The 114,744-nt window shown below is 66.0% G+C and carries 105 protein-coding genes, 6 tRNA genes and 3 rRNA genes (2 of these 114 cut by a window edge); 27 read left to right on the top strand and 87 right to left on the bottom strand.

Annotation, left to right across the window (positions count from 1 at the left end; translation table 11 throughout):
* From BpN12_RS16150 to BpN12_RS16140, 3 genes are all read left to right on the top strand, one after another.
* A protein-coding gene (locus tag BpN12_RS16150) for an ABC transporter ATP-binding protein/permease (protein ID WP_246796530.1) crosses the window boundary here: on the top strand, positions 1–789 show its 3' portion. Its footprint begins 975 nt before the window's first position; only the last 789 of its 1,764 coding nucleotides appear in the window; the start codon falls outside the window, past its left edge; its stop codon occupies positions 787–789.
* 114 nt (positions 790–903) lie between these two features.
* Positions 904–1,149: a type II toxin-antitoxin system ParD family antitoxin gene (locus BpN12_RS16145; RefSeq protein ID WP_246796529.1), complete on the top strand. Its 246-nt coding sequence runs from the start codon at positions 904–906 to the stop codon at positions 1,147–1,149.
* 51 nt (positions 1,150–1,200) lie between these two features.
* A complete protein-coding gene (locus BpN12_RS16140; protein ID WP_342346224.1) occupies positions 1,201–1,437 on the top strand; it encodes a type II toxin-antitoxin system RelE/ParE family toxin in 237 nt (78 codons plus the stop codon).
* Between the two features lie 121 nt (positions 1,438–1,558).
* Here BpN12_RS16140 and BpN12_RS16135 read toward each other — a convergent pair whose 3' ends face one another.
* The 3 genes from BpN12_RS16135 to BpN12_RS16125 all read right to left on the bottom strand — a co-directional run bounded on the left by BpN12_RS16135 (position 1,559) and on the right by BpN12_RS16125 (position 8,841).
* Positions 1,559–3,025, bottom strand: a complete 1,467-nt coding sequence (locus BpN12_RS16135; RefSeq protein ID WP_246796528.1) for a glutamate synthase subunit beta — start codon at positions 3,023–3,025, stop codon at positions 1,559–1,561.
* Between the two features lie 114 nt (positions 3,026–3,139).
* Positions 3,140–7,840 (bottom strand): glutamate synthase-related protein, encoded by a 4,701-nt coding sequence (locus tag BpN12_RS16130; protein ID WP_246796527.1) that lies wholly within the window; start codon positions 7,838–7,840, stop codon positions 3,140–3,142.
* Positions 7,841–8,112: 272 nt separating this feature from the next.
* A complete protein-coding gene (locus BpN12_RS16125) occupies positions 8,113–8,841 on the bottom strand; it encodes a transposase (RefSeq protein ID WP_042623657.1) in 729 nt (242 codons plus the stop codon).
* A gap of 193 nt (positions 8,842–9,034) precedes the next feature.
* Between BpN12_RS16125 and BpN12_RS16120 the strand changes: the two genes are divergently transcribed.
* Entirely contained in the window at positions 9,035–9,766 is a 732-nt protein-coding gene (locus BpN12_RS16120) for an OmpW/AlkL family protein (protein WP_246796526.1), read from the top strand.
* Between the two features lie 145 nt (positions 9,767–9,911).
* Here the strand turns inward: BpN12_RS16120 and ugpQ are convergent, their stop codons facing one another.
* The 12 genes from ugpQ to pilM form a co-directional block, all read right to left on the bottom strand.
* Positions 9,912–10,691 (bottom strand): glycerophosphodiester phosphodiesterase, encoded by a 780-nt coding sequence (ugpQ, locus tag BpN12_RS16115; RefSeq protein WP_246796525.1) that lies wholly within the window; start codon positions 10,689–10,691, stop codon positions 9,912–9,914.
* A gap of 67 nt (positions 10,692–10,758) precedes the next feature.
* Positions 10,759–11,844, bottom strand: coding sequence for a sn-glycerol-3-phosphate import ATP-binding protein UgpC (locus BpN12_RS16110; protein WP_246796524.1), 1,086 nt, complete (start codon positions 11,842–11,844; stop codon positions 10,759–10,761).
* 27 nt (positions 11,845–11,871) lie between these two features.
* Positions 11,872–12,717, bottom strand: coding sequence for a sn-glycerol-3-phosphate ABC transporter permease UgpE (gene ugpE / locus BpN12_RS16105; RefSeq protein WP_246796523.1), 846 nt, complete (start codon positions 12,715–12,717; stop codon positions 11,872–11,874).
* Positions 12,714–13,622 carry a sn-glycerol-3-phosphate ABC transporter permease UgpA gene (gene ugpA, locus BpN12_RS16100; protein WP_246796522.1) on the bottom strand — a complete coding sequence of 303 codons (909 nt, stop codon included), beginning with the start codon at positions 13,620–13,622 and terminating at the stop codon, positions 12,714–12,716. Before ugpA ends, ugpE begins: the two co-directional genes overlap by 4 nt.
* Before the next feature lie 107 nt (positions 13,623–13,729).
* Positions 13,730–15,055 (bottom strand): sn-glycerol-3-phosphate ABC transporter substrate-binding protein UgpB, encoded by a 1,326-nt coding sequence (gene ugpB / locus BpN12_RS16095; RefSeq protein WP_246796521.1) that lies wholly within the window; start codon positions 15,053–15,055, stop codon positions 13,730–13,732.
* A 94-nt stretch (positions 15,056–15,149) separates the two neighbouring features.
* The gene (locus BpN12_RS16090) at positions 15,150–16,319 is read right to left on the bottom strand and encodes a deoxyguanosinetriphosphate triphosphohydrolase (RefSeq protein ID WP_246797925.1); all 1,170 of its coding nucleotides are present in this window, start codon (positions 16,317–16,319) and stop codon (positions 15,150–15,152) included.
* 188 nt (positions 16,320–16,507) lie between these two features.
* Positions 16,508–17,587: a 3-dehydroquinate synthase gene (gene aroB, locus BpN12_RS16085; RefSeq protein ID WP_246796520.1), complete on the bottom strand. Its 1,080-nt coding sequence runs from the start codon at positions 17,585–17,587 to the stop codon at positions 16,508–16,510.
* The gene (locus BpN12_RS16080) at positions 17,584–18,138 is read right to left on the bottom strand and encodes a shikimate kinase (protein WP_246797924.1); all 555 of its coding nucleotides are present in this window, start codon (positions 18,136–18,138) and stop codon (positions 17,584–17,586) included. Before BpN12_RS16080 ends, aroB begins: the two co-directional genes overlap by 4 nt.
* Before the next feature lie 84 nt (positions 18,139–18,222).
* On the bottom strand, positions 18,223–20,202 hold the full coding sequence (locus tag BpN12_RS16075) for a type IV pilus secretin PilQ (RefSeq protein ID WP_246796519.1): 1,980 nt from the start codon (positions 20,200–20,202) through the stop codon (positions 18,223–18,225).
* Complete coding sequence (locus BpN12_RS16070; protein WP_246796518.1) at positions 20,199–21,143, bottom strand: hypothetical protein; 945 nt, start codon at positions 21,141–21,143, stop codon at positions 20,199–20,201. The genes BpN12_RS16075 and BpN12_RS16070 overlap by 4 nt, the downstream gene beginning before the upstream one ends.
* Entirely contained in the window at positions 21,140–21,826 is a 687-nt protein-coding gene (locus BpN12_RS16065) for a pilus assembly protein PilN (RefSeq protein ID WP_246796517.1), read from the bottom strand. The genes BpN12_RS16070 and BpN12_RS16065 overlap by 4 nt, the downstream gene beginning before the upstream one ends.
* A complete protein-coding gene (gene pilM, locus BpN12_RS16060) occupies positions 21,823–22,767 on the bottom strand; it encodes a pilus assembly protein PilM (RefSeq protein ID WP_246796516.1) in 945 nt (314 codons plus the stop codon). Before pilM ends, BpN12_RS16065 begins: the two co-directional genes overlap by 4 nt.
* Positions 22,768–22,953: 186 nt before the next feature.
* On the opposite strand from pilM, the gene BpN12_RS16055 reads away from it, so the two are divergent.
* Positions 22,954–25,407 carry a penicillin-binding protein 1A gene (locus tag BpN12_RS16055; RefSeq protein WP_425306347.1) on the top strand — a complete coding sequence of 818 codons (2,454 nt, stop codon included), beginning with the start codon at positions 22,954–22,956 and terminating at the stop codon, positions 25,405–25,407.
* Positions 25,408–25,489: 82 nt separating this feature from the next.
* On the opposite strand, the gene cyaY is transcribed toward BpN12_RS16055, so the two are convergent.
* Positions 25,490–25,816, bottom strand: coding sequence for an iron donor protein CyaY (cyaY, locus tag BpN12_RS16050; RefSeq protein ID WP_042623644.1), 327 nt, complete (start codon positions 25,814–25,816; stop codon positions 25,490–25,492).
* Between the two features lie 36 nt (positions 25,817–25,852).
* Here cyaY and lptM point away from each other — a divergent pair, with 36 nt between their 5' ends.
* Together lptM and lysA are read left to right on the top strand one after the other, a co-directional pair.
* Positions 25,853–26,125 carry an LPS translocon maturation chaperone LptM gene (lptM, locus tag BpN12_RS16045; protein WP_042623643.1) on the top strand — a complete coding sequence of 91 codons (273 nt, stop codon included), beginning with the start codon at positions 25,853–25,855 and terminating at the stop codon, positions 26,123–26,125.
* A 6-nt stretch (positions 26,126–26,131) separates the two neighbouring features.
* On the top strand, positions 26,132–27,403 hold the full coding sequence (lysA, locus tag BpN12_RS16040; protein WP_246796514.1) for a diaminopimelate decarboxylase: 1,272 nt from the start codon (positions 26,132–26,134) through the stop codon (positions 27,401–27,403).
* A 144-nt stretch (positions 27,404–27,547) separates the two neighbouring features.
* Here lysA and msrQ read toward each other — a convergent pair whose 3' ends face one another.
* The 5 genes from msrQ to BpN12_RS16015 all read right to left on the bottom strand — a co-directional run bounded on the left by msrQ (position 27,548) and on the right by BpN12_RS16015 (position 33,570).
* The gene (msrQ, locus tag BpN12_RS16035) at positions 27,548–28,234 is read right to left on the bottom strand and encodes a protein-methionine-sulfoxide reductase heme-binding subunit MsrQ (RefSeq protein WP_246796513.1); all 687 of its coding nucleotides are present in this window, start codon (positions 28,232–28,234) and stop codon (positions 27,548–27,550) included.
* Between the two features lie 10 nt (positions 28,235–28,244).
* Positions 28,245–29,237, bottom strand: a complete 993-nt coding sequence (gene msrP / locus BpN12_RS16030) for a protein-methionine-sulfoxide reductase catalytic subunit MsrP (RefSeq protein WP_246796512.1) — start codon at positions 29,235–29,237, stop codon at positions 28,245–28,247.
* 164 nt (positions 29,238–29,401) lie between these two features.
* On the bottom strand, positions 29,402–30,604 hold the full coding sequence (gene ccsB / locus BpN12_RS16025) for a c-type cytochrome biogenesis protein CcsB (protein ID WP_246796511.1): 1,203 nt from the start codon (positions 30,602–30,604) through the stop codon (positions 29,402–29,404).
* 4 nt (positions 30,605–30,608) lie between these two features.
* On the bottom strand, positions 30,609–32,789 hold the full coding sequence (locus BpN12_RS16020; RefSeq protein WP_246796510.1) for a cytochrome c biogenesis protein ResB: 2,181 nt from the start codon (positions 32,787–32,789) through the stop codon (positions 30,609–30,611).
* Positions 32,790–32,916: 127 nt separating this feature from the next.
* On the bottom strand, positions 32,917–33,570 hold the full coding sequence (locus BpN12_RS16015) for a c-type cytochrome (protein WP_246796509.1): 654 nt from the start codon (positions 33,568–33,570) through the stop codon (positions 32,917–32,919).
* A 252-nt stretch (positions 33,571–33,822) separates the two neighbouring features.
* On the opposite strand from BpN12_RS16015, the gene yihA reads away from it, so the two are divergent.
* Both yihA and hemB read left to right on the top strand, forming a co-directional pair.
* Positions 33,823–34,482, top strand: coding sequence for a ribosome biogenesis GTP-binding protein YihA/YsxC (yihA, locus tag BpN12_RS16010; protein WP_246796508.1), 660 nt, complete (start codon positions 33,823–33,825; stop codon positions 34,480–34,482).
* A gap of 245 nt (positions 34,483–34,727) precedes the next feature.
* Positions 34,728–35,726 carry a porphobilinogen synthase gene (hemB, locus tag BpN12_RS16005; protein ID WP_246796507.1) on the top strand — a complete coding sequence of 333 codons (999 nt, stop codon included), beginning with the start codon at positions 34,728–34,730 and terminating at the stop codon, positions 35,724–35,726.
* Between the two features lie 98 nt (positions 35,727–35,824).
* Here hemB and dsbD read toward each other — a convergent pair whose 3' ends face one another.
* The 56 genes from dsbD to BpN12_RS15725 all read right to left on the bottom strand — a co-directional run bounded on the left by dsbD (position 35,825) and on the right by BpN12_RS15725 (position 82,629).
* Positions 35,825–37,732, bottom strand: coding sequence for a protein-disulfide reductase DsbD (gene dsbD, locus BpN12_RS16000; RefSeq protein WP_246796506.1), 1,908 nt, complete (start codon positions 37,730–37,732; stop codon positions 35,825–35,827).
* Positions 37,725–38,051 (bottom strand): divalent-cation tolerance protein CutA, encoded by a 327-nt coding sequence (gene cutA, locus BpN12_RS15995; RefSeq protein WP_246796505.1) that lies wholly within the window; start codon positions 38,049–38,051, stop codon positions 37,725–37,727. Before cutA ends, dsbD begins: the two co-directional genes overlap by 8 nt.
* Before the next feature lie 133 nt (positions 38,052–38,184).
* Complete coding sequence (gene rplQ, locus BpN12_RS15990) at positions 38,185–38,577, bottom strand: 50S ribosomal protein L17 (RefSeq protein ID WP_042623632.1); 393 nt, start codon at positions 38,575–38,577, stop codon at positions 38,185–38,187.
* 145 nt (positions 38,578–38,722) lie between these two features.
* Complete coding sequence (locus BpN12_RS15985; protein ID WP_012734378.1) at positions 38,723–39,700, bottom strand: DNA-directed RNA polymerase subunit alpha; 978 nt, start codon at positions 39,698–39,700, stop codon at positions 38,723–38,725.
* A gap of 122 nt (positions 39,701–39,822) precedes the next feature.
* Positions 39,823–40,446 (bottom strand): 30S ribosomal protein S4, encoded by a 624-nt coding sequence (gene rpsD / locus BpN12_RS15980; protein WP_246796504.1) that lies wholly within the window; start codon positions 40,444–40,446, stop codon positions 39,823–39,825.
* A 147-nt stretch (positions 40,447–40,593) separates the two neighbouring features.
* Complete coding sequence (gene rpsK / locus BpN12_RS15975; RefSeq protein WP_012734376.1) at positions 40,594–40,995, bottom strand: 30S ribosomal protein S11; 402 nt, start codon at positions 40,993–40,995, stop codon at positions 40,594–40,596.
* Positions 40,996–41,018: 23 nt separating this feature from the next.
* Positions 41,019–41,384: a 30S ribosomal protein S13 gene (rpsM, locus tag BpN12_RS15970; RefSeq protein ID WP_246796503.1), complete on the bottom strand. Its 366-nt coding sequence runs from the start codon at positions 41,382–41,384 to the stop codon at positions 41,019–41,021.
* A gap of 38 nt (positions 41,385–41,422) precedes the next feature.
* On the bottom strand, positions 41,423–41,539 hold the full coding sequence (gene rpmJ, locus BpN12_RS15965) for a 50S ribosomal protein L36 (protein WP_004199844.1): 117 nt from the start codon (positions 41,537–41,539) through the stop codon (positions 41,423–41,425).
* Between the two features lie 20 nt (positions 41,540–41,559).
* Positions 41,560–41,778 (bottom strand): translation initiation factor IF-1, encoded by a 219-nt coding sequence (gene infA / locus BpN12_RS15960; RefSeq protein ID WP_012734373.1) that lies wholly within the window; start codon positions 41,776–41,778, stop codon positions 41,560–41,562.
* 9 nt (positions 41,779–41,787) lie between these two features.
* Positions 41,788–43,134, bottom strand: coding sequence for a preprotein translocase subunit SecY (gene secY / locus BpN12_RS15955; protein WP_198250532.1), 1,347 nt, complete (start codon positions 43,132–43,134; stop codon positions 41,788–41,790).
* 43 nt (positions 43,135–43,177) lie between these two features.
* The gene (gene rplO / locus BpN12_RS15950; RefSeq protein WP_012734371.1) at positions 43,178–43,612 is read right to left on the bottom strand and encodes a 50S ribosomal protein L15; all 435 of its coding nucleotides are present in this window, start codon (positions 43,610–43,612) and stop codon (positions 43,178–43,180) included.
* Positions 43,613–43,639: 27 nt separating this feature from the next.
* The gene (gene rpmD, locus BpN12_RS15945; protein WP_010106952.1) at positions 43,640–43,822 is read right to left on the bottom strand and encodes a 50S ribosomal protein L30; all 183 of its coding nucleotides are present in this window, start codon (positions 43,820–43,822) and stop codon (positions 43,640–43,642) included.
* Positions 43,823–43,837: 15 nt separating this feature from the next.
* On the bottom strand, positions 43,838–44,356 hold the full coding sequence (gene rpsE, locus BpN12_RS15940) for a 30S ribosomal protein S5 (RefSeq protein WP_012734369.1): 519 nt from the start codon (positions 44,354–44,356) through the stop codon (positions 43,838–43,840).
* A 13-nt stretch (positions 44,357–44,369) separates the two neighbouring features.
* Positions 44,370–44,735, bottom strand: coding sequence for a 50S ribosomal protein L18 (gene rplR / locus BpN12_RS15935; RefSeq protein ID WP_012734368.1), 366 nt, complete (start codon positions 44,733–44,735; stop codon positions 44,370–44,372).
* A 12-nt stretch (positions 44,736–44,747) separates the two neighbouring features.
* Positions 44,748–45,278: a 50S ribosomal protein L6 gene (gene rplF, locus BpN12_RS15930; protein ID WP_042623629.1), complete on the bottom strand. Its 531-nt coding sequence runs from the start codon at positions 45,276–45,278 to the stop codon at positions 44,748–44,750.
* Between the two features lie 18 nt (positions 45,279–45,296).
* The gene (gene rpsH, locus BpN12_RS15925) at positions 45,297–45,692 is read right to left on the bottom strand and encodes a 30S ribosomal protein S8 (protein ID WP_009687199.1); all 396 of its coding nucleotides are present in this window, start codon (positions 45,690–45,692) and stop codon (positions 45,297–45,299) included.
* A gap of 14 nt (positions 45,693–45,706) precedes the next feature.
* A complete protein-coding gene (gene rpsN / locus BpN12_RS15920) occupies positions 45,707–46,012 on the bottom strand; it encodes a 30S ribosomal protein S14 (protein ID WP_012734365.1) in 306 nt (101 codons plus the stop codon).
* 7 nt (positions 46,013–46,019) lie between these two features.
* The gene (gene rplE / locus BpN12_RS15915) at positions 46,020–46,559 is read right to left on the bottom strand and encodes a 50S ribosomal protein L5 (protein ID WP_246796502.1); all 540 of its coding nucleotides are present in this window, start codon (positions 46,557–46,559) and stop codon (positions 46,020–46,022) included.
* Positions 46,560–46,573: 14 nt separating this feature from the next.
* Positions 46,574–46,879 (bottom strand): 50S ribosomal protein L24, encoded by a 306-nt coding sequence (rplX, locus tag BpN12_RS15910; protein WP_198250534.1) that lies wholly within the window; start codon positions 46,877–46,879, stop codon positions 46,574–46,576.
* Positions 46,880–46,888: 9 nt separating this feature from the next.
* Complete coding sequence (gene rplN, locus BpN12_RS15905) at positions 46,889–47,257, bottom strand: 50S ribosomal protein L14 (RefSeq protein ID WP_004197951.1); 369 nt, start codon at positions 47,255–47,257, stop codon at positions 46,889–46,891.
* Between the two features lie 300 nt (positions 47,258–47,557).
* Positions 47,558–47,830, bottom strand: coding sequence for a 30S ribosomal protein S17 (gene rpsQ / locus BpN12_RS15900; protein ID WP_012734362.1), 273 nt, complete (start codon positions 47,828–47,830; stop codon positions 47,558–47,560).
* Positions 47,827–48,021, bottom strand: a complete 195-nt coding sequence (rpmC, locus tag BpN12_RS15895; RefSeq protein ID WP_004199856.1) for a 50S ribosomal protein L29 — start codon at positions 48,019–48,021, stop codon at positions 47,827–47,829. The genes rpsQ and rpmC overlap by 4 nt, the downstream gene beginning before the upstream one ends.
* Before the next feature lie 9 nt (positions 48,022–48,030).
* Positions 48,031–48,447: a 50S ribosomal protein L16 gene (rplP, locus tag BpN12_RS15890; protein ID WP_012734361.1), complete on the bottom strand. Its 417-nt coding sequence runs from the start codon at positions 48,445–48,447 to the stop codon at positions 48,031–48,033.
* Positions 48,448–48,449: 2 nt separating this feature from the next.
* Complete coding sequence (gene rpsC, locus BpN12_RS15885; RefSeq protein WP_012734360.1) at positions 48,450–49,250, bottom strand: 30S ribosomal protein S3; 801 nt, start codon at positions 49,248–49,250, stop codon at positions 48,450–48,452.
* 11 nt (positions 49,251–49,261) lie between these two features.
* The gene (gene rplV / locus BpN12_RS15880; RefSeq protein WP_114175686.1) at positions 49,262–49,591 is read right to left on the bottom strand and encodes a 50S ribosomal protein L22; all 330 of its coding nucleotides are present in this window, start codon (positions 49,589–49,591) and stop codon (positions 49,262–49,264) included.
* 12 nt (positions 49,592–49,603) lie between these two features.
* Entirely contained in the window at positions 49,604–49,879 is a 276-nt protein-coding gene (gene rpsS, locus BpN12_RS15875; RefSeq protein WP_004199273.1) for a 30S ribosomal protein S19, read from the bottom strand.
* Between the two features lie 10 nt (positions 49,880–49,889).
* Positions 49,890–50,717 carry a 50S ribosomal protein L2 gene (gene rplB / locus BpN12_RS15870; RefSeq protein WP_246797923.1) on the bottom strand — a complete coding sequence of 276 codons (828 nt, stop codon included), beginning with the start codon at positions 50,715–50,717 and terminating at the stop codon, positions 49,890–49,892.
* A 2-nt stretch (positions 50,718–50,719) separates the two neighbouring features.
* Positions 50,720–51,034: a 50S ribosomal protein L23 gene (gene rplW / locus BpN12_RS15865; protein WP_012734358.1), complete on the bottom strand. Its 315-nt coding sequence runs from the start codon at positions 51,032–51,034 to the stop codon at positions 50,720–50,722.
* Positions 51,031–51,651 carry a 50S ribosomal protein L4 gene (gene rplD, locus BpN12_RS15860; RefSeq protein ID WP_012734357.1) on the bottom strand — a complete coding sequence of 207 codons (621 nt, stop codon included), beginning with the start codon at positions 51,649–51,651 and terminating at the stop codon, positions 51,031–51,033. Before rplD ends, rplW begins: the two co-directional genes overlap by 4 nt.
* A complete protein-coding gene (rplC, locus tag BpN12_RS15855; RefSeq protein WP_042626365.1) occupies positions 51,651–52,301 on the bottom strand; it encodes a 50S ribosomal protein L3 in 651 nt (216 codons plus the stop codon). Before rplC ends, rplD begins: the two co-directional genes overlap by 1 nt.
* A 186-nt stretch (positions 52,302–52,487) precedes the next feature.
* Entirely contained in the window at positions 52,488–52,799 is a 312-nt protein-coding gene (gene rpsJ, locus BpN12_RS15850) for a 30S ribosomal protein S10 (protein WP_012734355.1), read from the bottom strand.
* 145 nt (positions 52,800–52,944) lie between these two features.
* Positions 52,945–54,135 (bottom strand): elongation factor Tu, encoded by a 1,191-nt coding sequence (gene tuf / locus BpN12_RS15845; protein ID WP_246796495.1) that lies wholly within the window; start codon positions 54,133–54,135, stop codon positions 52,945–52,947.
* A gap of 43 nt (positions 54,136–54,178) precedes the next feature.
* On the bottom strand, positions 54,179–56,281 hold the full coding sequence (gene fusA, locus BpN12_RS15840; protein ID WP_246796501.1) for an elongation factor G: 2,103 nt from the start codon (positions 56,279–56,281) through the stop codon (positions 54,179–54,181).
* Between the two features lie 117 nt (positions 56,282–56,398).
* Positions 56,399–56,869 carry a 30S ribosomal protein S7 gene (gene rpsG, locus BpN12_RS15835; protein WP_006477195.1) on the bottom strand — a complete coding sequence of 157 codons (471 nt, stop codon included), beginning with the start codon at positions 56,867–56,869 and terminating at the stop codon, positions 56,399–56,401.
* 174 nt (positions 56,870–57,043) lie between these two features.
* Complete coding sequence (rpsL, locus tag BpN12_RS15830) at positions 57,044–57,424, bottom strand: 30S ribosomal protein S12 (RefSeq protein ID WP_012734353.1); 381 nt, start codon at positions 57,422–57,424, stop codon at positions 57,044–57,046.
* Between the two features lie 281 nt (positions 57,425–57,705).
* Complete coding sequence (recQ, locus tag BpN12_RS15825; protein WP_246796500.1) at positions 57,706–59,553, bottom strand: DNA helicase RecQ; 1,848 nt, start codon at positions 59,551–59,553, stop codon at positions 57,706–57,708.
* 24 nt (positions 59,554–59,577) lie between these two features.
* Positions 59,578–60,168, bottom strand: a complete 591-nt coding sequence (locus BpN12_RS15820; RefSeq protein ID WP_246796499.1) for a hypothetical protein — start codon at positions 60,166–60,168, stop codon at positions 59,578–59,580.
* A 350-nt stretch (positions 60,169–60,518) separates the two neighbouring features.
* The gene (gene rpoC / locus BpN12_RS15815; protein ID WP_246796498.1) at positions 60,519–64,784 is read right to left on the bottom strand and encodes a DNA-directed RNA polymerase subunit beta'; all 4,266 of its coding nucleotides are present in this window, start codon (positions 64,782–64,784) and stop codon (positions 60,519–60,521) included.
* Between the two features lie 21 nt (positions 64,785–64,805).
* A complete protein-coding gene (rpoB, locus tag BpN12_RS15810; RefSeq protein ID WP_246796497.1) occupies positions 64,806–68,915 on the bottom strand; it encodes a DNA-directed RNA polymerase subunit beta in 4,110 nt (1,369 codons plus the stop codon).
* A 371-nt stretch (positions 68,916–69,286) separates the two neighbouring features.
* Positions 69,287–69,661: a 50S ribosomal protein L7/L12 gene (gene rplL, locus BpN12_RS15805; protein ID WP_012734349.1), complete on the bottom strand. Its 375-nt coding sequence runs from the start codon at positions 69,659–69,661 to the stop codon at positions 69,287–69,289.
* 60 nt (positions 69,662–69,721) lie between these two features.
* A complete protein-coding gene (rplJ, locus tag BpN12_RS15800; protein ID WP_246796496.1) occupies positions 69,722–70,219 on the bottom strand; it encodes a 50S ribosomal protein L10 in 498 nt (165 codons plus the stop codon).
* Between the two features lie 300 nt (positions 70,220–70,519).
* On the bottom strand, positions 70,520–71,218 hold the full coding sequence (gene rplA / locus BpN12_RS15795; protein WP_042623620.1) for a 50S ribosomal protein L1: 699 nt from the start codon (positions 71,216–71,218) through the stop codon (positions 70,520–70,522).
* Positions 71,219–71,650 carry a 50S ribosomal protein L11 gene (gene rplK / locus BpN12_RS15790; RefSeq protein WP_012734346.1) on the bottom strand — a complete coding sequence of 144 codons (432 nt, stop codon included), beginning with the start codon at positions 71,648–71,650 and terminating at the stop codon, positions 71,219–71,221.
* A gap of 143 nt (positions 71,651–71,793) precedes the next feature.
* Positions 71,794–72,351 (bottom strand): transcription termination/antitermination protein NusG, encoded by a 558-nt coding sequence (nusG, locus tag BpN12_RS15785; protein ID WP_042623619.1) that lies wholly within the window; start codon positions 72,349–72,351, stop codon positions 71,794–71,796.
* Between the two features lies 1 nt (position 72,352).
* On the bottom strand, positions 72,353–72,733 hold the full coding sequence (gene secE, locus BpN12_RS15780; protein ID WP_012734344.1) for a preprotein translocase subunit SecE: 381 nt from the start codon (positions 72,731–72,733) through the stop codon (positions 72,353–72,355).
* A gap of 39 nt (positions 72,734–72,772) precedes the next feature.
* A tRNA-Trp gene (locus BpN12_RS15775) sits at positions 72,773–72,848 on the bottom strand.
* Between the two features lie 57 nt (positions 72,849–72,905).
* Positions 72,906–74,096, bottom strand: a complete 1,191-nt coding sequence (tuf, locus tag BpN12_RS15770; RefSeq protein WP_246796495.1) for an elongation factor Tu — start codon at positions 74,094–74,096, stop codon at positions 72,906–72,908.
* A 63-nt stretch (positions 74,097–74,159) separates the two neighbouring features.
* Positions 74,160–74,234: transfer RNA gene (locus BpN12_RS15765), tRNA-Thr, on the bottom strand.
* 26 nt (positions 74,235–74,260) lie between these two features.
* A tRNA-Gly gene (locus tag BpN12_RS15760) sits at positions 74,261–74,334 on the bottom strand.
* A gap of 38 nt (positions 74,335–74,372) precedes the next feature.
* Positions 74,373–74,458, bottom strand: a tRNA-Tyr gene (locus tag BpN12_RS15755).
* A 1,117-nt stretch (positions 74,459–75,575) separates the two neighbouring features.
* A 5S ribosomal RNA gene (gene rrf / locus BpN12_RS15750) occupies positions 75,576–75,689 on the bottom strand.
* Between the two features lie 139 nt (positions 75,690–75,828).
* Positions 75,829–78,708: ribosomal RNA gene (locus tag BpN12_RS15745) — 23S ribosomal RNA — on the bottom strand.
* Between the two features lie 293 nt (positions 78,709–79,001).
* A tRNA-Ala gene (locus tag BpN12_RS15740) sits at positions 79,002–79,077 on the bottom strand.
* Positions 79,078–79,115: 38 nt separating this feature from the next.
* Positions 79,116–79,192 (bottom strand) — tRNA-Ile (locus tag BpN12_RS15735).
* Positions 79,193–79,256: 64 nt separating this feature from the next.
* Positions 79,257–80,789 (bottom strand): 16S ribosomal RNA (locus tag BpN12_RS15730).
* Together the 16S, 23S and 5S rRNA genes with 2 tRNA genes alongside form the textbook arrangement of a ribosomal RNA operon.
* Before the next feature lie 562 nt (positions 80,790–81,351).
* Entirely contained in the window at positions 81,352–82,629 is a 1,278-nt protein-coding gene (locus tag BpN12_RS15725; protein WP_246797922.1) for an SGNH/GDSL hydrolase family protein, read from the bottom strand.
* Between the two features lie 180 nt (positions 82,630–82,809).
* Here BpN12_RS15725 and paaA point away from each other — a divergent pair, with 180 nt between their 5' ends.
* The 8 genes from paaA to BpN12_RS15685 all read left to right on the top strand — a co-directional run bounded on the left by paaA (position 82,810) and on the right by BpN12_RS15685 (position 89,207).
* Positions 82,810–83,811, top strand: a complete 1,002-nt coding sequence (gene paaA, locus BpN12_RS15720; protein WP_246796494.1) for a 1,2-phenylacetyl-CoA epoxidase subunit PaaA — start codon at positions 82,810–82,812, stop codon at positions 83,809–83,811.
* Between the two features lie 38 nt (positions 83,812–83,849).
* Positions 83,850–84,134, top strand: a complete 285-nt coding sequence (paaB, locus tag BpN12_RS15715) for a 1,2-phenylacetyl-CoA epoxidase subunit PaaB (RefSeq protein WP_025101183.1) — start codon at positions 83,850–83,852, stop codon at positions 84,132–84,134.
* A gap of 7 nt (positions 84,135–84,141) precedes the next feature.
* Positions 84,142–84,948 carry a 1,2-phenylacetyl-CoA epoxidase subunit PaaC gene (gene paaC / locus BpN12_RS15710; protein ID WP_246796493.1) on the top strand — a complete coding sequence of 269 codons (807 nt, stop codon included), beginning with the start codon at positions 84,142–84,144 and terminating at the stop codon, positions 84,946–84,948.
* A 38-nt stretch (positions 84,949–84,986) separates the two neighbouring features.
* A complete protein-coding gene (paaD, locus tag BpN12_RS15705; RefSeq protein WP_246796492.1) occupies positions 84,987–85,577 on the top strand; it encodes a 1,2-phenylacetyl-CoA epoxidase subunit PaaD in 591 nt (196 codons plus the stop codon).
* Position 85,578: 1 nt separating this feature from the next.
* Positions 85,579–86,667, top strand: coding sequence for a 1,2-phenylacetyl-CoA epoxidase subunit PaaE (gene paaE / locus BpN12_RS15700; protein WP_246796491.1), 1,089 nt, complete (start codon positions 85,579–85,581; stop codon positions 86,665–86,667).
* A 127-nt stretch (positions 86,668–86,794) separates the two neighbouring features.
* Entirely contained in the window at positions 86,795–87,616 is an 822-nt protein-coding gene (locus BpN12_RS15695) for a DUF1835 domain-containing protein (protein WP_246796490.1), read from the top strand.
* Positions 87,617–87,684: 68 nt separating this feature from the next.
* Complete coding sequence (locus tag BpN12_RS15690; RefSeq protein WP_246796489.1) at positions 87,685–88,317, top strand: TetR/AcrR family transcriptional regulator; 633 nt, start codon at positions 87,685–87,687, stop codon at positions 88,315–88,317.
* A gap of 242 nt (positions 88,318–88,559) precedes the next feature.
* Complete coding sequence (locus BpN12_RS15685) at positions 88,560–89,207, top strand: GNAT family N-acetyltransferase (RefSeq protein ID WP_246796488.1); 648 nt, start codon at positions 88,560–88,562, stop codon at positions 89,205–89,207.
* A 93-nt stretch (positions 89,208–89,300) separates the two neighbouring features.
* On the opposite strand, the gene BpN12_RS15680 is transcribed toward BpN12_RS15685, so the two are convergent.
* Positions 89,301–89,810, bottom strand: a complete 510-nt coding sequence (locus BpN12_RS15680; RefSeq protein WP_246796487.1) for an Lrp/AsnC family transcriptional regulator — start codon at positions 89,808–89,810, stop codon at positions 89,301–89,303.
* A 171-nt stretch (positions 89,811–89,981) separates the two neighbouring features.
* On the opposite strand from BpN12_RS15680, the gene hppD reads away from it, so the two are divergent.
* Positions 89,982–91,079 carry a 4-hydroxyphenylpyruvate dioxygenase gene (hppD, locus tag BpN12_RS15675; protein WP_246796486.1) on the top strand — a complete coding sequence of 366 codons (1,098 nt, stop codon included), beginning with the start codon at positions 89,982–89,984 and terminating at the stop codon, positions 91,077–91,079.
* A gap of 150 nt (positions 91,080–91,229) precedes the next feature.
* Here hppD and BpN12_RS15670 read toward each other — a convergent pair whose 3' ends face one another.
* The gene (locus BpN12_RS15670; RefSeq protein WP_246796485.1) at positions 91,230–91,421 is read right to left on the bottom strand and encodes a hypothetical protein; all 192 of its coding nucleotides are present in this window, start codon (positions 91,419–91,421) and stop codon (positions 91,230–91,232) included.
* A 311-nt stretch (positions 91,422–91,732) separates the two neighbouring features.
* Between BpN12_RS15670 and BpN12_RS15665 the strand changes: the two genes are divergently transcribed.
* Positions 91,733–95,323, top strand: coding sequence for an indolepyruvate ferredoxin oxidoreductase family protein (locus tag BpN12_RS15665; RefSeq protein ID WP_246796484.1), 3,591 nt, complete (start codon positions 91,733–91,735; stop codon positions 95,321–95,323).
* A 140-nt stretch (positions 95,324–95,463) separates the two neighbouring features.
* On the opposite strand, the gene BpN12_RS15660 is transcribed toward BpN12_RS15665, so the two are convergent.
* Positions 95,464–97,740 carry an NADP-dependent malic enzyme gene (locus BpN12_RS15660; RefSeq protein ID WP_246796483.1) on the bottom strand — a complete coding sequence of 759 codons (2,277 nt, stop codon included), beginning with the start codon at positions 97,738–97,740 and terminating at the stop codon, positions 95,464–95,466.
* A 494-nt stretch (positions 97,741–98,234) separates the two neighbouring features.
* Here BpN12_RS15660 and BpN12_RS15655 point away from each other — a divergent pair, with 494 nt between their 5' ends.
* From BpN12_RS15655 to BpN12_RS15630, 6 genes are all read left to right on the top strand, one after another.
* A complete protein-coding gene (locus BpN12_RS15655) occupies positions 98,235–98,921 on the top strand; it encodes an orotate phosphoribosyltransferase (RefSeq protein ID WP_012734328.1) in 687 nt (228 codons plus the stop codon).
* Between the two features lie 301 nt (positions 98,922–99,222).
* On the top strand, positions 99,223–99,819 hold the full coding sequence (locus BpN12_RS15650; protein WP_425306346.1) for a YbhB/YbcL family Raf kinase inhibitor-like protein: 597 nt from the start codon (positions 99,223–99,225) through the stop codon (positions 99,817–99,819).
* Between the two features lie 215 nt (positions 99,820–100,034).
* The gene (gene argC, locus BpN12_RS15645; RefSeq protein WP_246796481.1) at positions 100,035–100,982 is read left to right on the top strand and encodes an N-acetyl-gamma-glutamyl-phosphate reductase; all 948 of its coding nucleotides are present in this window, start codon (positions 100,035–100,037) and stop codon (positions 100,980–100,982) included.
* A 462-nt stretch (positions 100,983–101,444) separates the two neighbouring features.
* A complete protein-coding gene (locus BpN12_RS15640; protein WP_246796480.1) occupies positions 101,445–101,909 on the top strand; it encodes a hypothetical protein in 465 nt (154 codons plus the stop codon).
* Positions 101,910–101,993: 84 nt separating this feature from the next.
* Positions 101,994–103,250, top strand: coding sequence for a DUF2957 domain-containing protein (locus BpN12_RS15635; protein ID WP_246796479.1), 1,257 nt, complete (start codon positions 101,994–101,996; stop codon positions 103,248–103,250).
* A gap of 16 nt (positions 103,251–103,266) precedes the next feature.
* The gene (locus tag BpN12_RS15630; protein WP_246796478.1) at positions 103,267–104,103 is read left to right on the top strand and encodes an OmpW/AlkL family protein; all 837 of its coding nucleotides are present in this window, start codon (positions 103,267–103,269) and stop codon (positions 104,101–104,103) included.
* 322 nt (positions 104,104–104,425) lie between these two features.
* Here the strand turns inward: BpN12_RS15630 and BpN12_RS15625 are convergent, their stop codons facing one another.
* The 4 genes from BpN12_RS15625 to BpN12_RS15610 form a co-directional block, all read right to left on the bottom strand.
* On the bottom strand, positions 104,426–105,061 hold the full coding sequence (locus tag BpN12_RS15625) for a LysE family translocator (protein WP_246796477.1): 636 nt from the start codon (positions 105,059–105,061) through the stop codon (positions 104,426–104,428).
* A gap of 175 nt (positions 105,062–105,236) precedes the next feature.
* The gene (locus BpN12_RS15620) at positions 105,237–106,106 is read right to left on the bottom strand and encodes an NAD(P)-dependent oxidoreductase (protein ID WP_246796476.1); all 870 of its coding nucleotides are present in this window, start codon (positions 106,104–106,106) and stop codon (positions 105,237–105,239) included.
* Positions 106,107–106,271: 165 nt separating this feature from the next.
* Positions 106,272–106,415: an MFS transporter small subunit gene (locus BpN12_RS15615; RefSeq protein WP_042623602.1), complete on the bottom strand. Its 144-nt coding sequence runs from the start codon at positions 106,413–106,415 to the stop codon at positions 106,272–106,274.
* Between the two features lie 10 nt (positions 106,416–106,425).
* Positions 106,426–107,829, bottom strand: coding sequence for an L-lactate MFS transporter (locus tag BpN12_RS15610; protein ID WP_246796475.1), 1,404 nt, complete (start codon positions 107,827–107,829; stop codon positions 106,426–106,428).
* 453 nt (positions 107,830–108,282) lie between these two features.
* Between BpN12_RS15610 and BpN12_RS15605 the strand changes: the two genes are divergently transcribed.
* Complete coding sequence (locus BpN12_RS15605; protein WP_246796474.1) at positions 108,283–108,684, top strand: hypothetical protein; 402 nt, start codon at positions 108,283–108,285, stop codon at positions 108,682–108,684.
* 512 nt (positions 108,685–109,196) lie between these two features.
* A complete protein-coding gene (locus BpN12_RS15600) occupies positions 109,197–110,285 on the top strand; it encodes a diguanylate cyclase domain-containing protein (protein ID WP_246796473.1) in 1,089 nt (362 codons plus the stop codon).
* A gap of 159 nt (positions 110,286–110,444) precedes the next feature.
* On the opposite strand, the gene BpN12_RS15595 is transcribed toward BpN12_RS15600, so the two are convergent.
* The 3 genes in view from BpN12_RS15595 to BpN12_RS15585 are tightly spaced (at most 56 nt apart) and all read right to left on the bottom strand, a layout consistent with a single transcriptional unit that may run on beyond the window.
* Positions 110,445–111,380 carry a heme/hemin ABC transporter substrate-binding protein gene (locus BpN12_RS15595; RefSeq protein ID WP_246796472.1) on the bottom strand — a complete coding sequence of 312 codons (936 nt, stop codon included), beginning with the start codon at positions 111,378–111,380 and terminating at the stop codon, positions 110,445–110,447.
* A complete protein-coding gene (locus BpN12_RS15590; RefSeq protein ID WP_246796471.1) occupies positions 111,377–112,474 on the bottom strand; it encodes a hemin-degrading factor in 1,098 nt (365 codons plus the stop codon). Before BpN12_RS15590 ends, BpN12_RS15595 begins: the two co-directional genes overlap by 4 nt.
* 56 nt (positions 112,475–112,530) lie before the next feature.
* On the bottom strand, positions 112,531–114,744 hold the 3' portion of the coding sequence (locus tag BpN12_RS15585) for a TonB-dependent hemoglobin/transferrin/lactoferrin family receptor (RefSeq protein ID WP_246796470.1). It continues 93 nt past the right edge of the window; only the last 2,214 of its 2,307 coding nucleotides appear in the window; the start codon falls outside the window, past its right edge; the stop codon is at positions 112,531–112,533.

Genomic DNA, 114,744 nt, shown 5'->3' with positions numbered 1-114,744 from the left:
GTCAGCGACTCGTTCTCGTGGTTCATCAACAGTTACGGCACGCTCGTGGAATGGCGCGCGACCATCAACCGTCTGCGTGAATTCATGCGCGTCACGCGCAGCTCGCACCTGAAGGAAACGCTGTCGCCCGCCACCGAGCACGGCGGCATCAACCTGCACTACGTCGATGCGCCGTCGCTGACCACCCGCGGCCTGCGCCTCGCGCTGCCCAACGGCGCGCCGCTCTCGACGATCGCCGACGTGACCGTCGAGCCCGGCTCGCGCTGGCTCGTGCGCGGGCCGTCCGGCGCCGGCAAGAGCACGCTGATGCGCGCGCTGGCGGGGCTCTGGCCGTTCGGCAACGGCGCGATCGACGCGCCGGTGGGCGCGCGCATGATGTTCGTGCCGCAGCAGAGCTATCTGCCGATCGGCACGCTGAAGGCCGCGCTCACCTATCCGTCGCCGGCCACGCGTTTCGACGACGAGGCCTGCCGCGCGGCGCTGCGCGACTGCGGCCTGGCCGACTACGCGACGCGCCTCGAGGAATCGGCGCACTGGACGCGCGTGCTCTCGCCGGGCGAACAGCAGCGCCTGGCCGGCGCGCGCGTGCTGCTGCACAAGCCCGACTACCTGTTCCTCGACGAGGCCACCAGCGCGCTCGACGCCGACAACGAGGCGAACCTCTACAGCCTGATGGCCGCGCGCCTGCCGGGCGCGGCCATCGTCAGCATCGCGCACCGCGAATCGCTCGCGGCATTCCATGACCATACGCTGGACGTGCAGCGCGAGGCGGCACCGCTCGCGGCCTGAGGCGAAGAGCGGCGCCGCGCCGCCGAGTCGATCTGACCCGGCGGCGCGGCATTCCGGGCCGGATCGAACTCCGCGATCCTGGTATATGCTGACCGCTCAATCAGGAGGTATGAGATGCCGCGAAACACGTCCATCTCGCTCGAAGATCACTTGACCGAATTTGTCGACATGCAGGTGGCATCGGGCAGCTACCGCTCGGCGAGCGACGTCGCGGAGGCCGGCCTGCGACTGCTCGAGGCCCGCGAAACCGAATTGCACGCCCTTCAGGACGCGCTGCGCGCGGGCGAGGCTTCGGGTACCCCGGAACCCTTCGACAACCCGGCCTTCCTGGCCCGGATGCGCATGGCGCATGGCGGCTGAGCAGCGTCAGCTTCGACTCACGCCGCTGGCCGTGCATGATCTCGAAGAGATCTGGCGATACACCGCGGGCGATGGTCGCTTGCGCAGGCCGAGCGTTATCACCACGACCTGATCGCGGCGCTCGAGGCACTGGCGCGCGGCGAAAAAGTCGGCCGCCCCTGCATGGCACGCGAAGGCTACTTGCGCTACCCAGTCGGCGCCCACGTGGCGTTCTACCGCGAATCGGAACGGACGCTCGACGTGATCCGGGTGCTGGATCAGCGGATGGACGTCGAACGGCATCTCTAGCCCCGGCGCGCGCCGGCACCACAAGCCTGCTTCAAGCAAAAAAAGAGCACGCCAGGGCGTGCTCTTTTTTCATCCATCGGGCGGCGGCGCGCCCGTCACGGGCCCGCGCCGCCCTACCCGCTCAGCGCGGCAGTTCCGAATGCCCCATCAGGAACGCGTCGACGGTGCGCGCGCACTGGCGGCCTTCGCGGATCGCCCAGACCACCAGCGACTGGCCGCGGCGCATGTCGCCGGCCGCGAACACCTTGTCGACCGAGGTCGCGTAGGCGCGTTCGCCTTCGGTGGCGGCGCGTGCGTTGCCGCGCGCGTCCTTGGCCACGCCGAACGCGTCGAGCACCGGCGCGGCCGGCTGCGTGAAGCCCATCGCCAGCAGCACCAGGTCCGCCTTCATCTCGAACTCGGAGCCCGCCACCTCGACCATCTTGCCGTCCTTCCATTCGACGCGCACGGCGATCAGCTTCTCGACCTTGCCGTTCTTGCCTTCGAGGCGCTTGGTGGCCACCGCCCAATCCCGCTCGCAGCCTTCGTCGTGCGACGACGAGGTGCGCAGCTTGATCGGCCAGTACGGCCAGACGAGCGGCTTGTTCTCGGCTTCCGGCGGCTGCGGCAGCAGTTCGAACTGCGTGACCGACTTCGCGCCGTGGCGGTTCGAGGTGCCGACGCAGTCCGAACCCGTGTCGCCGCCGCCGATCACGATGACGTGCTTGCCCTTGGCGAGCAGCTGGTCGGTCAGCTTGTCGCCGGCGTTGACGCGGTTCTGCTGCGGCAGGAAATCCATCGCGAAATGGACGCCTTCGAGCTCGCGGCCCGGCACCGGCAGGTCGCGCGGCGTCTCGGAGCCGCCCGCGATCACCACCGCGTCGAAGCTTTCCTGCAACTGCTCGGGCGTGATGGTTTCCTTCGCCATGTTGCCGATCATGTCCGGCAGCGCTTCCTTGCCGATGAACACGCTGGTGCGGAACGTCACGCCTTCGGCTTCCATCTGGCGCATGCGGCGGTCGATCAGCCACTTCTCCAGCTTGAAGTCGGGGATCCCGTAGCGCAGCAGGCCGCCGACGCGGTCGTTCTTCTCGAACACCGTCACCTCGTGGCCGGCGCGCGCGAGCTGCTGCGCGGCCGCGAGGCCCGCCGGGCCGGAGCCGACCACGGCCACCTTCTTGCCGGTCTTGTGCTCGGCCGGCAGCGGCTTGACCCAGCCTTCGGCCCAGGCCTTGTCGATGATCGCGTGCTCGATCGACTTGATGCCGACCGGATCGTTGTTGATGCCGAGCGTACAGGCCGCCTCGCACGGCGCCGGGCAGATACGGCCCGTGAACTCGGGGAAGTTGTTGGTCGAATGGAGGACTTCGATCGCCTGCTGCCAGTCCTGGCGGTACACGAGATCGTTGAAGTCCGGAATGATGTTGTTGACCGGGCAGCCGTTGTTGCAGAACGGGATGCCGCAATCCATGCAGCGCGCGCCCTGGATCTTCGCGTCGTCGTCGGACAGCGCCGCGACGAATTCCTTGTAGTGCTTCACACGCGTGAGCGGAGCCTCGTACGCCTCGTGGCGGCGTTCGAACTCGAGAAAACCGGTTGCCTTGCCCATAAGGTTCTCGTCTGAATCTGGGGTGGTTCGGGTGTGGGAAACGCGCCCGCCGGTGGCGGCGGGCGCATCCGCTATGTCGTTTCGCTGGTGCCGTGCGTTGGGGCGTCAGTTGCCTCAGGCGGCGACGGCTTCCCGGGCGGCCTTCGCCGCCGCGATCTCGCCGAGCGCGCGCTTGTATTCGTGCGGGAACACCTTCACGAACTGGCGGCGCGCCGCATCCCAGTTTTCCAGCAGCGACTTCGCGCGCGGCGAGCCGGTGAACTGGAAGTGACGCTCGACCAGCCCCTTGAGCAGCGCCTCGTCGGTCTGCCCGGCGTGCCAGATCGCGCGGTCGACGGTGCGCTCCTGCTCGGCCTGCTGCAGCACCGGATCGAGCGCGACCATCGCCTTGTTGCACTTCGCCGCGAACGCGCCGTCCGGATCGTAGACGTAGGCGAGGCCGCCCGACATGCCGGCCGCGAAGTTGCGCCCGGTCTCGCCGAGCACCACCACCGTGCCGCCCGTCATGTACTCGCAGCCGTGGTCGCCGGTACCCTCGACCACCGCCGTGGCGCCCGAGTTGCGCACGCAGAAGCGCTCGCCGGCCACGCCGCGGAAGAACGCCTCGCCTTCCAGCGCGCCGTACATCACCGTGTTGCCGCAGATGATGTTTTCCTCGGACTTGCCGCGGAAGTCGTTGGTCGGACGGATGATGATGCGGCCGCCCGACAGGCCCTTGCCGACATAGTCGTTGCCGTCGCCGACCAGGTCGAGCGTCACGCCCCTGGCGAGGAACGCGCCGAAGCTCTGGCCCGCGGTGCCCTTCAGCTGGATGTGGATCGCGTCGTCGGCGAGGCCGTCGCGGCCGTGCTTCTTCGCGATCACGCCCGACAGCATCGCGCCGACCGTGCGGTTCACGTTGCGCACCGGCTGGATGAACGACACATGCTCGCCGTTGTCGATCGCGGCGCGCGACTTCTCGAGCAGCGTGTGGTCGAGCGCGCGCTCGAGGCCGTGGTCCTGCACGTCGACGTGGCGCGTCGAGGCGTTCTCGACCTGCGGCTGGTAGAACACGCGCGTGAAGTCGAGGCCCTTGGCCTTCCAGTGCTCGACGCCCTTGCGCGTGTCGAGCAGGTCGGCGCGGCCGATCAGGTCGTCGAACTTCGCGATGCCGAGCTGCGCCATGATCTCGCGCACTTCCTCGGCGACGAAGAAGAAGTAGTTGACGACGTGCTCCGGCTGGCCCGAGAACTTCGCGCGCAGCACCGGGTCCTGCGTCGCGACGCCGACCGGGCAGGTGTTCAGGTGGCACTTGCGCATCATGATGCAGCCCTGCACCACCAGCGGCGCGGTCGCGAAGCCGAACTCGTCGGCGCCGAGCAGCGCGCCGATCGCGACGTCGCGGCCGGTCTTCATCTGGCCGTCGGCCTGCACGCGGATCCGGCCGCGCAGCCCGTTCAGCACCAGGGTCTGCTGGGTTTCGGCGAGGCCCAGTTCCCACGGCGTGCCGGCGTGCTTCAGCGACGACAGCGGCGAGGCGCCGGTGCCGCCGTCATGGCCCGCGATCACGACGTGGTCGGCCTTGGCCTTGGCCACGCCCGCGGCCACCGTGCCGACGCCCACTTCCGAGACGAGCTTCACCGAGATGCTCGACACCGGGTTGACGTTCTTCAGGTCGTGGATCAGCTGCGCCAGATCCTCGATCGAGTAGATGTCATGGTGCGGCGGCGGCGAGATCAGGCCGACGCCCGGCACCGCGTAGCGCAGCTTGCCGATGTACTCGGTCACCTTGTGGCCCGGCAGCTGGCCGCCTTCGCCCGGCTTCGCGCCCTGCGCCATCTTGATCTGGATCTGGTCGGCCGACGACAGGTATTCCGCCGACACGCCGAAGCGGCCCGACGCGACCTGCTTGATCTTCGAACGCAGCGAATCGCCGTCCTTGAGCGGGATGTCGCGCACGACTTCCTCGCCGATCACCGAGCGCAGCGTCTCGCCGCTCTGGATCGGGATGCCGCGCAGCTCGTTGCGGTAGCGGTTCACGTCCTCGCCGCCTTCGCCGGTGTTCGACTTGCCGCCGATCCGGTTCATCGCGACCGCCAGCGTGGCATGCGCTTCCGTGCTGATCGAGCCGAGCGACATCGCGCCGGTGGCGAAGCGCTTGACGATGTCCTTGGCCGGCTCGACGTCGTCGATCGAGATCGCCTTCGACGGATCGACCTTGAACTCGAACAGGCCGCGGAACGTCATGTGACGGCGCGTCTGGTCGTTGATCAGGTGCGCGTATTCCTTGTAGGTCTGGTACGAGTTGCTGCGCGTGGCGTGCTGCAGCTTGGCGATCGAATCGGGCGTCCACATGTGGTCCTCGCCGCGGATCCGGAACGCGTACTCGCCGCCCGCGTCGAGCATGTCGCGCAGCAGCGGATTGTCGCCGAACGCGTCGCGATGCAGGCGCAACGCTTCCTCGGCCACCTCGAACAGGCCGATGCCGCCCACCTTCGAGGCCGTGCCCTTGAAGTACTTGTTGACGAGCTCGCCCGCGAGGCCGACCGCCTCGAAGATCTGCGCGCCGGTGTAGGACATGTAGGTCGAGATGCCCATCTTCGACATCACCTTGTAGAGGCCCTTGCCGACCGCCTTGGTGAAGTTGTAGATCGCCTTCTCGGCCGACAGGTCGCCCGGCAGCCCTTCGGCCATCCTGGCGAGCGTTTCCATCGCGAGGTACGGGTGGACCGCTTCCGCGCCGTAGCCGGCCAGCAGCGCGAAGTGGTGCGTCTCGCGCGCCGAGCCGGTTTCGACCACGAGGCCGGTGCTGGTGCGCAGGCCCTGGTCGACGAGATGCGAATGGATCGCCGAGGTGGCGAGCAGCGCCGGGATCGCGACCGTTTCCGCGTCGGTCTTGCGGTCCGACACGATCAGGATGTTGTAGCCCGACTTCACGGCGTCGGCGGCTTCGGCGCACAGCGAGGCCAGACGCGCCTCGATGCCTTCCTTGCCCCAGCCGGCCGGATAGCAGATGCTCAACTCATAGGCGCTGAACTTGCCGCCCGTGTACTGGTCGATCGAGCGGATCTTCGCGATGTCCTTGAAGTCCAGCACCGGCTGGGACACTTCGAGGCGCATCGGCGGGTTCACGTTCTGCGTGTCGAGCAGGTTCGGCTTCGGGCCGATGAACGACACGAGCGACATCACCATGTTCTCGCGGATCGGGTCGATCGGCGGGTTCGTGACCTGCGCGAACAGCTGCTTGAAGTAGTGATAGAGCGTCTTGTTCTTGTTCGACATCACCGCGAGCGGCGAGTCGTTGCCCATCGAACCGACCGCTTCCTCGCCCTGCTGCGCCATCGGCGCCATCAGGAACTTGAGGTCTTCCTGGGTATAGCCGAACGCCTGCTGGCGGTCGAGCAGCGTCGCGGCCGCCCGGCGCTCCGCCGCGACGTCCTCGTCCTTCGAGTCGATCTCGTCGAGCTTGATGCGCACCGCGTCGATCCAGCTCTTGTACGGCTTGGCGTTGGCGAGGTTGTCCTTCAGTTCCTTGTCGTCGATGATGCGGCCGTGCTCCATGTCGATCAGGAACATCTTGCCCGGCTGCAGGCGCCACTTCTTGACGATCTTCGATTCGGGGATCGGCAGCGTGCCCGCTTCCGAGGCCATGATCACGAGATCGTCGTCGGTCACGATGTAGCGCGCCGGACGCAGGCCGTTACGGTCGAGCGTCGCGCCGATCTGGCGGCCGTCGGTGAACGCGATCGCGGCGGGGCCGTCCCACGGCTCCATCATCGCGGCGTGGTATTCGTAGAACGCGCGGCGGTTGTCGTCCATCAGCGTGTGCTGTTCCCAGGCTTCCGGGATCATCATCATCATCGCGTGGACGAGCGGGTAGCCCGCCATCACCAGCAGTTCGAGGCAGTTGTCGAACGAGGCCGTGTCCGACTGGCCCGGATAGATCAGCGGCCAGAGCTTGGGCAGGTCGTCGCCAAGCACGTGGCTCGCGATCGCGCCGGTGCGCGCGTTGAGCCAGTTGACGTTGCCCTTCACCGTGTTGATTTCGCCGTTGTGGGCGATCATCCGGTACGGGTGGGCGAGTTCCCAGGCCGGGAACGTGTTGGTCGAGAAGCGCTGGTGGACGAGCGCGAGCGCCGACACCACGCGGGCGTCCTGCAAATCGAGATAGTAGACGCCGACCTGACCCGCGAGCAGCAGGCCCTTGTAGACGATGGTGCGCGCCGACATCGACGGCACGAAGTATTCCTTGCCGTGCTTGAGCTTGAGCGCCTGGATGCGGTGGCTGGCGGTCTTGCGGATCACGTAGAGCTTGCGTTCGAGCGCGTCGGTGACGATCACGTCCTTGCCGCGGCCGATGAAAATCTGGCGGATCAGCGGCTCGGAGGCCTTGACCGTCGGCGAGACCGGCATCGTCGAATCGACCGGCACGTCGCGCCAGCCCAGCACCACCTGGCCTTCCGCCTTGACGGTGCGCTCGAGCTCCTGCTCGCAGGCGATCCGCGAAGCGTTTTCCTTCGGCAGGAAGATCATCCCCACGCCGTATTCGCCGGCGGGCGGCAGCGTCACGCCCTGCCTGGCCATTTCCTCGCGGTAGAACGCGTCCGGGATCTGGATCAGGATGCCCGCGCCGTCGCCCATCAGCGGATCGGCGCCCACCGCGCCGCGGTGATCGAGGTTCTCGAGGATCTTCAGACCCTGTTCGATGATCTCGTGGCTCTTCCTGCCCTTGATGTGAGCGACGAAACCGACGCCGCAGGCGTCATGCTCGTTCTGCGGGTCGTACAGACCTTGCGCGGCGGGGACCGCGCCGTGCGGCTCTTGGTGGTCGTTCATGGGGACACCGTCTGGTAAGGGCCTTGCGGCCGTTGAAACGTCTGCTGGTGGCCCGCCGCTCGGCGGCGGCGTGGCGGGCAAAACCGGGCACGATCGCGCCCGGCGTACCGGAATTCGGAATATACGCGACGAATCAACAGGATGGCAAATAAAACCGTATGTTCTGACACCAATTAAACAGATGTTTCTATTTGGTGCGGTTTTATTGGGGGCGTATCAAAACGGTGCAAAAAAAGCGGCATCCGAGGATGCCGCCGGACGCGGGGGCGCCGCTACTGCTGATGCGCCGACGGGTTGTGCGGGCCGTTGTTTTCACGTACCTTACGCGGCCGTCCGCGCGGTAGCGGCGAGACGCGCCGGTTGGCCGTGCGCGCCGCCCATTCTCGGTAGGTTTCACCGCCGAGCACCCAGCCCTTGAGCGTGGCCTGCTGCAGTTGCTCGGTCTGGCGCTCGTCGAGCGGCTGCTCGCAGAGCTCCTTGTAGGCGCGCTGTCGTTCGAATGGCGTGTTGCCGAGCGCCCAATAGAGCGGGTGATCGGTGATCAGGCTGTCGACGGTCAGGCCAATGTGATGACGATAGCTGGACCAGCGATAGCCCTCGGCCGCCTGGGCCAGCTGGGCGCGCACCGGGCTCAGCTCCACCACCCGGCTCGCCAGCAGGAAATAGCGCTCGCCCTCGATCACGGTGGCGCGATAGCGCCCTTCCCAGAGCGTGCCGCGCCGCGAGTAGCGCCGGTTGAAGTGAGCGACGTAGCGCCGGCCCACCGCCTGCATCGCCTTCGGCAGGCTCGCTTCGTCGCTTGGCGTGACGAGCAGCTGAACCTGTCGAGGCAGCAGCACGTAGGCATGCACCGCCAGTTGATGATCGCGCGCCGCCGCCTTCAGGCAATCGATGAAAAGCTCGTAATCCTGGTCATCGACGAACGCCGGTTGCTGATCCAGACCGCGCAGGATGACGTGCTGCGGCTGATCGGGAACATAGAGTCGTGCTAGCCGTGCCATGCTGAATGTCCGTTTGATCGCGTTAGGAAATACCCGAAGGCCCGAATGACTGCATCCGCGCAGAGCCCCGCGCGGCAGGGAGGATTCGCACGAACGTGCGAATCCTAGGGAGATTGCTCTAGCTTACTAGCCTGTTCCGTTTGAAACGCCGTGGTCATAATGAGCACGCTCTAATCAAGGAGGAGACAACCTGATGAAACAACAATTGGCCATTACGGGGGCTGTTGCGCTGGCATTGCTGGGCGCCGGCACCACCGCACAAGCACAATCGGCTGGAAGCTTCTACGTCACCACGGGCTGGTTTCATCTTGCCCCTCAGGATTCGAGCGACCCGCTGAAGGTGATGTCCGTCGGCGGCTCGCCCGTGAACCAGTCGGTACCCAACACCGGTGCCGGCATCAGCGATGCGGACACGCTCGGCGTCACCGCCGGCTATTTCGTGACCGACCACATCGCTGCCGAGTTCGTCTACGGGATCCCGCCAAAGTTCAATCTGACCGGCCAGGGATCGTTCTCGCAATTCGGCACGCTCGGCCGCGCCTACCAGTGGAGCCCGGCGCTGCTGCTCAAGTACTACTTCAACAGCGCCGAGGCGAAATTCCGGCCCTACGTCGGTGTCGGTGCGTCGTACATCTACTTTACCGGCGCCAAGCTGACCAACGGCGCCTTCGAAACCGGCGTGCTCGGCGGCCCGACCAGCGTTACCACCAGCAACCAGTGGGCGCCCGTGTTCAACGCCGGCTTCAACTACAACTTCACGAAGCACTGGTTCGCCGGCCTGTCGATCTCGTACATCCCGGTCAGCCTGACCGCGACGCTGACCACCCAGCGCGCCTCGCCGGTCGGCAACCTGACCCAGACCTCGCAGGCGCACATCAAGCTGAATCCGATCGTCAGCTACGTGAACATCGGCTACCGCTTCTAAGCGTAGTCGAATATTTGGGGAATGGTTATTTTCGCTGCAATTTGTAGCGATTTTTTCCTGACGTTACGAAATCGGAATGCAATCATGCTCCGGCGCTTGAGGGCCGGAGCAAATTCCCGCCTGCTATCGCGGCAAATTCGCGACTTTATTCCCCGGATCCGGAAAAGTGCGGCCCGATCGCATCGATCCGGTCGGTGCAGATCAGGTCCACGCCCCAGTCGATCAGTTCGCGCGCGCGAGCCGGCTCGTTGACCGTGTAGGCCAGTACATGCAATCCGGCCGCACGGATTGCGGCGACGCTCGCCGCGTCGAGCGCACGGTGGCTCGCGTGCAGCGAGACGCAGCCGAGTTCGGCCGTAAGCGCGCGCCACTCGGCCGGCAGCGTCTCGACCAGCAGCCCGCGCGGCAGCGCCGGGGCGGCCTCGCGCGCCGCCGCCAGCGCCGCCACCGAGAACGACGACAGTAGCGGCGGCACCGCCGCGCCGCGCCAGAAGCGCGCCGTGTCGAGCGCCACGCGCTCGCCCGTCTCCGCCTCGCGGCCCGGGCACGGCTTGATCTCGACGTTGGCGGCGAGGCCGAGCGCGAGGCAGCGCGCGGCCGCCTGTTCGAGCGTCGGCATCCGCTCGCCGGCAAAGCGCGCGTCGAACCAGGCGCCGGCATCGAGCGCCGCCAGCTCGCCATAGGTCATCGCCGCGGCCGCGCCGCGCCCGTTCGAGGTGCGCTCGACGGTGTCGTCGTGCAGCAGGAAGCTCACGCCGTCGGCCGACAGCTTCGCGTCGAACTCCACCATCCGGTGCCCGCGCCGCGCGCCCTCCTCGAGCGCCGCCAGCGTGTTCTCGGGCGCGAGCCTGCCGCCGCCGCGATGCGCGACGATCCGGGCGATGCCGCCATGGGGCCAGCGGGTCGGAGTGGGGGTGTTGCTCATGACGCAGTCCTCCTGATGACCGCGCCGCGCGGGGCACGCGGCACGGCAATGATTCGGCCGGTGCGGCTCAGTTCGCGCGCCGGCCCGTGACCGGATCGAAGAAGTGCAGGCGGTGCGCGGGCAGCGAGATGGCCAGCGCGGTGCCGGGCGCGGGCCGCTCGGCATAGGGCAGCCGCACGGCCACATCGTAGGCGCCCCAGCGGCCGTGCGCGAGATTGTCGGCGCCGAGCAGTTCGCATGAATCCACCACGAGCGGCGCGACCGGCATGCCCGGTTGCGGCGTCATGTGTTCGGGCCGCACGCCGAGCACCCACTCGCGGCCCGGCACGACGTCGCGGCCGATGCCGGGCGCGCCGGCCACCGGCAGGCGCGGGCCGCCGTCGTTGACCTCGAACAGCGCGCCGTCGGCCGACAGCCGGCCGCGCAGCAGGTTCATCGCGGGCGAGCCGATGAAGCCGGCCACGAACACCGTCGCCGGCTTCTCGTAGATGTCGACCGGCGCGCCGATCTGCTCGGCGCGCCCGTGGTTCATCACGATCACGCGCTGCGCGAGCGTCATCGCCTCGATCTGGTCGTGCGTGACGTACACGCTGGTGGTGCGCAGCCGGCCGTGCAGGCGCTGGATCTCGAGTCGCATCTGCACGCGCAGCTTCGCGTCGAGGTTCGACAGCGGCTCGTCGAACAGGAACACGGCCGGCTCGCGCACGATCGCGCGGCCCATCGCGACGCGCTGGCGCTGGCCGCCCGACAGCTCGCGCGGACGCCGCGCGAGCAGCGGCTCGAGTTCGAGGATGCGCGCGGCCGAGGCCACGCGCTGCTCGATCTCCGCGCGCTCGATGCCGCGGATCTTCAGCCCGTAGCCCATGTTCTGCGCGACCGTCATGTGCGGGTACAGCGCGTAGTTCTGGAACACCATCGCGATGTCGCGATCCTTCGGTTCGAGCGTGTTGACCACCTGCCCGCCGATCGCGATCTCGCCCTCGGAGACGCTCTCCAGGCCCGCGATCATCCGCAGCAGCGTGGACTTCCCGCAGCCGGACGGCCCGACCAGCACCACGAACTCGCCGTCGGCGATCTCGACGTCGATGCCGTGCAGCACGGCATGCCTGCCGTCATAGGTTTTCCTGACACCGTTCAAGCTCAGTGCAGCCATGCTTCGCGACTCTCCGGGTAAAGCAGGTTATTTTTCCGTGTCCACCAGGCCGCGCACGAACCAGCGCTGCATCGCCAGCACCACCACTAGCGGCGGCAGCATCGTCAGCAGCGTGGCGGCCATCACGAGATGCCATTCGGTGGCCGCATCGCCGCTCGCGATCATCGTCTTGATGCCGACCACGGCCGTCGACATCGCGCCGTCGGTGGTGATCAGGATCGGCCACAGGTATTGATTCCAGCCGTAGATGAAGGTGATCACGAACAGCGCCGCGATGCTGGTGCGCGACAGCGGCAGCACCACGTCCCAGAAGAAGCGCAGCGGCCCGGCGCCGTCGATGCGCGCGGCGTCCATCAGCTCGTCGGGCAGCGTCATGAAGAACTGCCGGAACAGGAAGGTGGCCGTGGCCGAGGCCATCAGCGGCAGCGTCAGGCCCGCGTAGCCGTTGGTCATGCCGAGCGTCGACACCACCTGCACGGTCGGGAAGATCCGCACCTCCACCGGCAGCATCAGCGTGACGAAGATCAGCCAGAACGCGGCGTTGCGCAGCGGGAAGCGGAAATAGACGATCGCGTAGGCCGACAGGATCGACACGGCGATCTTGCCGAACGCGATCACGAGCGCCATCACGAGGCTGTTCATCAGCAGCACGCCGAACGGCGTGGTGGTGGCGCCGCTGCCGCGATGCCAGATGGTGGCGATGTTCTCGAACAGGTGCGTGCCCGGCACCAGCGACATCGGCACCGAGAACACCTCGGCCGAATTCATCGTCGCGGCGCAGAAGCCGACGTAGACGGGAAACAGCAGCAGCACGGCGCCCGCGATCAGCACCGCGTGGCAGAACCGGTCGAAGCCCTTGCGATTCTCGATCATGCGTATTGCACCCGGCGTTCGACGAAGCGGAACTGCACCACGGTCAGCGCGACCACGATCACCATCAGCACCACCGACTGCGCGCCCGAGCTGCCGATGTCGAGCCCCTGGAAGCCCTCGGTGAAGATCTTGTAGATCAGCGTCTTGGTGCTCTGGCCCGGGCCGCCGGCGGTGGCCGCGTCGATCACCGGGAAGGTGTCGAAGAACGCGTAGACGAGGTTCACGATCAGCAGGAAGAAGCTGGTCGGCGAGAGTAGCGGCAGCGCGATGTCGACGAAGCGGCGCGCGGGGCCGGCGCCGTCGAGCGCGGCCGCCTCGATCAGCGAACGCGGGATCGCCTGCAGGCCGGCGTAGAAGAACAGGAAGTTGTAGCTGACCTGCTTCCAGACCGAGGCGATCACCACCAGCGCCATCGCCTGATGGGCGTCGAGCGCGTGGTTCCAGACGATGCCGAGCCTGGCGAGCGCGTAGGTGACCACGCCGATGCTCGGGTTGAACAGGAACGCCCACAGCACGGCGGCCACCGTCGGCGCCACCGCATATGGCCAGATCAGCAGCGTGCGATAGGCGCGCGAGCCGCGCACCACGCGGTCCGCGCAGGCGGCCAGCAGCAGCGAGACGACCAGCCCGATCACCGTCACCAGCGTGCTGAACACGAGCGTGGTGCGCAGCGAGGCGAGATAGAGCGGATCGCCGAACAGGTGCGCGAAGTTGGCGAGGCCGACGAATTCGCTGGTGGTGCCGAACGCATCCTGGCTCTGCGTCGACTGCCAGAGCGCGACGCCTGCCGGCCAGAGAAAGAACACCACGGTGATCGCGAGCTGCGGCGCAATCAGCAAGTACGGCAGCACGCCGGCGCCGAACCGGGAGCGGGCGGCAAGCGAGGAGCGGGAACGGGATGACATCGATGGCTTTCCGTCGACAGGAGACACCGGCGTGGCGCGCCGCCGCCGGCCGCCGCGTCCGTCGTCGCGGGCGGCACCCGCGCGGCGGCCCGGCGGCCGGATGACACTCAGGAGCCCTGCTTCTCGAAGCGGCGCAGCAACTCGTTGCCGCGCGCGACGGCCGAGTCGAGCGCGGCCTGCGGCGTCTTCTGCTGCGCCCAGACCTGTTCGAGTTCCTCGTCGACGATGGTGCGGATCTGCGGCATGTTGCCGAGACGCAGCCCCTTCGTGAACGGCAGCGGCGGCTTGTTCAGCATCTGCTTGATCGCGGTGTCGGCGCCCGGGTTCTTCGCGTAGAAGCCCTGCTCGCGCGTGAGGTCGTAGGCGGCCGTGGTGACGGGCAGATAGCCGGTGTCCTGGTGCCACTTCGCGGCGACCGCGGGCGAACTCAGGTAGGCGAGGAACTTCGCGACGCCCTTGTAGGTGTTCGCGTCCTTGCCGCCCAGCACCCACAGGCTCGCGCCGCCGATGATCGCGTTCTGCGGCGCGCCCTTCACGGTGTCGTCGTAGGGCATCATGCCGGTGCCGAAATCGAACTTCGCGTATTTGCGGATCGTCGCGAGCGCGCCCGAGGAGGTCGTCATGATCGCGCAGTCGCCGCTGTAGAACTTGCCGGTCGCCTCGTCCTTGCGGCCCGCGTAGGTGTAGGTGCCGTCCTTGGCCATCTGCTGCAGGAAGCGGATGTGCGCGACTTGCTGCGGCTTGTTGAATTCGAGCACCGCGTCGGCGCCGTCGAAGCCGTTGTTGCGCGTGGCGATCGGCAGGCCATGCCAGGCGCTGTAGTTCTCGATCTGGATCCAGCCCTGCCAGCCGGTGGTATAGCCGCAGCTGGCGCCGGCGTGGCGCAGCTTCTCGGCGTCGGCCTTCACCTCGGCCCAGGTCTTCGGCGGCTGGTTCGGATCGAGCCCGGCCTTCTTGAACAGATCCTTGTTGTAGTAGAGCACCGGCGTCGAGCTGTTGAACGGCATCGATACCAGATGGCCCGTCTTCGCGTCGCTGTAGTAGCTCGCCACGGTCGGCACGAACGCCTTCTCGTCGAGCGGCACGCCGGCCTGGCGGAACACCTCGGAGACGGGCAGCACGGCCTTCTTGGCCTGCATCATGGTGGCGGTGCCCACTTCATACACCTGCAGGATCGCCGGCGCGTTGCCGCTGCGATAGGCCGCGATGCCGGCCGCGAGTGCCTGGTCGTAGGTGCCCTTGAACACCGGCACGATCCGGTAGTCGCTCTGCGACGCGTTGAACTGCTCGGCGATCGCGTTGACCTTGTCGCCGAGCGCCGCCTCCATCGCGTGCCAGAACTGGATCTCGGTGGCCGCGAACGCGGCGCCCTGCATGCCGAACCAGATCGCGCCGCCGGCAGCCAGCGAGCGAACCACGGTGTTGACTCTCATCGACCTATCTCCGTTGTAGGCGGCGCGGCTCGAACGGCCGTCCGCGTTTGTGCCAGCCATGCAGCCGTGTCGCTCACGAGCGGGACGGGGCAGTCTAATTCTCGTCCATGACAAAAAGGCGTTGATATTCCTTCAGCGCGAAACGGTCGGTCATGCCGGCGATGTAGTGCGCGACGAGCCGCGCCTGCAGCGCCGGATCGGCGCTCTGGTAGGCCGGCGGCAGCAGGCGCGAATCGCCGGTGAACGCGTCGAACAGGCCCTTGACGACACGCTGCGCCTTGTTCGCCATCCGCATCACCTTGTAGTGGCGATAGAGGTTGTGGAACAGGAAGCGCTTGAGCTCGGCGGCCTCGGCCGCGATCACGGCGCTGTGCGCGACGAGCGGCGGGCAGCGATGCACGTCCTCGAGCGAGGCCGGCGCGTGCTCCGCCAGGTTGCGCGTGGTGGCGTCGATCAGGTCGACGATCAGCGTATTGATGATGCGGCGCACCGTTTCGTGAACGAGGCGGCGCCCCTCGATCGACGGGAAGTCGGCGAGCGCCGCCTCGTAATGGCGGCGCCAGAGCGCCACGCCCGCCAGCTGCTCGATGGTGATCAGGCCCGAGCGCAGGCCGTCGTCGACGTCGTGGTTGTTGTAGGCGATCTCGTCGGCGATGTTCGCGATCTGCGCCTCCAGCGACGGCTGGCGCCCTTCGAGGAAACGCTCGCCGAGTTCGCCGAGCCGGCGCGCGTTCTCGCGCGAACAATGCTTGAGGATGCCCTCGCGCGTCTCGAAGCAGAGGTTGAGTCCGTCGAACGCGCCGTAGTGCTCCTCGAGCTCGTCCACCACGGCGAGGCTCTGCAGGTTGTGCTCGAAGCCGCCGTGCTCGCGCATGCAGGCGTTGAGCGCGTCCTGGCCCGCATGGCCGAACGGCGTGTGGCCGAGGTCGTGCGCGAGCGAGATTGCCTCGACCAGATCCTCGTTCAGGCGCAGGTTGCGCGCGACCGAGCGCGCGATCTGCGCGACCTCGAGGCTGTGCGTGAGCCGCGTGCGGAACAGGTCGCCCTCGTGGTTCACGAACACCTGGGTCTTGTATTCGAGCCGGCGGAACGCGGTGGAATGGACGATGCGGTCGCGGTCGCGCTGGAATTCGGTGCGCGCGGCCGGCGCGCTCTCGGGATGGCGGCGACCGCGCGTGCGCGAGGCATGGGCCGCGTAGGGCGCCAGATGCGCCTCGAGCGCGGCGACGGTGGGCGCCGCGACGGGGCCGCTCGCGCGGCCGATGCGATCGGGCGACGAAGCGGGGGCGGCCGGTGCTACGGATGGCGCGGATGCGGCGGCGGCGGGTTGCTCCGGTCGCGGGCCGGACGGGGAAGCGGCGGCCCGACTATCGTCGATGGGGTGTGGCAACTCGCGCGATGTTTCGCTCACTGACTCCTCCACTGCTGGGCGCCGGCCGATCCGGCGCCGTGTTACCGGATCGCGGCCTCGAGCGTCGCCTGCACCGCTTCGTCGGGCGCGGCGGTGATCGACGAGGCGCCGATCCGGTCAAGCAGGATGAACTTGATCGCGCCCGCTTCCGCCTTCTTGTCGACCTGCATCAGCTCGACGTAGCGGCCGGCGCCGAGGTCCGGCGCGCGCACCGGCAGGTGCGCGGCGGCGATCACGCGGTTCAGGCGCTGGCGCGCCGCGTCGTCGAGCCGGCCGACGCGCACCGACAGGTCGGCCGCCATCACCATCCCGCAGCCCACCGCCTCGCCGTGCAGCCACTCGCCGTAGCCGAGCCCGGCCTCGATCGCATGGCCGAACGTGTGGCCGAAATTGAGGATCGCGCGCAGCCCGCCTTCGCGCTCGTCGGCGGCCACCACGCTGGCCTTGATCTCGCACGAGCGCCGCACGGCCTCGGCCAGCGCGGCCGGCTCGCGGTGGTTCAGCGCCTCGACGCTGGCCTCGATCCAGTCGAAGAACGCCGGATCGGCGATCGCGCCGGTCTTGATCACCTCGGCGATGCCGGCCGCGAGTTCGCGCTCGGGCAGCGTGCGCAGCGCGCCGATGTCGGCGATCACCGCCTGCGGCTGGTAGAACGCGCCGATCATGTTCTTGCCGAGCGGGTGATTGATGCCGGTCTTGCCGCCGACCGACGAATCGACCTGCGACAGCAGCGTGGTCGGTACCTGGATGAACGGCACGCCGCGCATGTAGCAGGCGGCCGCGAAGCCGGTCATGTCGCCCACCACGCCGCCGCCGAGCGCGATCAGCGTGGTCTTGCGATCGGCGCGCGAGCCGAGCAGCCCGTCGAAGATCAGGTTCAGCGTTTCCCACTGCTTGTAGGATTCGCCGTCGGGCAGCACCACCGTGTTGACGTGCTTGCCGAGCGGCGCGAGCGCGGCGCGCAGCGCGTCGCCGTAGAGCGGATCGACGGTGGTGTTGGTGACGATGGTGACGGCGGCGCCCTTGATGTGCGGGGCGAACAGTTCGGTGCGGCCAATCAGGCCGTCGCCGATATGAATCGGGTAGGCGCGATCGCCCAGGTCGACGTTGACGGTAATCATGCTTGTAGCGGCTTGGCGACGATGCCGGCCAGCTCGAGCTGCATCAGCACCATGTTGACGAGGCCGTTGACCGACGGACGGCCGGTCTCGATCACGAAATGCGCGCATTCGCGGTAAAGCGGGTCGCGCACCTCGTACAACGCTTCGAGCCGGGCCTTCGGATCTTCCGTCTGCAGCAGCGGGCGATTTTTGTCCTTGCGGGTTCTCAGCCAGAGATCGTGCGGGTTCGCGCGCAAATAGATGACGATACCGCGCGAACGCAGCGCGTCGCGATTTTCGGGGCGCATCACGGCGCCGCCGCCGGTCGCGAGCACGACGTTGCCGCGTTGGGTAAGCTCGTCGATCATTTTTTCCTCGCGGTCGCGGAAACCCGCCTCGCCCTCGAGTTCGAAAATGACCGGGATCCGCGTACCGGTGCGCGCTTCGATTTCGTGATCGGAATCGAAGAACGGCCGGTCGAGACGGCGCGCGACGGCGCGACCCACGGTGGTTTTACCCGCCCCCATGAGTCCGACGAAAAATACGCTTGCGTATGGATCCCGCGCTTGCAACGGCTTCCTCTGTTTCAATCTGGCTGGTGGTGTGGCGCAGCTTACTGGCAAAGCGCTTGCCTTGTCGAGCGCGCCCGCGGGCGATCAGCGGGCCGCCGCGGACTTGTCCCCCGAGCCCGGGACACCCGTCGGCGGGCCGTCCGGCGCGCCGACGACGCGCGGCGTGATGTAGACGACCAGCTCCGCGGTCCGCTCGCGCCGCGCCCGATGCCGGAACAGCGCGCCCAGAACCGGTATTTTGCCCAAGACCGGCACCCGAGTCACATCGTCCCGTCGATCGCTTTCGTAGATGCCGCCGATCGAGACCGTACCCCCATTTTCGACCTCCACGCGCGTGCGCACGTGCTTGGTGTGGATCGCCGGCCCCGCGTCGGTGGCCTCGCCGACGCTGTCCTTCGCCACGTCGAGATCGAGCACCACGTGGCCCTCGGGCGTGATCTGCGGTTCGACCTCGAGCTTGAGCGTGGCGCGGCGGAACTGCACGCCCGACACGCCGAGGCCGACCTTGGCCTGGTACGGCAGCTCGGTGCCCTGCTCGATCAGCGCCGACGCGCGATCGGCCGTGACGATGCGCGGGCTCGACACGATCCGCCCGCGCCCCTCCGCTTCGAGTGCGCTCAGTTCGAGATCGAGCAGGCGGCTCGCGCCGGCGACGAACAGCGTGAGGCCGGCCGTGGCGGCCTCGAATCCCGCGAGCGGACGTGCCGACAGATCCAGCAGCCGTCCGCCGGGGCCGCCGACGATGCCGGTCGCGGTACCGCCGGCAGTGGGCTCCGGGGTGGCAGCCCCTCCCGCGCCGCCGGCCCCACCGCCGCCCGCGCCGCCGGCACCGGAGCCGCTCGCCGCGCTGCCGCCCCACGCGGTCGAACGCAGCGCGAGCCGTGCCCCGAGTTCGCGTGAAAAGCCGCGCTCGCCCTCGACGATGCGTGCCTCGATCAGCACCTGTCGCGACGGCCGGTCGAGCTGCGCGAGCAACGCGGCGATCTGCGCGAGCCGGCCGTCGAGGTCGGTCACGAACAGCAGGTTCGTGCGCGGATCGGCCAGCACCGAGCCGCGCCGCGACAGCACGCGCTGGCCCGCGCCGCCGCCCGCCAGCAGCCTCGCGACGTCGTTCGCGCGCGGGTAGCGCAGCACGAAGGTGCGGCTCGCGAGCGGCTCCAGCTCGGCCGCGCGCGCATGGGTTTCGAAACGGGCACGCTCGCGCGCCGCCAGTTCCGCCACCGGCGCGACCCAGATCACGCCGCCGCGCTGCGCCATCGCGAGCCCGTTCGCGTCGAGCAATGCGTCGAACGCATCGCGCCACGGCACGTCGCGCACGCGCAGCGTGGCGCTGCCCTGCACGCGCCCGCTCAGCACGATGCTCTGCCCCGTGAAGCGCGCGAACGCGTCGAACGCGGCCGCGAGCGGCGCCTGCTGCAGGTCGAGCGAGATCCGGCGATGCCCGCGTGGGTCGTGCTTGCCGCGCATATCGCGCGCGTCATGCATGTCGGCCGGCGCATTGGTCAGCCGGAGCGGGACCGGCAGCGGAACCGGTGGTCCTTCGAGCGCGGGCGGAGCCGCAGCGGTACCGGCCGGCGAAGGAGAAACGCGTCCGGCATCGGCAGGCCTGGGCGCTTGTGGACTGTCGCCGGCCGCGGGCAGATCATCTGTCGATGAATCGGCGCCGCCGGACTCGGCGTCCGCATCCGCCGGGGGAATCCGATCGTCGGGCAGAGAAACCGGCACGCCGGCCGGGCTCAGTGCGTTCGCCGTGGCCGCCGGGTCCGACGCGCGGCCTCGCGCTGCGCCGTATCGCGGCCCGGCCGGCGCCCTGCCATCATCGCCGCCGTTTTGCCCGGCATCGCCGTCGAGCCCGCTCGTGCCACGCACGCGGCCGGCCTCGGTATCGAGCCATCGCGCTTCGCCGCCGCCATCGAGCGGCGAAGCGCCCGCCGCCCCGACCCCGGCGTTCGCGGGCATCGCGACCGGCAGCGGCGGCAGGCTCGCCCGCGCCGCCCCTTCGGCATTGGCCACGAGTGCCGCCACCGCGAGCATTCGCACCATCGAGCCGGCCCGGCGGGTCATCGGCTCGCCTCCGCGCTCAGGGCCACGCGCTGTTCACGGCCATCGTCGGCTTCGAGCCAGACGCCATCCGCCGCGATGCGCGTGATCCGCTCGGCGCCGATCCGTTCACCGACCGCCGCCGCGCGCGCCCGCCCGCCTGCGTCGATCAGGGCGAGCCCGCCGCGCGCATCGCGCAGGATGCCGGCGACGCGCGGCATGGCGAGCGCGTCGCTGCCGCCGAACTCGGCCGCGCCCGCCGCCGGCAGCGCGGCCCGCATCAAGCCGCTGGTTGCCGCCGGCCGCCTGTCGCCGTCGTGGACCGAGAACCGTGCAGAAAACACGGCACCGCCAGCGCGCCGCGTGACCTCGATGCCGAGCGGGACGATCGTCGCCGGCATCCACGCGAGCGAACGGATCCAGCGCGCGACCTCGCCGAAGCCGCCGGTGCCGGCGACGTCGTAGCGCAGCCCGGCCGCGTCGTGCTCACCTTGCTCAGCTGGTGCGGGGCCGAGCCGGCCGATCCGCAGGCCGCTCTCGTGCGCAGTGGCGGCGAGCCACCAGACCGAGTCGTGAGCGAGCCGGCCGTCGTGTTGCGACGTCGAGGAAACGGAGGACGGCGGCAGCGTTGCGCGCGGCCCCAGCGGAATATGGGTATCGGCGGGCGTCGCGGCGGTGATCGGTGCCGCCGCCGGCGCCGCCGCTTGCCCGGCGGATCGCGGCGGTTCGTGCCGCGCCCCCTCGGGCCGCCACGCGTGCAATCTGCGCTCCGCCTGATCCCGCTCCGACACCGCAGCATCGAGCCGCCGCCGAGCCTGTCCGACACCACTCCAGTCGCGCTCATCGCCGGCGGCACGCAGCGCGACGCAGACCGCTCCCGCCACGCAACCGAGCGCCGCCAGTTTCCTGGCCCCGCGATACGCCGCGATACGGCCGCCGCCACGCCGTTTGCCCCTCACTATCATTCGCGCCCTCCGCCGGTGGCGCTGCCGTGGCTCACCACGGCTCGCGGCCGAGAATCGGCCTGCGGCCAGCGAATCCGCACCACGAAGCGGATCGAGCCCGCGCTGCTCGCGGCCGGCTCGCCCCGGCCCGCGTCGATGCCCGCCACCTCGACCTGCCAGTCGGCCCGCGTCTCGCGCAACCGCGCGACCCAGCGCGCCGCGGCGAGCGGATCGCGCGCCCGCGCATCGAGCTGCGCGGTGCCGTCCGCCTGTCGCAGCCCGAGCAACACCACCGCACGATAGTCGAGCGCGCGCAGCGCATCGAACAGCGCCACCGCCCGCGCGAGCGGCCTCGCCCGGTCGGCCGCCGCCGTCTCGTGCCGGCGCCGGGCGGCAGCCTCACGCGCCGCCGCATCCGCCGCGCGCACGCGCGGCGCCCATTGCGCGAGCTGCTGTTCGATGGCCGCGCGCCGCGTGTCGAGCCGCGCGCGTTCGAGCGCCTGCGCCGCGCACGACAGCGCGGCCGCCGCCATCCCGACACAGGCCGCGCCCGCGAATTCGGCCGCGCGCCGCCGACGCCGCAGCCGGGCGTCGCGCTGCCGGTACGGCATCAGATTGAAGCCGCCGAGCCAGGCGCGGCGCCGCGCCGGATCACGCATCACCGCACGCGGCGGCATGCCCGCGAGCCGCCGTCGCGCGCTCATTCGCACACCCCGCGCAGCCCGAGCCCGAACGCCACCGCGAAGCGCGGCGAGTGGCGCGCGGCCGCGTCGATCTCGGGCCGCCGACAATACGCGGCGCATTCGAACGGCAACGCGGCGCAACCGAGCAGGTCGCCGATCTCGGCGAGCCGCGCCGCGATCTCACCCGGCTCGCCTTCGTCACCCTCACCGCCTTCGAGCGCACCGCCGACGAACGCGCAATCGATCTCGCCGCCGCGTCGCGCCAGCTCGCGCAGCGCGTCGGCAACGCTCGCGTGGGCCGACGACGGCGCCCGCACGTGGGTAGTCGCCGTGGTCGCCTCGACGCGCCAGCCATCCAGGCCGCCGGCCCCGATCCAGATCGCCGCGTAGGGCGCGTCGGCGTCGACCTCGAGCGCGGCGACCTGCCGGATCGCGCGCAGCGCCGCGTGCGGCTCGCCGTCGATCGCGGTCAGGCCGAAGCCGGCAGCCGCAGCCGCCTCGACGCGCACGTCGATGCGCGTGCGGTCGGTGGACGCGATCATCACGCGCCCGGGATGCAGGATGTCGTTGACGCACCAGTCGATCGCGAGCGAATCGCGCGCGATGCCGGTGGTGCGCTCGGCCTCGACCAGCACGGCCGGCTCGAGCGGGCCGTCCGCCGCGAGGCGCGCGTCGAGCATCGACATCGCGACCTCGCGGCACGACAGCGCCATCGCCGCCGGCATCCGGCCGACCGGCAGCCGCGCGCCGGCCCGTTCGGCCACGCGGGCCAGCGCGCGCGTCACCGCGGCCCAGTCGCCGCCCGTCACGTCGTGCGGCGCATCGAACGGCTCGCGTTCCAGCCGCTCGATGCCGATCACGCTGCCGCGCCGGCTCACGAACGCGACGCGCACCGCGTCCCGTCCCACATCGATGCCGGCGGCAAGCCACCGCCCGGCCATCCATCGTCGATAACCCGTCATGATCGGCCCTCCCGGCCGCCGTGCGACACGGGCACGGCATGACGGAAATTGTTGCCGGCCCGCCGGCGCGCGACCAGTCGGCTGAACGGCCAGCCGGCCGCCATGCGGACGGACGCGGCACCGATCGCGCCGATGCACCAGGAATGCCCATAGCGGACGTTTATAATCGCTGGACTGTTTTCCGGTATGCCTATGCAACCTACGACTCCCCCGTCTCCGCCGCCGGCCTCGGAACCGCCTCCGCCCCCGCCGCCGCCGGCCGTCGAACCGCCGCCGCCCCCTCCCCCGCCGCCGCCGCCGCGCAAGCGGCCGCTGTGGCTGAAGCTGCTGCTCGGCTTCGTCGGCCTGTGCGTGGCGCTCGCGCTATGCGCGGGGCTCGTGCTCGGCTACGCGCTGGTGGTGGCCTGGCCGAACATGCCGTCGCTCGACGCACTCACCGACTATCGTCCGAAGGTGCCGCTGCGCATCTACACGGCCGATCACGTGCTGATCGGCGAGTTCGGCGAGGAGCGCCGCGACATCGTCCATATCCAGGACGTGCCCGATTCGCTGAAGAAGGCGATCCTCGCGATCGAGGACGCGCGCTTCTACGAGCATGGCGGCGTCGACCTGACCGGCATCGCGCGCGCCGGCGTGGTGGCGCTGACCAACGGCCACGCGACGCAGGGCGCGAGCACGATCACGATGCAGGTCGCGCGCAACTTCTTCCTGTCGAGCGAGAAGACCTACACGCGCAAGATCTACGAGATGCTGCTGTCGTACCGGATCGAGCGCGCGCTGACGAAGGATCAGATTCTCGAGGTCTACATGAATCAGATCTATCTCGGCCAGCGCGCCTACGGCTTCGCGAGCGCGGCGCGCGTCTATTTCGGCAAGGACCTGAAGGATCTCACGCTGGCCGAAGCGGCCATGCTCGCGGGCCTGCCGAAGGCGCCGTCGGCCTACAACCCGGTGGTCAATCCGAAGCGCGCGAAGGTGCGCCAGCAGTACATCCTCGAGCGCATGCTGGAGCTGAACTTCATCACGCGCGAGCAATACGACGAGGCGGTCGCGCAGCCGCTGGTGGTCAAGACCGCGACGCGCGAGTACAGCGTCCACGCCGAGTACATCGCGGAAATGGTGCGCCAGATGATGTACGCGCAATACAAGGACGAAACCTATACGCGCGGCTTCAACGTGGTGACGACGGTCGACTCGGCAGACCAGACGCTCGCCTACCAGGCGCTGCGCCGCGGCCTGATGGACTACGAGCGCCGCCACGGCTATCGCGGCCCGGAAGCGTTCATCGAGCTGCCGGCCGACGCCGGCCAGCGCGAGCAGGCGATCGGCGACGCGCTGCTCGACCACCCCGACAACGGCGAGCTGATCGCGGCAGTGGTCACCGACGCGAATCCGAAGCAGGTGCGCATCGCGTTCGCCGACGGCGGCGGCGCGACGCTCGAAGGCCCGAAGCTGCGCTTCGCCGCGGCATCGCTGGCCGCCAGCGCGCAGCCGAACCGGCGCATCCGCCCCGGCGCGATCGTGCGCGTGGTGAAGAACGACGGCGGCGACTGGGCGATCACGCAGCTGCCGCAGATCGAGGGCGCGTTCATCTCGATCGTGCCGCAGGACGGCGCGATCCGCTCGCTGGTGGGCGGCTTCGACTTCAACAAGAACAAGTTCAACCACGTCACGCAGGCATGGCGCCAGCCCGGTTCGAGCTTCAAGCCGTTCATCTACTCGGCCTCGCTCGACAAGGGCCTGGGGCCGGCCACCATCATCAACGACGCGCCGCTGTTCTTCAGCGCGGCCGAGACGGGCGGCCAGCCGTGGGAGCCGAAGAACTACGGCGGCGGCTTCGACGGGCCGGAGCCGATGCGCACGGCGCTGATGCGCTCGCGCAACCTCGTCTCGATCCGGATCCTCAACTACATCGGCACCAAGTACGCGCAGCAGTACATCACGCGCTTCGGCTTCGACGCGGACCGCCATCCGGCCTACCTGCCGATGGCGCTCGGCGCGGGCCTCGTCACGCCGCTGCAGATGGCGGGCGCCTACTCGGTGTTCGCCAACGGCGGCTATCGCGTGAACCCGTACCTGATCGCCGAGGTGACCGATTCGAGCGGCAACGTGGTGGCGCGCGCGCAGCCGCTGGTGGCCGAGCAGAGCGCGCCGCGCGCGATCGACGCGCGCAACGCCTACGTGATGAACAGCCTGCTGCAGAGCGTGGCGCAGCGCGGCACCGGCGCGAAGACCAACGTGCTCAAGCGCACCGACCTCGGCGGCAAGACCGGCACCACTAACGATTCGCGCGACGCGTGGTTCGCGGGCTTCCAGCACACGCTCGCCGCGATCGCCTGGATCGGCTACGACAACCCGCGCAGCCTCGGCGACCGCGAGACGGGCGGCGGCCTCGCGCTGCCGGTCTGGATCGACTACATGGGGCCGTCGCTGAAGAACGTGCCCGAATACAGGATGCCGATGCCCGACGGCGTCACCACGATCGGCGACGAGCTGTTCTTCAGCGAGTTCACGCCGGGCCACGGCTTCGTGTCGACGGTCGGCGTGGCGCAGGCGGCCTCGCCCGACGACGCGTCGATCCCGCACGTCGACGCGCAGGAGAAGCAGGACATCATGAACCTGTTCCAGGGCGGCAACTGAGGCGCCGCGCGGCCTCGCAACGCAGAAAGAGCGACCCGCGGGTCGCTCTTTTCTCATCGGCAGCGCGCCTGCCGGTGCAGGCTCAGGCGCTGAACGTCACCGGCTCGCCGGCCTGCTCGGTCGCGTACTGCGTCAGCGCCGCGAAGAACTCGTTGCCCGAGCGCGTGTCGCGCCACGCGCCGTCGAGATAGCGGAAGTGATAGCCGCCCGACTTCGCCGCGATCCACACTTCCTTCATCGGCGGCTGCAGGTTCACGATGATCTTGGTGCCGTTCTCGAAGCTCAGCGTGATGACGCCGCCGTTGCGGCCCAGATCGATGTCGAGGTCGCCCTCGTTGGCTTCGTCCACGCAGCGCTCGACGGCCGCCAGAACGGCCTCGGCGCGGGTCAGGTATTCAGTGTCGCTCATGCTAAACTCTGTCGATTCAATTGTTTAGGGACGATCATGCGAGTCGTTTTCCAGATGAGCGCGATTGTAGCGGCTTTGGCGCTTGCCGGCTGCGGTCAACGCGGCGCGCTCTATCTGCCCACCGTGCCGCCTTTGCCTCCCAAACCGATCGAAACGACGCAACCGCCAGCCGCCGACGACGCGGCGTCGGCCCCCGATGCCGCCTCCACCGCCGACCCGGCGCCGGACGACGCGGCCGGCGCGTCACTGACGCTTTCGCCGTCGCTCGCCTCGCCGGGCGCGGCCTCCGACGCCACCCCCAATCGATGATCCCGGATGACTCACCCCGCATTTGACTACGTCGACGGCATGCTGCACGCCGAAGGCATTCCGGCCGACAAGCTCGCCGACCACTTCGACACCCCGCTCTACGTCTATTCGCGCGCCGCGCTGACGGCCGCGTACCAGGCCTATGCCAAGGCCTGCGAGGGCCGCCGCGCGTCGATCCACGTGGCCGTGAAGGCGAACGGCAATCTCGGCGTGCTGAACCTGTTCGCGCGGCTCGGCGCCGGCTTCGACATCGTCTCGGGCGGCGAGCTCGCGCGCGTGCTCGCGGCGGGCGGCAAGCCGGAGCAAGTGGTGTTCTCGGGCGTGGCCAAGAGCGCCGACGAAATGCGCGTCGCGCTCGAAGCCGGCGTCAAATGCTTCAACGTCGAATCGGTGCCGGAGCTCGACCGCCTCAACGCGGTGGCCGGCTCGCTCGGCAAGCGCGCGCCGGTCTCGCTGCGCGTGAACCCCGACGTCGATCCGAAGACGCATCCGTACATCTCCACCGGCCTGAAGGCCAACAAGTTCGGCGTGGCGTTCGCCGACGCGCGCGCGACCTACCGCGCCGCCGCCGCGCTGCCGAACCTGCAGGTGGTCGGCATCGACTGCCACATCGGTTCGCAGATCACCGAACTGAGCCCCTATCTCGACGCGCTCGACAAGGTGCTCGACCTGGTCGAGCAGATCGAGGCGGACGGCATCGCGATCCATCACGTCGACGTGGGCGGCGGGCTCGGCATCACCTATTCCGACGAAACGCCGCCCGACATCGGCGCGTTCGTGCGGGCGCTGTTCGAGAAGCTCGACGCGCGCGGCCACGGCCACCGCGAGCTGTTCTTCGAGCCAGGCCGCTCGCTGACCGGCAACGCCGGCATCCTGCTCACGCGCGTCGAATTCCTGAAGCCGGGCGAGGAGAAGAACTTCGCGATCGTCGACGCCGGCATGAACGACCTCGCGCGGCCGGCGATGTACGAGGCCTACCACGCGATCGTGCCGGTCAAGCAGGCCAGCGCGCAGGCGAGCGCCGTCTACGACGTGGTCGGCCCGGTCTGCGAGAGCGGCGACTGGCTCGGCCGCGAGCGCACGCTCGCGATTGCCGAAGGCGACCTGCTCGCGATCCGCTCGGCCGGCGCCTACGGCTTCGCGATGAGTTCGAACTACAACACGCGCCCGCGCGCGGCCGAGGTGCTCGTCGACGGCCAGAACGCCTATCTGGTGCGCGAGCGCGAGACGATCCCGAGCCTGTTCGAGAAGGAATCGATCCTGCCCGACGCCGAGTGAGCCGGGCCGGGCGCGTTGGCGCCGCGACCACCGGCGGGACGAAAAAAAGCGATGCGTGTGAAAAGCGCATCGCTTTTTTCATGCCGGCTCGCCGGAGGCGCCGCGCCGCCCCGGCGCCATCGCGGTATCCGCACGCCCGGCGAACTACGCCGCGGCCCGGGTACGCCGCCGTGCCAGCGCCGCCACGAGCCGCCAGCCGAGCAGCACCAGCACGATCGCGCCATAGAGCTTCGGCAGCGCCAGATCGTGCTTGCCGGCGCGCATCCACCAGAAGTGCAGGATCGCCAGCAGCGCGATCGCGTAGATCAGCCGGTGCAGCCGCTGCCAGTGGCGGCCGAGCCGGCGCACCATCGCGCGCGGCGAGGTCAGCGCGAGCGCGATCAGCAGCACGAACGCCGCGAAGCCGACGGTGATGAACGGCCGCTTCACGACGTCCTTCAGGATCGCCGCGAGATCGAACCACTTGTCGAACCAGAAGTAGGTGATGAAGTGCAGCGTCGCGTAGAAGAACGCGAACAGCCCGATCATGCGCCGCAGGCGCAGCAGCGCGGTCACGCCGGTGAGCCGCCGCAGCGGCGTGACGGCCAACGTCACGCAGAGGATCACGAGCGTCCAGAGCCCGGTCGAACGCGTGACGAACTCGATCGGGTTCGCGCCGAGCCCGCCCGTCGTGCCGAGCACCACGAGCCGCGCGAGCGGGAACAGCCCCGCGGCGAACACCGCCACCTTCGCGATGCGCAGCGCCCACGGCGCGGCCGGCGCCCGGGCCGTCTCGCGCGGGCCGCCGGCGGCCCGCGTGGCGCGCGACGCACCTGGCAATTTCTTGTCCACCGCGCGCCGCCTAGAAGTTCTTGCGCAGATCCATGCCGCGATACATCGATGCGACGAGATCGCCGTAGCCGTTGAACATCAGCGTCTTGCGCTTCGGCGTGAAGAAGCCGTCCTCGCCGATGCGCCGCTCGGTCGCCTGGCTCCAGCGCGGGTGGTCGACCTCGGGATTCACGTTCGAGAAGAAGCCGTACTCGGTCGGCGCATAGGTGTTCCAGCTGGTCTTCGGCGCCTGCTCGACGAAGCGGATCTTCACGATCGACTTCGCGCTCTTGAAGCCGTACTTCCACGGCACCACGATCCGCACCGGCGCGCCGTTCTGGTTCGGCAGCACCTGCCCGTAGACGCCCATCGCCAGCAGCGTGAGCGGGTTCATCGCCTCGTCGAGCCGCAGCCCTTCCGAGTACGGCCAGTCGAGGATCGGCTCGGCCAGCCCCGGCATCTGCGACGGATCGGCGAGCGTGACGAACTGCACGTACTTCGCGTTCGCCGTCGGCTGCACGCGGCGGATCAGGTCGGCGAGCGGGATGCCGATCCACGGAATCACCATCGACCAGCCCTCCACGCAGCGGTGCCGGTACACGCGCTCCTCGAGCGGCGCGAGCTTGAGCAGTTCGTCGATGTCGTAGACCTTCGGCGCCTTCACCGCGCCCTCCACGCTCACGCGCCACGGATGCGGGCGCAGCGAGCCGGCGTGCTGCGCGGGATCGCCCTTGTCGGTGCCGAATTCGTAGAAGTTGTTGTAGGTCGTCACGTCCTTGTACGGCGTGACCTTGTCGGGCACCACGAACTTCGCGTTGGTCGCGGCGGCGAGCGGATGCGCGGCGGGGTCCGGCGAACGGTAGGCCGCCGACGCGGCGCCCGGCACGCCGAGCCCGGCCGCCACGGCGGCGCCCGCCGCGCGCAGCACGTCGCGGCGCGCGGCGAATACCGACGGCGCGGTGATGTCGTGGCGCGCGATGTCGTCGCCGGTCAGCAGCCGGCGGCGCGTGGTCCTGATCAACATGAAGCGTCTCCTCGCCGGGCCGCGGCGCCGGCGGTCATGCGTTGCATCGATCCGCCCACGCGCGGAGCGCGCGGCGGCCCAACAAAAAACCGCCGGGCACGAACGCGTGCGGCGGCGGTTTGCGAATCCGTGATCGGTTCCGGCCGGAGCCGACGCAGCCCGGCCTACAGCTTGCCGTAGCTGTGCAGCCCCGAGAGGAACATGTTCACGCCCAGGAATGCGAAGGTGGTGACGAGCAGGCCCGTGAGCGCCCACCAGGCCGCAACGGTACCGCGCAGCCCCTTCATGAGCCGCATGTGCAGCCACGCCGCATAGTTGAGCCAGACGATCAGCGCCCAGGTCTCCTTCGGGTCCCAGCTCCAGTAGCCGCCCCATGCTTCGGCGGCCCACAGCGCGCCGAGGATCGTCGCGATCGTGAAGAACGCGAAGCCGACCGCGATCGACTTGTACATCACGTCGTCGAGCACCTCGAGCGCGGGCAGGCGATCGGCCAGCACGCCGCGCTGCTTGCACAGGTAGGCCACGCTGACCATCGCCGACAGCGCGAAGCTGCCGTAGCCGATGAAGTTGGCCGGCACGTGGATCTTCATCCACCAGCTCTGCAGCGCCGGCACGAGCGGCTGGATCTGCTGCGCGTCGCGCGCGATCGAGTACCACATCAGGAAGCCGACCGCCGCGCTGATCACGAGCAGCACGAATGCGCCGAGCGCGCGCGTGCCGTAGTGCCCTTCGTAGTACAGATAGAGCAGCGCCGTGATCAGGCTGAACAGCACGAACACTTCGTAGAGGTTCGACACCGGGATGTGGCCGACGTCGGCGCCGATCAGGTACGACTCGTACCAGCGCACCATCAGCCCCGTGAAGCCCATCAGCACGGCGGCCCAGGTCATCTTCTGGCCGATCGCGGCGCCGGTTTCGGAGCGACTCAGCATGCCGATCCAGTAGAACACCGTGGCGAACACGAACAGCGCGCTCATCCAGAGGATCGCCGACTGGCTCGACAGGAAGTACTTGAGGAAGAACGCCGAGTCGGCGCGCGACAGGTCGCCGTGATAGAGGTTCAGCGACAGCAGGGAAAGCACCGCGATCGACGCCATCAGCAGCCGCGCCGGCTTCCAGCGCCAGCCGAGCACGACCAGCGCGGCGGTCGCGCCCGTCATCACGGCCTGGTCGTAGTAATCCATGTGCGCCTGGTAATGCACGAGCGCGAAGCCGGCGCCGGCCACCATCGCGAGCGCGAACAGCCAGTCGACGAGGGACAGGCGCTTCAGGAACGGGCGCTCGTCGAACAGCGGCGCCGGGGCGGGCGCGCCCGCTTGCGCGCGGCCGCGCGGCGCGGGGGACGAAGAAACTTGGGTCAGATCCATGACGTTACCGTGGGGAGTCGTGGGGATCGGTCTTGCGCTCGGCAGGGCCCGCTGCGGCGGGCTCGGCACCGAGTACCGCGCCGACCGCGTCGCGCGTCTGCGCGAACTCCTTCTCGAAATCGAATGTCTTGCGGGCGCTCGACATCGCCATCACGACGCCGGTACCCGCTTCCGTGTCCTTGAGCCAGAACCACAGCCGGCGCTCGCGTACGTAGAACATCGAAAAGATGCCGAACACCAGCAGCAGGCTGCCAAGATACACCAGATTTTTACCAGGTGCGCGTGTCAACTGGAATACCGAAGCCTGCACCTGCTTATATGAATCAAGCCGCAAATACACCGGCGCGCCATACAGGAAGCTGTCCGACAGCGCGTTGATGGTGTTCTGCACGAAGCGCGCCGACTCGGCCGACTGCGCGACGGGCTTCAGGTTCGCCTGCCCGCGCGCCACCTGCCAGACCTGCCACATCGCGCCTTCCAGCATGCGCAGGAGCAGGCCGGCGGCCTTCTCCTGCTCGGCTTTCGGCACCGACTGGTCGATGAAGCCGGCCACCGCCTGGAAGCCGCCCACCGGATCGCCATCGGGCTGGCGGCCCGAACTCGCGTCGGCGCCCGCGAAAAGGGTCAGGACGCGCAGCGCGCTGTCGTTCAGGCGCGTGCGCAGCGCCGCGTCGGCGTCGGGCAGCGAGCCCTGCGCGAAGCGGCGCGCCGCCTCGGCACGCACGGCCGGATCCTCGAGCGCGGCGCGGATCCGCATCCACTCGTCGATCGAATCGTCGGCGTCGGCGGGAATCCGCAGGTAGCGGAACGGATCGTTCGGGCTCGCGCGCACGCCGGCCAGGAACACGCGGTCGCCGCCCACCTCGACCGGCAGCATGTAGTTGTTGAACTCGCGCGCCTGACCGTCCTTGCCGCGCACCTTGTACTGCACCGACGGCCCGACGTTGTGCAGGTTCACCGGCGTCGAGGTCTTCGCGCCGGAGCCGAGCCGCTCGTCGAACGCCTCCTTCAGCGAGTGCGTCATGCTCACGCCGCGCGCGTCGGCCTTGCCGTTCGCGTCGGTGAGGTTCTCGACGTTGATCGCGCGGAAGTCGGCGAACTCGATCGTCTCGCCGTCATGGCCCGCGAGCGGCACCGCGTTGCCGATCGTGCCGTCCACCGGGAACGACGCGTCGCGGTCGCCCGTCATCGGGAACGCGGTCATCCGCATCTGCGAGCCGCCGTCCTGGAAGCTCGACTGGTAGATCGACACGCCCTTGTAGGTGAACGGCTTGTTGACCTCGACGCGTGCCGGGATGCGCTTGCCGGTCTCGCGGTCGATCACGACGATGTCGCTCGCGAACAGCTTCGGCATGCCGGTCGAGTAGTAGTCGACGATGAACTTGTCGAGCTGGATCGAGAACGGCAGGTCCTGGATCAGCGAGCCGTTCGGCTGGTTCAGGATCGCGGTCGAGACGTACTGCCCTTCCGGCACCCACGCGTAGCCGCGGAACGTCGGGTTCGACGCCGACAGCCGGTGGTCGGGCGAGATCTCGCTGATCGCCGCGCTGGTGTTGACGGGCGACTTGCCGAACAGCCACATCTGGAAGTGGATCGGCAGGTTGCTGTCGAGCAGGCCGCCGAGGCAGATCACGACGATCGCGAGATGCGCGGCGATGTAGCCGTACTTGGTCATCGCACCGCGCTTCGCGGAGATCAGCGTCGCGCCGTCCGCTTCGCGCACCACCAGCTTGTAGCCGGCCTTGCCGATGAATGCGGCGAGCGAGGCCGCCACCTGTGCGCGCGCGCCGGTGGCCGCGTACTCGGCCTTGTGATGGAACGCGCGCAGGCTGCCTTCGCGCACCTTGTCCTTCCAGCTCTTCGCGTCGGCCAGCATCTTCGGGCCGTTGCGGATCACGCAGAGCGACAGCGAGATCACCAGGAACAGCAGGATCAGCATGAACCACCAGGCGCTGTAGACCGTGTAGAGGCCGATCGCGCGGAAGATGTCGGCCCAGAACGGGCCGAACTGGTTCACGTAGTTCGGATAGGGATCGTCCTGCGTGAGGACGGTGCCGATGATGCTCGCGATCGCCAGTACGACGAGCAGCGCGATCGCGAAGCGCATCGAGCTGATCAGCTCGACCGCGGTGTTCAGCATGCGGCGCCGCGAGTTCGCCTGGATTCCTGACGTGGTAACGCTCATTCACACTCCGACTGACAACAAAAAAGGGCAAGGCGCCAGCCTGGCGGCAGCGCCCCACCCTTTCTTTTTGTTTCCGCGCCGCGGCGCGCGAGGCGCGGCGGCGAGGATTCCCGTGCGTCGGGAGCGATCAGTGCAGGCCGGCAATGTAATCGGCAACCGCCTTCACTTCGCTGTCCGACAGGCGCGATGCGATCTGGTGCATCGGCTCGTTGTTGTTGCGCGCGCCCGCGCCCTGCTGGAACGCCGTGAGCTGCGCGACCGTGTAATCGGCCCACTGCCCCGACAGGCGCGGATACTGCACCGGAATGCCTTGTCCGGTCGGGCCGTGACAGCTTGCGCAGGCCGGCACGCCCTTGTCCGCGATGCCGCCGCGGTAGATCTGCCGGCCCAGTGCGACGGTGGCCGCGTCGCGCGCGACCCCGGGCTTCGGGGCCTGCGCACCGTAGTAAGCGGCCACGTTGCGCGCGTCGGCATCGTTCAGCGCGCCGGCGAAACCGGCCATCACCGCGCTGTTGCGCGCCGGCCCCTTGGCGCCCGGCTGCGTCTTGAAATCGTGCAACTGCTTGACCAGATAGTCGGGATGCTGGCCGGCCAGCTTCGGGAACGCGCCCGTGGCACTGTTGCCGTCGGCGCCGTGGCACGACGCGCAGACCTGCGTCGCGATCGCCTTGCCCCGCTCCAGATCCGGCTTGGCCGCATCCGCCGCGTCTGCCTCTGCCACGAAACCAACGAACCCTGCCGCAACCTGAAGCGCTATCAGAGACTTGCACAGTCGATTCATTCGCACACCCTGTTTCGTCTTGTGGGAATTTGAGGTTCTGCAAACGACGGCACTCAGTCTACCGCAGAAAGCCCCCGCAACCGGCCCGCGGGGCTTCGGAAAAACCGCCGTATTGTACAATATGGCGTTTACAGCCCCGTTCCGGCTATCAGGGTTACTGCGCGGATTACCGCATGCAACGCCCACGCGGATCATTGCGGGGTTCCCGCCTCCACGCGCGGCCCGCTCCGCGCTCTCGCTCCATCCGCACTCATGGCCTTCCTGCTCCATCAAGCCCGCTTCTACACGACCGTCAATCACCTGCGCGACCTGCCGCCCACCGTGATTCCGGAGATCGCCTTCGCCGGCCGGTCGAACGCGGGCAAATCGACGGCGATCAACATCCTCTGCAACCAGAAGCGGCTCGCGTTCGCCTCGAAGACGCCGGGGCGCACGCAGCACATCAACTACTTCTCGGTCGGCCCCGAGGCGGAACCGGTCGCGAACCTCGTCGACCTGCCCGGCTACGGCTACGCCGAGGTGCCCGGCGCCGCGAAGGCACACTGGGAAGCGCTGCTGTCGGCCTACCTCAAGACCCGGCCCCAATTGCGCGGCATGATCCTGATGATGGACTCGCGCCGGCCGCTGACCGAACTCGACCAGCGCATGATCGAGTGGTTCGCGCCGACCGGCAAGCCGATTCACACGCTGCTGACGAAGTGCGACAAATTGACCCGCCAAGAGAGCGTCAATGCGCTTCGCAATACGAAGAAAGCGCTCGAGGCCTATCGCGACGCCGGCTACGAAGGTGAGCTGACCGTGCAGCTGTTCTCGGCGCTCAAGCGCACCGGGCTCGACGAGGCGCACGCGCTGATCGAGAGCTGGCTGCGGCCGTCGGCCGCCGGCGAAAATGACGCAGCTGTAGGAGAATGACCGTTCCGCGCGCCTCGCGCGCGGCCCCGAACGGAGGCTTGCCGTCGGTTGGCGCATAAAAAAACCCGCCGTTTCGCGGCGGGTCAAACAGCCTAATCGAATAACGACAGGCACCCGCTCAGGGAGGAGAAGCGGGGAGCATCGCGCCTTGGCGCGGTACTCGATCGCTATCATATACCATTGTCTCGAAATTTCACCGAAGGGTTCCGTAAGGGTTCCTTCAGACTGATTCCAGCGATTTCGTCATGAGCCTCCATCCCTTGCATCGCCCGCGCAGAATGCGCCGCGACGACTTCTCGCGTCGCCTGATGCGTGAAAACCTCCTCACCACCAACGACCTGATCCTGCCGGTGTTCGTCGTCGAAGGCACCAACGTGCGCCAGGGCGTGGCCTCGATGCCCGGCGTCGAGCGCGTCTCGGTGGACCTGCTGATGGGCGTCGCCGAGCAGTGCGTCGCGCTCGGCGTGCCGGTGCTGTCGCTGTTCCCGGCGATCGAGCCGGCACTGAAGACGCCCGACGGCCGCGAGGCCGGCAACCCCGATGGCCTGATTCCGCGCGCGGTGCGTGAGCTGAAGCACCACTTCCCCGAGCTCGGCGTGCTGACCGACGTGGCGCTCGATCCGTACACGAGCCACGGCCAGGACGGCGTGCTCGACGAGAACGGCTACGTGATCAACGACGCGACCATCGAGATCCTGCTCGAGCAGGCGCGCGCGCAGGCCGAGGCCGGCGTCGACATCGTCGCGCCGTCGGACATGATGGACGGCCGGATCGGCTCGATCCGCGAGATGCTGGAGAGCGACGGCCACATCCACACGCGCATCATGGCCTACTCGGCGAAATACGCGTCGGCGTTCTACGGCCCGTTCCGCGACGCGGTCGGCTCGGCCACCAACCTCGGCAAGAGCAACAAGATGACGTACCAGATGGACCCGGCGAACTCCGACGAGGCGCTGCGCGAGATCCGGCTCGACATCGACGAAGGCGCCGACATGGTGATGGTGAAGCCCGGCATGCCGTACCTCGACATCGTGCGCCGCGTGAAGGACGAGTTCCGCTTCCCGACCTACGTCTACCAGGTCAGCGGCGAATACGCGATGCTGAAGGCCGCCGCGCTGAACGGCTGGCTCGACCACGACAAGGTCGTGCTTGAATCGCTGCTCGCGTTCAAGCGCGCGGGCGCCGACGGCGTGCTCACCTACTTCGCGCTCGACGCCGCGCGCCTGCTGCGCGACCAGAAGTAAGCCGGCGCGCCTGGGCGGCGCCTCCCAACGAAAACGGCGAAGCACGTCAGGCGCTCCGCCGTTTTTTCATGCGCGACGCGCTCGGCCGGCGCCGGGGCTCAGGCCGACGGCGCGCCCGCGCGGTCGAGGCTGCGCAGGAAGCGATCGGCGGCCTGATAGCCGACCACGCGGCCGAGTTCGCGGCCATCGCGATCGAACACGATGATGCCGGGCGGCCCGAACAGGCCGAAGCGCTTGAGCAGCGCCTGGTCGTCGCCGTTGTTGGCCGTGACGTCGGCGCGCACCAGCTGCAGCTGGCCCAGTCGCGCCTGCACGCGCGGATCGGTGAAGGTCAGGTGCTCCATCTCCTTGCAGCTCACGCACCAGTCCGCATAGAAATCGAGCAGCACCGGCCGGCCGGCGCTCTTGATGATCTGGTCGAGCTCGGCGCTCGAACGCACCGGCGCGAAGCTCGGGCCTTCGTGCGCGGCGGTGCCGGCTGCCGCTGCGCCCGCCACGGCGGCACCGCCGCGCGCGGCGAATACCGACAGCGGACGCAGCGGATCGGTCGAGCCGGCCGCGAGGCCGACCAGCAGCACGGCGGCCCAGATCGCGAACGCGGCGCCGACGCCGCGGCCGAGCCGGCGCCAGATCGAGGCGCCGCCGGCCGCCGGCGTGAAGAGGCCGGTGGCCGCCGCGGCGATCAGCAGCCAGAGCGCGGCGAGCGCGATCTGCACCGCGGCGCCGAGCACCGGCCAGACGATCCAGAGCGCGGCCGCGAGCAGCACCACGCCGAAGAACACCTTCACGCCTTCCATCCAGGCGCCGGCGCGCGGCAGCAGCGTGCCCGCGCCGAGGCCGATGATCAGCAGCGGCACACCGAGGCCGATCCCCATCGCGAACAGCGCGGCACCGCCGAGCAGCGCATTGCCGGTATGGGCGATGAACGCGAGCACGGCGAACAGCGGCGCCGTCATGCAGGCGCCGACCACCAGCGCCGAGAGCGCGCCCATCGCGGCCACCGCCGCGAAGCGCCCGCCCGAACGCCGGCTCGAGGCCTGCGCGGCGCCGTCCTGCCAGCGCTGCGGCAGCGCGATGTCGATGCCGCCGATCAGCGTCAGTGCGAACACCGTCAGCAGCAGCCCGAACGCGCCGAGCATCCACGGGTTCTGCAGCCACGCGCCGAGACTCTGGCCGATCAGCGCGGCGGCGATGCCGAGCACGGTGTAGACGAGCGCCATCCCGACCACGTAGGTCAGCGACAGCGCGAAGCTGCGCGCGCGCGTCGCCCGGGTGCCCTCGCCGATGATGATCGCCGACAGGATCGGGATCATCGGGTACGAGCACGGCAGCAGGCTCAGCACCATGCCGGCCACGAAAAACAGCGCGACGACGGTCAGGAAGCCGTGGCCTTCGAGCAGCGACTGCGCGTAGTCGGCGCTCGTCACGCGTTCGTACCAGCTGCCGTCCGCGGCGGGAGCGGCCGGCGTGGCGGGCGCCTGCGAGCCCGCAGCCGGCACGGCCGATTGCGCCGGCGCGGGCGAACTGGACGCCGGCGCCGCCGTCAGCGCCGCGCCCGCCACATGCACCACGTGCTCGGCGGGCGGATAGCAGATGCCGCCGTCGGCGCAACCCTGCGAGGTCACCGACAGCTCGAACGGGCCGGACGCCTTCGTGACGGGCACACGGATCGTCAGCTCGCCGCGATAGGTCTCGACGTTCTTCGCGAAGGTCTCGTCGTACTTCACGTGGCCGGGCGGGATCTGCGCCTCGCCGAGCGTCGCGGTGCCGCTTTTCACGGCGAACACGAAGCGCTCGCGGTACATGTAGTAGCCGTCGGCGATCTTGAAATGCAGGTCCACCTGCCCCGGCGATTCGCTCGAACTGAAGCGGAACGCGAGCGACGGGTCAAGGAAGTCGCCGTCGGCGCGCGCGGCCGATGAAAGGCCGAACAGCGCGCCGAACAGCATCAGGCACGCGAGCAGCAGACGCAGGCCGGAGGCTGCGGAAAAGTGGCGATCAGACATGAAAGAGGCGTTGGGTTTCGGCCGCCACCCAGGTGCCGTAGGGCACGGACGCGGTGGCCTGCCACGAGACGATTTCGGGTGTCTCGTAGGGATGATGGGAGGTGATGAAACGCTCGAGCTCGAGCGCACGCACGGCACTCGTCTTGAACAGCAACTGGATCTCTTCCGCCGATTCGATCTTGCCCTGCCAGTGATAGCTCGAGCGGATCGTGCCGAGTTCCGACACGCAGGCCGCGAGCCGGGCGCCGAGCGCGCCGTCCGCGAGCGAGCGGGCCGCGGCCGCATCGGGCACGGTCGTCATCATCAGCACGATCACCATCGACGTCTCCTGCGGAATTCGCGAAACGCCATATCCTAACGCAGGCGTCCGCTTCGCGCGCTGCGTGCGGCCCGCGCGCAGGCAACAAAAAAGCCAGGCATCGGCCTGGCTTTTTTTGCGACATCGCGAAAGCTTATTCGGCTTCCTGGACGTTGTCTTCCGAGACTTCCGGACGATCGAGCAGCTCGACCAGCGCCATCGGCGCGTTGTCGCCGACGCGGAAGCCGAACTTCAGGATGCGCAGGTAGCCGCCCGGACGGTTCGCGAAGCGCGGACCGAGCACGTCGAACAGCTTCGTGACCGAGTCACGATCGCGCAGGCGGTTGAAGGCCAGGCGACGGTTCGCCAGCGACGGCTTCTTGCCGAGCGTGATCAGCGGCTCGACGACCTTGCGGAGTTCCTTCGCCTTCGGCAGCGTCGTCTTGATGACTTCGTGCTCGATCAGCGAGTTGGACATGTTACGGAGCATTGCCAGACGGTGGCTGCTCGTGCGGTTCAGTTTCCGCAGACCATGACGGTGACGCATTTCAGTTTCCTTGATTCAAAGTTTTGATCCAGCTCTTCTATCGCGCCGGGACTGGCGCACGGGCCGGTAGAAAAAAGCAAGACGCGGATTCTAAAGGAAAATCCGCGTCCTGACCAGACTGGCGACGCGTGGACGCCGCCGGGAATTACTTGTCGAGACCGGCCGGCGGCCAGTTTTCGAGCTTCATGCCCAGCGTGAGGCCGCGCGAGGCCAGCACTTCCTTGATTTCGTTCAGCGACTTGCGACCGAGGTTCGGCGTCTTCAGCAGCTCGTTTTCCGTACGCTGGATCAGATCGCCGATGTAGTAGATGTTCTCCGCCTTCAGGCAGTTCGCCGAACGCACCGTCAGCTCGAGATCGTCCACCGGACGCAGCAGGATCGGATCGATCTGCGGCGCGCGCGACGGCGCTTCCGCGGCCGTTTCCGTGCCTTCCAGCGCCGCGAACACGGACAGCTGGTCGACCAGGATGCGGGCCGACTGGCGGATCGCTTCTTCCGGCGTGATCACGCCGCTCGTCTCGATGTTCATGACGAGCTTGTCGAGGTCGGTACGCTGCTCGACCCGGGCGCTTTCCACCGCATAGCTGACGCGGCGAACCGGCGAGAACGAGGCGTCCAGCACGATGCGGCCGATGATCTTCGCGGTTTCCTCGCCGTAGCGACGGACGTTGCCCGGCACGTAGCCGCGGCCCTTCTCGATCTTGATCTGGACGTCGAGCTTGCCGCCCTTGGTCAGATGCGCGATCACGTGATCGGGGTTGATCACCTCGCAGTCGTGCGCGAGTTCGATGTCGCCGGCCGTCACGATGCCTTCGCCTTCCTTGCGCAGGGTGACCGTGACTTCGTCGCGGTTGTGCAGCTTGAACACCACACCCTTCAGGTTCAGCAGCAGGTTGACGACGTCCTCTTGCACACCATCGAGCGTCGAGTACTCATGCACGACACCGGCGATCGTCACTTCGGTCGGCGCGTAGCCCACCATCGACGACAGCAGCACGCGGCGGAGCGCATTGCCCAAGGTATGGCCATAGCCGCGTTCGAACGGCTCCATGACCACTTTCGCATGGTTCTCGCCCAGCGACTCCACGGCGATGATCTTGGGTTTCAACAAACTGGTTTGCATAGGTTTTCCTTTTCAATACCCTCGGCTCGTTACACCGATAAGGCTGACCGGTAACACCTGAAAATGAACAGCCGAGGCCCTGCCGGCACTTCGCAAGCAGGGTACCTCGGCTATCAATCGGATTAACGCGAATACAATTCGACGATCAGGCTTTCGTTGATATCGCCTGCGATTTCAGCGCGTTCCGGCACTTGCTTGAACGTGCCTTCGAACTTCTTCGCGTCGACCGCAACCCAGCTCGGCATGCCGCCTTGCTCGGCCAGCGACAGCGATTCGACGATACGCGCCTGCTTCTTCGACTTCTCGCGGATCGCGATGATGTCGCCTGCCTTGACCTGCAGCGACGGGATGTTCGACGCGATGCCGTTCACCGTGATCGCCTTGTGGCTCACCAGCTGGCGCGCTTCGGCGCGCGTCGAGCCGAAGCCCATGCGGTACACGACGTTGTCGAGGCGCGACTCGAGCAGCTGCAGCAGGTTTTCACCCGTGTTGCCCTTGCGGCGATCGGCTTCGGCGAAGTAGCGGCGGAACTGACGCTCCAGCACGCCGTAGATGCGCTTGACCTTCTGCTTTTCACGCAGCTGCGTGCCGTAGTCGGACGTGCGCGCACCGGAGATGCGGCCGTGCTGACCCGGCTTGCTGTCGAGCTTGCACTTGTCGGCGAGCGAGCGGCGCGCGCTCTTCAGGAACAGATCGGTGCCTTCACGGCGGGACAACTTGGCCTTCGGGCCGGTATAACGTGCCACTTTGCGTTTCCTCTATCTATCGTCACGCGGATCCGGATCCGCGCTAGTTCGTGTCCTTTGGACCGAACGGTGGACTTAGTCAATCAATACAATCAACTACGTTGCCCGTCGACGCCCCGCGGCGACAACAGGCTGCGCCAGGCATCCTTAGATGCGGCGGCGCTTCGGCGGACGGCAGCCGTTGTGCGGGATCGGCGTCACGTCGGAGATCGCCGTGATCTTGATGCCGAGGCCGTGCAGTGCGCGCACTGCCGACTCGCGACCCGGGCCCGGGCCCTTGATGCGCACTTCCAGGTTCTTCACGCCGTATTCCATCGCGACGCGGCCAGCCGACTCGGCTGCCACCTGCGCGGCGAACGGGGTCGACTTGCGCGAGCCCTTGAAGCCCTGGCCGCCCGACGTCGCCCACGCCAGAGCGTTGCCCTGACGATCGGTGATCGTGATGATCGTGTTGTTGAACGATGCGTGAACGTGAACCACGCCTTCCGCAACGTTCTTCTTAACCTTCTTGCGAACGCGTTGAGCCGCGTTATTGGAAGCCTTAGCCATGACGTTTTCCTGTAACTGTCAGCTTATTTCTTCAGCGCTTGAGCGGCGCGGCGCGGACCCTTGCGGGTACGTGCGTTGGTACGCGTACGCTGGCCACGCATCGGCAGACCCTTGCGATGGCGCACGCCACGGTAGCAGCCGAGGTCCATCAGACGCTTGATGTTCATCGTCACTTCACGGCGCAGATCGCCTTCGACGACAAACTTGCCAACCTCTTCACGCAGCTTTTCGAGGTCTGCGTCGTTCAGGTCCTTGACCTTCTTCGAGAATTCGACGCCAGCGGCGGCGCAGATGCTGCGCGCGCGCGTGCGGCCGACACCGAAAATCGCCGTCAGGCCGATCTCGGTATGCTGGTGATTCGGGATGTTAACCCCTGCGATACGAGCCATTGTTTTTCCTCAAACAAAAAGCGCAAACGAGCGCGCGATCAGCCTTGACGCTGCTTGTGGCGCGGGTCCGAGCTGCAGATCACGCGAACCACACCCTTGCGCTTGATGATCTTGCAATTGCGGCAAATGCGCTTAACCGATGCCATCACTTTCATGATATTACCCTTTTTACAAATCACTTCGCCCGGAACACGATCCGCGCACGAGACAGATCGTAAGGCGTCAATTCAACCGTCACCTTGTCGCCCGGGAGGATGCGGATGTAGTGCATCCGCATCTTTCCCGAAATATGCCCCAATACGACATGGCCGTTTTCCAGCTTCACGCGGAAGGTCGCATTCGGGAGGTTTTCGACAACCTCTCCCTGCATCTGGATTACATCGTCTTTGGCCATAGTCCTTGATCAACGCATTGGGATGTTGCTGCCCTTGAAATTGGCTTTCTTGAGCAGCGACTCATACTGTTGCGACATAACGTACGACTGCACCTGCGCCATGAAGTCCATCGTGACGACGACAATGATCAGCAGCGACGTTCCACCAAAATAAAACGGCACGTTCCAGCGCAGTACCAAAAATTCCGGCAGCAGACACACGAAGACGATGTAGATCGCACCGGCCAGCGTCAGACGCGTGAGGATGCGGTCGATGTATCGCGCGGTCTGGTCGCCCGGACGGATGCCCGGCACGAACGCGCCGCTCTTCTTCAGGTTGTCCGCCGTTTCCCTGCTGTTGAACACCAGCGCGGTGTAGAAGAAGCAGAAAAACACGATCGCCAGCGTGTACAGCAGCACGTACACCGGTTGACCCGGCTTCAGCGCTTCGGCCACGTTGTGCAGCGTGTCGGACAGCCAGCTCTTGCGGTCACCCGAGCTGAACCAGCTCAGGATCGTTGCCGGGAACAGGATGATCGACGATGCGAAGATCGGCGGAATCACGCCCGACATGTTCAACTTCAGCGGCAGATGCGACGACTGTCCGCCGTAAATCTTGTTGCCAACCTGGCGCTTCGCGTAGTTCACGAGGATCTTGCGCTGACCGCGTTCGATGAACACGACCAGGTAGGTCACCGCGCCGATCAGCACGACGATGATGATCGCCGAGATGATGCTCATCGAACCCGTGCGCACCAGCTCGAACAACCCGCCGACGGCGTTCGGGAAACCCGCCGCGATCCCGCCGAAGATGATGATCGAGATGCCGTTGCCGAGGCCGCGCTCGGTGATCTGCTCGCCGAGCCACATCAGGAACATCGTGCCCGTCACCAGCGTCACGACCGTCGTCAGCCTGAACAGCATGCCGGGATCGATGACGAGGCCTGGCTGGTTCTCGAGCGCCGCGGCGATGCCGAAGGCCTGGAACGTCGCCAGCACGACCGTGAAGATCCGCGTGTACTGCGTGATCTTGCGCTGCCCTGCCTGCCCTTCCTTCTTCAGCGCCTCGAGCTGCGGCGAGACGATTGCCAGCAGCTGCATGATGATCGACGCCGAGATGTACGGCATGATCCCCAGCGCGAAGATCGTGAAGCGCGACAACGCACCACCCGAGAACATGTTGAACATGCCGAGGATGCCGCCTGCCTGGCTCTGGAACAGCTTCGCCAGTTGATCCGGATCGATGCCCGGAACCGGAATGTGCGCGCCGATGCGATAGACGATCAGCGCCAGCAGCAAGAACATTGCCCGCCGGCGCAGATCGCCGAACTTCGCCGTGCTTCGACCGGGTTTTGCGAGACTCGGGCTGTTGGCCAAGTATCTTCTCCGATGCAGATGCTAGTAACGGCCGCGAGGCACGTTACTCGGCAAACGAACCGCCGGCCGCTTCGATCGCTGCGCGAGCCGACTTGGTCGCACCGAGACCCTTCACGACGATCTTGCGCTTCAGTTCGCCCGTAGCGATGATCTTCGCGCTCTTCGTCAGCTCGCCGACCAGGCCGGCTTGCTTCAGTGCGAGCAGATCGATCTCTTCGACCGGCAGCTTCTCGAGGTCGCCCAGACGCACTTCACCGACGAATTCCTTCGTCAGCGACGTGAAGCCGCGCTTCGGCAGACGACGCTGCAGAGGCATCTGACCGCCTTCGAAGCCGACCTTGTGGAAGCCGCCCGAACGCGATTTCTGACCCTTGTGACCACGGCCGGCCGTCTTACCGAGACCGGAACCGATGCCGCGGCCGACGCGACGCTTGGCGTGCTTCGCGCCTTCTGCCGGCTTCAGGTTATTCAATTCCATAACAACTCCTTGATCCGTAGTCGGCGCTTAGCCGATGACCTTAACAAGGTACGAGACCTTGTTGATCATGCCGCGCACCGCCGGCGTATCCTGCAGCTCGCTGACCGAGTTGAGGCGACGCAGACCCAGGCCGCGCACGGTGGCGCGGTGCGTTTCGCGGGTCCCAATCAGGCTCTTGACGAGCTGAACCTTGACAGTTTTTTCAGACATGGTGACCACCTGGGCTTAGCCCAAAATATCTTCGACGGACTTGCCGCGCTTGGCGGCGATGTCTGCCGGCGTCGATTGCTTGCGCAGGCCGTCGAGCGTCGCACGAACGAGGTTGTACGGGTTCGTCGAACCGTGGCTCTTGGCCACCACGTTCTGCACGCCCATCACGTCGAACACCGCGCGCATCGGACCGCCGGCGATCACGCCGGTACCTTCCTTCGCCGGGGCGAGGAGGACCGCCGAAGCGCCGTGCTTGCCGTGAACTTCGTGTTGCAGGGTACCGTTCTTCAGCGGCACCTTGAACATGTTGCGGCGAGCCTGCTCCATTGCCTTTTGCACGGCGACCGGCACTTCCTTCGCCTTGCCCTTGCCCATGCCGACGCGGCCATCACCGTCGCCGACCACGGTCAGTGCGGCGAAACCGAGAATCCGGCCACCCTTCACGACCTTGGTCACGCGATTGACCGAAATCATTTTTTCGCGAAGGCCGTCGTCGCGCTCGTCGGCCTGAACTTTCGCTTGCATCTTTGCCATGACGATTCCTTCCTTAGAACTTGAGCCCAGCTTCACGAGCTGCGTCGGCCAGAGCCTTGACGCGACCGTGATAGCGGAAGCCCGAGCGGTCAAAGGCGACGGATTCGATGCCGGCGGCCTTGGCCTTTTCTGCGATACGCTTGCCGATCAGCGTCGCTGCATTGACGTTGCCGCCCTTGCCCGACTGATCAGCCAGCTGCGCACGCACTTCGGCTTCGAGCGTCGACGCGCTGGCCACCACCTTGGTGCCGCACGGCGAGAACACTTGCGCGTAGATGTGCGAGTTCGTGCGATGCACGGCGAGACGCGCGACCTGCAGCTCGGCGATCTTGATACGCGTCTGGCGAGCGCGGCGCAGGCGAGATTGAGTCTTATCCATGATTGCGCACCCTTACTTCTTCTTCGTTTCTTTGAGGATCACAACCTCGTCGGCATAGCGCACACCCTTGCCCTTGTAGGGCTCGGGCGGGCGGTAACCGCGGACTTCCGCAGCCACCTGGCCGACCTTCTGCTTGTCGATCCCCTTGATCAGAATTTCGGTTTGCGTCGGGGTTTCCGCCTTGATGCCTTCCGGCATCTGATGCACCACCGGGTGCGAGAAACCCAGCGACAGATTCAGCTTGTCGCCTTGCGCCTGCGCACGATAACCGACGCCAACCAGCGTCAGCTTGCGCTCGAAACCCTTCGTCACGCCCTGCACCATGTTCGCGATGAGCGCGCGCATCGTGCCGGACAGTGCATTCGCTTCGCGGCTTTCGTCGACCGGCGCCAGATTCAGCGTGCCGTTGTCGTTCGCCACCGTCACAAGCGGGTTCACCACTTGCGAGATCGTGCCCAGCGGGCCCTTGACGGTGATCGAGCCGTTCGCCAGCGTCACCTCCGCGCCTTGCAGCGCGATCGGGCTCTTACCTACTCGAGACATGTTTCTTTCTCCTTTCGGTTAGGCGACGTAGCAGATGACTTCGCCGCCGACGCCGGTAGCGCGCGCCTTGCGGTCGGTCATCACGCCCTTCGGCGTCGACACGATTGCCACACCCAGGCCGTTCATGACCTGCGGGATGTCATTGCGGCCGCGGTACACGCGCAGGCCCGGCTTCGACACGCGCTCGAGGCGTTCGATGACCGGACGGCCGGCGTAGTACTTCAGTGCAATGTTCAGTTCTGCCTTCGCGCCTTCGCTCTTGACTGCGAAATCGTCGATATAGCCTTCGTCCTTCAGGACCTGGGCGATCGCGACCTTCACCTTCGACGAGGGCATTGCCACCGAAACCTTCTCGACCATCTGCGCGTTGCGGATGCGAGTCAGCATATCGGCGATAGGATCACTCATGCTCATTTACGTTTCTCCTATTACCAGCTCGCCTTGGTCAGGCCAGGAATCTCGCCGCGGAAAGCGATTTCACGAATCTTGTTACGCGCGAGGCCGAACTTGCGGAACGTGCCACGCGGACGGCCCGTGATCGCGCAGCGGTTACGCTTGCGGGTCGGGTTCGAGTTGCGGGGCAGTTGTTGCAGTTCCAGACGAGCGGCATAACGCTCTTCGTCCGACTTGCTCGCGTCATCAATGACCGCCTTCAGTGCCGCACGCTTCGGTGCGAACTTAGCTGCCAGGCGGGCACGCTTCTTTTCACGTTCGATCAGTGCCAGTTTAGCCACGGTAACCTCAGTTTCTGAACGGGAACTTGAAGCTGGCGAGCAGTGCCTTCGCTTCGTCGTCGGTCTTCGCGGTCGTCGTGATGCTGATGTTCAGCCCACGCAGCGCGTCGATCTTGTCGTAATCGATTTCGGGGAAAATGATCTGCTCTTTCACACCGATGTTGTAGTTGCCACGGCCGTCGAACGCACGACCCGACACGCCGCGGAAGTCGCGCACGCGGGGCAGGGCGACCGTCACGAAACGATCGAGGAATTCGTACATCGCGCGACCACGCAGCGTCACCATCGCACCGATCGGATAACCCTCACGGATCTTGAAGCCGGCGATTGCCTTGCGGGACTTCGTCACGACGGGCTTCTGGCCCGCGATCTTGGTCAGGTCGCCGACGGCGTGCTCGATGATCTTCTTGTCAGCGACGGCTTCGCCAAGACCCATGTTCAGGGTGATCTTGGTGATGCGCGGCACTTCCATGATCGACTTGTAGCCGAACTTCTCGATCAGGCCAGGAACAACCTTCTCTTTGTAAAACTCTTGAAAACGTGCCATTTCTATACTCCGCGTCAGGCCAGCACGGCACCGGTCGTCTTCAGGAAGCGAACCTTCTTGCCTTCCTCGACCTTGATGCCAACACGCGAAGCCTTGCCGTTCGCGTCGACCAGTGCGACGTTCGAAATATGCAGCGGCATCGCCTTCGCTTCCACGCCACCCGTCGTGCCCTTCATCGGGTTCGGCTTCACATGCTTCTTGACGAGGTTGATACCTTCGACGGTCACATGTTCGGCACCGACGGCCAGCACGACACCGCGCTTGCCCTTGTCCTTGCCGGTGATGACGACAATTTCGTCACCCTTGCGAATCTTGTTCATCGCGACTCCTTACAGCACTTCCGGCGCCAGCGAAACGATCTTCATGAATCGTTCGCTACGCAGCTCACGCGTGACCGGCCCGAAAATGCGGGTGCCGATCGGCTCGAGCTTGTTGTTCAAAAGCACAGCGGCGTTGCCGTCGAACTTGATCAGCGAACCGTCTTGACGACGCACGCCCTTGGCGGTGCGAACCACCACGGCGTTGTAGATTTCGCCTTTCTTCACGCGCCCGCGCGGCGTTGCTTCCTTGACGCTCACCTTGATGATGTCGCCAATGCTGGCATAACGACGCTTCGAGCCGCCGAGCACCTTGATGCACATGACTTCACGCGCACCCGTGTTGTCGGCCACTTCAAGCCGAGATTCGGTCTGGATCATGGTTTATCTTTCCCAACTTAATCCGGATGCACCACCATGGCACATACGGTCAGTCTTGGTCCCGTCAGCCAACCGGCTGCTTGGGTTTGAACAGCAGCGACGGCAAACGAAACCCGCCATCGCAAATCGGTGAATCATCAGGCCGACAGAACGCCAGCCCGCTTCCCCCACCGTGACTTCGCCCGCGACGGGGCTCCCATAAAGAGGGAAGACCGGGATTATAACGCATAATCCCGGCCACGCAAGCAAAACTTTGCGATTTCAAGTACTTCCACTGCTGGGGCCTTGCGGCCTCCGCGCTTAGATCACGCGGGCTGCCTCGATGAGGCGCGACACCGTCCAGGCCTTCGTCTTCGACAGCGGACGGGTTTCCTGGATCTCGACGAGGTCACCCTCGTTGTAGGTGTTCGCTTCGTCGTGCGCGTGGTACTTCTTCGAACGCACCACGTACTTGCCGTAGATCGGATGCTTGACGCGGTTCTCGATCAGCACCGTGACGGTCTTGTCCATCTTGTTGCTGACGACCCGACCGACGAGCGTCCGCTTGAGCGAGGTTTTTACGCTATCGTTCATTTCTGGTTCGCCTTCTGAGTCAGGACGGTCCGCACACGAGCGATGTCGCGACGCACCTTCTTCAGCTGGCTCGTGTTCGTGAGCTGCTGGGTCGCGAGTTGCATGCGCAGGCCGAATTGCGCCTTCAGCAGGTCCGACAGCTCCTTGTTGAGCGCGGCCTGGTCCTTCTGGAGAAGTTCGGAAGCCTTCATGTTTTCTCCTTAGGCGCCGAGCTGACGAACGATGAACGCCGTCTTCAGCGGCAGCTTCGCTGCGGCCAGACGGAACGCTTCGCGTGCCAGTTCTTCGGTGACGCCATCCATTTCGTACAACATCTTGCCCGGCTGAATCTCGGCGACGTAGTACTCGGGGTTGCCCTTACCGTTACCCATCCGCACTTCGGCCGGCTTCTGCGAAATCGGCTTGTCCGGGAAGATACGGATCCAGATCCGGCCGCCACGCTTGATGTGACGCGTCATGGCACGACGTGCCGCTTCGATCTGACGTGCGGTCAAACGGCCGCGACCGATAGCCTTCAGGCCGTACTCACCGAACGACACGGCGTTGCCGCGCGTGGCGATGCCGGTGTTGCGACCCTTCTGCTCTTTACGATACTTCCTGCGTTTCGGTTGCAGCATCGTTATTCTCCAGTCTTGCCGTCTTCCGGCTTGCCTGCAGCGCGACGCGGAGCGCCACGACGGGCACCCGGACCACCGCCTTCACCGTCACGGCGCGGACGACGATCGCCCGGGCGCGCGTTGCGGCGCGGACGCTTGTCTTCCGTCACTTCCTCGACCACCGGCGCGTCGTTGCGGCCCAGCGTGTCGCCCTTGTACACCCACACCTTGACGCCGATGATGCCGTAGGTCGTCTTCGCTTCCGAGGTCGCGTAGTCGATGTCGGCGCGCAGCGTGTGCAGGGGCACACGGCCTTCGCGGTACCACTCGGTACGTGCGATTTCGATGCCGTTCAGACGGCCCGCGCTCATGATCTTGATGCCCTGGGCACCCAGACGCATCGCGTTCTGCATCGCACGCTTCATCGCGCGGCGGAACATGATCCGGCGCTCGAGCTGCTGCGTGATCGAATCGGCGATCAGTTGCGCATCGGTTTCCGGCTTGCGGATCTCTTCGATGTTGACGTGAACCGGCACGCCCATGCGGCGTTGCAGTTCCGTCTTCAGCAGTTCGATATCCTCACCCTTCTTGCCGATGACGACGCCCGGACGCGAGCTGTAAATCGTGATCCGTGCGTTCTTCGCCGGACGCTCGATGACGACGCGGCCGACCGAAGCGTTCTTCAGCTTCTTCTTCAGATACTCACGAACACCGATGTCTTCCTGCAACATCGCCGCGAAATTGTTGTTGTTCGCGTACCAACGCGACGCCCAATTGCGGCTGACGGCCAAACGGAAGCCAGTCGGATGAATTTTCTGTCCCATCGTGTGACCCCTTAATTCCCGACCGTCACAGTGATGTGACAGGATTGCTTCTCGATGCGGTTACCGCGGCCCTTGGCGCGCGCGGTGAATCGCTTGAGCGAGGCAGCCTTGTCGACGAAGATGCTCTTGATCTTGAGCTCGTCGATATCGGCGCCTTCGTTGTGCTCCGCATTCGCGATAGCCGACAACACCACCTTCTTCACGATGCCGGCGGCCTTCTTCGGCGAGAACGTCAGGACGTTCAGCGCCTTGTCGACCGGCAAACCGCGGATCTGGTCAGCCACCAGGCGCGTCTTCTGCGCCGAGATGCGGGCACCGCGATGAATTGCTTTCACTTCCATCTTGATTGCCCCTTATTTCTTGGCCTTCTTGTCGGCCGCGTGACCCTTGAACGTACGGGTCAGTGCGAACTCGCCAAGCTTGTGGCCGACCATGTTTTCCGAGATGTACACCGGAACGTGTTGACGGCCGTTGTGGACGGCGATCGTCAGGCCGATGAAATCCGGCAGGATCGTCGAACGACGCGACCAGGTCTTGATCGGCTTCTTGTCACGCGAAGCTGCAGCCGCCTCAACTTTCTTCAGCAAATGGGCGTCGCAGAACGGACCTTTTTTAACAGAACGTGCCATTGCCTACTCCTTAGCGCTTATGACGGCGCTGGACGATCATCGTCGTCGTGCGCTTGTTGCTACGCGTACGGAAGCCCTTCGCCGGCGTGCCCCACGGGCTCACCGGATCGCGACCTGCCGCGGTCTTGCCTTCACCACCACCGTGCGGGTGATCGATCGGGTTCATCGCGACGCCACGAACCGTCGGGCGGATACCGCGCCAGCGGTTGGCACCGGCCTTGCCGATCTGGCGGAGGCTGTGCTCTTCGTTGCCCACTTCGCCGATCGTCGCGCGGCATTCGATATGCACGCGGCGGATTTCACCCGAACGCAGACGGACCTGCGCGTAGACGCCTTCACGAGCGAGCAGCATGGCCGAGGTACCGGCCGAGCGCGCCATCTGCGCACCCTTGCCCGGCAGCATCTCGACGCAATGGATCGTCGTACCGACCGGGATGTTGCGGATCGGCAGCGTGTTGCCTGCACGGATCGGCGCTTCCGAGCCCGACATCAGTTGCTGGCCGACCACCACGCCCTTCGGCGCGATGATGTAGCGACGCTCGCCGTCCGCGTACAGCACCAGCGCGATGTTCGCGCTGCGGTTCGGGTCGTACTCGAGGCGCTCGACCTTCGCTGCGATGCCGTCCTTGTTGCGACGGAAATCGACGATGCGGTAGTGCTGCTTGTGACCACCGCCCTTGTGGCGCGTGGTGATGTGGCCGTTGTTGTTACGGCCGGCGGTCGAGCTCTGCGTGTCGAGCAGCGCCGCGAACGGCTTGCCCTTGTGCAGATCCTTGTTGACCACCTTGACCATCGCGCGGCGACCCGGCGAAGTCGGCTTAACTTTCACGATTGCCATGATTACTTGGCCTCCGCTTCGAAGTTGATTTCCTGGCCGGGCTTCAGGCACACGTATGCCTTCTTCACGTCCTTGCGGCGGCCCATCGAACGGCCGAAGCGCTTTTGCTTGCCCTTCTGAACCAGCACGTTGACGGAATCAACTTCCACCTTGAACAGCAGCTCGACAGCCGCCTTCACTTCCTGCTTCGTGGCATCCGGTGCGACTTCGAACACGACTTGCTCGTTCTTGTCGGCAACCAGCGTCGCCTTTTCCGAGACCACCGGCGCGAGCAGGACCTGCATCAAACGATGATCGTTCTTGCGAATCTCGCTCATGACAGCAACTCCTCGATCTGGGCGACCGCAGCCTTCGTGACCAGGATCTTCTTGAAGTAGATCAGCGACAGCGGGTCGGCGTAACGCGGCTCGACAACTGCCACATTCGGCAGGTTGCGCGACGCGAGGTACAGGTTTTCATCGACCGTGTCGGTGATGACGAGCACGGACTCGAGGCCCATGGCCTTGAACTTCTCGGCTAGCAGCTTGGTCTTCGGAGCTTCGAGCGTCAGGTCTTCGACGACCGACAGACGGCCTTCGCGAGCCAACTGCGAGAAGATCGAGCAGAGACCTGCGCGATGCATCTTCTTGTTGACCTTGTGCGAGAAGTTTTCTTCGGGCGAGTTCGGGAAGATCCGACCACCGCCGCGCCACAGCGGGCTCGACGACATACCGGCACGGGCGCGGCCCGTACCCTTCTGGCGCCACGGCTTCTTGGTCGTGTGCTTGACCTGCTCGCGATCCTTCTGAGCGCGGTTGCCCTGGCGAGCGTTCGCCTGGTACGCAACGACGATCTGGTGGATCAGCGCTTCGTTGTAGTCACGGCCGAACACGACGTCCGACGCGTTGACGACAGCACCTTCCTGACCATTAGCATTCAGGAGCTTGAGTTCCATTATTTCGCCCCCTTGGTCTTGACGGCCGGCGTCACGAAGACCTTGCCGCCCTTCGCGCCCGGAATGGCGCCCTTGACGAGCAGCAGCTTGCGCTCTGCGTCGATACGCGCGATTTCGAGGTTCTGAACCGTCACCGTGACGTCACCCATGTGGCCCGTCATGCGCTTGCCCGGGAACACACGACCCGGATCCTGCGCCATACCGATCGAGCCCGGCACGTTGTGCGAGCGCGAGTTACCGTGCGTGGCGCGGCCCGAGCTGAAGTTGTAACGCTTGATCGTACCGGCGTAGCCCTTACCGATCGACACGCCTTGCACGTCGACCTTCTGGCCTACTTCGAAGAGATCGGGACCGACGATGGCGCCGTTCGACAGCTCGGCTGCCTTCGTCGCATCGATGCGGAATTCCTTGAGGACTTCACCGGCTTCGACACCGGCTTTGGCGAGATGACCTGCCAGCGGCTTCGTCACGCGCGAGGCGCGGCGCGAGCCGAATGCAACCTGAACGGCCGTGTAGCCGTCGGTTTCAACAGTCTTGATCTGCGTCACGCGGTTGTCCGACACGTCCAGCACGGTGACGGGAATCGAATCCCCATCCGCCGTGAAAATACGGGTCATGCCAACCTTGCGACCTACGAGTCCAAGGCTCATCGTTTTCTCCATTCCCAACTGCGATTGGTCGGGGCTAATTTACAAAACGCCGCGGCCACCAAGACGGCGGGCACGTCGGCTTTTACGCAAATACGCGAAAAGCCTTGCATTATAGCGAGGCCCTTCGTTTTCCGCAAGCAATCAATGACTTAGCGCGACCGGTAGCGACCGACCCCGTGGAAAGCCTTACTGCAGCTTGATTTCGACGTCGACGCCGGCCGGCAGATCGAGCTTCATCAGCGCGTCGACCGTCTTGTCGGTCGGATCGACGATGTCCATCAGGCGCTGGTGCGTACGGATTTCGAGCTGGTCGCGCGAGGTCTTGTTGACGTGCGGCGAGCGCAGGATGTCGAAACGCTGAATGCGCGTCGGCAGCGGCACCGGGCCACGGACGATTGCACCCGTCCGCTTCGCCGTGTCGACGATCTCGGCGGCCGACTGGTCGATCAGGCGATAGTCGAATGCCTTCAGGCGAATGCGGATTTTTTGCTTTTGCATGACGATTCCTTGAAAAGAGCGAGGCGATGTTGCATCGCCGGATCAATAAAAGAACATGGGATCGGGCACCCGTTGAGCACGGGCACCCGATCCCGGGTGCTGAACCGCAGATGATACACCAGCTACAGCTCGATGATGCTCGATATTAGTCGAGGATCTTTGCGACGACGCCGGCGCCGACGGTACGGCCGCCTTCGCGGATCGCGAAGCGCAGACCTTCTTCCATCGCGATCGGAGCGATCAGCTTCACCGTGATCGACACGTTGTCGCCCGGCATGACCATTTCCTTGTCCTTCGGCAGCTCGATCGAGCCCGTCACGTCCGTCGTACGGAAGTAGAACTGCGGACGGTAGTTGTTGAAGAACGGCGTGTGGCGGCCGCCTTCGTCCTTGCTCAGCACGTACACCTCAGCCGTGAAGTGCGTGTGCGGCTTGATCGAACCCGGCTTCGCCAGAACCTGACCACGCTCCACGTCTTCACGCTTCGTGCCGCGCAGCAGGATACCGACGTTGTCGCCAGCCTGGCCTTGATCCAGCAGCTTGCGGAACATTTCCACGCCCGTGCAGGTCGTCTTCACCGTCGGCTTGATACCGACGATTTCGAGTTCCTCGCCAACCTTCACGATGCCGCGCTCGATACGACCCGTCACCACCGTGCCGCGACCCGAGATCGAGAACACGTCTTCCACCGGCATCAGGAACATACCGTCGACCGCGCGCTCCGGCGTCGGGATGTACGAGTCCAGCGCGTCGGCCAGGCTCATGATCGCCGTCTCGCCCAGCTCGCCCTTGTCGCCTTCCAGCGCCAGCTTGGCCGAACCCTTGATGATCGGCGTGTCGTCGCCCGGGAAGTCGTACTTCGACAGCAGCTCGCGAACTTCCATCTCGACCAGCTCGAGCAGTTCAGCGTCGTCCACCATGTCGCACTTGTTCAGGAACACGATGATGTACGGAACGCCAACCTGACGCGCCAGCAGGATGTGCTCACGCGTTTGCGGCATCGGGCCGTCGGCTGCCGAGCAGACCAGGATCGCGCCGTCCATCTGCGCGGCACCCGTGATCATGTTCTTCACGTAGTCGGCGTGGCCCGGGCAATCGACGTGTGCGTAGTGGCGGTTCGCCGTTTCGTACTCGATGTGCGCGGTGTTGATCGTGATGCCACGTGCCTTTTCTTCCGGCGCCGCGTCGATTTCGTCGTACTTCTTCGCTTCGCCGCCGAACTTCGACGACAGAACCGTTGCGATCGCCGCCGTCAGCGTCGTCTTGCCGTGGTCAACGTGACCGATCGTGCCGACGTTGACGTGCGGCTTGGTCCGTTCGAACTTCTCTTTTGCCATGATTCTCTTCTTTCAAAAATGATGAACGTTTGGGGGAGACGACTTACTTCGACTTCGCGCTGATGATCGCTTCGGCGACGTTACGCGGAGCTTCGGCGTAGTGCTTGAACTCCATCGTGTACGTGGCGCGACCCTGGGTCAGCGAACGCAGCGACGTCGAGTAGCCGAACATTTCCGACAGCGGCACTTCGGCGCGGACGATCTTGCCGCCGCCGACCATGTCTTCCATGCCCTGGACGATACCGCGACGGCCCGACAGGTCGCCCATCACGTTGCCCATGTAGTCTTCCGGCGTTTCGACTTCCACTGCCATCATCGGTTCGAGCACGACCGGACTGGCGCGGCGCATCGCTTCCTTGAACGCCATCGAGCCGGCCATGCGGAACGCGTTTTCGTTCGAGTCCACGTCGTGGTACGAACCGAACGTCAGGTGGACCTTCACGTCGACGACCGGGAAGCCCGCCAGCACGCCGCTCTTCAGCGTGTCCTGGATGCCCTTGTCGACGGCCGGGATGTATTCGCGCGGAATCACGCCACCCTTGATCTCGTCGAGGAACTCGTAGCCCTTGCCCTGCTCGTTCGGCTCGAGCGTGATGACCGCATGGCCGTACTGGCCGCGACCACCCGACTGCTTGACGAACTTGCCGTCGACATCCTTCGCCGTCGAACGGATCGTCTCGCGGTACGCAACCTGCGGCTTGCCGACGGTTGCCTCGACGCCGAATTCACGCTTCATCCGGTCGACCAGAATTTCGAGGTGGAGCTCGCCCATGCCCGAAATGATGGTCTGGCCCGATTCCTCGTCCGTTTGGACGCGGAACGACGGATCTTCCTGCGCGAGACGGTTCAGCGCCAGACCCATCTTTTCCTGGTCGGGCTTCGTCTTCGGCTCGACGGCCTGCGAGATCACCGGCTCCGGGAACACCATGCGTTCCAGGATGATCGGGCTCGCCGGGTCGCACAGCGTATCGCCCGTGGTCGCGTCCTTCAGGCCGACCGCGGCGGCGATGTCGCCGGCGCGCACTTCCTTAATTTCCTCGCGCTGGTTCGCGTGCATCTGCAGAATCCGGCCCAGGCGTTCCTTCTTGCCCTTGGTCGAGTTCAGCAGCGTGTCGCCCGAATTGACGACGCCCGAGTACACGCGGAAGAAGATCAGCTGGCCGACGAACGGGTCGGTCATGATCTTGAACGCCAGCGACGAGAACTTTTCCTCGTCCGACGCGCGGCGCTCCACCTTCTCGCCGCTGTCGAGCTCGCCCGTGACCGGCGGAATGTCGACCGGCGACGGCAGGAAGTCGATCACGGCGTCGAGCATGCGCTGCACGCCCTTGTTCTTGAACGCGGTACCGCACAGCATCGGCTGGATTTCGCAGGCGATCGTACGGTCGCGCAGCGCCTTGACGATGTCGGCTTCCGGCAGATCACCGTCTTCCAGGTACTTGTTCATCAGGTCTTCGTTGGCTTCCGCGGCCGCCTCGACCATCTTTTCGCGCCATTCCTGGCAGGTCTCGGCGAGTTCGGCCGGGATGTCGACGTAGTCGAACTTCGTGCCCTGGGACGCTTCGTCCCAAATGATCGCCTTCATCTTCAGCAGGTCGACCACGCCCTTGAAGTTTTCTTCCGAGCCGATCGGCACCACCACCGGCACCGGGTTCGCCTTCAGGCGCAGACGCAGCTGGTCGTAGACCTTGAAGAAGTTCGCGCCGGTGCGGTCCATCTTGTTGACGAACGCGAGACGCGGCACCTTGTACTTGTTCGCCTGACGCCAGACGGTTTCCGACTGCGGCTGAACGCCACCCACCGCGCAGTACACCATGCACGCGCCGTCGAGCACGCGCATCGAACGCTCCACTTCGATCGTGAAGTCGACGTGGCCCGGGGTGTCGATGATGTTGATGCGGTGCTCGGGATAGTTGCCGCCCATGCCCTTCCAGAACGCGGTCGTAGCAGCGGACGTGATCGTGATGCCACGCTCCTGCTCCTGCTCCATCCAGTCCATCGTGGCGGCGCCGTCGTGAACTTCACCGATCTTGTGGTTCACGCCGGTATAAAACAGAATGCGCTCGGTCGTCGTCGTCTTGCCGGCGTCGATGTGGGCGCTAATACCGATATTGCGGTAGCGCTCGATAGGAGTCTTGCGAGCCACTTTGATCCTCTATGGGTTAACGCGACGCAAGGTCGCGTCACGCCTCAACACAAACGGGCGAGGCGCTCGAAACAAGCGCACCCGCCCGGATTTTTACCGCTTGAGCCTCGCTCGCGCTTAGAAGCGGAAATGCGAGAACGCGCGGTTGGCTTCCGCCATCCGGTGAACTTCGTCGCGCTTCTTCATCGCGCCGCCGCGGCCTTCGGCCGCTTCGGAGAGTTCACCTGCGAGGCGCAGGGCCATCGACTTTTCGCTACGCTTCTTCGCGGCCTCACGCAGCCAGCGCATCGCCAATGCCATACGACGCGACGGGCGCACTTCGACCGGAACCTGATAGTTCGCACCACCAACGCGACGGCTCTTCACTTCGACCACCGGCTTCACGTTGTTCAGCGCGACCGTGAACACTTCCAGCGGGTCCTTGCCACCCTTGGTCTGGATCTGTTCGAAAGCGCCATAAACGATGCGTTCCGCGACCGACTTCTTGCCGGACAGCATCAGCATGTTCATGAATTTTGCAACATCAACGTTACCGAACTTCGGATCCGGCAACACTTCCCGCTTGGGGACTTCGCGACGACGCGGCATGTTTCTTCCTTTACCTTTTCAGTTGGAGCTGAGCTTCAGCTCCGCGGCCACCAACAAACCCGATTCATCTCGTTTCGACTAACCAGCTTGGCCGGGTGACCACTTACTCGACAGCACCGGCTATCCGGCACCACCGCATTAATCGCCATCAGGCGATCACCTTTCCGGGACTGCTTACTTCGCAGCCTTCGCACGCTTCGCGCCGTACTTCGAGCGCGCTTGCTTACGGTCCTTGACGCCCTGCGTATCCAGCGAGCCGCGAACCATGTGGTAACGCACACCCGGCAAGTCCTTCACACGGCCGCCGCGGATCAGCACAACCGAGTGTTCCTGCAGGTTGTGGCCTTCACCGCCGATGTACGAAATCACTTCGAAGCCGTTCGTCAGACGAACCTTGGCGACCTTACGGAGTGCCGAGTTCGGCTTCTTCGGCGTCGTCGTGTACACGCGAGTGCACACGCCGCGACGCTGGGGGCAGTTCTGCAGGGCCGGGCTCTTGCTCTTGGTCGTTTCCGACTCACGGCCTTTGCGAACCAGTTGGTTGATGGTTGGCATTGTGTATTCCTGAAGATGACAAAAACCGGCACACAGACGTCGGGCAAAGCGACGCCGGCATGCCTGTGACGATCCGAAACCGTGAGATTCGCCCGCAGCCGGTGCTTGACATCGGCTCGCGAGTTTACCTACCGAGAATCGGAACCCGGCATCATAATCCAAAAATCTCAAGCGAGTCAACAGCTTGCGTGTTCGGCTCGCGTAGGAATAAGTGACGAATCGGTGACGGCCGGCGGCGGCAAGTGCGCTGCTGCCGGCCCGGGACCGGCCGCCGGCGCGGCTCAGGGCGCTTCGACGACCTCGAGGAGCTCGTCGCCGAAGCGGTCGAGCTTGCGCGCGCCGATGCCGGGGATGTGGCGCAGGTCGTCGATCGATTCGGGCGCGTTGCGCGCGATCTCGGCCAGCGTGGCGTCGTGGAAGATCACGTAGGCGGGCACGCCGTCGCTCTTGGCCGTCTCGGCGCGCCAGGCGCGCAGCCGCTCCCAGCAGGCGCGCTCGCGGGCCGACATGCCGGCCGTCGGATCGGCCCGCGCGCCGCTGCGCGTGGACGATTGCCGCGAGCTCTTCGGCTTCACGTAGCGGCGCAGCGTGACCGTCTCCTCGCCCTTGAGCACCGGCTTGCTCGCCGCGGTCAGCACCAGCGCGCCGAAGCCGCCGTGATCGACGGCCAGGTAGCCGAACGCCACGAGCTGGCGGAAGATCGCGCGCCATTCGGGCTCGGACAGCTCGGCACCGATCCCGAACGTGCTCAGCGTGTCGTGGCCGCGCTGCTGGACCTTCTCGGTCTTCGCGCCGCGCAGGATCTCGATCAGGTGGCTCGCGCCGAAGTTGAAGCCGCTCGCGCGCTGCGCGCGGAACACGCACGACAGCGCCATCTGCGCCTCGCGCGTGGCGTCCCAGGTGTCGGGCGGCTCGAGGCAGGTGTCGCAGTTGCCGCACGGCTGGCTGGTCTCGCCGAAATAGCCGAGCAGGCGCACGCGGCGGCAGGAGGCGGTTTCGCACAGGCCGAGCAGCGCGTCGAGCTTGCCGGTCTGCACGCGCTTGTGCGCGTCGTCGGCATCGGACTCGTCGATCATCTTGCGCTGCTGCACCACGTCGCCGAGGCCGTAGGCCATCCACGCGTTGGCCGGCAGGCCGTCGCGGCCCGCGCGGCCGGTTTCCTGGTAGTAGCCCTCGACGCTCTTGGGCAGGTCGAGGTGGGCCACGAAGCGCACGTCGGGCTTGTCGATACCCATCCCGAACGCGATCGTCGCGCACATCACGATCCCTTCCTCGCGTTGGAACATCTCCTGATGGCGCTGGCGGATCTCGAACTCCATCCCGGCGTGATAGGGCAGCGCGCGCACGCCCTGGGTCTTGAGCCACTCGGCCGTTTCCTCGACCTTGCGGCGCGACAGGCAGTAGACGACGCCGGCGTCGGTCGTGCCGTCGGCGTTGGTGTGCTCGGCGCGAATGAAATCGAGCAGCTGCGAGCGCGCGTTGTCCTTCTCGACGATCCGGTAGCGGATGTTCGGCCGGTCGAAGCTCGACACGAACACGCGCGCGTCGTCGAGCGCCAGGCGCTGGATGATCTCGTCGCGCGTGATCGCGTCGGCGGTGGCCGTCAGCGCGACGCGCGGCACATACGGAAAGCGCTCGTGCAAGACCGACAGCTGGATGTATTCGGGGCGGAAGTCGTGCCCCCATTGCGACACGCAGTGCGCCTCGTCGATCGCGAACAGCCCGATGCGCGTGCGCTCGAGCAGGTCGAGGAAGCGCGGCGTCATGAGCCGCTCGGGCGCCACGTAGAGCAGGTCGAGCTCGCCCTCGCGCAGCGCGCGCTCGGTGGCGGCCGCCTCGGCGCCGGACAGCGTCGAGTTCAGGTACGCGGCGCGCACGCCGACCTCGGTCAGCGCGGCGACCTGGTCCTGCATCAGCGCGATCAGCGGCGACACGACGATGCCGGCGCCCTGCCCCGCCTCGTGCCGAACCAGCGCCGGGATCTGGTAGCAGAGCGACTTGCCGCCGCCGGTGGGCATCAGCACCAGGCAGTCGCCGCCCGCCGCGACGTGTTCGACGATCTCGCCCTGTTGGCCGCGAAAGGCCGGATAACCGAAAACTTCGTTCAGGATTTCGAGCGCGCGCGACATGAGGCAAGGAGACCGGATGGAAAATCAAGGCAGCATTCTACAGACAGACGGCGCCCCACCCTCACGATCGTTCGCAGGTTGGCCATCCGGCCCGGTCGGCACGGCGCGCGAGGCCGCCTGTATCGCGCTCGAGAGGCGCGCCGCCGGCGAACCGCCGGAACCGCCGTGGCCGTCAGCAGGCCGCGCGGCCAGGCCGATCGCGATCGCGTGCCGGACGCCGTCGACGTCGATCGTGACGTGATTCTGGAAGCCCGACACATGGCCGACCACCGACACGCAGAGCGTGTCGTCGCCGTCGACGACGACATCGGCCAGGTCGTTGTCCGCGCTCAGGAACGGCGCGCGGCGGTCCATCAGGCCGCCCAGCGTGGAGCGGTCGATGAAGCGCCCGGACAGGTAGTAGTCGTAGCGCGGCGGCGCCGCGGCGCCGCCTTCGCGGCGGACCACGTAGATCATCAGGCCGGGGCGCAGCACGCGCGTGTAGACGATATCGTCGCCCGACACCCAGTGATGGCGCAGATACCACCAGCCCGGCAGCGCGAGCACCGCCAGCGACAGACAGAGAACGAGACCGGTGATGCCGATCCAGCGGTTGACCTCGACCACGTTGCGCATGGGATGCCCTCTCGTCGTTACCGTCCGGCCTAGGCACGATCGCGAGGAAAGAACCGCTCCGGCGGAAGACCGGTACGAACGCGCCGGCCTGAAAATCGATGAAATCAGCCGCCGACCTTAGCATTCGCCCCATCTCGAAACAACGGAGCCTCGCGCGAAAATCCCGCAACATTCATCATTTTCGAGATCCTCGGCCGCCACGATCGCGCGACGAACATCATCGCGATCGCGCGCTCCCGGCGCCGGCGCGAGCAGCGAGACCGCGTCGGCGACGGACAAAAAAAAACCGCCCGGTCGAAACCGGGCGGTTCTTGAAGCACGGGACGGCAAGCGGCTGGCGCCGCTGCCGCTTATTCCGCGCTCGGGTGCTGTTGCGATTCGACCGCGTCGGTCGGATCGGCGGCCGCCGGGGTTTCCGGAATGCCGAACTCGAACGCTTCTTCCTGTGCGATCTGGTCGAAACGCTCGCGATCCGAGACCTCCTTGTTCCGGCGCGCCTTGTGGAACGCCAGACCGGTACCGGCCGGGATCAGACGGCCGACGATCACGTTTTCCTTCAGGCCGCGCAGGTCGTCGCGCTTGCCCATGATCGCCGCTTCCGTCAGCACGCGCGTCGTTTCCTGGAACGATGCCGCCGAGATGAACGAATCCGTCGACAGCGACGCCTTCGTGATACCCAGCAGGATGTTCTCGTAGGTCGCCGGACGCTTGTCTTCCGCGATCATGCGATCGTTTTCGTCAAGCATGTCCGAACGCTCGACCTGCTCGCCCGGGATGAAGCGCGTGTCGCCGTTGTCGGTGATCTGAACCCGACGCAGCATCTGGCGAACGATCACCTCGATGTGCTTGTCGTTGATCTTCACGCCCTGCAGGCGGTACACGTCCTGCACTTCGTCGACGATGTAGCGCGACAGCGCCTCGATACCCTGCAGACGCAGGATGTCGTGCGGATCGGCCGGACCGTCCACGATCATTTCGCCCTTGTTGACGACCTGGGCGTCGTGGACCAGCACCTGCTTTTCCTTCGCGATCAGGAACTCGTGCTGGTTGCCCTCGAGATCCGTGATGACGAGACGCTGCTTGCCCTTCGTGTCCTTGCCGAACGAGGTGGTGCCGGTGACTTCCGCCAGAATGCCGGCGTCCTTCGGCGAACGCGCTTCGAACAGTTCCGCCACCCGCGGCAGACCGCCGGTAATGTCACGCGTCTTCTGCGCTTCGGTCGGGATCCGTGCCAGCACTTCACCGACCTGCACCTGCTGGCCGTCCTTCACGGTGATCAGCGCGCCGACCTGGAAGCCGATCTGCACCGAGTGCTCGGTGTTCGGGATCTTCACTTCCTCGCCGTTCGCGTCGAGCAGCTTCACCTGCGGACGCACGCTCTTCGAAGCCTGCGAACCGCGGCGCTTCACGTCGATCACGACGAGCGTCGAGAGGCCCGTCACGTCGTCGATCTGCTTGGCCACCGTCACGCCTTCCTCGACGTTCTCGAACTTCACCGTACCGCCGTACTCGGTGATGATCGGGCGCGTCAGCGGATCCCACGTGGCCAGTTGCGTGCCGGCCTTGATGGTGTCGCCGTCGAGCTGCAGCAGCGTCGCGCCATACGGGATCTTGTGACGTTCGCGCTCGCGGCCGATGTCGTCGGTGATCATCGCCTCGCCCGAACGCGAGATGACGATCTGCTCGCCCTTCGCGTTCGTCACGTAGCGCATGGTCGCCGTGAAGCGCACCACACCGTTGCTCTTCGCCTCGACCGACGAAGCGACCGCCGCACGCGATGCCGCGCCGCCGATGTGGAAGGTCCGCATCGTCAGCTGCGTACCCGGCTCGCCGATCGACTGCGCCGCGATCACACCGACCGCTTCGCCGACGTTCACGAGCGAGCCGCGGCCCAGGTCGCGGCCATAGCAGGCCGCGCAGAGGCCGTAGCGCGTTTCGCAGGTGAGCGCCGTGCGCACGCGCACTTCGTCGATGCCGAGGCGTTCGATTTCCTCGACCGCCGTCTCGTCGAGCAGCGTGCCCGATTCGTACAGCGTTTCCTGCGTTTCCGGGTTGACCACGTCGGCCACCGCGACGCGGCCGAGAATCCGGTCGCGCAGCGCTTCGACCACTTCACCGCCTTCGACCAGCGCCTTCATCGCCACGCCGTTCGAGGTGCCGCAATCGTCCTCGACCACCACCAGATCCTGCGTGACGTCGACCAGGCGACGCGTCAGGTAACCGGAGTTCGCCGTCTTCAGTGCCGTATCAGCCAGACCCTTACGTGCGCCGTGGGTCGAGATGAAGTACTGCAACACGTTCAGGCCTTCGCGGAAGTTCGCCGTGATCGGCGTCTCGATGATCGAGCCGTCCGGCTTCGCCATCAGGCCGCGCATCCCGGCCAGCTGACGGATCTGGACCGCCGAACCGCGCGCGCCCGAGTCGGCCATCATGTAGATCGAGTTGAACGATTCCTGGCGCGTCGCATTGCCGTCGCGGTCCGTCACCGGCTCCGTCGACAGCTGCTCCATCATCGCCTTGCCGACCGCTTCCGAGGTCGCCGACCAGATGTCGACCACGTTGTTGTAGCGTTCCTGCGCGGTGACGAGACCCGACATGTACTGGCGGTCGTACTCCTTCACCTTCTTCGCGGCGTCGCCGACGATCACTTCCTTCTGCGGCGGCACCAGCATGTCGTCGACGCAGATCGAGATGCCGGCGCGCGTCGCGAGCCGGAAGCCCGACTGCATCAGCTGGTCGGCGAACACGACCGTCGCGCGCAGGCCGCACTTGCGGAACGCGGTGTTGATCAGGCGCGAGATCTCCTTCTTCTTCAGCGGCTTGTTCAGCACCGAGAACGGCAGGCCGGCCGGCAGGATTTCCGACAGGATCGCGCGGCCGACGGTGGTCGCGTACAGCGAGATCTTCGGCACGAACTGCGGCGCGCCTTCCGACTTGTCCTCGTTGTGGACCATTTCGGTGATCCGCACGTTGACGCGCGAGGCCAGCTCGACTTCCTTGTTCTCGTAGGCGCGCAGGACTTCCGACACGCCCGTGAACGACATGCCCTCGCCCTTGCCGTTGACGGCTTCGCGCGTGGCGTAGTACAGGCCCAGCACGATATCCTGCGACGGCACGATCGACGGATCGCCGTTGGCCGGGAACAGCACGTTGTTCGAGGCCAGCATCAGCGTGCGCGCTTCCATCTGCGCTTCGAGCGACAGCGGCACGTGGACGGCCATCTGGTCACCGTCGAAGTCGGCGTTGAACGCCGCGCAGACGAGCGGGTGCAGCTGGATCGCCTTGCCTTCGATCAGGACCGGTTCGAACGCCTGGATGCCCAGACGGTGCAGCGTCGGCGCACGGTTCAGCATCACCGGGTGCTCGCGGATCACCTCTTCGAGGATGTCCCACACCACCGGCGTCTGGTTCTCGACTTCCTTCTTCGCGGCCTTGATGGTCGTCGCGACGCCCATCACTTCCAGCTTGTTGAAGATGAACGGCTTGAACAGCTCGAGCGCCATCAGCTTCGGCAGGCCGCACTGGTGCAGCTTCAGCGTCGGGCCGACCACGATGACCGAACGGCCCGAGTAGTCGACGCGCTTGCCCAGCAGGTTCTGACGGAACCGGCCGCCCTTGCCCTTGATCATGTCGGCGAGCGACTTCAGCGGACGCTTGTTGGCGCCCGTCATCGCCTTGCCGCGACGACCGTTGTCGAGCAGCGAATCGACCGCTTCCTGCAGCATGCGCTTTTCGTTGCGCACGATGATCTCCGGCGCCTTCAGCTCGAGCAGACGCTTCAGACGGTTGTTCCGGTTGATCACGCGGCGATACAGGTCGTTCAGGTCCGAGGTCGCGAAACGGCCGCCGTCGAGCGGCACCAGCGGGCGCAGTTCCGGCGGCAGCACCGGCAGCACTTCGAGGATCATCCACTCGGGCTTGATGCCCGAGCGCTGGAATGCCTCGAGGACCTTCAGGCGCTTCGCGTACTTCTTGATCTTCGCTTCCGAGCCGGTGTTCTTCAGCTCGGTGCGCAGCGTCTCGACCTGTTCGTCGATGTTGATCGCGCGCAGCAGCTCGCGCACGCCTTCCGCGCCCATCTCGGCGCGGAATTCGTCACCGTATTCCTCGACCTTGTTGTAGTAATCCTCCTCGGTCATGATCTGCCGCGCCTTCAGCGGCGTCATGCCCGGTTCGATCACCACGTAGGCTTCGAAGTACAGCACGCGTTCGATGTCGCGCAGCGTCATGTCGAGCACCATGCCCAGACGCGACGGCAGCGACTTCAGGAACCAGATGTGCGCGACGGGCGAGGCCAGCTCGATGTGGCCCATGCGCTCGCGACGCACCTTGGCGAGCGTCACTTCGACGCCGCACTTCTCGCAGATCACGCCGCGGTGCTTGAGGCGCTTGTATTTGCCGCACAGGCACTCGTAATCCTTGATCGGCCCGAAGATCTTCGCGCAGAACAGACCATCCCGCTCCGGCTTGAAGGTGCGGTAGTTGATCGTTTCCGGCTTCTTGACCTCGCCGAACGACCACGAACGGATCTTGTCCGGCGAAGCCAGACCGATCTTGATCGCGTCGAAGACTTCTTCCTGTTGGACTTGCTTGAATAGATCGAGCAGAGCTTTCATTGCTTTCTCTCCGTAGTCCGATTAGTTGCGGTCGAGGTCGATGTCGATACCGAGCGAGCGGATTTCCTTCACCAGCACGTTGAAGGATTCCGGCATGCCCGCGTCGATCACGTGGTCGCCCTTGACGAGGTTCTCGTACACCTTGGTCCGGCCGTTCACGTCGTCCGACTTCACCGTCAGCATTTCCTGCAGCACATACGATGCGCCATATGCCTCGAGCGCCCACACTTCCATTTCCCCGAAACGCTGGCCGCCGAACTGCGCCTTACCACCCAGCGGCTGCTGCGTGACGAGCGAGTACGGGCCGGTCGAACGCGCGTGCATCTTGTCGTCGACCAGGTGGTGCAGCTTCAGGTAGTGCATGTAGCCGACCGTCACGGTCCGCTCGAACGCTTCGCCGGTGCGGCCGTCGTACAGGCGAACCTGATTCTTCGACGGCGTCATGCCGAGCTGCTGCGCGATCTCGTCCGGGAACGCCAGGTCGAGCATCTTCGACATTTCTTCTTCGGTCGCACCGTCGAACACCGGCGTCGCGAACGGCACGCCTTCGCGCAGGTTGCGCGCGAGTTCGAGGATTTCGTCGTCGCTGAAGCTGTCCAGATCTTCCGCGCGGCCCGACTCGTTGTAGATCTTGGTCAGGAACACGCGCAGTTCCTCGATCTTGGTCTGGCGCTGCAGCATTTCGCCGATCCGCCAGCCGAGACCCTTCGCGGCCCAGCCCAGATGCACTTCGAGCACTTGACCCACGTTCATCCGCGACGGCACGCCGAGCGGGTTCAGCACGACGTCGGCCGGACGGCCGTCGGCCATGTACGGCATGTCTTCGACCGGAACGATTTTCGACACGACACCCTTGTTACCGTGGCGACCCGCCATCTTGTCGCCAGGCTGCAGGCGACGCTTGACCGCGAGGTACACCTTGACCATCTTCAGCACGCCCGGCGGCAGTTCATCGCCCTGCGTGAGCTTCTTGCGCTTCTCTTCGAACGCGAGGTCGAACTGGTGGCGCTTCTCTTCGATCGAGTTCTTGATCGCTTCGAGCTGGGCCGCCGCTTCCTCGTCGGCCAGACGGATGTCGAACCAGTGGTAGTGGTCGAGATCCGACAGGTAGGCCTGGTCGATCTTGGTGCCCTTGGCGAGCTTCTTCGGACCGCCGTTGGCGACCTTGCCGTCGAGCATCCGCGCGAGACGCTGGAACGCGTCGCCTTCCACGATGCGCAGCTGGTCGTTCAGGTCGAGGCGATAGCGCTTCAGTTCATCGTCGATGATCTGTTGCGCGCGCTTGTCACGCACGATGCCTTCACGCGTGAACACCTGCACGTCGATCACGGTGCCGCTCATGCCCGACGGCACGCGCAGCGAGGTGTCCTTCACGTCCGAGGCCTTCTCGCCGAAGATCGCGCGCAGCAGCTTCTCTTCCGGCGTCAGCTGGGTTTCGCCCTTCGGCGTGACCTTGCCGACCATCACGTCGCCCGCTTCGACTTCGGCGCCGATGTAGACGATGCCCGATTCGTCGAGACGACCCAGCTGGACTTCCGCCAGGTTCGAGATGTCGCGCGTGATTTCTTCCGGCCCGAGCTTCGTGTCGCGAGCGACCACGTTCAGCTCTTCGATGTGGATCGACGTGTAGCGATCGTCGGCCACCACCTTCTCCGAGATCAGGATCGAATCCTCGAAGTTGTAGCCGTTCCACGGCATGAACGCGATCAGCATGTTCTGGCCGAGCGCGAGCTCGCCCAGGTCCGTCGAGGCGCCGTCGGCCAGCACGTCGCCGCGCGAGACCTTGTCGCCCATCTTCACGATCGGACGCTGGTTGATGTTCGTGTTCTGGTTCGAACGCGTGTACTTGATCAGGTTGTAGATGTCGACGCCGACCTCACCGGCCACGGCTTCGTCATCGTTCACGCGAATCACGATACGGCCCGCGTCGACGTAGTCGACCACGCCGCCACGCTCCGCCTGCACCGTGGTGCCCGAGTCGACCGCGCAGGTGCGCTCGATGCCGGTACCGACGACCGGCTTTTCCGGACGCAGGCAAGGCACGGCCTGACGCTGCATGTTCGAGCCCATCAACGCGCGGTTCGCGTCATCGTGCTCGAGGAACGGGATCAGCGAGGCAGCCACCGAGACGATCTGCGACGGCGCCACGTCCATGTACTGGATGCGGTCCGGCGTGACCATCATGGTTTCGCCGGCTTCGCGCGCCGACACCAGTTCGTCGGTCAGCTCGCCCGAGGCTTCGTCCACCGACGCGTTCGCCTGTGCGATCACGTAGCGGCCTTCCTCGATCGCCGACAGGTAGTCGATCTGGTCGGTCACCTTGCTGTCCGTGACCTTGCGGTACGGCGTCTCGAGGAAGCCGTACTCGTTCAGGTGCGCGTACAGCGCCAGCGAATTGATCAGGCCGATGTTCGGACCTTCCGGCGTCTCGATCGGGCACACGCGGCCATAGTGGGTCGGATGCACGTCGCGGACTTCGAAGCCCGCGCGCTCGCGCGTCAGACCGCCCGGCCCGAGTGCGGAAACGCGACGCTTGTGCGTGATTTCCGACAGCGGGTTGGTCTGGTCCATGAACTGCGAGAGCTGCGACGAACCGAAGAACTCGCGGATCGCCGACGAAATCGGCTTCGAGTTGATCAGGTCGTGCGGCATCAGGTTTTCGCTCTCGGCCTGGCCGAGGCGCTCCTTCACCGCGCGCTCGACACGCACCAGGCCGGCGCGGAACTGGTTCTCCGCCAGCTCGCCGACGCAACGCACGCGACGGTTGCCGAGGTGATCGATGTCGTCCACTTCGCCCTTGCCGTTGCGCAGCTCGACGAGGATCTTGATGGTGGCGAGGATGTCGTCGTCCTGCAGCGTCATCGGGCCGACGATCTCGTCACGGCTCACGCGGCGGTTGAACTTCATGCGGCCGACCTTCGACAGGTCGTAGGCGTCTTCGCTGTAGAACAGGCGGTTGAACAGCGCCTCGACGGCTTCTTCCGTCGGCGGCTCGCCCGGACGCATCATGCGGTAGATCGCGATGCGCGCGGCCGTCTTGTCGGCCGTTTCGTCGACGCGCAGCGTCGAGGAGATGTACGGACCCTGGTCCAGATCGTTCGTGTAGATCGTCTGGATGTCCTTGATCTTCGCGTCGCGCAGCTTGTCGAGCACGCTTTCCGTGACCTCGTCGTTCGCGTTCGCGATCACTTCGCCGGTGTCGCCGTCGACGACGTTCTTCGCCAGCACGCGGCCGAGCAGATAGTCTTCCGGCACCGAGATGAACTTCGTCTTCGCGGCTTCGAGATCGCGGATGTGCTTCGCGTTGATCCGCTTGTCCTTCTGGACGATGACCTTGCCATCACGATCGGTGATGTCGAAGCGCGCGACTTCGCCACGCAGGCGCTCGGGCACGAATTCCATCTGTGCGCCTTCGTCCATCAGCGTGAAGTTGTCGAACACGAAGAAGTTCGCGAGGATCTGTTCCGGCGTCAGGCCGATCGCCTTCAGCAGGATCGTGACCGGCATCTTGCGGCGACGGTCGACGCGGAAGTACAGCACGTCCTTCGGATCGAATTCGAAGTCGAGCCACGAGCCGCGGTAGGGAATGATCCGTGCCGAGAACAGCAGCTTGCCGGAGCTGTGGGTCTTGCCCTTGTCGTGCTCGAAGAACACGCCCGGCGAACGGTGGAGCTGCGACACGATCACGCGCTCGGTACCGTTGATGACGAACGAGCCGGTCGGCGTCATGAGCGGAATTTCGCCCATGTACACTTCCTGCTCCTTCACTTCCTTGACGACCGGCTTGCTCGGCGATTCCTTGTCGAGCAGCACCAGACGCACCTTGGCGCGCAGGGCGGAGCAATAGGTAAGGCCCCGCTGCTGGCATTCCTTGATGTTGAATGCCGGCGACGACAACGCATAGCTCACGAATTCGAGGCGAGCAAAACCGTTGTGCGAGACGATCGGGAACACGGAGGTGAAGGCGGCTTGCAAGCCTTCGGACTTACGTTGCGCTGCCGACACTTCAGCTTGCAGAAACGTGCTGAATGATTCAAGCTGAGTGGCTAGCAGGAAAGGAACTTGGTGAACGATGGAGCGCTTCGCGAAACTCTTGCGAATACGCTTCTTCTCGGTGAAGGAATATTGCATACGATCTCCGAATCACGACGGGCGCTATCGAGGCGGGATACCTGGACGTGTCAAACCCGAGTGTTCACCGACTGAGACTCGATGGCCGTGCGGCGGCTCGAGCCGAGAAGCTTGGTGGTTGGCCGCTACCAACCGCTGGCTGACGGCAGCGGATGCCTGTGTTGCCCGCTACCCGACCAAACTTGCCTTCTGCAGTCGCTTCAGAAGACAAAGAGAATCGCCTGTCGCCGTTACCACACCGCGAGGCGTTTTTCTTTGGCTTCTGGGGCCCTCCATCTTGACACGTTTATTGAGTGTCAAAACAGCGTCCCCACAAAGCACAAAAAGGCCGGCGGTATAAAACCGCCAGCCTTCGCGCAGACTGTCGAGCCTTACTTGATTTCGACCTTCGCGCCAGCTTCTTCCAGCTTCTTCTTCGCTTCTTCCGAAGCAGCCTTGTCCACGCCTTCCTTGACGGGCTTCGGTGCGCCGTCGACGAGGTCCTTCGCTTCCTTCAGGCCCAGGCCCGTCAGTTCGCGAACGGCCTTGATGACGGAAACCTTGTTGGCGCCGACTTCAGCCAGGATGACCGAGAACTCGGTCTTCTCTTCGACTGCAGCAGCTGCGCCGCCGCCTGCCGGGCCAGCGACTGCCACTGCAGCTGCCGACACGCCGAACTTCTCTTCGAACGCCTTGACCAGCTCGTTCAGTTCCAGAACAGTCATGCCTTCGACTGCTGCCAGGATGTCTTCTTTTGCGATTGCCATGTGAAATACTCCTAAATTGAATGCGGGTACAGCCAGCGATCTGTGACGCGAATGCCGACGTTATGCAGCTTCGGCCTGCTTCTTCTCGGCCAGCGCAGCCAGAGCGCGCGCAAAGCCGGAAACAGGCGACTGCATGACGAACAGCAGCTTCGAGAGCAGTTCTTCGCGGCTCGGGATGGTGGCCAGCGCTTGCACGCCTGCCTTGTCCATCACCTTGCCATCGAACGCACCAGCCTTGATGATCAGCTTGTCATTGGTCTTCGCGAAGTCGTTCACCACCTTGGCGGCGGCAATCGCATCTTCCGAGATGCCATAGATCAGCGGGCCAGTCATCTGCTCTGCCAGCGAAGCAAACGGCGTGCCTTCGACGGCGCGGCGCGCCAGCGTGTTCTTCAACACGCGAAGGTACACCTGCTTTTCACGCGCTTGCGCGCGCAGCTTGGTCAGATCGCCAACCGCAATTCCACGATACTCAGCCAGCACAACGGTCTGGGCCTTCGCGACTTGCGCGGAAACCTCAGCGACGACGGCTTGCTTGTCTTCTCTATTAAGCGGCACGGTTAGCCTCCAGAAACGATACGATCGGCGAGTGCCTTTCGTACCTCGTTCAACAACGGCGTCCGAGTCGTCAGGAGTATTTCCGCCGCCGGTCCGGATCGCTCCGCACCACCGGCTTCACCACTTCAAAACTTGTTCGGGTTCGCCATCTGCGTTGGCCTGTATTAAGGGATGGCCCGAATGCTGCCTCCCACCAACGGTCTTTGATAACCGGTTGCCTCGCGCTTGCGCGCCGGGCAACCGCCCAAAGCCCAGGTTGGGCTGCCTCACCGCCAGGGTGAAGCGGCCCGAATGCTTCGCTTACTGCGCCGCGAGCGAGGTCTGGTCGACGCGAACGCCGACGCCCATCGTGCTCGACAGAGCGATCTTGCGCAGGTAGACACCCTTGCTCGTCGCCGGCTTCGACTTCTGCAGCGCTTCGATCAGCGCGGCCAGGTTCGAACGCAGTGCAGCCGATTCGAACGATGCACGGCCGATGGTCGCGTGGATGATACCGGCCTTGTCGACGCGGTACTGCACCTGACCTGCCTTCGCGTTCTTCACCGCGGTCGCGACGTCCGGCGTGACCGTGCCGACCTTCGGGTTCGGCATCAGCCCGCGCGGGCCGAGGATCTGACCGAGCGTACCGACGACACGCATCGTGTCCGGGGAGGCGATCACGATATCGAAATCCATCTGACCGGCCTTGATCTGCTCGGCCAGGTCTTCCATACCGACGATTTCCGCGCCGGCGGCACGTGCCTGCTCGGCCTTCTCGCCCTGTGCGAACACGGCGACGCGGACCGACTTGCCGGTACCTGCCGGCAGCACCACCGAACCACGGACCACCTGGTCCGACTTCTTCGCGTCGATGCCGAGCTGAACCGACACGTCGATCGATTCGTTGAACTTCGCGCTCGCGCATTCCTTCACGAGTGCCAGTGCGTCTTCGATCGCGTACAGCTTCTGACGGTCGACCTTAGCGGCAAATGCCTGACGGCGCTTCGAGATCTTGGCCATTTACACGCCCTCCACGGTGATGCCCATCGAGCGGGCGCTGCCCGCGATGGTACGAACTGCCGCGTCCAGATCCGCTGCCGTGAGGTCAGGCATCTTGGTCTTCGCGATTTCTTCAGCTTGCGCGCGGGTGATCGAGCCGACCTTGTCGGTATGCGGCTTGGCCGAACCCTTGTCCACCTTGGCCGCCTTCTTGATCAGGACGGTCGCCGGCGGCGTCTTCATCACGAACGTGAAGCTCTTGTCCGCGAATGCCGTGATGACCACCGGCACCGGCAGGCCCGGCTCCATGCCCTGGGTCTGCGCGTTGAACGCCTTGCAGAACTCCATGATGTTCAGGCCGCGCTGGCCCAGTGCCGGACCGACCGGCGGCGACGGATTGGCTTTACCTGCAGGGATCTGCAGCTTGATAAAGCCGATAATCTTCTTTGCCATTTGAAAACCTCGTTGGAACGCCAGGCAGGCGTTCGGTGAGTGATAACGCGCGTTCGCCGGCTTCGACTACTGACGCTCCTCAACGGTCGATGATGCCGACCGTAAGCGCAATGATGGGCAGCGCGAGGGCTGCCCATCAAAACTCAGACTTTCTCGACCTGGCCGAACTCGAGTTCGACCGGTGTAGCGCGCCCGAAAATGGTGACGGACACGCGCACTCTCGATTTTTCGTAATTGACTTCTTCAACAGTGCCGTTGAAATCGGTAAAGGGGCCTTCCTTCACCCGAACCATCTCGCCCACATCGAACAGGGTCTTCGGGCGCGGCTTCTCCACGCCTTCCTGCATCTGCGACATGATCTTTTCGACTTCCCGCGGGGAAATCGGGCTCGGGCGATTGCGTGCGCCGCCGACGAAACCGGTGACCTTCGCGGTGTTCTTCACGAGGTGCCACGTTTCGTCCGTCATTTCCATCTCCACCAGCACGTAGCCAGGGAAGAAACGACGTTCGGTCACGGCCTTGTGGCCACCCCGGACTTCGACGACCTCTTCGGTCGGCACCAGGATCTGGCCAAACTTGTCTTGCATGCCGGCACGCTCGATGCGCTCTTGAAGCGCACGCTGCACGCTCTTCTCCATGCCGGAGTAGGCGTGCACGACGTACCAACGTTTTCCGCTCGGAGATGCCGGAGTATCGCTCATATCATTTCCAACCCAGAATCGCCGAGAAAATCACCCATTCGATCGACTTGTCGCTAAGCCAAAGAAAGAGTGCCATGACCAGCACAAACCCGAAGACGACCAGCGTGGTTTGCGTGGCTTCCTTGCGCGTGGGCCAGACGACCTTGCGCACTTCCCGGTAGGAGTCCTTTGCAAAGGCGATGAAGCTCTTGCCCGGCAGCGACATCAGGGCGACAGCCACACCGGCGATCACCCCCACTGCCAGCGCAGCGCCGCGGATGTACCACTCCTTGCCGCCAAGCAAGAAGAAGCCCGCAAATCCGGCCAAGACCAGCAATACGCCCAGGCCCAGCATCAGCTTATCGCCGGAGGTATTTACAGTTTCGACGGATGGATTCGCCATAACACCTTAAAACAAATGCCACGTCTGGACGTGGCGATTTGGCAGGGGCAGAGGGAATCGAACCCCCAACCTTCGGTTTTGGAGACCGACGCTCTGCCAGTTGAGCTATACCCCTGTACCAATGAGACCGGACAACTCCGGCCCCAAAACTGTCGACCCGGGACTAACTGGCTTAGTCGAGGATCTTTGCGACGACGCCGGCGCCGACGGTACGGCCGCCTTCGCGGATCGCGAAGCGCAGACCTTCTTCCATCGCGATCGGAGCGATCAGCTTCACCGTGATCGACACGTTGTCGCCCGGCATGACCATTTCCTTGTCCTTCGGCAGCTCGATCGAGCCCGTCACGTCCGTCGTACGGAAGTAGAACTGCGGACGGTAGTTGTTGAAGAACGGCGTGTGGCGGCCGCCTTCGTCCTTGCTCAGCACGTACACCTCAGCCGTGAAGTGCGTGTGCGGCTTGATCGAACCCGGCTTCGCCAGAACCTGACCACGCTCCACGTCTTCACGCTTCGTGCCGCGCAGCAGGATACCGACGTTGTCGCCAGCCTGGCCTTGATCCAGCAGCTTGCGGAACATTTCCACGCCCGTGCAGGTCGTCTTCACCGTCGGCTTGATACCGACGATTTCGAGTTCCTCGCCAACCTTCACGATGCCGCGCTCGATACGACCCGTCACCACCGTGCCGCGACCCGAGATCGAGAACACGTCTTCCACCGGCATCAGGAACATACCGTCGACCGCGCGCTCCGGCGTCGGGATGTACGAGTCCAGCGCGTCGGCCAGGCTCATGATCGCCGTCTCGCCCAGCTCGCCCTTGTCGCCTTCCAGCGCCAGCTTGGCCGAACCCTTGATGATCGGCGTGTCGTCGCCCGGGAAATCGTACTTCGACAGCAGCTCGCGAACTTCCATCTCGACCAGCTCGAGCAGTTCAGCGTCGTCCACCATGTCGCACTTGTTCAGGAACACGATGATGTACGGAACGCCAACCTGACGCGCCAGCAGGATGTGCTCACGCGTTTGCGGCATCGGGCCGTCGGCTGCCGAGCAGACCAGGATCGCGCCGTCCATCTGCGCGGCACCCGTGATCATGTTCTTCACGTAGTCGGCGTGGCCCGGGCAATCGACGTGTGCGTAGTGGCGGTTCGCCGTCTCGTACTCGATGTGCGCGGTGTTGATCGTGATGCCACGTGCCTTTTCTTCCGGCGCCGCGTCGATTTCGTCGTACTTCTTCGCTTCGCCGCCGAACTTCGACGACAGAACCGTTGCGATCGCCGCCGTCAGCGTCGTCTTGCCGTGGTCAACGTGACCGATCGTGCCGACGTTGACGTGCGGCTTGGTCCGCTCAAATTTTTCCTTGGCCATTTTCAACTCCCGTAAGGAATTTCACATGTTGCGCCGCGCGCAAACAGACACTGACTAACCTGCTGGTGCCCATGGGCAGGATCGAACTGCCGACCTCTCCCTTACCAAGGGAGTGCTCTACCACTGAGCCACATGGGCGAAACAAGTACTTACCGCGTAGAACGTGGAGCGGGTGAAGGGAATCGAACCCTCGTCGTAAGCTTGGAAGGCTTCTGCTCTACCATTGAGCTACACCCGCACGGGCCGCTTTACGATCCCTTACCGCTCTGTATGTCTTGGTGGAGGAGGTTGGATTCGAACCAACGTAGGCGTAAGCCAACAGATTTACAGTCTGCCCCCTTTAGCCACTCGGGCACCCCTCCGCAGAGAACTGACGATTATGGTGGCATGCCTACTTCGTGTCAAGCACCCCGCGGAGATTTTTTATCATCCCCCGGCAGCGCACTGCTCGGCATACGCTACAAACCGACCTGTCCGGCGTTCCGTGAACCGACACCCTGTAAAAGCGCCGCGTCCCGCCAGACTGGTGACCGCACGGAAAACTGCCCCCGCCCAGACCGTCCTTCCAACCACCGGGCAAGCTCACCGGAAAATCGGAAGACGTGAATCATAAGGGGTCGCGACGATTAAGCCAATAGAAAAACCGCATTTTTTTAACTTTTTTTGATTGGTGGCCCGTCGCGCTGGAGAGATCGCCGTACGTGGTCAAGGGCGAGTTCGCCGGAAGCGTGTCGTTAAGGGAAATTATGCCGGGATTCGAGGGGGTTCCGGGATGGTCGGAATGAGGAGCGGGAAGGCGACGACGACCTGGGGGCCGCCTCGCTCTCGCCGGGAGAGGATCCGCAGCGATTTGCTCGAGGCACGTATGCCGAGAGATTGCACGAGCACGGATGCGACATCACACGGCCTGGTGTCCCGTTCGATGCCTTGCGGGGAAAGATGAGCGATCCGAAGCTTCGAGCTCGCGCTTGATCGCCGCGGAGCGGCGCGTGGGAAATGTTGTTCAGCCATCCGATGCGCTGCGCATCAGGGCTGGCGCCCGCGCGATCGCAAACCCGAATCCGCTCGTTGCTGAATGGCGCTGGCACGAGTACTTCGCGAGCTCCAGCCATGGGGAAAGCCAGTCCATCGATGCGCCTGAGCGAGCGGATAGCGGCTCGTTACCGGCCGGTAGCTGCGTTGCCATGTACCGACCCTGCTCGAAGCGGCTATACGGCCCGCAATCGTCCTCAGGAGAGGTGGGCGCCATCCCGGCCGCCATCACACGCCTTATCAGTTCGAGAGCCTCGTGACACGCCATTGCGGGTCGAACATCTCGAACAAAAGAGTGGCCCGATGAAAGTCAGGCTTCAGACGCAGTTGAGACATCGCACCTGGCGCCATGGGACAAGCTCGATGTCGCGGGCCGAGTCCCGGCGTTCTTGCGTCTGGAAAAGACAAAACCCCCACTGCCTGGGCAGCGGGGGTTTCGAAGAGGAAGCCTGACGATTACCTACTTTCACACGGGCAATCCGCACTATCATCGGCGTAGAGTCGTTTCACGGTCCTGTTCGGGATGGGAAGGGGTGGGACCGACTCGCTATGGTCATCAGGCTAAAGGGGTTGTCGCGTCGCTGGTTGAGCGCCACGACCAATCTGGAAGAAGTAGTGTTGGGTTGTGCTTGTATGGCACGGCATGTCGAGCATCCAACCGCTGCGCACCAGGGATGTTGGTGCAAAACAGACCGGTTATAGGATCAAGCCTTACGGGCAATTAGTATCAGTTAGCTGAACGCATTACTGCGCTTACACACCTGACCTATCAACGTCCTGGTCTCGAACGACCCTTCAAGGGGATCAAGTCCCCGGGGATATCTCATCTTAAGGCGAGTTTCCCGCTTAGATGCTTTCAGCGGTTATCTCTTCCGAACATAGCTACCCGGCGATGCCACTGGCGTGACAACCGGTACACCAGAGGTTCGTCCACTCCGGTCCTCTCGTACTAGGAGCAGCCCCCTTCAAATATCCAACGCCCACGGCAGATAGGGACCAAACTGTCTCACGACGTTTTAAACCCAGCTCACGTACCTCTTTAAATGGCGAACAGCCATACCCTTGGGACCGGCTACAGCCCCAGGATGAGATGAGCCGACATCGAGGTGCCAAACACCGCCGTCGATATGAACTCTTGGGCGGTATCAGCCTGTTATCCCCAGAGTACCTTTTATCCGTTGAGCGATGGCCCTTCCATACAGAACCACCGGATCACTATGACCTGCTTTCGCACCTGCTCGACTTGTCGGTCTCGCAGTTAAGCACGCTTATGCCATTGCACTATCAGCACGATTTCCGACCGTACCTAGCGTACCTTCGTACTCCTCCGTTACACTTTGGGAGGAGACCGCCCCAGTCAAACTGCCTACCATGCACTGTCCCCGACCCGGATCACGGGCCAAGGTTAGAACCTCAAACAAACCAGGGTGGTATTTCAAGGACGGCTCCACCGAAACTAGCGTTCCGGTTTCATAGCCTCCCACCTATCCTACACAGATCGGTTCAAAGTCCAATGCAAAGCTACAGTAAAGGTTCATGGGGTCTTTCCGTCTAGCCGCGGGGAGATTGCATCATCACAAACACTTCAACTTCGCTGAGTCTCGGGAGGAGACAGTGTGGCCATCGTTACGCCATTCGTGCAGGTCGGAACTTACCCGACAAGGAATTTCGCTACCTTAGGACCGTTATAGTTACGGCCGCCGTTTACCGGGACTTCAATCAAGAGCTTGCACCCCATCATTTAATCTTCCGGCACCGGGCAGGCGTCACACCCTATACGTCCACTTTCGTGTTTGCAGAGTGCTGTGTTTTTATTAAACAGTCGCAGCCACCAGTTTATTGCAACCCCTTCACCCTTCTGGCGCAGGCCAGTCAAGCTACAGGGGCGTACCTTATCCCGAAGTTACGGTACCAATTTGCCGAGTTCCTTCTCCCGAGTTCTCTCAAGCGCCTTAGAATACTCATCTCGCCCACCTGTGTCGGTTTGCGGTACGGTCACTGTTAAACTGAAGCTTAGAGGCTTTTCTTGGAACCACTTCCGATTGCTTCGCTTCCTAAGAAGCTCGCGCCACACCCTTGAATTCCGCGCCCGGATTTGCCTAAGCGCCTTCTCCAATGCAGCGACCGGGACTTCCAACACCCGGACAACCTTCCGCGATCCGTCCCCCCATCGCATTTAACAATGGTGCAGGAATATTGACCTGCTTCCCATCAGCTACGCATTTCTGCCTCGCCTTAGGGGCCGACTCACCCTACGCCGATGAACGTTGCGTAGGAAACCTTGGGCTTACGGCGAGGGGGCCTTTCACCCCCTTTATCGCTACTCATGTCAGCATTCGCACTTCCGATACCTCCAGCACACTTTACAATGCACCTTCGCAGGCTTACGGAACGCTCTCCTACCATGCGTGCAAGCACGCATCCGCAGCTTCGGTATATAGCTTAGCCCCGTTACATCTTCCGCGCAGGACGACTCGATCAGTGAGCTATTACGCTTTCTTTAAAGGGTGGCTGCTTCTAAGCCAACCTCCTGACTGTTTTAGCCTTCCCACTTCGTTTCCCACTTAGCTATATTTGGGGACCTTAGCTGGCGGTCTGGGTTGTTTCCCTCTTGACACCGGACGTTAGCACCCGATGTCTGTCTCCCGTGATTGCACTCTTCGGTATTCGGAGTTTGCTATGGCGGGGTAATCTGCAATAGACCCCCCAACCATGACAGTGCTCTACCCCCGAAGGTGAGACACGAGGCACTACCTAAATAGTTTTCGGAGAGAACCAGCTATTTCCAAGTTTGTTTAGCCTTTCACCCCTATCCACAGCTCATCCCCTAACTTTTCAACGTTAGTGGGTTCGGACCTCCAGTACGTGTTACCGCACCTTCATCCTGGCCATGGATAGATCACTTGGTTTCGGGTCTACGCCCAGCAACTGAACGCCCTATTCGGACTCGCTTTCGCTACGCCTGCCCTATTCGGTTAAGCTTGCTACTGAACGTAAGTCGCTGACCCATTATACAAAAGGTACGCCGTCACCCCTTACGAGGCTCCGACTGTTTGTATGCATGCGGTTTCAGGATCTATTTCACTCCCCTCCCGGGGTTCTTTTCACCTTTCCCTCACGGTACTGGTTCACTATCGGTCGATCACGAGTATTTAGCCTTGGAGGATGGTCCCCCCATCTTCAGACAGGATTTCACGTGTCCCGCCCTACTTGTCGTACACTTAGTTCTTTCATACTGTTTTCGCCTACAGGGCTATCACCTGCTATGGCCGCACTTTCCAGAGCGTTCGGCTAACAATACAAATAAAGAGTACAGGCTCTTCCCATTTCGCTCGCCACTACTTTGGGAATCTCGGTTGATTTCTTTTCCTGCGGTTACTTAGATGTTTCAGTTCACCGCGTTCGCTTCACATAGCCTATGTATTCAGCTATGGATACTCCAAAAGGAGTGGGTTTCCCCATTCGGACATCTACGGATCAAAGCTTGTTTGCCAGCTCCCCGTAGCTTTTCGCAGGCTACCGCGTCCTTCATCGCCTGTGATCGCCAAGGCATCCACCACATGCACTTGTTCGCTTGACCCTATAACGGGTCTGTCTCGCCTCCCGAGGGAGAGGACAGTCGTTACAGGTTGAGTTCTCGCATTTGTGCCGTATTCCAATCGAGCCGAACATTTAAGTTCGAATCATCTTGAGATACATCGATACAATCACAACCCGGATAGTTTCCACGCCCATCTCAAATAAGCGCTTCCGCTATCCAAATTACTACTTCTTCTAGATTGTTAAAGAACGACAGCCGATAAGTGCAACGTGTGACTTATCCTCTGACTGGCTCAATCGCCAATAAGGAAACCTCAGTTTGTTATTGAAGATTGGTGGAGGCAGACGGGATCGAACCGACGACCCCCTGCTTGCAAAGCAGGTGCTCTCCCAGCTGAGCTATGCCCCCATGTGTACAGAGACTTCTCAGGACTACCGCCAGACAATTGGTGGGTCTGGTTGGATTCGAACCAACGACCCCCGCCTTATCAAGACGGTGCTCTAACCGACTGAGCTACAGACCCCTGAGTCTGTCTTGATCAACAGCCGATAAGCGTGAACGCTCAATGTTTGCGGTATTAGCTCGAGAAAGGAGGTGATCCAGCCGCACCTTCCGATACGGCTACCTTGTTACGACTTCACCCCAGTCATGAATCCTACCGTGGTGACCGTCCTCCTTGCGGTTAGACTAGCCACTTCTGGTAAAACCCACTCCCATGGTGTGACGGGCGGTGTGTACAAGACCCGGGAACGTATTCACCGCGGCATGCTGATCCGCGATTACTAGCGATTCCAGCTTCATGCACTCGAGTTGCAGAGTGCAATCCGGACTACGATCGGTTTTCTGGGATTAGCTCCCCCTCGCGGGTTGGCGACCCTCTGTTCCGACCATTGTATGACGTGTGAAGCCCTACCCATAAGGGCCATGAGGACTTGACGTCATCCCCACCTTCCTCCGGTTTGTCACCGGCAGTCTCCTTAGAGTGCTCTTGCGTAGCAACTAAGGACAAGGGTTGCGCTCGTTGCGGGACTTAACCCAACATCTCACGACACGAGCTGACGACAGCCATGCAGCACCTGTGTATCGGTTCTCTTTCGAGCACTCCCGAGTCTCCTCAGGATTCCGACCATGTCAAGGGTAGGTAAGGTTTTTCGCGTTGCATCGAATTAATCCACATCATCCACCGCTTGTGCGGGTCCCCGTCAATTCCTTTGAGTTTTAATCTTGCGACCGTACTCCCCAGGCGGTCAACTTCACGCGTTAGCTACGTTACTAAGGAAATGAATCCCCAACAACTAGTTGACATCGTTTAGGGCGTGGACTACCAGGGTATCTAATCCTGTTTGCTCCCCACGCTTTCGTGCATGAGCGTCAGTATTGGCCCAGGGGGCTGCCTTCGCCATCGGTATTCCTCCACATCTCTACGCATTTCACTGCTACACGTGGAATTCTACCCCCCTCTGCCATACTCTAGCTTGCCAGTCACCAATGCAGTTCCCAGGTTGAGCCCGGGGATTTCACATCGGTCTTAACAAACCGCCTGCGCACGCTTTACGCCCAGTAATTCCGATTAACGCTTGCACCCTACGTATTACCGCGGCTGCTGGCACGTAGTTAGCCGGTGCTTATTCTTCCGGTACCGTCATCCCCGAAGGATATTAGCCCTCAGGATTTCTTTCCGGACAAAAGTGCTTTACAACCCGAAGGCCTTCTTCACACACGCGGCATTGCTGGATCAGGCTTTCGCCCATTGTCCAAAATTCCCCACTGCTGCCTCCCGTAGGAGTCTGGGCCGTGTCTCAGTCCCAGTGTGGCTGGTCGTCCTCTCAGACCAGCTACTGATCGTCGCCTTGGTGGGCCTTTACCCCACCAACTAGCTAATCAGCCATCGGCCAACCCTATAGCGCGAGGTCCGAAGATCCCCCGCTTTCATCCGTAGATCGTATGCGGTATTAATCCGGCTTTCGCCGGGCTATCCCCCACTACAGGACATGTTCCGATGTATTACTCACCCGTTCGCCACTCGCCACCAGGTGCAAGCACCCGTGCTGCCGTTCGACTTGCATGTGTAAGGCATGCCGCCAGCGTTCAATCTGAGCCAGGATCAAACTCTTCAGTTCAATACCTGTTACTGTTTTCGGTTCGGTTAAGAACCGGTCGCTCACTCAAAGCTGACAGGTTATGAATTGCTTCATGAACCTGACTTACTTTTGTGTGAGACTCTTGATACTTTTGCTGACCTGATCCGGAGATCAGGACCGCGTCGATCAAGCGTCCACACTTATCGGCTGTTAATTTTTAAAGAGCGTTTCCACCAAGCTGACCGGACTTGCCGGCTTTCTCAGCGGCGCTGCGTTTTCAGCAGCAGAGAAGCGAGATTATGATCAACGTTTCGCAGCGCGTCAACTACTTTTTTCTCGCTGATCAACAACCCGCGTTGATCACTTCCCTTCGACAGAACCAACAAGCAGCCGACTTTCGGCGCTGCGTTTGTCCTGCCTGGCTTCCCCTTCCGCGCCGCGTTTGCGTTAGCGCGAAAGAGGCGTGATTCTAAGCAGCCCAAGCACATCACGCAAGTCATTTTTAAGAAAATCGTTAAAAATTTCGGGCGCCACCGCGGCGCCCGATTTTTCATCCCTGCCGCGCTCCTTCACACCCGCGTGCATCGGCGCTTCCTCACGTTCAGCGTCGCTTCGCGGCAGCCACCAGCCGCTCGATCGGCACGGCGTCGGCCATCGCCGCATAGCCGGCGTCGCTCGGGTGAACGTCGTCGCCGCTGTCATAACGGCGCTGCAGCACCTGCGGGCGCGCTGGATCGCGCAGGGCGGCGTCGAAATCGATGACGCCGTCGAATGCGCCCGAGGTCCGGATCCAGTCGTTGACCTCGGTGCGGATCGCCTCGCGCTCCGGCGGTAGCGACGCCGGCGTCAGCGTGGCGCCGAACAGGGCGATCCCGTGAGCGTGCGCGCTCGCGATCAGGCGCCGATACCCGTCGATCAGCATCCGCGCATCGACACGCGTGTGCGGCGTGTCGCAATCGAGCCCGGCGCGCGGCGGCATCGCGGCGAAATTGATGTCGTTGATGCCGATCAGCAGCACCGCCGCCTTCACGCCCGAGCGCGCCAGCACGTCGCGATCGAAGCGCCGTTCGAGCGCGACGCCGTAACACGCCGAATCGCTGAGCAGCCGATTGCCGCTGATGCCGAGATTGACCACGCTCCACGCGCGCTCGCCCGCCGCGTCGAGCCGACGATCGAGCCCGTCGGTCCAGCGGCGGTTGCGATTGAGGCTCGAACGCAAGCCGTCGGTGATCGAATCGCCGACCGCCGCGATCGTGCCGGCCGCAGCCGCACTCCCCTCTACCGCCAGCTCGCTGACCCAGGCCGACTGCGTGAAGCGGCTCCGGAACGCGTCGCCGTCGGCGTCGGCACTGTGGTCGCCGGGCACCGACACGTAATTGACCTGATTCGCCACGCGGTGCCAGGCCGTCATCTTCTGCTCGTCGCGCACGAACAGGCTGATCGCATAGGGCGCGCCCGCCTCGACCGGCAGCGCGACCGGATCGCTGTCGCGCTCCTCGCCGGCCGGCACCACCAGCTCGCGCCGCCCGCCGAACGTGACGAGCGCCGCGTCGCCGGACTGCACGGCGGCACCCGCCGCCGACCGGGCGATCCGCACGGCGCCGAGCGACAGCGGCGTGCGGCCGTAGGCATTGCTGATCCGCAGCCGCACGCGCGTGCCGCCGACGCTCGGATAGACGATCTGGCGAAGCGTGCGGTCCGTGACCTCGGGCGTCTTATATAGAGGCGGCGGCGACGCAAGCGCCGGAATCGGCTGCAGGGCGCTCGCCCAGGCCGCCACCCAAGGCGGCGAGCCGCTGGGGCCAGCCGCGAACGCCGCGCCGGACAGGCACAAGACAAGACAGCCGGCCCAGGCCGGCAAACGACGACGAAAACTCATGATTCGATAGCGCGCGACGGGAAAGACACCGATTGTGCCCGATATCCACGCCGCGCCGCGACCGCACGACGCGGCCTTGCTTCCCCCATCCAGCCGATTTCTCTTTCTCGAAAAATTAATTAACCGACCGGACGGTTGGTTTATACTTTGATCCACCTCATCCCGCACGAGACGTTTGCCATGTACACGCAATCCCTCGACCTACCCGGCCAGACCGCCCCCGTCGGCGAACCGGCCAGCGCCGCGCCCGAACAGGCGCGGTTCGACGCAGTCATCTCCGCCGACGGCAAGATCGAGCCGCAGGACTGGATGCCCGACGCCTATCGCAAGACGCTGGTCCGCCAGATTTCGCAGCACGCCCATTCCGAGATCGTCGGCATGCTGCCGGAAGGCAACTGGATCACGCGCGCGCCGAGTCTGAAGCGCAAGGCGATCCTGCTCGCCAAGGTGCAGGACGAAGCCGGCCACGGTCTCTATCTGTACAGCGCGGCCGAGACGCTTGGCGTGTCGCGCGACGCGCTCGTCGACGCGCTGCACGCCGGCAAGGCCAAGTATTCGAGCATCTTCAACTACCCGACACCGGACTGGGCCGACGTCGGCGTGATCGGCTGGCTCGTCGACGGCGCCGCGATCATGAACCAGATTCCCCTCTGCCGCTGCACCTACGGCCCCTATGCGCGCGCGATGATCCGCATCTGCAAGGAGGAATCGTTCCACCAGCGCCAGGGCTTCGACGCGCTGCTCGCGATGATGGCCGGCACGCCGGCGCAGCGCGAGATGGTGCAGCAGGCCGTGAACCGCTGGTGGTGGCCGGTGCTGATGATGTTCGGCCCGAGCGACGCCGATTCGGTCCACAGCAACCAGTCGGCGAAATGGGGGATCAAGCGAATCTCGAACGACGACCTGCGCCAGAAATTCGTCGACGCGGCGGTCGAACAGGCGAAGGTGCTCGGCGTGACGTTCCCCGACCCGGACCTGAAGTGGAACGAGGCGCGCGGCCACCACGACTACGGCACGATCGACTGGGACGAATTCTGGCGCGTCGTCAACGGCGACGGCCCCTGCAACCGCGAGCGGCTCGCCACGCGCGTCAAGGCCCACGACGACGGCGCCTGGGTCCGCGAGGCCGCGCTCGCCCACGCGGACAAGCGCGCGCGCCGCGCCGAACGGCAGGCCGCCTGACGCTCCGCCCCATTCGAATTCGATTCAGGAGGAATGCAATGAAACAGGAATGGCCGATCTGGGAAGTGTTCGTGCGCAGCAAGCAGGGGCTCGACCACAAGCACTGCGGCAGCCTGCACGCCGCCGATGCGTCGATGGCGCTGCGCATGGCCCGCGACGTCTACACGCGCCGCCAGGAAGGCGTGAGCATCTGGGTGGTGCCGTCGGCCGCGATCACGGCGTCCGATCCGAACGAGAAGGCGGAGCTGTTCGAACCGGCCGGCGACAAGATCTACCGCCATCCGACGTTCTACACGCTGCCCGACGAAGTCAACCACATGTGAGCCCGCGATGACGACGACCCCGGCCTCCCATCTGTCCTACGTGCTGCGCCTCGCCGACACCGCGCTGATCCTCGGTCAGCGCAACGCCGAGTGGTGCGGGCACGGCCCGATCCTCGAAGAGGACATCGCGCTGACCAACATGAGCCTGGACCTGATCGGCCAGGCGCGGCTGCTCTACGCGCATGCGGCCGACCTCGAACACGCGCTGCGCGGCGCGACCCGGACCGAAGACGACTACGCGTACTTCCGCACCGAGCGCGAGTTCACGAACCTGACGCTGGTCGAGCTGCCGCACTACGGGCCGCTCAGCGGCACCGCGCATGCGAGCAACGACTACGCCGTCACGATCGTGCGCAACTTCCTCTACGCGACGCTGATGCTGCACCTGTGGACGGCGCTCGAAACCTCGGCCGATCCGCAGCTGGCCGCGATCGCCGCAAAGTCGGTCAAGGAAACGCGCTACCACGAGCATCACGCGCGCGAATGGCTGATCCGCTTCGGCGACGGCACCGACGAATCGCACCGCCGGGCGCAGGCCGCGCTCGACTACCTGATGCCCTACACGCGCGAGTGCTTCGTGGCCGACGCGGTCGAGCGCGAGGTCGCGGCGGCCGGCATCGCGCCGGCCGCCGACACGCTCGAAGCGGCCTGGCGCGCCGACGTCGATGCCGCGCTCGCCGAGGCGACGCTGCACGCGCCGGCGCCGGCCGCCTACGTGACGACCGGCCGGCACGGCGAACATTCCGAGCACATGGGCTTCCTGCTCGCGCAGATGCAGAGCCTCGCGCGCCAGCATCCGGGCGCGAGCTGGTGACGCCTGCGGCGCCTGCCCTGATCAGGAGAGAAATCACGATGTCCGCGCTACCCGCTTCCGTCGATGCCGCCACCGCCTTCACCGATGCCGAACTCGCGCGCGTGCGCGCCGCGCTCGACACGGTGCCGGACCCGGAGATCCCGGTCGTCTCGATCGGTGAACTCGGCATCCTGCGCGAGATCCGGCGCGCGGCCGACGCGACGCTCGAGATCGTGATCACGCCGACCTACTCCGGCTGTCCGGCGATGTCGCAGATCGCCGAGGACATCGGTGCCGCGCTCGACCGCGCCGGCGCGCGGCCCTGCCGGATCGTCACGGTGCTGTCGCCGGCCTGGACCACCGACTGGATCACCGAGGCCGCGCGCGAGAAGCTGCGCGCCTACGGCATCGCGCCGCCCGTCGGCGCCTGCGCGAGCGGCGACGCGGCAGCTTCCGGCGACGCGAGCGGGGCCCGCCCCGCCGCCGTGAAAGTGATCCGCTTCGCGCCGAAGCCGGCCGCCGCCCCCGCCTGCCCGCGCTGCGGTTCGCGCCACACCGAGCGGCTCGCGCAGTTCGCGTCGACCGCCTGCAAGGCGCTGTACCGCTGCCTCGACTGCCGCGAACCCTTCGACTACTTCAAGCCCTACTGACATGGCGACTCCGCAATTCCACCCGCTGCGCATCCGCGACGTGCAACCCGAGACCGCCGACGCGGTGACGGTCGCGTTCGAGGTTCCCGCCGAGCTGCGCGAACAGTTCCGCTTCACGCAGGGCCAGTTCGTCACGCTCAAGACGCAGATCGACGGCGAGGAAACCCGCCGCTCGTATTCGATCTGCATCGGCACCACCGATTACGACCGCGACGGCGAGCTGCGGATCGGCATCAAGCGCGTGCGCGGCGGGCGCTTCTCGAACTTCGCGTTCGACACGCTGAAAGCCGGCCACACGATCGACGTGATGACGCCGGACGGCCGTTTCTTCACGCACCTGAACGCCGAGCACGGCAAGCACTACGTGGCGTTCTCGGGCGGCTCGGGCATCACGCCGGTGCTCGCGATCGTGCGCACCACGCTCGAACTCGAGCCGCGCAGCACGTTCACGCTGGTCTACGGCAACCACAGCGTCGATTCGATCATGTTCGCCGAACAGCTCGAAGACCTGAAGAACCGCTTCATGCAGCGCTTCGTGCTCTATCACGTGCTGTCCGACGAGCTCCAGGACGTCGAGCTGTTCAACGGCGTGCTCGACCAGCCGAAATGCGCGGCGTTCCTCGACACGCTGGTGCCGGCCGCCTCGATCGACGAGGCGTTCATCTGCGGCCCGGCGCCGATGATGGACGCGGCCGAGGCGGCGCTCGACGCGGCCGGCGTGGCGCGCGGGCAGATCCACGTCGAGCGTTTCGGCACGCCGCTGCCGCAGGCCGGCGCGCCGGCCGTGGAGATCACCGAGGCAACGCCGGCCGCCGCGCTCGAGATCGTGCTCGACGGCAAGACGCGCAAGCTGCGCCTGCCCTACGAGGGCGTGAGCCTGCTCGACGTCGGCCTGCGCGCCGGCCTCGCGCTGCCGTATGCCTGCAAGGGCGGCGTCTGCTGCACCTGCCGTGCGAAGGTGGTGGAGGGCGAGGTGCGGATGGACAAGAACTACACGCTGGAGGAACAGGAGGTGCGCGACGGTTTCGTGCTGACCTGCCAGTGCCATCCGGTCAGCGAGCGCGTGGTGGTGAGCTTCGACGAGCGCTGAGATACCGCGCGACGCGCCGGTCGCGAGATATCTCGCAACCGGGCATCTCGCTTACACTAGGGGCCGCTTTTCAAGCCGGGTCCGCGAATCCGGCCGAAAGTGGCCCTTTTTCGTTGATCTCTCGCTGATGAGCACTCTTCATGTCACCGTCGGCGGTTCCGCCGCCGAATCGCTGCGCGCCGCGCTGGCCGCCGCCGGCCGCGACGATACCGTGGTCGAACTCCTCGACGATCTGGCCGTCGGCCCGCTGCGCGGCATCGACGACGCGCCCGAGCTGCGCGCCGCGTTCTGGGAACGGATCTTCGCCGACACGCCGTCCGACTGGGACGCGCGGCTCGCCGGCGAACTCGACAAGCTCTCCCGGCTCGCGGCCGGCTCCGGCCAGGTGGTGATCTGGCATGCGCAGAGCGCCGCCGACCAGCTGATGCTGCGCCGCGTCGCCTATCACCTGCGCAACGCGCCGCAACGGCTCAACGAAGTCCGGCTGGCGGCCGCCGATCTCGGCCCGCGCAAGCATCCGCCCGGCCGCGAGGCCGCCGTTTCGGTCGGCATGTTCGGCCCCGAGCAGCTCGGCGCGAAGCTGCCGGAGGCGGCGCCGATCTCGGTGCTGCGTATCAGCCGGCTCGCGCTCGAATGGCAGGAAGCCAAGCAGGTCAACGCCGAGCTGCGCTACTGGATCGACAACACGTTCAAGAGCGGGCACTACGCCGACATCGACGCGCTCGCGCTCGATCAGGCCGGCGAAGCCTGGACGCCGGCCGCGCGCGTGGTCGGCGCGGTGATTGGGCTCGCCAACCGCGGCCACCTCGGCATCAGCGACAGCGTCGCGTTCTGGCGCTGCCGCGAACTGGCCGCCGCGGGCCGGCTCGAACTGCGCGGCAGCGAGCCCGGCCCCGACAATCTGCGCACGGCCTCGCTGCGTGCGGTGCCGGCCGCCGCGCTGCGCTGACCGCTCGCGCCCCGTTCCCTTCGTCCACCGCGGCCGCCCCGCCGCTCCGATCCGACTCCACCGACGCCATGGCCCGCACCCGAGCGCCCGACCACGAATCCCAGCGCGAGCAGATCCTCGATCTCGCCGCCGGGAAATTCGCGCAGACCAGCTACCCGAGCACCTCGATGACCGACCTCGCCGCCGCGAGCGGCACCTCGAAGGCGCGTCTCTACCACTACTACGAAAGCAAGGAAGCGATCCTGTTCGACCTGCTCGACCGCTACACGAAGCGGCTGATGCTGATCATCGCGGAGGTCGAGGGGACCAGCCAGCGGCGCGGGCTGGGCGAGCGCGAGGCGTTCGCGGAACTGATCCGCGCGTTCCTCGCCGAATACGAAACCTCGCACAGCCGGCACGTCGCGCTGCTCAACGACGTGAAATACCTGGAGAACACGCAGCGGCAGGTGATCCTCGACCGGCAGCGCGACATCGTCGCCGCGTTCACGCGCCAGATCGAGCGCGCCTACCCGGGGCGCGTGTCGCGCGAGAATCAGACCGCCGTCACGATGATGGTGTTCGGCATGATCAACTGGACCTTCACCTGGCTGAAGCCGGGCGGCCGCCTCGGCTATCGCGACTTCGCCGAGCAGGTGATCGCGCTGATCGAGCGCGGGCTCGGCGGCGACGGCGCGGGCGCGGAGCCGTCGCGCGAGGCCTGAGCGGCACGGCCCGCGGTGGCGTCCACGGCGCGGCGCCCACGCGGTCGTTGCGGCGGCGTCACATGCCAAATTTCGTCAGATGAAATAGTTATTGCTTTGAAATCAAAAACTTCGCGGATCGTTGCACTTTTCTAGAACTATCGTTCGATATTTATACGGGTTTTCCCCTATGAGACCGGTACCGTTCGGTTAAAATGCTGCTGCATTGCACAACCGGCTGTTTGGTCCTTGAGGAACCCACGATGAACGCGCACCCTCTCCGCCCTGCCGCCCCGATCGGCAACGTCGGGCAGGCACCGGTTCTCGTCAGGGAACTGGCATCCACGGATCGTGAGTCGATGCTCACGCACTTTCTCGCGCTCGACGACGACGATCGCCTGCTTCGCTTCGGCCAGTTCGTGCCGGATCACGTGCTCGAGAACTACGTCCGCACCATCGATTTCGGCCGCGACACCGTGTTCGGCGTGTTCGACCACGCGCTCGAGCTGGTCGGCGTCGGCCATCTGGCCTACCTGCCCGACGAAGGCGGCAAGCGCACGGCCGAGTTCGGCGTGTCGGTGCTCGAATCGGCGCGCGGCCAGGGCGTCGGTTCGAAGCTGTTCGAGCGCGCCTCGATCCGCAGCCGCAACACGCAGGTGTCGACGCTCTACATGCACTGCCTGTCGCGCAACGCGACGATGATGCATATCGCGAAGAAGTCGGGCATGCGGATCGAATATGCCTGCGGCGAGGCCGACGCCTACCTGTCGCTGCCGCCCGCCGATCAGTCGACCATCATCGCCGAGATGCTGCAGGAGCAGGCGGCCGTGTTCGACTACGCGATGAAGCGCCAGGCGCGCCGCGCGACCCAGATCTTCGAATCGCTGCTGCCGGCCGGCATCGCCGCCTGAATCCGGCGCCGCGTCGCCGCGACCGCCAGCGACGACGGGCGGCCCGCTTCGTCGGGCCGCCCGTTTTTCATTTCCGCGCCGCCGGCGGCCGGCTCAGCGGATCGGCAGCGCCGTGGTCTCCTTGAAGCTTTCGAGCGCGAAGCTCGTGCGCACGTCCACCACCGATGGATGATGCAGCAGCTGGTCCTGCACGAAGCGCGAGAAATGCGCCATGTCCTCCACCTGCACGCGCAGCAGGTAATCCATGTCGCCCGTCATCGCGTGGCAGGCCACCACCTCGGGCCAGGCCTGCACGGCCACGCGGAACCGGTCGGCGTGCGTGGTGCCGGCCCGCGCGCCGCCGTCCGCCGGCCCCGCCGCGCCGCCGCGCTTCTCGAGCCGCACGCTGATGTAGGCGAGCAGGTCGAGCCCGAGCTGCTTCGGATCGAGCAGCGCGACATAGCCAGTAATCACGCCCATCTCCTCCAGGCGCCGGATGCGCCGCAGGCACGGGCTCGGCGACAGGCTCACGCGCTCGGCGATCTCCTGGTTCGACAGGCGTCCGTTCTCCTGCAGGATCGCCAGGATGCGGCGATCGATGGTGTCGAATTCGACACGCGCCATTTTCCACCCCAATTTCGTGATTCGTCCGCACAAATCTTGCGCCATCGTAGCGACGCACGATTAACTTCGCAAGTAATTGCCGGTGCCGCGCGCCTACACTGTTTCGCACACGGCGGCCCTGCCGCCGCCCCCCACGATCGGCGACGCGAGCCAATACCGGAGACGAGCACCATGCAGATTCCCACCTGGGACAACCCCGTCGGCACCGACGGCTTCGAATTCATCGAATACACGGCGCCCGATCCGAAGGCGCTCGGCCAGCTGTTCGAGCGGATGGGCTTCACCGCGATCGCGCGGCACCGGCACAAGGACGTCACGCTGTACCGCCAGGGCGAGATCAACTTCATCGTCAATGCCGAACCGGATTCGTTCGCGCAGCGCTTCGCGCGGCTGCACGGCCCGTCGATCTGCGCGATCGCGTTCCGCGTGCGCGACGCCGCGCAGGCCTACCGCCGCGCGCTCGAACTGGGCGCCTGGGGCTTCGACAACAAGACCGGGCCGATGGAGCTGAACATCCCGGCGATCAAGGGCATCGGCGATTCGCTGATCTATTTCGTCGACCGCTGGCGCGGCAAGCACGGCGCGGCGCCGGGCACCATCGGCGACATCGGCATCTACGACGTCGATTTCGAGCCGATCGCGGGCGCGGACCCGGCGCCCGTCGGCCACGGCCTCACCTATATCGATCACCTCACGCACAACGTGCATCGCGGCCGGATGGGCGAATGGGCCGAGTTCTACGAGCGGCTGTTCAACTTCCGCGAAGTGCGCTACTTCGACATCGAGGGCAAGGTAACGGGCGTGAAGTCGAAGGCGATGACCTCGCCGTGCGGCAAGATCCGGATCCCGATCAACGAGGAAGGTTCGGACACGCCGGGCCAGATCCAGGAATATCTCGACGCGTACCGCGGCGAAGGCATCCAGCACATCGCGCTCGGCACCGGCGACATCTACGGCACGGTGGACGGCCTGCGCGGCAAGGCGGTCACGCTGCTCGACACGATCGAGACCTATTACGAACTCGTCAACCGCCGCATCCCGAACCACGGCGAACCGCTCGACGAACTGCGCAAGCGCAGGATCCTGATCGACGGCGCGCACGACGACCTGCTGCTGCAGATCTTCACCGAGAACCAGATCGGCCCGATCTTCTTCGAGATCATCCAGCGCAAGGGCAACCAGGGCTTCGGCGAGGGCAACTTCAAGGCGCTGTTCGAATCGATCGAGCTGGACCAGATCCGCCGCGGCGTGGTGCAGGACAAGGCCTGACATCGACACACCGGCGCCCGGCCACGGCGCTCCCCAGAAGAAAAGGGCGGAAATCCTGCGATTTCCGCCCTTTATGCATTCATCGACCGGGTTGGAGCCGACCGCGCGATGCATCAGTCGCACGGCGGCACGAAGCCGACGGCCGGGAATTCAGCGCTTCGGCGCGCCCGCTACCTGGGTGGTGGCCGTCACGCCGGCCGGCGCGATCGCATCGCCGGTGATCTGCTGCATCTGGGTACCCGCCGTGGCCAACGCGCTCGCGCCTTGCGAACGCACCGGCCCCGTCATCGCGAAGAACGCGGCGGACACCATCAGGAAATTCTGGATATTTCTCGTATTCATTGCACCTCCGTTGTCATCGCCGGCTGCTTCTCTCCCAGCAGGACCATCTGGGGCCCGACCATTGCCGGCAGCGCAATAGACTAAACAAGAAGTGTGACAGCAGCCCGCGGCTTTACATGCTTTTACATGATGTAACGCAGAAAATCGTCAGCCGTTCGGAAGAATTGCTAACAGAATACGCAACAAAACGACGGGTTTCCACCAGTGCTACCATCAATGAAAACCCGCCAATATGGCGCCCGGCAAACGCGGCCACAAGACGCCGATGCCGAGAGTTTTGGTGATCCCAAACGGTTGGAGGAGACGCAGTCATGAACGCCCCACTTGATGCCGGCCAGCGCGCGACGCTGGAAGCCGCCCTGCAGTCGGTCACGCTCGACGACAAATACACGCTCGAGCGTGGCCGCGCCTATATGAGCGGCGTGCAGGCGCTGGTCAGGCTGCCGATGCTGCAGCAGGCGCGCGACCGCGCCGCCGGCCTCAACACGGCCGGCTTCATCTCCGGCTACCGCGGCTCGCCGCTCGGCGGCCTCGACCAGTCGCTCTGGAAGGCGCAGAAACATCTCGCCGCCAATCGCATCGTGTTCCAGGCGGGCCTCAACGAGGATCTCGCCGCCACCGCCGTGTGGGGCTCGCAGCAGGTCAACCTCTATCCCGGCGCGAAGTTCGACGGCGTGTTCGGCATGTGGTACGGCAAGGGCCCCGGCGTCGATCGCTCGGGCGACGTGCTCAAGCACGCCAATTCGGCCGGCAGCTCGCCGCACGGCGGCGTGCTGGTGCTGGTCGGCGACGACCACGCCGCGAAATCGTCGACGCTCGCGCACCAGTCCGAGCACCTGCTCAAGGCCTGCGGGCTGCCGGTGCTGTTCCCTTCCAACGTCCAGGAATATCTCGATTTTGGCCTGCACGGCTGGGCGATGAGCCGCTACTCGGGGCTCTGGGTCTCGCTGAAGTGCGTGACCGACGTGGTCGAGTCGTCGGCCTCGGTCGATCTCGACCCGCAGCGCGCGAACATCGTGCTGCCGTCGGACTTCATGATGCCCGAGGGCGGCCTCAACATCCGCTGGCCCGATCCGCCGCTCGTGCAGGAAGCGCGGATGATCGACTACAAGTGGTACGCGGCGCTCGCCTACGTGCGCGCGAACCGGCTCGACCGCATCGAGATCGATTCCCCGCAGGCGCGCTTCGGCATCATGACCGCGGGCAAGGCCTATCTAGACGTGCGCCAGGCGCTGACCGACCTTGGCCTCGACGATGCCACCTGCGCGCGGATCGGCATCCGCCTCTACAAGGTCGGCTGCGTCTGGCCGCTGGAGGCGCAGGGCGCGCAGCAGTTCGCGCGCGGCCTCGACGAGATCCTCGTGATCGAGGAGAAGCGCCAGATCCTCGAATACGCGATCAAGGAAGAGCTCTACAACTGGCCGGACGGCCAGCGCCCGCGCATCTTCGGCAAGTTCGACGAAAAGGACGGCGCGGGCGGCGAATGGTCGGTGCCGATGGGCAACTGGCTGCTGCCGGCTCACTACGAGCTGTCGCCGGCGATCATCGCGAAGGCGATCGCCACGCGGCTCGACAAGTTCGAGCTGCCGTCCGACGTGCGCGCGCGGATCGCTGCGCGCATCGCGGTGATCACCGCCAAGGAGGCCGCGCTGGCCCGCCCGCACGTCACCGCCGAACGCAAGCCGTGGTTCTGCTCGGGCTGCCCGCACAACACCTCGACCAACGTGCCGGACGGCTCGCGCGCGATCGCCGGGATCGGCTGCCACTACATGACGATCTGGATGGACCGCAACACCAGCAGCTTCAGCCAGATGGGCGGCGAAGGCGTGCCGTGGATCGGCCAGGCGCCGTTCACCGACGAGAAGCACGTGTTCGCCAACCTCGGCGACGGCACCTATTTCCACTCCGGGCTGCTGGCGATCCGCGCGGCGATCGCCTCGAAGGCGAACATCACCTACAAGATCCTCTACAACGACGCGGTGGCGATGACGGGCGGCCAGCCCGTGGACGGCACGCTGACCGTGCCGCAGATCACGCACCAGATGGCGGCCGAGGGCGCCGCGAAAATCGTGATCGTCACCGACGAGCCGCAGAAGTACGAAGGCCAGCGCGCACGGCTCGCGCCGGACGTGGCGATCCATCATCGCGACCGGCTCGACGCGGTGCAGCGCGAGCTGCGCGAGATCGCCGGCACCACGGTGCTGATCTACGACCAGACCTGCGCGACCGAGAAGCGCCGCCGCCGCAAGCGCGGCACGTTCCCCGATCCGGCGCGCCGCGTGGTGATCAACGAGGCGGTCTGCGAAGGCTGCGGCGATTGCTCGGTGCAGTCGAACTGCCTGTCAGTCGAGCCGCTCGACACCGAGTTCGGCACCAAGCGGCAGATCAACCAGTCGAGCTGCAACAAGGACTTCTCGTGCGTGAAGGGCTTCTGCCCGAGCTTCGTGACGGTCGAGGGCGCGCAGCTGAAGAAGCCGAAGGCCGTGGCGGTGGACACCGCCTCGCTGCCGGCGCTGCCCGAACCGGCGCTGCCCGCGATCGCGCGTACCTACGGCGTGCTGGTGACGGGCGTGGGCGGCACCGGCGTGGTGACGATCGGCGCGCTGATCGGCATGGCCGCGCACCTGGAGAACAAGGGCGTGACGGTGCTCGACGTCACGGGCCTCGCGCAGAAGGGCGGCGCCGTGATGAGCCACGTGCAGATCGCGCAGGCGCCCGCCGACATCCACGCAACGCGCATCGCGATGGGCGAGGCCGACCTCGTGATCGGCGGCGACGCGCTGGTGACCGCCAGCGACGAATGCACCTCGCGCATGCGGCTCGGCGAGACGCGCGTGGTGGTCAACAGCGCCAAGACGCCGACCGCCGATTTCATCAAGCAGCCGCAGTGGTCGTTCCCGGGCACCAGCGCCGAGCGCGACATCCGCGCCTCGGCCGGCGACACGGTCGATCTCGTCGATGCGAACCATTTCGCCGTCGCGCTGCTCGGCGACGCGATCTACGCGAACCCGTTCGTGCTCGGCTACGCGTGGCAGCGCGGCTGGCTGCCGCTCACGCACGCCTCGCTGGCGCGCGCGATCGAGCTGAACGGCGTGCAGGTCGAGAAGAACCGCGCGGCCTTCGAATGGGGCCGCCGCGCCGCGCACGATCCGGCAGGCGTGCGGCAGGCCGCGTCGGGACAGGCGGGCAACGCGGCCGGCGCCGACGGCGCGACGGTGATCTCGCTGCACACGAAGAAGGCGGTGGACGCGCTGATCGCGACGCGTGTCGCGCAGCTTGGCGCATATCAGAACGCCGCCTACGCGGCGCGCTACATGGACATCGTCGGGCGCGTGCGCGAGGCCGAGCGCCGGCTCGACGGCGATCACGCGCAGGAGCCGCTGACCGAGGCGGTCGCGCGCAACCTGTACAAGCTGATGGCCTACAAGGACGAGTACGAGGTCGCGCGCCTGCAATCCGATCCGGCCTTCCTCGCGAAGCTGGCCGCGCAGTTCGACGGCGAACTGACGCTGCGCTACCACCTCGCGCCGCCGATCCTCGCGAAGCACGACGAGCACGGCCGGCTGGTGAAGAAGGCCTACGGGCCGTGGATGCTGAACGCGTTCCGGCTGCTCGCGAAGCTCAAGGGCCTGCGCGGCACCGCGTTCGATCCGTTCGGCCGCACCGAGGAACGGCGCACCGAGCGCGCGCTGATCGGCGAATACGTGGCTCTGGTCGACACCCTCGTCGCGCAACTGACGCCGCAGCGGCTGCCGCTCGCGCTCGAACTCGCGAACCTGCCGGACGGGATTCGCGGCTACGGGCACGTGAAGGAGAACAACCTGCGCGCGGTCCGCGGCAAGTGGGAGGCGCTGCTCGCGCGCTGGAACGGCCCGGAGGCCGAGACGCGGCACGTGGCCTGAAGCGCGCCGCGCCGCCGGCCGGGCATCGTTGCCGCGGCCGGTCAAAAAAAACGCCACGGCCCGTGAGGACCGTGGCGTTTGTGCTTCCGGCGGGGCCGTTACGCGTTTCGCCCCGCGCGGGCTCAGCGCCCCGCGCGGGCTCAGCGCCCCGCGCTGTTCACGTTCGCGGCGGCCACCGCCGTCATGTTGACGATCCGGCGCACCGTCGCGGCCGGCGTCAGGATATGCACGGGCCTGGCCGCGCCGAGCAGGAACGGCCCGACCGTCACGCCTTCGCCGCCCACCATCTTCAGCAGGTTGTAGGCGATGTTGGCGGCCTCGACGTTCGGCATGATCAGCAGGTTCGCCTCGCCCGACAGCGTCGAGCCCGGGAACGCGGCCTTGCGCACCACTTCCGAGAGCGCCGCGTCGCCATGCATTTCGCCGTCCACTTCGAGCTGCGGCGCGCGCCCGGCGATCAGCCGGCGCGCCTCGGCCATGCGGCGCGACGACGACGACGGCGCGCTGCCGAAGTTCGAGTTCGACAGCAGCGCGGCCTTCGGCGTGATGCCGAAGCGCTCGATCTCGGCGGCGGCCTGGATCGTCATGTCGGCGAGCTGTTCGGCGCTCGGCAGTTCGTTGACGTAGGTGTCGCAGATGAACAGGTTGCGGCCCGGCAGCATCAGCAGGTTCATCGCGGCGAGATGCTCGGCGCCCGGCGCGTGGCCGAGCACCTGCTCGACGTACTTCAGATGGCTGTGGAACGTGTCGATCATCCCGCAGATCATGCCGTCGGCCTCGCCGAGATGGACCAGGATCGCGCCGATCAGCGTGTTGGCCTTGCGCAGCGCGGCCTTCGCCACTTCCGGGGTGACCCCGTCGCGCGCGCCGAGCGCGTGATAGGCCTGCCAGCATTTCTGGTAGCGCGGATCATCCTCGGGATCGACGATCTCGAAATCGGTGCCGGCGCGCAGCTTCGAGCCGATCTTCTTCAGGCGCATCTCGACCACGGCCGGGCGGCCGACGATGATCGGCCGCGCGATCTTCTCCTGCAGCACGAACTGCGCGGCGCGCAGCACGCGCTCGTCCTCGCCCTCGGCGAACACGATGCGCGCCTGCTTCGCCTTCGCGCTGGCGAAGACGGGACGCATCACCATGCCGGTGCGGTAGACGGCGGTGCCCAGTTCCTCGCGGTAGGCGTCCATGTCGGCGATCGGGCGCGTGGCCACGCCCGAATCCATCGCCGCCTGCGCCACGGCCGGCGCGATCTTGATGATCAGGCGCGGATCGAACGGCTTCGGGATCAGGTAGTCGGGACCGAATTCGAGCGAATGCCCTTCATAGGCCTTCGCGACCTCCTCGCTCTGGTCGGTTTCCTGCGCGAGCTCCGCGATCGCGCGCACGCAGGCGAGCTTCATCTCCTCGGTGATGGTGGTGGCGCCCACGTCCAGCGCGCCACGGAAGATGAACGGGAAGCAGAGCACGTTGTTGACCTGGTTCGGATAATCCGACCGGCCGGTCGCGACGATCGCGTCGGGGCGCACGGCCCTGGCCGCTTCCGGGCGGATTTCCGGCTCCGGGTTGGCCAGCGCGAGGATCAGCGGCTGCGTGCCCATGGTCTGCACCATCTCCGGCTTCAGCACGCCGGCGCTCGAGCAGCCGAGGAACACGTCGGCGCCCTGGATCGCGTCGGCCAGCGTGCGGGCCTCGGTGTTGGCGGCGTAGCGCTGCTTCGACGGATCGAGCTGGCCGCGGCCCTCGTAGATCACGCCCTTCGAATCGGTGACGAGCACGTTCGCCTTCGTCAGGCCGAGATTGACGAGCAGGTCCAGGCAGGCAATCGCCGCGGCGCCCGCGCCCGAGCACACCAGCTTCACCTCGGCGAGCGACTTGCCGACCACCTTCAGGCCGTTCAGGATCGCGGCCGAGGCGATGATCGCGGTGCCGTGCTGGTCGTCGTGGAACACCGGGATCTTCATGCGCTCGCGCAGCTTCTGCTCGATGTAGAAGCACTCGGGCGCCTTGATGTCCTCGAGGTTGATGCCGCCGAGCGTGGGCTCGAGCATCGCGATCGCCTCGACCAGCTTGTCCGGATCGGACTCGGCCAGCTCGATGTCGAACACGTCGATGCCGGCGAATTTCTTGAAGAGACAGCCCTTGCCTTCCATCACCGGCTTGGCCGCGAGCGGGCCGATGTTGCCGAGCCCGAGCACCGCCGTGCCGTTCGTCACGACGCCGACCAGGTTGCCGCGCGAGGTGTACTTCTGCGCGTCGAGCGGCTCGTCGAAGATCGCCATGCAGGCGGCCGCCACGCCCGGCGAATACGCGAGCGAGAGGTCGAGCTGGTTCGACAGCGGCTTGGTCGGCGTGACCGAGATCTTGCCGGGCTTCGGATTCTGGTGATATGCGAGCGCGCTCTGCTTCAGTTGTTCGTCCATGATTGACCTGATCTGCGAGAAAGGCGAGGTGGGCGGCCCGGCATTCGGCAACCGGCAGGTGCCGGAACGGGGCGATCGAGGGGGTGGTCGATGGGGGCGGGCGTCGCGCCGGATCGGTGCGCTGCCGGACCTGTCTGCGGGATAAGCAAGGAGGCCAAAATACCGGGCGGATTCTTTGGGTGCCCAGTGTACACCTGCCCCGGCACGCACGTTGCTGCACCGCCGGATACCCGATATTGCCGCGACAGCGTGACGCGCACACCGCCCGGCGAGGGTCGCCCGCCGCGCCGCCGGCGGCCCACGGCGCGCCGTGCGCGGCCAGCCCGACGGCGACGGCCGGCCGGGTTCCGATTCGGGTAAAATGTCGGCCCACGCGCGCAGCGATGTTCCCCCGCCGCCGGCCCACCCGCCGGCCGGCCCTTGCGGCGGGAATTCCGTCGCCGCGCCACGGTGCCCCGCGCCCGGCCTCTGAGCTCATCACCCAAGGAATGCCCATGACAGGCTTCGATCGTCAAACGATCTCCGACACCACCGCCAAAATCCTGCTCGAAGTGCAGGCGGTCCACTTCAACGCCGAAAAGCCGTTCATCTTCACGTCCGGCTGGGCGAGCCCCGTCTACATCGACTGCCGCAAGCTGATCTCGTATCCGCGCGTGCGCCGCGGCCTGATGGAAATGGCGGAAGCGACGATCCTGCGCGACGTCGGTTTCGAGCAGATCGACGCGGTGGCGGGCGGCGAAACCGCCGGCATTCCGTTCGCGGCCTGGATCGCCGACCGGATGATGCTGCCGATGCAGTACGTGCGGAAAAAGCCGAAGGGCTTCGGCCGCAACGCGCAGATCGAGGGCCATCTCGAGGAAGGTTCGCGCGTGCTGCTGGTGGAAGACCTGACCACCGACAGCCGCAGCAAGGTGAACTTCATCAACGCGCTGCGCACGGCCGGCGCCACGGTGAACCACTGCTTCGTGCTGTTCCACTACAACATCTTCAAGGAAAGCGTCTCGGTCCTGAAGGACATCGACGTCGACCTGCACGCGCTGGCCACCTGGTGGGACGTGCTGCGCGTCGCCAAGGCCTCGGGCTACTTCGAGACGAAGACGCTCGACGAGGTCGAGAAATTCCTGCACGCGCCGGCCGAATGGTCGGCCGCCCACGGCGGCGCGACCTCGCCGAAGGAGTAAGCGGCCCGGCGCCCTCCGTGACGCGCCAGCCGACGACGCCCGTCATCGACGGGCGTTTTTTTCGCGTGCGCCTCGGCGCGGAGCAGGGCCCGCCGACGACGGCGGTATAGCCGGTCGCCCACGCCGCTTGCCGATGACGATATCGCGCCGGCCCGTTTTCCCGCCCCGGCCCGATCCGCCGCACACCGCCGCCGGCCTCGGCGGGCGGCGCCGATGCTAGACTGCCTCATCACTGACACAGGGTCGCAACACGAATTCGGCCGCGGGCCGCGTGGGCCGACGTGACGGGAGGGTCGCGGAAATGCGTGAGAGCCGGCAGACGATGCGAACCAGCCGCAGGCGCGGCGTGAACGCGTGGCGCCTGCTCGCCGTGCTGGCCGCGGCGTTCGCCAGCCTGGCGCGGCCCGGCGCGCAGACGCCGTTCTCGCTGACGAGCCCCGAACTGCGCGACGGCGGCCGCGTGAGCGCCGCGCAGCGCTACGGGCACGGCGCCTGCCACGGCGAGAACCGCTCGCCGGCGCTGGCCTGGCAGAACCCGCCGCGCGGCACGCGCTCCTACGCGATCACGATGTTCGACCTCGACGCGCCGGGTCGCGGCTGGTGGCACTGGGCCGTGGCCGACATTCCGGCCTCGGCCACCGGCCTGCCCGCGAACGCGAGCGGCTCCGGCTTCGTCGGCCGGCTCGGCGCGGTCGAGGCGCGCAACGATTTCGGCGGCGACGGCTACGGCGGCCCCTGCCCGCCGCCCGGCAAGCCGCACCGCTACGTGATCACCGTCTACGCGCTCGACACCGAGCACCTGCGCGCGGCCCAGGGCCGGCCGCCCCAGCTGTTCGACCACGAAATCAGCGTCTCCACGCTTGCCTACGCGCGCCTGACCGTCACCGACGAACGCTAGGCGCGCGGCCCGGGCGCGCCGCTTCGAGCCTCGATGCGCACCCCGATGCGCGGCCGGTCAATCTTTCGTCACGCGCGCCATGCACGATGAAGGGCCGCCCGCCATCGAGGCCGGACGGCTTTTTTCGGCGGCCCCGGTTACGGTGCCGTCCACCAGGTCTTAAAATGACGGCTTTCCCGGCGTCCGCGCCGGCCGCCCCATTCCGTGAGAGCAAGATGACCACGAAAGTTTTTGTCGACGGCCAGGAAGGCACGACCGGCCTGAAGATCTTCGAATACCTGTCCGCCCGCGGCGACATCGAAATCCTGCGCATCGACGACGCGAAGCGCAAGGACGTCGAGGAGCGCCGCCGCCTCATCAACGCGTCCGACGTCACGTTCCTGTGCCTGCCCGACGTCGCCTCGCGCGAATCGGCCTCGCTCGTCGACAACGACCGCACCACGCTGATCGACGCGAGCACGGCGTTCCGCACCAGCGCCGACTGGGCCTACGGCCTGCCCGAGCTGACCCGCGCGCAGCGCGAGCGGATCCGCGACGCGAAGCGGATCGCGGTGCCGGGCTGCCACGCCTCGGCGTTCGTGCTGGCGATGCGCCCGCTCGTCGACGCCGGCATCGTCGCGCCCGAGTTCGCGGCGCACAGCTACTCGATCACCGGCTACAGCGGCGGCGGCAAGAAGATGATCGCCGACTACGAAGCGGGCGGCAACGCGCGCCTCGCCAGCCCGCGCCCCTACGCGCTCGGTCTCGCGCACAAGCATCTGCCGGAGATGGCCGCGCACACGGGCCTCGCGAACGCGCCGATCTTCACGCCGATCGTCGGGCCGTTCTACAAGGGCCTGGCCGTCACCACCTACTTCACGCCGGGCCAGCTCGCCAGGCGCGTGACGCCGCAGGACGTGCAGCAGGCGTTCGCCGAGTACTACGAGGGCGAGGCGTTCGTCCAGGTCGCGCCGTTTGACGCGGCCGCGAACCTCGACGACGGCTTCTTCGACGTGCAGGCCAACAACGACACCAACCGCGTCGACCTGTTCGTGTTCGGCAACGAGGAGCGCTTCGTCACCGTCGCGCGCCTCGACAACCTCGGCAAGGGTGCCTCGGGCGCCGCGATCCAGTGCATGAACCTCAACATCGGCGCGGCCGAGGATGCCGGCCTGAATCGCTGATCCCGCTCGTTTCCGCTGCATCGAAAACCGGCCCGCGCGGCCGGTTTTTTGTTATCCGCGATTTTCTCCGGCCGCGCCAAAAATCGCCGCCGTTTGCCCACCATGCGCCACACGGCGTTCACGTGAATTCACAATCCTTCGATTCATTAGCGAATCCGGCGTAATTCAATCATTTCCCCAATCGTGAATATCCCGAATAGGGATACACCTGAGTTGCGGCGTCCGGGCCTTGTCCCGCAAGCATCGGCGCGTCACGGCGCAGCGCCGGGCGGCGCGCGGGCAACGGGTTTGGAGGGTAATTTCAAACGCCGATTTCGTTTCAATTTCCCGCTCTCGTCCCGGCTTCACAAGGTTTTATCGAATGCACCCCGTTTAAATCATGTTTTTTAGACGGTTCCATCAATTGACAGCCGATTGGCGCGCGGCGAAATTACATCGCACAATTACACCGGAGACGGAGGCATGTCATACGCCTTGTGGGAGGGGCTGGCCGTGGCCAGCGCGCCGAGCCCCTTGCTGGCCGCTGCAGGAGCGGGGATCGACGCATCCCCGGCTGCCGCCGTCGCGCCGCGCACGCGGCCGATGCGCCCGATCGCGGCCCGCCCCGACGTATGCCGCGCCAACGGCGCCGCTCGCCGCCCGCTCTCCCGACGCACTCACCAGGATTTCCACCGGTCCATGACCCATGTTCAGGCATCCGAAACGATGCCCGCCATGGTCAACCGGCGCACGCATGCCGCGCGCGTCGTCCGCCGGCCGTCGCGGGCCAGCCGATCGACCGGGCCGGAACACGTCGCACACGCCGCACTCGCCGCGCTCACGCGCGAGGCGGCACGCAAGATCAACGGGGGCGTGGAGCCGGCGGCAACGCCGGACTCGGGGGCGTCGCCGGGGCCGCACACCGGCCCCGGCGCAGCAACCGGCTAGCCGGACGGCAGCACGCGAGGGTTACCAAAGAAGCGGCCGACAGGGAGCCGGCCGCCACCAACAAGACAATCCTGGAGGAGCGAAATGAAGCGGAATCTCTTAATGGTCACGGCGGCAGTCGCCGTGCCGTTGTTGTCGGCTTGCGGGGGCGCCGACGACCAACCGACCACGGCGCTGGCCGCCACCGAGCCGGGGCTCTGCCCGTCGTCGCTCGACTACAGCACGGTCTACACCGGCGGCGGCGGTGACGGCGAGCTGGTGAAGCTGCAGCTCGACACGCAGAAGCTGACCTGGCAGATCTCCTACATCGAATCGCCGATCCCGGCCACGACGGGCACCGTCACGCCGACGCGCGCGGGCACCACGGTGAGCGGCACGCTCACCCACGAGACCGGCCTGCCGACCGCGAAGCTGAACAACTGCGCCTACCAGCTCAACGGCGCGAGCCTCGACCCGGCGCGCCCGGCGCGCGTGTTCGTCGGCTTCGGCGTGGCGGGCGGCACGATTCCCGGCGCGCGGATCCAGTTCGCCGGCGTGATCGGCGTGGGCGCCGTGCCCGACACGACGTTCCCTTACTACCCGTTCATCGGCTTCTCGTCGCTCGAGACCAACATCGCGAACGTGGCCGGCACCTACAGCCAGATCGGCTACGCGCAGGTGCCGTCGCAGAACTTCATGCCGACCACCATCGACGGCAAGGTCACGATCAACGCCGACGGCAGCTGGCAACGCTGCGACACCACCGGCATCAACGCCGGCACCTGCCAGCAGCTGGGCTCGAACCTCGTGCAGTCGCCCGACGGCAGCGGCGCGTTCGTGACCAACAACTATCAGGGCCAGGTGAAACCGACGCTGACCGCTTCGGGCGCGCAGGCGAAGGGCTACATCATCGTCGGCAAGCTGCGCAACCAGCTGGTGCCGATCATGATCCGCACCGGCGTGGCGAACCCGACCCCGCTGCCCGACGCGAACGGCGTGCCGGGCCTCGTCGCCGACGACGAATCGGGCATCTCGATCATGGCGCCGCAGACCACCATCGCGCTCGGCTCGCAGAACGGCGAGTACATCGGCGTCGACAGCCAGTTCGACTATCGCACCACCGCGCTCGTCAACGCCCAGGCCACCCAGCTCGATCCGTTCAACGCCTCGCAGGCCTCGCTCGCGACCGCGCTGAACCTCGACTACACGCAGGCCACGCCGGGCACGGTCACCACGGTGCATACGGGCTCGACCAGCGCCACGCCGACCGGCAAGTTCATCTTCACGGGTGGCGTGTTCGGTTTCCTCGACAACAACAACGCGACGTCGCCGTATTTCACGATCGGCGCATTCGTCCAATAAGCGCAGGGGATTCGCCGTGAACAAGACCCTTCTTCGCGCCGCCGCCATGCTCGCCGCCGCACTCGGCGCGTGCGGCGCGCAGGCGCAGAGCGCCGGCAGCAACGTGATCGGCCTCGGCTGGTTCCACATTGCACCGGTCCAGAGCAGCACGTCGCTGACCACCAACGTCGCGCCGACGCCGATCAACACGCCGCTGAGCCTGCCGCCGTCGTTCAATTCGCCGGGCACCGGGCTCAGCACCAACAACTCGGACACGCTCGGCCTGACGATCAGCCACTTCTTCACCGATCACATCGCGGTGACCTCGGTGGCCGGCGTGCCGCCGGTGTTCCAGGTGTCGGGCAGCGGCACGATCGTGCCGCCCGGGCCGGCCGGCGCGCTCGGCACGCAGAACATCGGGCTCGGCGCGGTCAACCCGATCGTGAAGAGCGTGCGCCAGTGGAGCCCGGCCGTGATCCTGCAGTACTACTTCGCGAACGCCAACGCGAAGCTGCGGCCGTTCGTCGGCGTCGGCGTGTCGTACAACTGGTTCAGCGACCTGCAGCTCAGCAACAACTTCATCAAGCAGACGCAGGACAACCTCGGTTCGATCCTCGCGGCCGGCGCCGGCAAGCCCGGCACCACGCAGGTGTCGGCGAAGGCGTCGTCGTCGTGGCAGCCGGTGTTCAACGCGGGCCTGACCTACGCGATCAGCGAGCACTGGGGGCTGATCGCCTCGGTGACCTACATCCCGCTGAAGACCACCTCGACCGTGACGATCAAGGCGGCCGACGGCTCGACGCTGGCCGAGACGAAGGGCGACCTGAAGGCGAACCCGATCATCAGCTACCTCGCGCTGTCGTACAAATTCTGACGCGGGGCGGCTGGAGGATCAGCCCGGAGATCGTCTGACGAAAGCGATGGACGAAAAAAAGCCCGCCTGAAAAGGCGGGCTGAATCCATATCAGAGGAGACATGGAGGAGACAGTTCCAACTATACCCGAGCCGATGACGCAACGCAACATTTCCACACAGAAAATAAGGATTTTCCCTTGCGGGTTGTTGCGGAGTCGGCACGGTGTCGGTGGAGCGTGATCGGCCTCCAGTAGTCGCCCATGACAAACCCCGCTGCGCGATGCGTGCAGCGGGGTTTGTCTTTTGGCACCGGACCGCCGGCGCCGGCGCCGATGCCCGGCTCAGTGGCGAACCAGCGCCATCGCCGCGCCGAAGCCGACGAACACGCCGCCCGTCAGGCGGTTGAAGATCCGCACCACGCGCGCGCTCTTGAGCGTCGCGCCGATCCGCGTGCCGAACCCGCAGTAGACGAGATACCAGCTCACCTCGCAGATCGCCAGCGTCACGACCAGCGACGCGAACTGCGGCAGCTTCGGCGCGGCCGGATCGATGAACTGCGGCGTGAGCGCCGCCGCGAACAACAGCGCCTTCGGGTTGCTGCCCGACACCAGGAAGCCGTTGCGGAACAGCGCGCCGGGCGTCGCGAACGCGGCCGGCGCTACGGCGGCCGCGTCGACGGCCTGCGCATCGTCCACGCGCGCGCGCCACGCCTTGACGCCGAGGTAGATCAGATAGGCGGCGCCGGCCAGCCGCAGCACGTCGAACATGCGCGGCCACGCTTCGAGGAACACGCCGAGCCCGGCCGCCGACACCAGGAACATCAGCACCAGCGCGAGCAGCGCGCCGGCCATGGTGGCCGCCGACCGGCGCATCCCGTAGCGCGCGCCGTGCGACATCACGAGCAACATGTTCGGCCCCGGCATCGCCGACACCACGAACATCGTCGCCAGGAACAGGCCCCACGTATGCAGACTCATCGATACCTCGTCATGGAAGAAAACCACGGCCGGCGGCACCTCGGGCCGCCGGCCGGCAGATCGCGATGATACGGGGCGCCCCGCCGGCGAACCGCGGCGAGGCGCGTGCCCGACGCACCGGCCGCGGCGGCGCGCGAACGGCGCCGCGCCCCGCCCGCGGGCCGGCAGCCCGCGCTCAGCGTCCCGCGCGGCGCGCGGCCACCTCGCCCAGCACCGCGAAGTCGCGCTCGCCGTCGCCATGCGCGATCGCGTCGATCAGGTTGTCGCGCAGCACGCTGCCGACCGGCATCGGCACCGACACCGCGTCGGCCGCCTCGAGCGCAAGCCGCACGTCCTTGAGCCCGAGCCGCGCCTTGAACATGGCCGGCTCGTAGCGGCGCTCGGCGATCATCGTGCCGTAGCCCTGGTAGACCGGCCCCGGCAGGATGCTGTTGGTGATCACGTCGATGTAGTCGCTGACGGCCACGCCGTGCCCGGCCAGCATCGCGGCGGCCTCGCCCATCGTCTCGATCGCGGCGGCGATCGAGAAATTCGCCGCGAGCTTCACCGCGTTCGCGTGCTGCGGCAGCGAGCCGAGTCGCCAGGTCTTCTTGCCGATCACGTCGAAGACCGGCTGCACGCGGTCGATCGCCTCGGCCGGACCGGCCGCGACGATCGTCAGCTGCCCCAGCGCGGCCACGTTCGGGCGCCCGAGCACCGGCGCCGCCACGTAGTGCAGGCCGCGTTCGGCATGCGCATGCGCGAGCGTCTCGGCCAGCGCGACCGAAATGGTCGCCATGTTCACGTGGATCAGACCGCGCGGCGCCTGCTCGAGCAGCCCCGCGTCGAACACGCCGCGCACGGCCGCGTCGTCGGCCAGCATCGACAGCACCAGGTCGCCGGCGAAGGCGTCCTCGATCGTGGCCGCCTGCTGCGCGCCCAACGCGACGAGCGGCGCGACCTTCTCCGGCGAGCGGTTCCAGACCCGCACGCGGTGGCCCGCCTTCAGCAGGTTCGCGGCGATCGCGCTGCCCATTTCGCCGAGCCCGACAAATCCGATATCCATCCGTTCGCTCCTCGTTTCCTCAAGCGGGGAAGTAAAGCACAGCTGCGTGATCTTTGCCCGGTCGGGCGAAATCGGACAACGCCGGCCGCCACCATGAAAAAAGTCCCGCCGCGCGAGCGGACGGGACTTCGTCGGGCGAGGCCGGCCGCAGCCGGCGGGCGCCGCTTACTGGAACAGCTTCAGCGCCTGGGCGAGCGTGTTGAACACGCCCCACACCAGCGGAATCAGCACGTAGAGCCAGAACACCACGAGCAGGCCCTTGTTGGTCGGGTGCTCGCTGCCGCCGCTGCGGGTCGAGAGTTCGGTCATCACGGTCTCCTTATTTGCCGGCCGCGAGCTGCGCGTCGGTCATGTAGTGTTGATCGGCCACGCGCCGGACCAGCAGGTTGCAGAAGAAGCCCACCACCAGCAGCACCGCCATCAGGTGAACCGTCATCGTGTAGGCGTCGGCCTTCGCCACGCCATGGCCCACCTGGTACGCGCGGATGTAGTTGACCAGCACCGGGCCGGCCACGCCGGCCGCGGCCCAGGCCGTCAGCAGGCGGCCGTGGATGCCGCCCACGAACGCGGTGCCGAACATGTCGGCGAGGTAGGCCGGCACGGTCGAGAAGCCGCCGCCGTACATCGACAGGATCACGCCGTAGGCCAGCACGAACAGCGCGATGTGGCCGCCCGCCGCGAACTGCGGCACGCAGTAGTAGAGCACCGCGCCGAGCACGAAGAAGATGAAATAGGTGTTCTTGCGGCCCACCCAGTCCGACGCCGACGCCCACACGAAGCGCCCGCCCATGTTGAACAGCGACAGCAGGCCGACGAAGCCGGCGGCCGCCGCGGCCGACACGGTGTCCTTGAAGCTCTCCTGGATCATCACCGAAGCCTGGCCGAGAATGCCGATGCCGGCCGTCACGTTCAGGAACAGCACCAGCCAGATCAGGTAGAACTGCGGCGTCTTCAGCGCCTGGTCGATGTGGACGTGGCGCGAGGTGATCATCTTGTTGGTCGACTGCGCCGGCGGCTCCCAGCCGGCCGGCTTCCAGCCCGGCGCCGGCACGCGGATCGCGAACGCGCCGATCGTCATCGAGATGAAGTAGGCGATGCCGAGCACCACGAAGGTTTCGGCCACGCCCACGCTGGTCGCGCTCTTGAAGTGGTTCATCAGCGCCACCGACAGCGGCGCGGCGATCATCGCGCCGCCGCCGAAGCCCATGATCGCCATGCCGGTCGCCATGCCGCGGCGATCCGGGAACCAGCGGATCAGCGTCGAGACCGGCGACACGTAGCCGAGCCCGAGGCCGATCCCGCCGATCACGCCGTAGCCGAGATAGAGCAGCCAGATCTGGTGCAGCCAGACGCCGAACGCCGCCACGATGAAGCCGCCGCCGAAGCAGCAGGCGGCCGTCAGCATGGTGCGGCGCGGACCGACGCGCTCGAGCCACTTGCCGGCGAACGCCGCCGACAGCCCGAGGAACACGATCGCGAGCGAGAAGATCCAGCCGAGCGTGGTGAGCGTCCAGTCGCCGGCGGCCGACGACGTGATACCGATCACCTTCGTGAGCGGACCGTTGAACACGGAGAACGCATAAGCCTGCCCGATGCAGAGGTGGACCGCGAGCGCCGCGGGCGGCACCATCCATCGCGAGAACCCCGGACGGGCGATCGTCGCTTCCTTGGACAGGAAGGACGGGGTGCCCGCGCTACCGGCGGGCTCGATGACACTACTCATGGTCGTCTCCGTTGCAAATCTTGTTGTGGCCTGCGCGTGCCTTCGCGCCGGATGGTCTCGGCATAGGAATTACTGATTCATATTGTTGAACACCCGGAATGCGCTGCCCCGATTCCGGCGTGCCATTCCGAACGATAGGCATGCCGAAATGCATACGCAATATGAGATATTCAGACATAAGGGAATGCCCAAGCGTAAGCCGCGCCATTGTTTTGCGAGATACGCGAAAGACACGTTTCGGGGGCGGATCGGACGGCCGGGCGCGAACTTCCGATGCGCTTACGTTCGCCCGACAAAAGCGGCGCATCCTACGCGAGACGCCGCGCAAACACAATTTTTAACATCCTCGACCCACCACGCTTGTTAGCCTGCCCGACATCGTTGGCCGACGGCCGCTTCGGGGCGCCGGCCGGCGATGCGTTGACGGACCCGCACCCGAGAATGAAGCCATTGATGAATGCACCGAAACGAATCGCGGCCTGTGCGCTGCTCGCCGGCACGGCCGCCGTGCTGGCCGGCTGCGGCAGCAGCAGCGACGGCCCGCGCCCGCTCGCCCAATCCCAGGCCGCCGCGATCGGCGCGCCGCCGGGCGCGATGATCTACGTGTCGTCCGCGCTGGCGGCGCCCCAGATCGAGCGATGCCTGTCCAGCCGCCTGTCGCGCTCGCGCGTCAACCGGCAGGGCGCCGTTGCGACGGTACTGGTCGGCCCGCACTCCGAGGCCGACGACTGGCGCATCACGCTCGAACGCAACGCCGCGGCCGGCACGACGATCGCCGTCTACCCGCCGCGCAGCGGCGACGGCGAGCCCGACGAGGCGACGCTGCGCTTCCACCTCGCGCGCTGCTCGGTCTGAACGCGCGGCGTTCGCTGCCTGCGGCACAGGTCGCGACGCACAGTACTTGCCCCCCAGGCGGCTGTGGACAGGCGCCGTGCGCGCGGCGCCACCGCCGCCCGCCTGCCGCAAAACCGCTGCGGGCTTTTCCCGTGCAGCCTACAATGCATTCCCGGCGGCTGGGAAAACCCGCGTACCCCGACCGGGCCGCGCGGTGGCAGCCGTGCGGCCCCGCGAGCAAGCGGCGCCGCCGCGACTGTGCGAGGCGACCGGTGGGTCCGCGGGCGCACGGCGCGCAAGCCGCCAGCCCGACGCGACGACGCTTTCGCATCCGGCTCGGCGGCGCCCGCGTATATCGGGCATCGATCCACCGGCCACCGGCATCCGTCCCGATCCTCCCGGCCGCATCCACCTGCCCCGCCCTCCGTGCCTGGAGCCGGGCACACGGATGCAGCGGCCCGGCGCCGTCGCGGAGATCGGCAGGCTGCCCGCCGGGGCCGGCAACGCATTGCGCATTCTGAAGGAAACCACGCATGGAACTGGAACCGGCCGGCGCGCCGAACCATCGGCCCGAAGAGTCGGGCAGCGGCCCGCAGGGCGACGACGCCGTGCTCGAGGCGGCGCGGCGCGCGTTGCCCACCCACACCGCGACATCCGATACGGCGGTGGTCCTGCTCGTCGACGATCAGCCGATCGTGCGCGAGGCGGTGCGCCAGGCGCTGGCCGGCGAGACCGGCATCGAGTTGCGCTACTGCCAGCACGCGGCGCAGGCGCTCGACACGGCGCGCCAGACCAGGCCGACGCTGATCCTGCAGGATCTCGTGATGCCCGAGATCGACGGCCTCACGCTCGTGCAGCAGTACCGCCGCACGCCGGAGCTGCGCGACGTGCCGATCATCGTGCTGTCCGCCAAGGAGGAGCCGCGCATCAAGCAGGCCGCCTTCGAGATCGGCGCGAACGACTACCTGATCAAGCTGCCCGACCGTGTCGAGCTGGTCGCGCGGATCCGCTACCACTCGCGCGCCTACGTGAACCTGCTGCAGCTGAACACCGCGTACCGCGCGCTGCGGCAGTCGCAGGAGGAGCTGCTGGTCGCGAATCGCGAACTCGAACGGCTCTCGCAATCGGACGGCCTCACCTCGCTGCCGAACCGGCGCTATCTCGATACCTATCTCGACGGGGAATGGCGCAAGAGCCTGCGCGAGGGCGCCGAGCTGTCGATGCTGATGATCGACGTCGACCGCTTCAAGCAGTACAACGACACCTACGGCCACGTGGCCGGCGACGACGTGCTGCGGCAGGTGGGCGCCGCGCTGCAGCGCTGCATGAGCCGGCCCGGCGATCTCGCCGCGCGCTTCGGCGGCGAGGAGTTCGGCGTCGTGCTGCCCGGCACGCCGGCCGGCGGCGCGCGCCTGGTGGCCGAGAAGATCCGCCTCGAGGTGGCCGCCATGCAGGTGCCGCATACGGGCGGCGCGGCCGACGGCATCGTCACGGTCAGCATCGGCGGCGCCTGCACGATCGCCACGCCGGGCGGATCGACCACGGCGCTGATCGAGGCTGCCGACGCCGCGCTGTATCAGGCCAAGCGCGGCGGACGCAACCGCGCCGTGATCTCGGCCTGAGCCGGGCCGGCGCGCCGCCAGCCGCGCGCGGCGTGGAGGGCGGGCCGCGAACGGCCACCGGCTGAGCGGATGCGGCCGAGGCGGCCGACGTGACGCTCGCCGGCCACGCCACCGGACCGCCGAACCGCTCCGGCAGCACGCGCGCCGTACCGTGGTGCGTCATGCCGCGGCCAGCTTGCGCCGCAGCGCGATCACGGCCGCCGGCATGCGCGGCCCGAAGCCGAGCAGGAACAGCGAGTCGAGCGACACCACGCGCGCGGCACGGCCGGCCGGCGTCAGCGAGAACCCGGCCGTGGCCAGCAGGCGCGCCGGACCGCCGACCGCCTGCAAGGTGTCGTCGGTGGTCAGCACCACGTCGGGCTGCGCGGCCACCAGCGCCTCCGAGGTCAGCACCTTGTAGCCGTCGGCGTCGCCGATCACGTTCGTCACGCCGGCGTAGCGCAGCATCGCGTCGGCCCCCGTATGCCGGCCCGCCACCATCGGCTGGCGTCCCACCGGATCCATCACGAACAGCACGCGCAGCGGCGGCGGAGCCGCGGTGGCCATCGCGCGCGCCCAGTCGCGGTCGAACTTCACGGCCAGCGTGCGGCCCGCCGCCTGCGCGCCGAGCGCCGCCGCCATGCCGGTGATCTTGTCGCGCGTCGAGGACGGGTCGTGCCGCTCGGCGAACAGCTCGACCCGCACGCCCGCCTGCCGCACCTGATCGAGCGCCGTGGGCGGCCCCGCCTCCGCCGAGGCCAGCACGAGGTCGGGACGCAGCGCGAGCAGGCTTTCGGCCGACACCGTGCGCTGGTAGCCGATCTTCGGCAGCGCGCGCACCGCCGGCGGGAACGTGCAGGTCGTATCGGTGCCGACCAGCCGGCCCTCGCAGCCGAGCGCGTAGACGATCTCGCCGAGCGCCCCGCCGATCACGACGACGCGCCCCGGCGGGACCGCGGCCGGCGCGCCTGCCGCCGTGCTCGCCGACGCACCGCCGGGATTCGTCGACGCCGCCGCCGCGCGAAGGCCCCAGGCGGCCCCCGTCACGCCGAGCACGAGCGCGGTCGATTCGCGCAGCCAGCGGCGCCGGCCGGCGTCGGACGGATCGCGGCTCATGCCGGCACCTCCTCGCGCAGGTCGGCCGCCGGCGCGAGCCGCGCCACCGCGGCACGCCAGCCTTCGAGTTCGGGCACGCCGGGCCGGCGCGCGCCGAACAGCATCGCGATGGTCTCGCCGCGCGCGTCGAACAGTTCGATCGAAGTGACCACGCCGTCGCGGGTCGGCTTGCGCACGGCCCAGGCGCTGTCGACCAGGTCGGCGCGCAGGTGCAGGTTGAACGCCGGATCCATCACGTTGAGCCACGGCCCCATCGGCACCACCTTGCGGATCGGCCCGGTATGGATCTGGATCATCCCGGCGCTGCCGACGAATACCATGATCGGCAGGCCGCTCGCGGCCACGTCACCGAGCAGGGCAGCCGTCGCGCCGGCCGCGAGCGGCAACGCGCGCGAAGTGCCGGCGAGCCGCATCGCCTGCAGCCGCGCCGTGCCGAAGCGGCGCAGCATGCCGAAGAATTCGTGGGTGTCCTGCATCGCGTCCCACGCCGCGCGCAGGCCGGCCACGTCGATCGCCGCGTCGTCGCGGCGGGCGGCCGGCGCCGCGGCCGGCTCGACCGCGAGCCCGGCCACCTGCGGCCGCGCCGCGTGGCTCGCCACCAGCGCGTCGAACGCGGCCTGATCGCTGTCCTCGCGCAGGTAGACCTTGGTGATCGCCGTGCCGTGCGCGTCGAAGAACTGCAGGCTCCGGCGCTCGCCGTCGCCGGCCGCCTCGCGCACCGCGAAGCCCGAAGCCCATTTCGCGTAGAAGATCCGCAGGTCGATCGCCTCGCCGAGCGCGAGTCCGATCGTGCCGTCGTGGCTCATGTTCTCGAAGCGGCCGATCTTCTCGTGGACCGCCGCCTCGTTGCGCGTCAGCGTCATCACGTTGCCGAGCCGCGGGAGCGCCTCGTAGAGCTCGACGAAGCGCGCGTCGAGCCGCACCACGCGCTCGCCGACGAACGCCGCCAGCGCCTCGCCTTCGCTCACACCGAGCGCGGCGGCCGCATCGCGATGGCGCAGCCTGCGCTCGGTGCGCAGCCGGGTGAAATCGCGCCGCAGCGCGGCCAGCGCGGCCGCGTCGCGCCGCGGCGCCAGGGTGGATGGAGTTGCCATGATGTCGTCCTTGGAAACGGGATGCGCGGCGCCGCACCGGTGGCGCCGCCGGCCGATCAGAAATCGATCTTCATCCCGACGTTGAAATTGCGACCCGGTGCCGTCAGCGCGGCGATCTTCGCGTCGCCGTCGCTGTCACGGATGCCCCGCACGTCGTTCCAGACCCAGTACTTGCGGTCGAACAGGTTGTCGATGCCGGCCGTCACGCTGACGTGGCGCGAGACCTTGTAGCCCGCGTGCAGGTCGAGGATCGTGTACGACGGCGTCGAGAAGAAGGTCGGGTCCGACATGTCGGACTTGTGCTTGCGCGAGTTGTAGGTCAGGTCGACGCCGGCGAACCAGCGCTCGCCGCCCGTGTAGCGCACGCCGAGCACGACCGCGAGCGGCGGCACGGTGTCGAGCCCGGTGGTCACGCCGTCGCGCGTCTCGGTGCCCTTGATGTAGGCGAGGCCGCCCTTCAGTTCGAGGCTGTCGTTGACGAGCCAGTCCGCCTTCGCCTCGATGCCGCGAATCGAGGCCTTCGAGAAGTTCACGTACTGCACCGTGTACGGATCGGTCGCCGAGGTGACGCTGCCGCCCACCACGCGCGTGTCGATGAAGTCGCTGTAGCGGCCGGCGAAGCCGGCGAGGCTGTAGCTGACGTGGCCGGCGCCGATGCCGACCTTGCCGCGCAGGCCGAGCTCGAAGGTGTTGCTGGTTTCGGGCTTCAGGTTCGGATTGCCGACCTGCTGGTAGAACAGGCCATACGCGCCGGCCGGGTTGTAGTAGCTGTTCACCTGGTACGCCGACGGCGCGCGGAAGCCGCGCGCGTACTGCACGTAGGGCACGAAGGCCGGCGTCAGCTCGTAGAGCAGCGCGAGGCGCGGCGACACCGCGTTGCCGGTGAGCCCGGTGGTCGGCTTGGTCGAAGCCGAGGTGGCGCTCGCGTAGGTCGCATCGGGATGCGGCGTCATGCTGAAATAGTCGAAGCGCACGCCGGGCAGCACGCTGAGCCGGCGCCAGCGGATGTCGTCCTGCAGGAACGCGCCGAACGCCGTCTGCGAGGTCTTCGGAAACACCTCCGGATACCCGTCGCCGCCCGCCACCCACTCGCCCGCCGCCGAACTCGCGGTGCTGAAATGCGACTGGCTCAGGTCGAAGCCGTAGGTCAGCCGGTGCTTCAGCGCGCCGGTGGCGAACTGGCTGTCGGCCACGAGATTGCCGCCGACGATGGTGTCGCGGTAGTCGTTCACGCGCGTGCGGCTGGCCGTGGCGCCCGCCGCGCCGATCCCGCCGATGTCGAGCGTCTGGTGCGTCTGTGCATTTCGGTAGTACACCGAAGCATGAAGCTGCTGAAAATATGGATTCGTGTCGTCGCGGTGATCGTAGTCGAGCTTCACGCGATTGCTCTGCACGTCGTTGCCGGTCACGTAGCGGTCCGCCGCGTAGCTTGGCCGGCTGCCCCAGGTGTAGGCGCCGCCGAGCTGCGACAGGCCATCGCTGAGATTGCTGTTGTTGAGCGTTGCGGCGGTCAGTTTCAGCGTGTCCTCGCGCGTGAGCCGGAACACGATCTTGCCGAGCGCGTTGCGATTGTTGTAGGTGAGCGGATCGGGCTTCGAGCGCGCCGCGCCGAGCCCGCCAGCATCACCGCGATTGTCGGTTTCATGGCCGTGGCGCCCGCTCAGCGCGATCATCCCCTGCACGCGCTCGCCGCCGAACGCGGCCGTCGCCGTCGAGCCCCAACTGCGATCGGTTGAATCGTAGCCGCCCTTCAGCGAGAAATAGGTCTTCTTGTGATAGATCGCGAGCAGGTCCTTCGGGTCCTTCGTCACGAAGTTGACGGCGCCCGTCAGGCCGTCGCTGCCGTACAGCACCGAAGTCGGGCCGCGCAGCACCTCGATGCGCTCGTAGAGATCCGTGTTCAGGTAGTCGCCGCGGCCGGCCGCGCCCGAGCCGAACTCGAACGACTGCGGCAGCGGAATGCCGTCCTCGAGCATCAGCACGCGGTTGCCTTCGAGCCCGCGGATATTGATCCCCTCGTTGCCGCCGCGCCCCGCCCCGCTGGCGACGCCCGACGGGCGGTAGGCCTGGCGCCGCACCTCGACGCCGGGCTCGTAGCGCAGCGCGTCCTTGACGTCCTTCGCGTTGTCGTCGTCGATGTCGTCGCTCGTGATCACCGACACCGACGCCGCCATCCGGTTCACGCGCGTGGCGCCGAGCCGGTTCGCGGTGACCGACACCGCCTTCAGCGTCTCCTCGCGGCGCAAGGCCGACTCGCGCGGCACGGCCGC

This window comes from Burkholderia perseverans, assembly GCF_022870505.1.
Classification (GTDB): Bacteria; Pseudomonadota; Gammaproteobacteria; order Burkholderiales; family Burkholderiaceae; genus Burkholderia; species Burkholderia plantarii.
This window is presented reverse-complemented; position numbering and strand designations above follow the sequence as displayed.

Coding starts and splice junctions, on each gene's coding strand:
- BpN12_RS16065 (WP_246796517.1), bottom strand. CDS start 21,826: ATGAGCGCGCGACGGCGGCTCGCGGGCATGCCGCCGCGTGCGGTGATG.
- rpsE (WP_012734369.1), bottom strand. CDS start 44,356: ATGGCAAAGATGCAAGCGAAAGTTCAGGCCGACGAGCGCGACGACGGC.
- BpN12_RS15670 (WP_246796485.1), bottom strand. CDS start 91,421: ATGAATACGAGAAATATCCAGAATTTCCTGATGGTGTCCGCCGCGTTC.
- ugpB (WP_246796521.1), bottom strand. CDS start 15,055: ATGAGAGTCAACACCGTGGTTCGCTCGCTGGCTGCCGGCGGCGCGATC.
- BpN12_RS15600 (WP_246796473.1), top strand. CDS start 109,197: ATGGAACTGGAACCGGCCGGCGCGCCGAACCATCGGCCCGAAGAGTCG.
- BpN12_RS16055 (WP_425306347.1), top strand. CDS start 22,954: ATGCCTATGCAACCTACGACTCCCCCGTCTCCGCCGCCGGCCTCGGAA.
- BpN12_RS15635 (WP_246796479.1), top strand. CDS start 101,994: ATGAAGCGGAATCTCTTAATGGTCACGGCGGCAGTCGCCGTGCCGTTG.
- paaC (WP_246796493.1), top strand. CDS start 84,142: ATGACGACGACCCCGGCCTCCCATCTGTCCTACGTGCTGCGCCTCGCC.
- rpsK (WP_012734376.1), bottom strand. CDS start 40,995: ATGGCTAAGGCTTCCAATAACGCGGCTCAACGCGTTCGCAAGAAGGTT.
- BpN12_RS15595 (WP_246796472.1), bottom strand. CDS start 111,380: ATGAGCCGCGATCCGTCCGACGCCGGCCGGCGCCGCTGGCTGCGCGAA.
- rpmC (WP_004199856.1), bottom strand. CDS start 48,021: ATGAAGGCTTCCGAACTTCTCCAGAAGGACCAGGCCGCGCTCAACAAG.
- lysA (WP_246796514.1), top strand. CDS start 26,132: ATGACTCACCCCGCATTTGACTACGTCGACGGCATGCTGCACGCCGAA.
- rpoC (WP_246796498.1), bottom strand. CDS start 64,784: ATGAAAGCTCTGCTCGATCTATTCAAGCAAGTCCAACAGGAAGAAGTC.
- lptM (WP_042623643.1), top strand. CDS start 25,853: ATGCGAGTCGTTTTCCAGATGAGCGCGATTGTAGCGGCTTTGGCGCTT.
- rplR (WP_012734368.1), bottom strand. CDS start 44,735: ATGGATAAGACTCAATCTCGCCTGCGCCGCGCTCGCCAGACGCGTATC.
- rplX (WP_198250534.1), bottom strand. CDS start 46,879: ATGAACAAGATTCGCAAGGGTGACGAAATTGTCGTCATCACCGGCAAG.
- BpN12_RS15640 (WP_246796480.1), top strand. CDS start 101,445: ATGTCATACGCCTTGTGGGAGGGGCTGGCCGTGGCCAGCGCGCCGAGC.
- recQ (WP_246796500.1), bottom strand. CDS start 59,553: ATGTCGCGCGCGCTCGAAATCCTGAACGAAGTTTTCGGTTATCCGGCC.
- paaE (WP_246796491.1), top strand. CDS start 85,579: ATGGCGACTCCGCAATTCCACCCGCTGCGCATCCGCGACGTGCAACCC.
- BpN12_RS15985 (WP_012734378.1), bottom strand. CDS start 39,700: ATGCAAACCAGTTTGTTGAAACCCAAGATCATCGCCGTGGAGTCGCTG.
- rplQ (WP_042623632.1), bottom strand. CDS start 38,577: ATGCGTCACCGTCATGGTCTGCGGAAACTGAACCGCACGAGCAGCCAC.
- ugpA (WP_246796522.1), bottom strand. CDS start 13,622: ATGTCATCCCGTTCCCGCTCCTCGCTTGCCGCCCGCTCCCGGTTCGGC.
- pilM (WP_246796516.1), bottom strand. CDS start 22,767: ATGACGGGTTATCGACGATGGATGGCCGGGCGGTGGCTTGCCGCCGGC.
- rplE (WP_246796502.1), bottom strand. CDS start 46,559: ATGGCACGTTTTCAAGAGTTTTACAAAGAGAAGGTTGTTCCTGGCCTG.
- tuf (WP_246796495.1), bottom strand. CDS start 74,096: ATGGCCAAGGAAAAATTTGAGCGGACCAAGCCGCACGTCAACGTCGGC.
- BpN12_RS16075 (WP_246796519.1), bottom strand. CDS start 20,202: ATGACCCGCCGGGCCGGCTCGATGGTGCGAATGCTCGCGGTGGCGGCA.
- argC (WP_246796481.1), top strand. CDS start 100,035: ATGACCACGAAAGTTTTTGTCGACGGCCAGGAAGGCACGACCGGCCTG.
- ccsB (WP_246796511.1), bottom strand. CDS start 30,604: ATGGATCTGACCCAAGTTTCTTCGTCCCCCGCGCCGCGCGGCCGCGCG.
- nusG (WP_042623619.1), bottom strand. CDS start 72,351: ATGAGCGATACTCCGGCATCTCCGAGCGGAAAACGTTGGTACGTCGTG.
- BpN12_RS16135 (WP_246796528.1), bottom strand. CDS start 3,025: ATGGGCAAGGCAACCGGTTTTCTCGAGTTCGAACGCCGCCACGAGGCG.
- BpN12_RS16120 (WP_246796526.1), top strand. CDS start 9,035: ATGAAACAACAATTGGCCATTACGGGGGCTGTTGCGCTGGCATTGCTG.
- rplP (WP_012734361.1), bottom strand. CDS start 48,447: ATGCTGCAACCGAAACGCAGGAAGTATCGTAAAGAGCAGAAGGGTCGC.
- rpsS (WP_004199273.1), bottom strand. CDS start 49,879: ATGGCACGTTCTGTTAAAAAAGGTCCGTTCTGCGACGCCCATTTGCTG.
- rplW (WP_012734358.1), bottom strand. CDS start 51,034: ATGAGCGAGATTCGCAAGAACGATCATCGTTTGATGCAGGTCCTGCTC.
- rplK (WP_012734346.1), bottom strand. CDS start 71,650: ATGGCAAAGAAGATTATCGGCTTTATCAAGCTGCAGATCCCTGCAGGT.
- rpmD (WP_010106952.1), bottom strand. CDS start 43,822: ATGTCTGAAAAAACTGTCAAGGTTCAGCTCGTCAAGAGCCTGATTGGG.
- rpsH (WP_009687199.1), bottom strand. CDS start 45,692: ATGAGCATGAGTGATCCTATCGCCGATATGCTGACTCGCATCCGCAAC.
- rpmJ (WP_004199844.1), bottom strand. CDS start 41,539: ATGAAAGTGATGGCATCGGTTAAGCGCATTTGCCGCAATTGCAAGATC.
- rplC (WP_042626365.1), bottom strand. CDS start 52,301: ATGAGCCTTGGACTCGTAGGTCGCAAGGTTGGCATGACCCGTATTTTC.
- rpsG (WP_006477195.1), bottom strand. CDS start 56,869: ATGCCGCGTCGTCGCGAAGTCCCCAAGCGGGAAGTGTTGCCGGATCCG.
- BpN12_RS15690 (WP_246796489.1), top strand. CDS start 87,685: ATGGCCCGCACCCGAGCGCCCGACCACGAATCCCAGCGCGAGCAGATC.
- BpN12_RS15610 (WP_246796475.1), bottom strand. CDS start 107,829: ATGAGTAGTGTCATCGAGCCCGCCGGTAGCGCGGGCACCCCGTCCTTC.
- BpN12_RS15695 (WP_246796490.1), top strand. CDS start 86,795: ATGAGCACTCTTCATGTCACCGTCGGCGGTTCCGCCGCCGAATCGCTG.
- BpN12_RS15685 (WP_246796488.1), top strand. CDS start 88,560: ATGAACGCGCACCCTCTCCGCCCTGCCGCCCCGATCGGCAACGTCGGG.
- paaD (WP_246796492.1), top strand. CDS start 84,987: ATGTCCGCGCTACCCGCTTCCGTCGATGCCGCCACCGCCTTCACCGAT.
- BpN12_RS16110 (WP_246796524.1), bottom strand. CDS start 11,844: ATGGCTGCACTGAGCTTGAACGGTGTCAGGAAAACCTATGACGGCAGG.
- rplD (WP_012734357.1), bottom strand. CDS start 51,651: ATGGAACTCAAGCTCCTGAATGCTAATGGTCAGGAAGGTGCTGTCGTC.
- rpsQ (WP_012734362.1), bottom strand. CDS start 47,830: ATGAACGATAGCGTAAAAACCTCGCTCAAGCGGACGCTCGTCGGTCGG.
- ugpE (WP_246796523.1), bottom strand. CDS start 12,717: ATGATCGAGAATCGCAAGGGCTTCGACCGGTTCTGCCACGCGGTGCTG.
- hemB (WP_246796507.1), top strand. CDS start 34,728: ATGAGCCTCCATCCCTTGCATCGCCCGCGCAGAATGCGCCGCGACGAC.
- BpN12_RS15665 (WP_246796484.1), top strand. CDS start 91,733: ATGAACGCCCCACTTGATGCCGGCCAGCGCGCGACGCTGGAAGCCGCC.
- BpN12_RS15605 (WP_246796474.1), top strand. CDS start 108,283: ATGAATGCACCGAAACGAATCGCGGCCTGTGCGCTGCTCGCCGGCACG.
- BpN12_RS15625 (WP_246796477.1), bottom strand. CDS start 105,061: ATGAGTCTGCATACGTGGGGCCTGTTCCTGGCGACGATGTTCGTGGTG.
- aroB (WP_246796520.1), bottom strand. CDS start 17,587: ATGATTACCGTCAACGTCGACCTGGGCGATCGCGCCTACCCGATTCAT.
- cutA (WP_246796505.1), bottom strand. CDS start 38,051: ATGGTGATCGTGCTGATGATGACGACCGTGCCCGATGCGGCCGCGGCC.
- rplB (WP_246797923.1), bottom strand. CDS start 50,717: ATGGCAATCGTGAAAGTTAAGCCGACTTCGCCGGGTCGCCGCGCGATG.
- BpN12_RS15615 (WP_042623602.1), bottom strand. CDS start 106,415: ATGACCGAACTCTCGACCCGCAGCGGCGGCAGCGAGCACCCGACCAAC.
- secE (WP_012734344.1), bottom strand. CDS start 72,733: ATGGCGAATCCATCCGTCGAAACTGTAAATACCTCCGGCGATAAGCTG.
- BpN12_RS16015 (WP_246796509.1), bottom strand. CDS start 33,570: ATGAATCGACTGTGCAAGTCTCTGATAGCGCTTCAGGTTGCGGCAGGG.
- rplN (WP_004197951.1), bottom strand. CDS start 47,257: ATGATCCAGACCGAATCTCGGCTTGAAGTGGCCGACAACACGGGTGCG.
- rplA (WP_042623620.1), bottom strand. CDS start 71,218: ATGGCCAAGATCTCGAAGCGCCGTCAGGCATTTGCCGCTAAGGTCGAC.
- rplO (WP_012734371.1), bottom strand. CDS start 43,612: ATGGAATTGAATAACCTGAAGCCGGCAGAAGGCGCGAAGCACGCCAAG.
- cyaY (WP_042623644.1), bottom strand. CDS start 25,816: ATGAGCGACACTGAATACCTGACCCGCGCCGAGGCCGTTCTGGCGGCC.
- BpN12_RS15620 (WP_246796476.1), bottom strand. CDS start 106,106: ATGGATATCGGATTTGTCGGGCTCGGCGAAATGGGCAGCGCGATCGCC.
- tuf (WP_246796495.1), bottom strand. CDS start 54,135: ATGGCAAAAGAGAAGTTCGAACGGACCAAGCCGCACGTCAACGTCGGC.
- rpsJ (WP_012734355.1), bottom strand. CDS start 52,799: ATGCAAAAGCAAAAAATCCGCATTCGCCTGAAGGCATTCGACTATCGC.
- BpN12_RS15820 (WP_246796499.1), bottom strand. CDS start 60,168: ATGCGCAACGTGGTCGAGGTCAACCGCTGGATCGGCATCACCGGTCTC.
- rplF (WP_042623629.1), bottom strand. CDS start 45,278: ATGTCTCGAGTAGGTAAGAGCCCGATCGCGCTGCAAGGCGCGGAGGTG.
- infA (WP_012734373.1), bottom strand. CDS start 41,778: ATGGCCAAAGACGATGTAATCCAGATGCAGGGAGAGGTTGTCGAAAAC.
- BpN12_RS15725 (WP_246797922.1), bottom strand. CDS start 82,629: ATGAGTTTTCGTCGTCGTTTGCCGGCCTGGGCCGGCTGTCTTGTCTTG.
- paaA (WP_246796494.1), top strand. CDS start 82,810: ATGTACACGCAATCCCTCGACCTACCCGGCCAGACCGCCCCCGTCGGC.
- paaB (WP_025101183.1), top strand. CDS start 83,850: ATGAAACAGGAATGGCCGATCTGGGAAGTGTTCGTGCGCAGCAAGCAG.
- dsbD (WP_246796506.1), bottom strand. CDS start 37,732: ATGTCTGATCGCCACTTTTCCGCAGCCTCCGGCCTGCGTCTGCTGCTC.
- rplV (WP_114175686.1), bottom strand. CDS start 49,591: ATGGAAGTGAAAGCAATTCATCGCGGTGCCCGCATCTCGGCGCAGAAG.
- BpN12_RS15660 (WP_246796483.1), bottom strand. CDS start 97,740: ATGGACGAACAACTGAAGCAGAGCGCGCTCGCATATCACCAGAATCCG.
- ugpQ (WP_246796525.1), bottom strand. CDS start 10,691: ATGAGCAACACCCCCACTCCGACCCGCTGGCCCCATGGCGGCATCGCC.
- rpoB (WP_246796497.1), bottom strand. CDS start 68,915: ATGCAATATTCCTTCACCGAGAAGAAGCGTATTCGCAAGAGTTTCGCG.
- msrP (WP_246796512.1), bottom strand. CDS start 29,237: ATGTTGATCAGGACCACGCGCCGCCGGCTGCTGACCGGCGACGACATC.
- BpN12_RS15590 (WP_246796471.1), bottom strand. CDS start 112,474: ATGGCAACTCCATCCACCCTGGCGCCGCGGCGCGACGCGGCCGCGCTG.
- BpN12_RS15650 (WP_425306346.1), top strand. CDS start 99,223: ATGCGTGAGAGCCGGCAGACGATGCGAACCAGCCGCAGGCGCGGCGTG.
- rplL (WP_012734349.1), bottom strand. CDS start 69,661: ATGGCAATCGCAAAAGAAGACATCCTGGCAGCAGTCGAAGGCATGACT.
- rpsM (WP_246796503.1), bottom strand. CDS start 41,384: ATGGCTCGTATCGCAGGGGTTAACATCCCGAATCACCAGCATACCGAG.
- rpsC (WP_012734360.1), bottom strand. CDS start 49,250: ATGGGACAGAAAATTCATCCGACTGGCTTCCGTTTGGCCGTCAGCCGC.
- BpN12_RS15655 (WP_012734328.1), top strand. CDS start 98,235: ATGACAGGCTTCGATCGTCAAACGATCTCCGACACCACCGCCAAAATC.
- BpN12_RS16130 (WP_246796527.1), bottom strand. CDS start 7,840: ATGAACGACCACCAAGAGCCGCACGGCGCGGTCCCCGCCGCGCAAGGT.
- BpN12_RS16070 (WP_246796518.1), bottom strand. CDS start 21,143: ATGATAGTGAGGGGCAAACGGCGTGGCGGCGGCCGTATCGCGGCGTAT.
- BpN12_RS15680 (WP_246796487.1), bottom strand. CDS start 89,810: ATGGCGCGTGTCGAATTCGACACCATCGATCGCCGCATCCTGGCGATC.
- BpN12_RS16020 (WP_246796510.1), bottom strand. CDS start 32,789: ATGAGCGTTACCACGTCAGGAATCCAGGCGAACTCGCGGCGCCGCATG.
- rpsL (WP_012734353.1), bottom strand. CDS start 57,424: ATGCCAACCATCAACCAACTGGTTCGCAAAGGCCGTGAGTCGGAAACG.
- BpN12_RS16125 (WP_042623657.1), bottom strand. CDS start 8,841: ATGGCACGGCTAGCACGACTCTATGTTCCCGATCAGCCGCAGCACGTC.
- yihA (WP_246796508.1), top strand. CDS start 33,823: ATGGCCTTCCTGCTCCATCAAGCCCGCTTCTACACGACCGTCAATCAC.
- hppD (WP_246796486.1), top strand. CDS start 89,982: ATGCAGATTCCCACCTGGGACAACCCCGTCGGCACCGACGGCTTCGAA.
- BpN12_RS16145 (WP_246796529.1), top strand. CDS start 904: ATGCCGCGAAACACGTCCATCTCGCTCGAAGATCACTTGACCGAATTT.